Annotated in this window: 104 protein-coding genes and 1 pseudogene (1 of these 105 running past the window's edge); 31 read left to right on the top strand and 74 right to left on the bottom strand. The window is 73.5% G+C overall.

Annotated elements, in window-relative coordinates:
- On the top strand, positions 1-11 hold the 3' portion of the coding sequence (locus PSU4_RS05140; protein ID WP_147102904.1) for a hypothetical protein. The gene continues 337 nt to the left of window position 1, outside the view; 11 of the gene's 348 nt are visible here — the last part of the coding sequence; the start codon falls outside the window, past its left edge; its stop codon occupies positions 9-11.
- Between the two features lie 2 nt (positions 12-13).
- Here the strand turns inward: PSU4_RS05140 and PSU4_RS31150 are convergent, their stop codons facing one another.
- The 3 genes from PSU4_RS31150 to PSU4_RS05150 all read right to left on the bottom strand — a co-directional run bounded on the left by PSU4_RS31150 (position 14) and on the right by PSU4_RS05150 (position 4,199).
- Positions 14-187 carry a hypothetical protein gene (locus tag PSU4_RS31150; protein WP_186816751.1) on the bottom strand — a complete coding sequence of 58 codons (174 nt, stop codon included), beginning with the start codon at positions 185-187 and terminating at the stop codon, positions 14-16.
- A 179-nt stretch (positions 188-366) separates the two neighbouring features.
- Complete coding sequence (locus PSU4_RS05145; RefSeq protein WP_147102906.1) at positions 367-1,185, bottom strand: helix-turn-helix domain-containing protein; 819 nt, start codon at positions 1,183-1,185, stop codon at positions 367-369.
- An 83-nt stretch (positions 1,186-1,268) separates the two neighbouring features.
- A complete protein-coding gene (locus tag PSU4_RS05150) occupies positions 1,269-4,199 on the bottom strand; it encodes an ATP-binding protein (RefSeq protein WP_186816752.1) in 2,931 nt (976 codons plus the stop codon).
- A gap of 97 nt (positions 4,200-4,296) precedes the next feature.
- Between PSU4_RS05150 and PSU4_RS05155 the strand changes: the two genes are divergently transcribed.
- The 5 genes and pseudogenes from PSU4_RS05155 (at position 4,297) to PSU4_RS05170 (ending at position 7,126) form a co-directional block, all read left to right on the top strand.
- Positions 4,297-4,653, top strand: coding sequence for a cupin domain-containing protein (locus PSU4_RS05155; RefSeq protein WP_147102910.1), 357 nt, complete (start codon positions 4,297-4,299; stop codon positions 4,651-4,653).
- Position 4,654: 1 nt separating this feature from the next.
- Positions 4,655-5,212, top strand: coding sequence for a TIGR03086 family metal-binding protein (locus PSU4_RS05160; RefSeq protein WP_147102912.1), 558 nt, complete (start codon positions 4,655-4,657; stop codon positions 5,210-5,212).
- Positions 5,213-5,286: 74 nt separating this feature from the next.
- A pseudogene (locus PSU4_RS32195) lies at positions 5,287-5,451 on the top strand (nuclear transport factor 2 family protein); the annotation flags it as partial.
- 315 nt (positions 5,452-5,766) lie between these two features.
- A complete protein-coding gene (locus PSU4_RS32200) occupies positions 5,767-6,369 on the top strand; it encodes an ArsR/SmtB family transcription factor (protein ID WP_246114956.1) in 603 nt (200 codons plus the stop codon).
- Entirely contained in the window at positions 6,356-7,126 is a 771-nt protein-coding gene (locus tag PSU4_RS05170) for an SRPBCC family protein (protein ID WP_147102916.1), read from the top strand. Before PSU4_RS32200 ends, PSU4_RS05170 begins: the two co-directional genes overlap by 14 nt.
- 134 nt (positions 7,127-7,260) lie before the next feature.
- On the opposite strand, the gene htpX is transcribed toward PSU4_RS05170, so the two are convergent.
- Positions 7,261-8,121: a zinc metalloprotease HtpX gene (gene htpX, locus PSU4_RS05175; protein ID WP_147102918.1), complete on the bottom strand. Its 861-nt coding sequence runs from the start codon at positions 8,119-8,121 to the stop codon at positions 7,261-7,263.
- A gap of 80 nt (positions 8,122-8,201) precedes the next feature.
- Complete coding sequence (locus PSU4_RS05180; RefSeq protein WP_246114948.1) at positions 8,202-8,741, bottom strand: PaaI family thioesterase; 540 nt, start codon at positions 8,739-8,741, stop codon at positions 8,202-8,204.
- A 33-nt stretch (positions 8,742-8,774) separates the two neighbouring features.
- Between PSU4_RS05180 and PSU4_RS05185 the strand changes: the two genes are divergently transcribed.
- The 3 genes from PSU4_RS05185 to PSU4_RS05195 all read left to right on the top strand — a co-directional run bounded on the left by PSU4_RS05185 (position 8,775) and on the right by PSU4_RS05195 (position 12,694).
- Entirely contained in the window at positions 8,775-9,542 is a 768-nt protein-coding gene (locus PSU4_RS05185) for an enoyl-CoA hydratase (RefSeq protein ID WP_147102922.1), read from the top strand.
- A 111-nt stretch (positions 9,543-9,653) separates the two neighbouring features.
- Positions 9,654-11,597 (top strand): 2-oxoacid:acceptor oxidoreductase subunit alpha, encoded by a 1,944-nt coding sequence (locus tag PSU4_RS05190; protein ID WP_147102924.1) that lies wholly within the window; start codon positions 9,654-9,656, stop codon positions 11,595-11,597.
- Positions 11,594-12,694 carry a 2-oxoacid:ferredoxin oxidoreductase subunit beta gene (locus tag PSU4_RS05195; protein ID WP_147102926.1) on the top strand — a complete coding sequence of 367 codons (1,101 nt, stop codon included), beginning with the start codon at positions 11,594-11,596 and terminating at the stop codon, positions 12,692-12,694. Before PSU4_RS05190 ends, PSU4_RS05195 begins: the two co-directional genes overlap by 4 nt.
- Before the next feature lie 135 nt (positions 12,695-12,829).
- Here the strand turns inward: PSU4_RS05195 and PSU4_RS05200 are convergent, their stop codons facing one another.
- A complete protein-coding gene (locus PSU4_RS05200; RefSeq protein ID WP_147102928.1) occupies positions 12,830-13,027 on the bottom strand; it encodes a hypothetical protein in 198 nt (65 codons plus the stop codon).
- Between the two features lie 212 nt (positions 13,028-13,239).
- Here PSU4_RS05200 and PSU4_RS05205 point away from each other — a divergent pair, with 212 nt between their 5' ends.
- Together PSU4_RS05205 and PSU4_RS05210 are read left to right on the top strand one after the other, a co-directional pair.
- Complete coding sequence (locus PSU4_RS05205) at positions 13,240-13,824, top strand: PadR family transcriptional regulator (RefSeq protein ID WP_147102930.1); 585 nt, start codon at positions 13,240-13,242, stop codon at positions 13,822-13,824.
- Between the two features lie 131 nt (positions 13,825-13,955).
- Complete coding sequence (locus PSU4_RS05210; RefSeq protein WP_147102932.1) at positions 13,956-14,387, top strand: SgcJ/EcaC family oxidoreductase; 432 nt, start codon at positions 13,956-13,958, stop codon at positions 14,385-14,387.
- 272 nt (positions 14,388-14,659) lie between these two features.
- On the opposite strand, the gene PSU4_RS05215 is transcribed toward PSU4_RS05210, so the two are convergent.
- From PSU4_RS05215 to PSU4_RS05305, 18 genes are all read right to left on the bottom strand, one after another.
- Entirely contained in the window at positions 14,660-15,655 is a 996-nt protein-coding gene (locus PSU4_RS05215; RefSeq protein WP_147102934.1) for a polyprenyl synthetase family protein, read from the bottom strand.
- Positions 15,656-15,672: 17 nt separating this feature from the next.
- Complete coding sequence (gene nuoN / locus PSU4_RS05220; RefSeq protein WP_373866034.1) at positions 15,673-17,250, bottom strand: NADH-quinone oxidoreductase subunit NuoN; 1,578 nt, start codon at positions 17,248-17,250, stop codon at positions 15,673-15,675.
- A gap of 35 nt (positions 17,251-17,285) precedes the next feature.
- Positions 17,286-18,899 carry an NADH-quinone oxidoreductase subunit M gene (locus tag PSU4_RS05225; RefSeq protein ID WP_147102938.1) on the bottom strand — a complete coding sequence of 538 codons (1,614 nt, stop codon included), beginning with the start codon at positions 18,897-18,899 and terminating at the stop codon, positions 17,286-17,288.
- Positions 18,896-20,887: an NADH-quinone oxidoreductase subunit L gene (gene nuoL / locus PSU4_RS05230; RefSeq protein WP_186816753.1), complete on the bottom strand. Its 1,992-nt coding sequence runs from the start codon at positions 20,885-20,887 to the stop codon at positions 18,896-18,898. The genes PSU4_RS05225 and nuoL overlap by 4 nt, the downstream gene beginning before the upstream one ends.
- Before the next feature lie 9 nt (positions 20,888-20,896).
- Entirely contained in the window at positions 20,897-21,196 is a 300-nt protein-coding gene (nuoK, locus tag PSU4_RS05235; protein WP_098958668.1) for an NADH-quinone oxidoreductase subunit NuoK, read from the bottom strand.
- Positions 21,193-22,014, bottom strand: coding sequence for an NADH-quinone oxidoreductase subunit J (locus PSU4_RS05240; protein WP_147102940.1), 822 nt, complete (start codon positions 22,012-22,014; stop codon positions 21,193-21,195). The genes nuoK and PSU4_RS05240 overlap by 4 nt, the downstream gene beginning before the upstream one ends.
- The gene (nuoI, locus tag PSU4_RS05245; RefSeq protein ID WP_147102942.1) at positions 22,011-22,577 is read right to left on the bottom strand and encodes an NADH-quinone oxidoreductase subunit NuoI; all 567 of its coding nucleotides are present in this window, start codon (positions 22,575-22,577) and stop codon (positions 22,011-22,013) included. Before nuoI ends, PSU4_RS05240 begins: the two co-directional genes overlap by 4 nt.
- Positions 22,578-23,873, bottom strand: a complete 1,296-nt coding sequence (nuoH, locus tag PSU4_RS05250) for an NADH-quinone oxidoreductase subunit NuoH (RefSeq protein ID WP_147102944.1) — start codon at positions 23,871-23,873, stop codon at positions 22,578-22,580.
- Positions 23,870-26,341: an NADH-quinone oxidoreductase subunit G gene (locus tag PSU4_RS05255; protein WP_147102946.1), complete on the bottom strand. Its 2,472-nt coding sequence runs from the start codon at positions 26,339-26,341 to the stop codon at positions 23,870-23,872. Before PSU4_RS05255 ends, nuoH begins: the two co-directional genes overlap by 4 nt.
- Entirely contained in the window at positions 26,338-27,669 is a 1,332-nt protein-coding gene (gene nuoF / locus PSU4_RS05260) for an NADH-quinone oxidoreductase subunit NuoF (protein ID WP_147102948.1), read from the bottom strand. Before nuoF ends, PSU4_RS05255 begins: the two co-directional genes overlap by 4 nt.
- Positions 27,670-27,739: 70 nt before the next feature.
- Positions 27,740-28,561 carry an NADH-quinone oxidoreductase subunit NuoE gene (gene nuoE, locus PSU4_RS05265; RefSeq protein WP_147102950.1) on the bottom strand — a complete coding sequence of 274 codons (822 nt, stop codon included), beginning with the start codon at positions 28,559-28,561 and terminating at the stop codon, positions 27,740-27,742.
- A 70-nt stretch (positions 28,562-28,631) separates the two neighbouring features.
- Positions 28,632-29,951 carry an NADH-quinone oxidoreductase subunit D gene (locus PSU4_RS05270; RefSeq protein ID WP_147102952.1) on the bottom strand — a complete coding sequence of 440 codons (1,320 nt, stop codon included), beginning with the start codon at positions 29,949-29,951 and terminating at the stop codon, positions 28,632-28,634.
- Between the two features lie 55 nt (positions 29,952-30,006).
- Positions 30,007-30,882 carry an NADH-quinone oxidoreductase subunit C gene (locus tag PSU4_RS05275; RefSeq protein ID WP_147102954.1) on the bottom strand — a complete coding sequence of 292 codons (876 nt, stop codon included), beginning with the start codon at positions 30,880-30,882 and terminating at the stop codon, positions 30,007-30,009.
- A 7-nt stretch (positions 30,883-30,889) separates the two neighbouring features.
- On the bottom strand, positions 30,890-31,444 hold the full coding sequence (locus tag PSU4_RS05280; RefSeq protein ID WP_147102956.1) for a NuoB/complex I 20 kDa subunit family protein: 555 nt from the start codon (positions 31,442-31,444) through the stop codon (positions 30,890-30,892).
- A 10-nt stretch (positions 31,445-31,454) separates the two neighbouring features.
- The gene (locus tag PSU4_RS05285; protein ID WP_147102958.1) at positions 31,455-31,820 is read right to left on the bottom strand and encodes an NADH-quinone oxidoreductase subunit A; all 366 of its coding nucleotides are present in this window, start codon (positions 31,818-31,820) and stop codon (positions 31,455-31,457) included.
- A 594-nt stretch (positions 31,821-32,414) separates the two neighbouring features.
- A complete protein-coding gene (locus tag PSU4_RS05295) occupies positions 32,415-33,104 on the bottom strand; it encodes a demethylmenaquinone methyltransferase (RefSeq protein ID WP_147102960.1) in 690 nt (229 codons plus the stop codon).
- Between the two features lie 10 nt (positions 33,105-33,114).
- Positions 33,115-34,239 carry a glycosyltransferase gene (locus PSU4_RS05300; protein WP_147102962.1) on the bottom strand — a complete coding sequence of 375 codons (1,125 nt, stop codon included), beginning with the start codon at positions 34,237-34,239 and terminating at the stop codon, positions 33,115-33,117.
- Between the two features lies 1 nt (position 34,240).
- Positions 34,241-35,398, bottom strand: a complete 1,158-nt coding sequence (locus PSU4_RS05305; RefSeq protein ID WP_147102964.1) for a glycosyltransferase family 4 protein — start codon at positions 35,396-35,398, stop codon at positions 34,241-34,243.
- A 194-nt stretch (positions 35,399-35,592) separates the two neighbouring features.
- Here PSU4_RS05305 and PSU4_RS05310 point away from each other — a divergent pair, with 194 nt between their 5' ends.
- A complete protein-coding gene (locus tag PSU4_RS05310; protein ID WP_246114957.1) occupies positions 35,593-36,426 on the top strand; it encodes a DMT family transporter in 834 nt (277 codons plus the stop codon).
- Here PSU4_RS05310 and PSU4_RS05315 read toward each other — a convergent pair.
- Positions 36,399-36,911 carry a DUF3592 domain-containing protein gene (locus PSU4_RS05315; protein WP_147102968.1) on the bottom strand — a complete coding sequence of 171 codons (513 nt, stop codon included), beginning with the start codon at positions 36,909-36,911 and terminating at the stop codon, positions 36,399-36,401. The two genes, PSU4_RS05310 and PSU4_RS05315, sit on opposite strands and share 28 nt — an antisense overlap.
- A 173-nt stretch (positions 36,912-37,084) precedes the next feature.
- On the opposite strand from PSU4_RS05315, the gene PSU4_RS05320 reads away from it, so the two are divergent.
- Positions 37,085-38,323 (top strand): isochorismate synthase, encoded by a 1,239-nt coding sequence (locus PSU4_RS05320; protein WP_147102970.1) that lies wholly within the window; start codon positions 37,085-37,087, stop codon positions 38,321-38,323.
- Between the two features lie 163 nt (positions 38,324-38,486).
- Here PSU4_RS05320 and menD read toward each other — a convergent pair whose 3' ends face one another.
- Positions 38,487-40,118 (bottom strand): 2-succinyl-5-enolpyruvyl-6-hydroxy-3-cyclohexene-1-carboxylic-acid synthase, encoded by a 1,632-nt coding sequence (gene menD, locus PSU4_RS05325; RefSeq protein WP_147102972.1) that lies wholly within the window; start codon positions 40,116-40,118, stop codon positions 38,487-38,489.
- Positions 40,119-40,214: 96 nt separating this feature from the next.
- Here menD and PSU4_RS05330 point away from each other — a divergent pair, with 96 nt between their 5' ends.
- Positions 40,215-41,501 (top strand): aspartate aminotransferase family protein, encoded by a 1,287-nt coding sequence (locus tag PSU4_RS05330; protein WP_147102973.1) that lies wholly within the window; start codon positions 40,215-40,217, stop codon positions 41,499-41,501.
- 17 nt (positions 41,502-41,518) lie between these two features.
- The gene (locus PSU4_RS05335) at positions 41,519-43,156 is read left to right on the top strand and encodes an ABC-F family ATP-binding cassette domain-containing protein (RefSeq protein WP_147102975.1); all 1,638 of its coding nucleotides are present in this window, start codon (positions 41,519-41,521) and stop codon (positions 43,154-43,156) included.
- A gap of 49 nt (positions 43,157-43,205) precedes the next feature.
- Here the strand turns inward: PSU4_RS05335 and PSU4_RS05340 are convergent, their stop codons facing one another.
- From PSU4_RS05340 to PSU4_RS05360, 5 genes are all read right to left on the bottom strand, one after another.
- Positions 43,206-43,514 carry an adhesin gene (locus PSU4_RS05340; protein WP_147102978.1) on the bottom strand — a complete coding sequence of 103 codons (309 nt, stop codon included), beginning with the start codon at positions 43,512-43,514 and terminating at the stop codon, positions 43,206-43,208.
- Between the two features lie 63 nt (positions 43,515-43,577).
- Positions 43,578-44,405: an aldo/keto reductase gene (locus PSU4_RS05345; RefSeq protein ID WP_147102980.1), complete on the bottom strand. Its 828-nt coding sequence runs from the start codon at positions 44,403-44,405 to the stop codon at positions 43,578-43,580.
- A gap of 574 nt (positions 44,406-44,979) precedes the next feature.
- Complete coding sequence (locus tag PSU4_RS05350) at positions 44,980-45,699, bottom strand: DUF998 domain-containing protein (RefSeq protein WP_147102982.1); 720 nt, start codon at positions 45,697-45,699, stop codon at positions 44,980-44,982.
- 75 nt (positions 45,700-45,774) lie between these two features.
- Complete coding sequence (locus PSU4_RS05355) at positions 45,775-46,611, bottom strand: ABC transporter permease (protein WP_246114958.1); 837 nt, start codon at positions 46,609-46,611, stop codon at positions 45,775-45,777.
- Between the two features lie 2 nt (positions 46,612-46,613).
- On the bottom strand, positions 46,614-47,546 hold the full coding sequence (locus tag PSU4_RS05360; RefSeq protein ID WP_246114949.1) for an ABC transporter ATP-binding protein: 933 nt from the start codon (positions 47,544-47,546) through the stop codon (positions 46,614-46,616).
- Positions 47,547-47,711: 165 nt separating this feature from the next.
- Between PSU4_RS05360 and PSU4_RS05365 the strand changes: the two genes are divergently transcribed.
- Positions 47,712-48,371, top strand: a complete 660-nt coding sequence (locus PSU4_RS05365; RefSeq protein WP_147102985.1) for an ANTAR domain-containing response regulator — start codon at positions 47,712-47,714, stop codon at positions 48,369-48,371.
- Between the two features lie 34 nt (positions 48,372-48,405).
- A complete protein-coding gene (locus PSU4_RS05370; RefSeq protein WP_147102987.1) occupies positions 48,406-49,314 on the top strand; it encodes a 1,4-dihydroxy-2-naphthoyl-CoA synthase in 909 nt (302 codons plus the stop codon).
- A gap of 1 nt (position 49,315) precedes the next feature.
- Here the strand turns inward: PSU4_RS05370 and PSU4_RS05375 are convergent, their stop codons facing one another.
- Entirely contained in the window at positions 49,316-50,386 is a 1,071-nt protein-coding gene (locus PSU4_RS05375; protein WP_222596166.1) for a YlbL family protein, read from the bottom strand.
- Positions 50,387-50,523: 137 nt separating this feature from the next.
- The gene (gene hrpB / locus PSU4_RS05380) at positions 50,524-52,920 is read right to left on the bottom strand and encodes an ATP-dependent helicase HrpB (protein WP_147102989.1); all 2,397 of its coding nucleotides are present in this window, start codon (positions 52,918-52,920) and stop codon (positions 50,524-50,526) included.
- Between the two features lie 165 nt (positions 52,921-53,085).
- Here hrpB and menE point away from each other — a divergent pair, with 165 nt between their 5' ends.
- The 3 genes from menE (at position 53,086) to PSU4_RS05395 (ending at position 56,555) form a co-directional block, all read left to right on the top strand.
- Entirely contained in the window at positions 53,086-54,243 is a 1,158-nt protein-coding gene (gene menE, locus PSU4_RS05385) for an o-succinylbenzoate--CoA ligase (RefSeq protein WP_186816754.1), read from the top strand.
- 151 nt (positions 54,244-54,394) lie between these two features.
- Complete coding sequence (locus tag PSU4_RS05390; RefSeq protein WP_147102991.1) at positions 54,395-55,663, top strand: DUF8814 domain-containing protein; 1,269 nt, start codon at positions 54,395-54,397, stop codon at positions 55,661-55,663.
- A 10-nt stretch (positions 55,664-55,673) separates the two neighbouring features.
- Positions 55,674-56,555 carry a 1,4-dihydroxy-2-naphthoate polyprenyltransferase gene (locus PSU4_RS05395; RefSeq protein WP_147102997.1) on the top strand — a complete coding sequence of 294 codons (882 nt, stop codon included), beginning with the start codon at positions 55,674-55,676 and terminating at the stop codon, positions 56,553-56,555.
- Here the strand turns inward: PSU4_RS05395 and PSU4_RS05400 are convergent.
- A complete protein-coding gene (locus PSU4_RS05400; protein WP_147102999.1) occupies positions 56,511-56,876 on the bottom strand; it encodes a DUF4229 domain-containing protein in 366 nt (121 codons plus the stop codon). The genes PSU4_RS05395 and PSU4_RS05400 overlap by 45 nt on opposite strands.
- Positions 56,877-57,122: 246 nt before the next feature.
- On the opposite strand from PSU4_RS05400, the gene PSU4_RS05405 reads away from it, so the two are divergent.
- Together PSU4_RS05405 and PSU4_RS05410 are read left to right on the top strand one after the other, a co-directional pair.
- Positions 57,123-57,335: a BldC family transcriptional regulator gene (locus PSU4_RS05405; RefSeq protein ID WP_147103001.1), complete on the top strand. Its 213-nt coding sequence runs from the start codon at positions 57,123-57,125 to the stop codon at positions 57,333-57,335.
- Between the two features lie 133 nt (positions 57,336-57,468).
- On the top strand, positions 57,469-57,711 hold the full coding sequence (locus PSU4_RS05410; RefSeq protein WP_307724773.1) for a hypothetical protein: 243 nt from the start codon (positions 57,469-57,471) through the stop codon (positions 57,709-57,711).
- 14 nt (positions 57,712-57,725) lie between these two features.
- Here PSU4_RS05410 and PSU4_RS05415 read toward each other — a convergent pair whose 3' ends face one another.
- From PSU4_RS05415 to PSU4_RS05505, 19 genes are all read right to left on the bottom strand, one after another.
- The gene (locus PSU4_RS05415; RefSeq protein ID WP_246114950.1) at positions 57,726-59,012 is read right to left on the bottom strand and encodes a MinD/ParA family ATP-binding protein; all 1,287 of its coding nucleotides are present in this window, start codon (positions 59,010-59,012) and stop codon (positions 57,726-57,728) included.
- Positions 59,013-60,704: 1,692 nt separating this feature from the next.
- Complete coding sequence (gene ccsB / locus PSU4_RS05420; protein WP_147103003.1) at positions 60,705-61,655, bottom strand: c-type cytochrome biogenesis protein CcsB; 951 nt, start codon at positions 61,653-61,655, stop codon at positions 60,705-60,707.
- Entirely contained in the window at positions 61,655-63,394 is a 1,740-nt protein-coding gene (gene resB, locus PSU4_RS05425) for a cytochrome c biogenesis protein ResB (protein ID WP_147103005.1), read from the bottom strand. The genes ccsB and resB overlap by 1 nt, the downstream gene beginning before the upstream one ends.
- Positions 63,394-64,179 (bottom strand): cytochrome c biogenesis CcdA family protein, encoded by a 786-nt coding sequence (locus PSU4_RS05430; RefSeq protein WP_147103007.1) that lies wholly within the window; start codon positions 64,177-64,179, stop codon positions 63,394-63,396. Before PSU4_RS05430 ends, resB begins: the two co-directional genes overlap by 1 nt.
- Before the next feature lie 84 nt (positions 64,180-64,263).
- On the bottom strand, positions 64,264-64,857 hold the full coding sequence (locus PSU4_RS05435; protein WP_147103009.1) for a TlpA family protein disulfide reductase: 594 nt from the start codon (positions 64,855-64,857) through the stop codon (positions 64,264-64,266).
- Positions 64,854-65,492 carry a histidine phosphatase family protein gene (locus PSU4_RS05440; RefSeq protein ID WP_147103011.1) on the bottom strand — a complete coding sequence of 213 codons (639 nt, stop codon included), beginning with the start codon at positions 65,490-65,492 and terminating at the stop codon, positions 64,854-64,856. The genes PSU4_RS05435 and PSU4_RS05440 overlap by 4 nt, the downstream gene beginning before the upstream one ends.
- Entirely contained in the window at positions 65,489-66,802 is a 1,314-nt protein-coding gene (gene hemL, locus PSU4_RS05445) for a glutamate-1-semialdehyde 2,1-aminomutase (RefSeq protein WP_147103012.1), read from the bottom strand. The genes PSU4_RS05440 and hemL overlap by 4 nt, the downstream gene beginning before the upstream one ends.
- 62 nt (positions 66,803-66,864) lie before the next feature.
- Positions 66,865-67,818 carry a hypothetical protein gene (locus PSU4_RS05450; RefSeq protein WP_147103014.1) on the bottom strand — a complete coding sequence of 318 codons (954 nt, stop codon included), beginning with the start codon at positions 67,816-67,818 and terminating at the stop codon, positions 66,865-66,867.
- A gap of 94 nt (positions 67,819-67,912) precedes the next feature.
- On the bottom strand, positions 67,913-68,443 hold the full coding sequence (locus PSU4_RS05455; RefSeq protein ID WP_147103016.1) for a DUF4282 domain-containing protein: 531 nt from the start codon (positions 68,441-68,443) through the stop codon (positions 67,913-67,915).
- 287 nt (positions 68,444-68,730) lie between these two features.
- Entirely contained in the window at positions 68,731-69,564 is an 834-nt protein-coding gene (locus tag PSU4_RS05460; protein WP_147103018.1) for an RDD family protein, read from the bottom strand.
- A 65-nt stretch (positions 69,565-69,629) separates the two neighbouring features.
- Positions 69,630-70,610 carry a porphobilinogen synthase gene (gene hemB / locus PSU4_RS05465; protein WP_147103019.1) on the bottom strand — a complete coding sequence of 327 codons (981 nt, stop codon included), beginning with the start codon at positions 70,608-70,610 and terminating at the stop codon, positions 69,630-69,632.
- A gap of 283 nt (positions 70,611-70,893) precedes the next feature.
- On the bottom strand, positions 70,894-72,435 hold the full coding sequence (locus tag PSU4_RS05470; RefSeq protein ID WP_147103021.1) for a bifunctional uroporphyrinogen-III C-methyltransferase/uroporphyrinogen-III synthase: 1,542 nt from the start codon (positions 72,433-72,435) through the stop codon (positions 70,894-70,896).
- Positions 72,432-73,415: a hydroxymethylbilane synthase gene (gene hemC / locus PSU4_RS05475; RefSeq protein ID WP_147103023.1), complete on the bottom strand. Its 984-nt coding sequence runs from the start codon at positions 73,413-73,415 to the stop codon at positions 72,432-72,434. Before hemC ends, PSU4_RS05470 begins: the two co-directional genes overlap by 4 nt.
- Positions 73,412-74,827 (bottom strand): glutamyl-tRNA reductase, encoded by a 1,416-nt coding sequence (locus PSU4_RS05480; RefSeq protein WP_147103024.1) that lies wholly within the window; start codon positions 74,825-74,827, stop codon positions 73,412-73,414. Before PSU4_RS05480 ends, hemC begins: the two co-directional genes overlap by 4 nt.
- A gap of 2 nt (positions 74,828-74,829) precedes the next feature.
- Positions 74,830-75,666, bottom strand: a complete 837-nt coding sequence (locus PSU4_RS05485; protein WP_147103026.1) for a redox-sensing transcriptional repressor Rex — start codon at positions 75,664-75,666, stop codon at positions 74,830-74,832.
- 358 nt (positions 75,667-76,024) lie between these two features.
- Positions 76,025-76,675, bottom strand: coding sequence for a fasciclin domain-containing protein (locus PSU4_RS05490; protein WP_147103105.1), 651 nt, complete (start codon positions 76,673-76,675; stop codon positions 76,025-76,027).
- A gap of 193 nt (positions 76,676-76,868) precedes the next feature.
- Positions 76,869-78,458: a molybdopterin-dependent oxidoreductase gene (locus tag PSU4_RS05495; protein WP_147103028.1), complete on the bottom strand. Its 1,590-nt coding sequence runs from the start codon at positions 78,456-78,458 to the stop codon at positions 76,869-76,871.
- Between the two features lie 40 nt (positions 78,459-78,498).
- Positions 78,499-78,738: a glutaredoxin family protein gene (locus PSU4_RS05500; protein ID WP_147103030.1), complete on the bottom strand. Its 240-nt coding sequence runs from the start codon at positions 78,736-78,738 to the stop codon at positions 78,499-78,501.
- Positions 78,739-78,791: 53 nt separating this feature from the next.
- The gene (locus PSU4_RS05505) at positions 78,792-80,420 is read right to left on the bottom strand and encodes an AMP-binding protein (protein ID WP_147103031.1); all 1,629 of its coding nucleotides are present in this window, start codon (positions 80,418-80,420) and stop codon (positions 78,792-78,794) included.
- A gap of 525 nt (positions 80,421-80,945) precedes the next feature.
- On the opposite strand from PSU4_RS05505, the gene PSU4_RS05510 reads away from it, so the two are divergent.
- The 3 genes from PSU4_RS05510 (at position 80,946) to PSU4_RS05520 (ending at position 84,501) form a co-directional block, all read left to right on the top strand.
- Positions 80,946-81,665: a sigma-70 family RNA polymerase sigma factor gene (locus tag PSU4_RS05510; protein WP_147103033.1), complete on the top strand. Its 720-nt coding sequence runs from the start codon at positions 80,946-80,948 to the stop codon at positions 81,663-81,665.
- Positions 81,666-81,852: 187 nt separating this feature from the next.
- Positions 81,853-83,379 carry a DUF5667 domain-containing protein gene (locus tag PSU4_RS05515; protein ID WP_147103034.1) on the top strand — a complete coding sequence of 509 codons (1,527 nt, stop codon included), beginning with the start codon at positions 81,853-81,855 and terminating at the stop codon, positions 83,377-83,379.
- A gap of 183 nt (positions 83,380-83,562) precedes the next feature.
- Entirely contained in the window at positions 83,563-84,501 is a 939-nt protein-coding gene (locus PSU4_RS05520; RefSeq protein ID WP_246114951.1) for an HAD family hydrolase, read from the top strand.
- A 9-nt stretch (positions 84,502-84,510) separates the two neighbouring features.
- Here PSU4_RS05520 and PSU4_RS05525 read toward each other — a convergent pair whose 3' ends face one another.
- The 14 genes from PSU4_RS05525 to PSU4_RS05590 all read right to left on the bottom strand — a co-directional run bounded on the left by PSU4_RS05525 (position 84,511) and on the right by PSU4_RS05590 (position 97,259).
- On the bottom strand, positions 84,511-85,575 hold the full coding sequence (locus tag PSU4_RS05525; protein WP_246114952.1) for a lysophospholipid acyltransferase family protein: 1,065 nt from the start codon (positions 85,573-85,575) through the stop codon (positions 84,511-84,513).
- Between the two features lie 320 nt (positions 85,576-85,895).
- Entirely contained in the window at positions 85,896-86,933 is a 1,038-nt protein-coding gene (locus PSU4_RS05530; protein WP_147103036.1) for an NAD-dependent epimerase/dehydratase family protein, read from the bottom strand.
- A 142-nt stretch (positions 86,934-87,075) separates the two neighbouring features.
- Positions 87,076-87,177: a 30S ribosomal protein bS22 gene (locus PSU4_RS05535; protein ID WP_010241351.1), complete on the bottom strand. Its 102-nt coding sequence runs from the start codon at positions 87,175-87,177 to the stop codon at positions 87,076-87,078.
- 197 nt (positions 87,178-87,374) lie between these two features.
- Entirely contained in the window at positions 87,375-87,587 is a 213-nt protein-coding gene (locus PSU4_RS05540; RefSeq protein ID WP_013677658.1) for a helix-turn-helix domain-containing protein, read from the bottom strand.
- Positions 87,588-87,740: 153 nt separating this feature from the next.
- Positions 87,741-88,553 carry a pyrroline-5-carboxylate reductase gene (proC, locus tag PSU4_RS05545; protein WP_147103038.1) on the bottom strand — a complete coding sequence of 271 codons (813 nt, stop codon included), beginning with the start codon at positions 88,551-88,553 and terminating at the stop codon, positions 87,741-87,743.
- Positions 88,554-88,828: 275 nt separating this feature from the next.
- On the bottom strand, positions 88,829-89,686 hold the full coding sequence (locus PSU4_RS05550; RefSeq protein WP_147103040.1) for a thioesterase family protein: 858 nt from the start codon (positions 89,684-89,686) through the stop codon (positions 88,829-88,831).
- The gene (locus PSU4_RS05555) at positions 89,683-90,678 is read right to left on the bottom strand and encodes a proline dehydrogenase family protein (RefSeq protein WP_147103042.1); all 996 of its coding nucleotides are present in this window, start codon (positions 90,676-90,678) and stop codon (positions 89,683-89,685) included. Before PSU4_RS05555 ends, PSU4_RS05550 begins: the two co-directional genes overlap by 4 nt.
- Before the next feature lie 55 nt (positions 90,679-90,733).
- The gene (locus PSU4_RS05560) at positions 90,734-91,576 is read right to left on the bottom strand and encodes a sugar phosphate isomerase/epimerase family protein (RefSeq protein WP_147103044.1); all 843 of its coding nucleotides are present in this window, start codon (positions 91,574-91,576) and stop codon (positions 90,734-90,736) included.
- A gap of 1 nt (position 91,577) precedes the next feature.
- Positions 91,578-92,819 carry an Rv0497 family membrane protein gene (locus PSU4_RS05565; RefSeq protein WP_147103046.1) on the bottom strand — a complete coding sequence of 414 codons (1,242 nt, stop codon included), beginning with the start codon at positions 92,817-92,819 and terminating at the stop codon, positions 91,578-91,580.
- Positions 92,816-93,826, bottom strand: coding sequence for a Ppx/GppA family phosphatase (locus tag PSU4_RS05570; protein ID WP_147103048.1), 1,011 nt, complete (start codon positions 93,824-93,826; stop codon positions 92,816-92,818). Before PSU4_RS05570 ends, PSU4_RS05565 begins: the two co-directional genes overlap by 4 nt.
- 79 nt (positions 93,827-93,905) lie before the next feature.
- Positions 93,906-94,595, bottom strand: a complete 690-nt coding sequence (locus PSU4_RS05575; RefSeq protein ID WP_147103050.1) for a response regulator — start codon at positions 94,593-94,595, stop codon at positions 93,906-93,908.
- Position 94,596: 1 nt separating this feature from the next.
- Positions 94,597-95,784 (bottom strand): sensor histidine kinase, encoded by a 1,188-nt coding sequence (locus PSU4_RS05580; RefSeq protein WP_147103052.1) that lies wholly within the window; start codon positions 95,782-95,784, stop codon positions 94,597-94,599.
- Positions 95,785-95,927: 143 nt separating this feature from the next.
- Complete coding sequence (locus tag PSU4_RS05585) at positions 95,928-96,677, bottom strand: phosphoglyceromutase (protein WP_147103053.1); 750 nt, start codon at positions 96,675-96,677, stop codon at positions 95,928-95,930.
- Between the two features lie 45 nt (positions 96,678-96,722).
- Positions 96,723-97,259: a MarR family winged helix-turn-helix transcriptional regulator gene (locus PSU4_RS05590; RefSeq protein WP_147103055.1), complete on the bottom strand. Its 537-nt coding sequence runs from the start codon at positions 97,257-97,259 to the stop codon at positions 96,723-96,725.
- Positions 97,260-97,348: 89 nt separating this feature from the next.
- Between PSU4_RS05590 and PSU4_RS05595 the strand changes: the two genes are divergently transcribed.
- Positions 97,349-97,858 carry a VOC family protein gene (locus PSU4_RS05595; protein WP_147103057.1) on the top strand — a complete coding sequence of 170 codons (510 nt, stop codon included), beginning with the start codon at positions 97,349-97,351 and terminating at the stop codon, positions 97,856-97,858.
- Between the two features lie 1,321 nt (positions 97,859-99,179).
- Positions 99,180-100,223 carry a DUF4349 domain-containing protein gene (locus PSU4_RS05600; RefSeq protein WP_147103059.1) on the top strand — a complete coding sequence of 348 codons (1,044 nt, stop codon included), beginning with the start codon at positions 99,180-99,182 and terminating at the stop codon, positions 100,221-100,223.
- Between the two features lie 7 nt (positions 100,224-100,230).
- On the opposite strand, the gene PSU4_RS05605 is transcribed toward PSU4_RS05600, so the two are convergent.
- From PSU4_RS05605 to PSU4_RS05620, 4 genes are all read right to left on the bottom strand, one after another.
- The gene (locus tag PSU4_RS05605) at positions 100,231-100,728 is read right to left on the bottom strand and encodes a type III secretion system chaperone family protein (protein ID WP_147103061.1); all 498 of its coding nucleotides are present in this window, start codon (positions 100,726-100,728) and stop codon (positions 100,231-100,233) included.
- Positions 100,729-100,746: 18 nt separating this feature from the next.
- On the bottom strand, positions 100,747-102,069 hold the full coding sequence (gene mshA / locus PSU4_RS05610; protein ID WP_147103063.1) for a D-inositol-3-phosphate glycosyltransferase: 1,323 nt from the start codon (positions 102,067-102,069) through the stop codon (positions 100,747-100,749).
- Between the two features lie 30 nt (positions 102,070-102,099).
- A complete protein-coding gene (locus PSU4_RS05615; protein WP_147103065.1) occupies positions 102,100-104,829 on the bottom strand; it encodes a sacsin N-terminal ATP-binding-like domain-containing protein in 2,730 nt (909 codons plus the stop codon).
- 146 nt (positions 104,830-104,975) lie between these two features.
- Positions 104,976-105,872 carry a DUF3027 domain-containing protein gene (locus PSU4_RS05620; protein ID WP_147103067.1) on the bottom strand — a complete coding sequence of 299 codons (897 nt, stop codon included), beginning with the start codon at positions 105,870-105,872 and terminating at the stop codon, positions 104,976-104,978.
- Between the two features lie 28 nt (positions 105,873-105,900).
- Between PSU4_RS05620 and PSU4_RS05625 the strand changes: the two genes are divergently transcribed.
- From PSU4_RS05625 to PSU4_RS05635, 3 genes are all read left to right on the top strand, one after another.
- Positions 105,901-106,656, top strand: coding sequence for a glutaminyl-peptide cyclotransferase (locus tag PSU4_RS05625; protein ID WP_246114953.1), 756 nt, complete (start codon positions 105,901-105,903; stop codon positions 106,654-106,656).
- Positions 106,657-106,727: 71 nt separating this feature from the next.
- Positions 106,728-108,572, top strand: a complete 1,845-nt coding sequence (locus tag PSU4_RS05630; RefSeq protein WP_373866032.1) for an MFS transporter — start codon at positions 106,728-106,730, stop codon at positions 108,570-108,572.
- A 9-nt stretch (positions 108,573-108,581) separates the two neighbouring features.
- The gene (locus PSU4_RS05635) at positions 108,582-109,061 is read left to right on the top strand and encodes a DUF2771 family protein (protein ID WP_147103071.1); all 480 of its coding nucleotides are present in this window, start codon (positions 108,582-108,584) and stop codon (positions 109,059-109,061) included.
- 74 nt (positions 109,062-109,135) lie between these two features.
- On the opposite strand, the gene PSU4_RS05640 is transcribed toward PSU4_RS05635, so the two are convergent.
- Together PSU4_RS05640 and PSU4_RS05645 are read right to left on the bottom strand one after the other, a co-directional pair.
- The gene (locus tag PSU4_RS05640; RefSeq protein ID WP_147103072.1) at positions 109,136-109,522 is read right to left on the bottom strand and encodes a cold-shock protein; all 387 of its coding nucleotides are present in this window, start codon (positions 109,520-109,522) and stop codon (positions 109,136-109,138) included.
- A gap of 234 nt (positions 109,523-109,756) precedes the next feature.
- Positions 109,757-111,421 carry an AMP-binding protein gene (locus tag PSU4_RS05645; protein WP_147103074.1) on the bottom strand — a complete coding sequence of 555 codons (1,665 nt, stop codon included), beginning with the start codon at positions 111,419-111,421 and terminating at the stop codon, positions 109,757-109,759.
- A gap of 134 nt (positions 111,422-111,555) precedes the next feature.
- Between PSU4_RS05645 and serS the strand changes: the two genes are divergently transcribed.
- A complete protein-coding gene (serS, locus tag PSU4_RS05650) occupies positions 111,556-112,821 on the top strand; it encodes a serine--tRNA ligase (protein ID WP_147103076.1) in 1,266 nt (421 codons plus the stop codon).
- A 54-nt stretch (positions 112,822-112,875) separates the two neighbouring features.
- Here the strand turns inward: serS and PSU4_RS05655 are convergent.
- Positions 112,876-114,111, bottom strand: a 1,236-nt coding sequence (locus tag PSU4_RS05655; RefSeq protein WP_246114954.1) for a S8 family peptidase, incomplete at its 5' end; no start/stop codon positions are given.

A 114,111-nucleotide genomic window follows, 5' to 3' on the forward strand; every position in this document is an offset into this window, starting at 1 on the left:
CGCTGCCCTGACGTCAGGGCGGGGTGTTGGGCCGAAACAGCGAGCCGGGTTCGGGGTTCTGCTCGTCGTCGCGGTCCGGGGGTGGCGCAGGCGGATCGGGGCGGCGCCGGCGCCGGTCGAGCACGAGCAGCACGATGCCGGCGACGACGCACACGGCGGCGACGGCGAGCCAGACCGTGAGGGTCACCGGGCGTCCCGGCCGCGCGCCGCCACCCGGGTCGAGTGGCGGCGCCGTGACCGTGGGAGCGGACGGCACATGGTCGCAGCGTCGAGGCGGTGAGGGCGCGCGTCAACTCGAAGCCACAGGTCGTGGGCCGTCCGGCGGCATCCGCTACCCCGAGCGGCCCCACCAGCTGCAACGCGTTCCTACGTGGACAGGGCGGCCTCGTTACGGCGGCAGGCCCGCGCGTAGGCGACCGGCGTCATCCCGATGGCCGCGGTGAAGTCGCGGGTGAAGTGCGGCTGGTCGAAGTAGCCGAGCTCGGCGGCGACCTCGGCCCACGGCCGGTCGTGCTCCTCGGCGAGCCGGGCCGCGGCCTCGTGGAGCCGGTAGCGGCGCAGCACCCATTTCGGGCTGACGCCGACGTAGCGGGAGAACAGCCGTTGCAACCGGCGTGGCGGGATGTCGAAGCGGGACACGACGTCGTCGACACGGGTGATCGTGCGGTCGTGCAGGAGGTCGGCGACGATGCGCCCGACGAGCTGGACGTGCGGATCGGGTTCGGGCAGCCGGGCCCGCAGGAAGCCCTCGACCTGCGTGATCAGCTCCTCGACCGGCCCGGTCATCGACGCGGCGAGCGCGGCGGCGGGCGGGCCCCACAGCTGTTCGGCGAGCATCCCGGAGTCGGTGAGCCCGGAGACCGGGGAGCCGAGGAACGGCTGGAACGCGCCGGGGCGGAACTTGGTGCCGAACACCCGGCCGACGCCCTCGTAGACGTAGGTGAAGCGGCCCGACCCGATCCCGGCGACGCTGAGCACGCCGCGGTCGAGCACCAGGTTGACGCAGGGGTGCCCGAGCAGCGTGACCGAGGCGGTGCGGCCGGGGGGCAGCTCCCAGGAGACGAGCCAGTGCCGTTCGACGAGGTGCGCCAGGTCGGCCGCGGGGGCGATCCGGTCGAGGGTGAAGTCGACGTCGCGCACCCCGACGATGCCGTACTCGCTGGTCGTGGTCGTCTCCGGGGACACGCGGTCAGCATGGCGCACCGCACCGACGTTTTCCGCCCGGAGCAACGCTCGGAGCAACTCCCCGGTCGAAGAGACGCGGGGCGTCACGGGATCTCCCGGTGCCCGAGCGGCGGCCCCATCGATCTCGCCCGTGCGATGTGCGCGGTGGCGTCGCGGCCCTGGGCGAGCGCGACCTGCGCGAGCCGCGCGGCCGCCCAGGACGCGAACAGCGTCAGCGAGTCCCCCGCGACGAGCGCCGACTCGGTGAACTCGGCCGCGGCACCGTCGAGGTCGCCGCGGGTCTGCAGGGCGATGCCGAGGGCGCGGTGCGCGGTCGCGGTCCAGCCGCGGTGCCCGAGGGAGCGGGCGACGTCGAGGGCCTCCTGTGCGGTGGTCTCGGCCTCGTCGGTGCGCCCCAGCGCCGACAGCGCCTCGGAGCGGTGCCAGCACGCATAGGCGACCCCCTCGGGCGAGTCCAGGTCGCGGGCGAGGCGCAGCGCGGCGTCGGTGTCGTCGAGGCCCTCGTCGGCCCGCCCGAGGAACACGAGGCCGTGCCCGCGGGTCGATCGTGGGGTGACGACGCGCAGCAGGTCGCCCGACCCGGCGAACAGGTCGGCGACCCGTCCGAACAGGGCGACGCCCTCGGTGATGCGGCCGTCGAGGAACACCGCCATCGCCCGCCCGTCGAGGATGCGCGCGACGCCCTGCGCGTCGCCGAGGCGCTTGTACAGGGCGAGGGCCTCCTCGGCCCGGTCGGCGGCGCGGGCGGTGAGGCCGAGGTTCACGTCGAGGACGGCTGCGGTCTCCAGGGCGAGCGCGCGGGCCGCGGGATCGTCGCCCGCCTCGACGAGGGCCAGTTCGGCGAGGTCCGCGGCGGCCTGCGGGTCCCGCGCACCGGACGACAGCATCGCGAGCCGGGACCGTCGCCGGGAACGGTCGGGACCGGGGCCGGTGAGCGCGGCGCGCAGGTCGGCGGCGGCACCGTCGATGTCGCCGTGGACGACGCGCGCGGCCCCGCGGGCCTCGAGCAGGACCGCGGCGACGTCGGGGCCCGGCCGCAGGTCCAGGCCGGCGTCGGCGAGGGCGGCGGCCTCGCGGGTGGCGTGCGCGTCGAGCGCGGCCGTGGCGGCGCGGCCGAACGCCTCCGCGGCGGCGCGGGAGTCACCGGCGTCGCGGTGGTGGCGGGCGACCTCGGCCGGGTCGGCGCCGTCGCCGGTGAGGGCGCGGGCGAGCAGCGCGTGCAGCCGGCCGCGTTCGGCGCGGTCGAGGCCGTCGGCGACCGTCTCGGCGACGAGGTCGTGGGCGGTGGTCCAGCCGGTGTCGCCCAGGCGGAGCAGGCCGTCGGCGGCGAGGGCGGCGAGCGTGTCGAGGACGTCGCGGGCGTCGGTCCCGGCCGCCGACGCGACGACCCGCGCGGGCAGCTCGCGCCGGGCGAGCGCGACGAGGGCGAGCAGGTCGGCGGCGCTCCCGCGGTGCCGCGCGGCCCGGCGCGCGATGCCCCGGCGCTGCCCGGCCCGGCCGAGCTTGCGGGCCCGGTCGGCGGCGTCGGGTGTCGCGACCCGCCAGCGTCCGTGCGTGGGGACGACGGCTCCGGTGGCGGCGAGCCCGCGCAGCACCTCCCCCACGGCGAACGGCGTGCGGTCGGTGCCGGCGGCGAGGGCGTCGAGGAGCGCGGGATCGTCGACGAGCCCGCCGAGCGCCGCGGACGCGAGGGGCTGCAGGGTGAGGGTCGGCAGGCCACGGGCCTGACGCAGCGCGTCGAGGACGTCGGCGCCGGTCTCGGCGGGCCGGAACGCCAGCACGGCCGAGAGCGTCCGCACCCGGGCCAGCGCCGAGCCGAGGAGGGCGAGGCTGCTGGGGTCGGCCCACTGCAGGTCGTCGACGATCAGCGGCGCACCGGCCGCCTCCAGGACGTGCAGGCCCCCGGCCAGGATCAGTGCGCGGCGGCTCTCACCGTCGAGCACGGAGGGGGCGCCGGGGGCACAGTCGATCTCGGGGAGCACGGACGCGAGCGCGCCTCGCGTGCGCGCGGGCAGGGAGTCGGCGATGCCCGCGTCGAGCGCCAGCGCCTCGCGCAGCAGCGACCGGGCGAGCCCCCACGCCTCGTCGCGTTCGGCGAGGTAGGCCTGTGCGGCGACGACGGGCACGTCCAGCGACCGTCCCAGCTCCGCGAGCAGCCGGGACTTCCCCGCCCCCGCCGCACCGGCCAGCCCGACGACCCGTCCCGCGTCGACGGCGGCGCGCAGCCGACCGAGCTCGTCGTCGCGACCGACGAACGCCAACCCGGCGGCCGGTGTCCTGACCGCTGCGGGCCGCGCCCGCGGCGCCGGGACCCCGACGTGCTTGCGCGCCAACCGGTCCCGCAGGTCGACGACCTCGTCCGACGCCGCCACCCCGAGCTCGGTGGCGAGGGCGCGGCACAGCTCGTCGAGCCGCGACACCGCACCGGCCCGGTCGCCGCAGGCGGCGAGCGCCTCGGCCAACAGCAGCGTCGACGACTCGCGCAACGGATCGGCCGCGACCGCCTCCGCCGCGGTGCGGGCCGCGTCGGCCGGCGCCCCGCCGGCCAGCGCCGCCCGCGCCGCGCCCTCGCAGGCCTCGACGTGGGCGCGGCGCAGCCGGTCCCGCGGCACCGACGCCCAGTCCGCGTAGGCGTCCTCGGGCAGCGGCTCGCCCCACAGCGCGAGCGCGGCGTCGAAGCGGGCGGCGGCGAGGTGGGCGACGAACTCGGTGACGTCGACGTCGCACTCCCCCAGCGCGTACCCGCCACTGCCCGTGACGACGACGGCCGGGTCGCCGAGCGCCCGCCGCGCCCGGTTGACCAGGACCCCGAGGTTGCCCGCCGGGTCCGCGGGCAGGCGTTGCGGCCACACCGCGTCGGCGAGCACGTCATGGGGGACGAGGTCGCCGTCGTGCACCGCGAGGACCCGCAGCATCGTGCGGACCTTCCGCCCGCCGAACGCCGCGGGCGGCACCTCCTCGCCGTCGCGACGCACCTGGAAGCGCCCGAGCAGCTGGAACCGGACGCCGGTCACCGCCGACATGGTCCTCGCGCCACGCGTCCGCCATCAGCCGCCATCCGGTTGCAAGGTCGGCACGCGAGCCTTGCGGCCCGACGAGACGGAGGACGTCATGGACTACGAGCAGCAGGACTTCGCCAGCCCCACCGAGAGCCGCGAGTTCCCCCACGGCCGGCTCGACCTCCTGCGGGTCGCGGGCGCCGACATCGGCCGGCTCACGCTGCAGCCCGGTTGGCGCTGGTCCGACGACGTCCGGCCGATCGCCGGCACCGACCTGTGCGAGGCCCCCCACTTCCAGTACCACGTCAGCGGGACGCTGCGGGTCCGCACGGCCGACGGCACCGAGTTCGACGCCGTCCCCGGCCAGGTCACCGCGCTCCCGTCCGGACACGACGCGTGGGTGGTGGGCGACGACCCCGTCGTGGTGGTCGACTGGTGGGGAGCATCCGACTACGCGCGAGGTGACTGACATGCAGGCAGCGGAGATCTACCGACGGGCGAGCGCCGACTTCGGGGCCCGGGTCCACCTCGCGGAGGGCCGCTGGGACGCGGCGACGCCGTGCCCCGAGTGGGACGTCCGCGCCCTGGTCAACCACCTGGTCAACGAGGAGCGCTGGACCCCGGAGCTGCTGGGCGGCGCGACGATCGCCGACGTCGGCGACCGCTTCGACGGCGACCTGCTGGGCGCCGACCCGGTCGCGACCTTCGACGAGGCCGCCGCCACCGCCCTGGCCGCGGTCGAGGCCGTCGACCCCGAGCAGGTGGTGCACCTGTCGTTCGGCGACCGCCCCGCCCGCGAGTACCTCACGCAGCTGGCCGCCGACCACCTCGTGCACGCCTGGGACTTGGCGCGCGCCATGGGTGAGGACGAGAAACTCGACCCGGACGCCGTCGACGCCCTGCTGGCCTGGTTCGGGCCGACGCAGAAGCTGTACCGGGAGATCGACGTCATCGGCCCCGAGACGCCGGTCGCCGCGGACGCGAGCGCCCAGGACCGGCTGCTGGCCATGTTCGGGAGGACACCATGAGCCCTGCGCTGGACGCGGTCGCGCGGTTCGACGACGCCTTCGGCCGCCGCGACGTCGACGCCGTCATGGCCGCCATGACCGACGACTGCGTCTTCGAGGACACCGGCCCTCCCGACGGCGTCCGTCACGTCGGGCAGGACGCCGTCCGCGCCGCGTGGGAGAAGCTCTTCGCCTCCCCCGGCACGTTCACGACGGAGGAGGTGTTCGCGGCGGGCGACCGGGTGGTGGCGCGCTGGCGGTACGAGTGGGCCGACGGGCGCGTCCGCGGCGTGGACGTCTTCACGGTCCGGGAGGGACGGCCTGGTCGCGGAGAAGCTGGCCTACGTGAAGGGCTGAGGCCGCCGCCACGCCCATCCCGAACGAACGGCACAGTGGCGCAACTCAATGGCGCGACTGTGCCGTTCGTGCAGAACCGGGGCGGCGCGGGGGCGGCGCGGGGGCGGCATCCCTCGCGCACGAACGGCACAGTGCTGCAACTGAACTGCGTGACTGTGCCGTTCGTGCAACTCCGCCGCCGCCTTGACAACTTTTCTTGTCGGTGGGACGGTCGTCGTGTGCACGACGTCGCCGTCATCGACGACCCCGCCGCCGCGGAGGTCGCCCTCGACCCCGTCCGGGCCCGGCTGCTCGCGGAGCTGAGCGAGCCCGGCTCGGCGACGACGCTGGCCGCGAAGATGGGCCTGACCAGGCAGAAGGTCAACTACCACCTGCGGGCGCTGGAGCAGCACGGGCTCGTCGAGCTCGTCGAGGAGCGGCGCCGGGGCAACATGACCGAGCGCGTCCTGCGGGCCACCGCGGCGGGCTACGTCATCGCCCCGACGACGCTGCCGGCACTCGCGCCCGACCCGTCCCGCGAACCCGACCGGCTCTCCGCGCGCTGGCTCCTCGCCGTCGCGGCCCGGGTCGTGCGAGAGGTCGGCGCCCTGCTCTCGGGTGCTGCGGCCGAGGGCAAGCGGGTCGCCACCTTCACCGTCGACGGCGAGGTCCGCTTCGCCTCGGCCGCCGACCGCGCCGCGTTCGCGGGCGAGCTGGCCGAGGCCGTCACCGCACTCGTCGCCCGCTACCACGACGACTCCGCCGGCCGCCTGCACCGCGTCGTGCTGGCCGTCCACCCCGTCCCGCCCGCCCAGGAGGAGCCCCCCGATGCCAGACCGTGAGCTGCGCAAGGAGATCCAGCTCGACGCCACCCCGGAGCAGGTGTGGGACGCCATCGCCACCGGCCCCGGCATCGCGACCTGGTTCGTCCCGCACCGTGTCGAGGAACGCGAGGGCGGCACGATGTCGGCCGACTTCGGCGGCGGGTTCGCCGACACCGGCCGCGTCACCGCCTGGGACCCGGTGCGCCGCTTCGCCTCCGGCGCCCTGACCCCGCCCGAGGCGGGCAAGCCCGACTACGCGTTCGAGTTCCTCGTCGAGGCCCGCGACGGCGGCGGCGCCGTGCTGCGGTTCGTGCAGAGCGGGTTCCTCGACGGCGCCGAGTGGGACGACGAGTACGGCAGCTACGACGCCGGCTGGGGCTTGTTCCTGCTCAACCTGCAGCAGTACTTCGCGCACTTCGCGGGCCTGCCCGTCGCCAACGTGGTGACGATGGCGTGGGCGGAGGGCGGCGCGTCGACACTGTGGCCCGTCCTCCACAAGTCGCTCGGCCTCGACGGGCCCCCGGCCGTCGGCGACACGATCACCCTGCGCCCGAGCGGGATCGTGCCGGTCACCGGGGTCGTGGACGTCGTCACCGACGAGTTCCTGGGCGTGCGGTCGGCGCGCGGGCTGCACCGGATCGGGGCGGAGGGTGAGTCGGGCTGCGGGGTCAGCGCGTACCACTACTTCTACGGCGACCCGGCCCCTGACGTCGAGGCCCTGACGGGAGCGTGGCAGGCCTGGCTGGAGGGGACGGTCCCGCTCACGACCGGCTGAGAACCGGCCGCAACCTCACGGTCGTGATCCGGCTCGTCGACAGCAGTGGGGTTGCGCGCGAAGAGGGGGCCGCAACCTCACCGTTGCCGGGGCGCCCGTCGACAGCAGTGGGGTTGCGCCCGGTTCGTGAAGGCTCAGCTCCGGCGGGCCATCCCCTCGAGGCGCCTGATGCGCTCCTCGATCGGCGGGTGCGTCGAGAACATCCGGGCCATCTGCTCACCGGCGCGGAAGGGGCTGGCGATCATCAGGTGCGACTGCGAGACCAGCTGCGGGTCGGGCGGCAGCGGCGCCAGCTGCGTGCCGCGCTGCAGCTTGCGCAACGCCGAGGCCAGGGCGAGCGGGTCGCCGGTGAGCTCGGCACCCGAGGCGTCGGCCTGGTACTCGCGGCTGCGGCTGACCGCCAGCTGCACGACGGCCGCGGCGACCGGCCCGAGCAGGGCCAGCAGGATCGTCGTCAAGAAGCCTGGGCGGTCCTCGTCGCCGCCGCCGAAGACACCGGCGAACATCGCCATGTTGGCCAGGAAGCTCACCATCGACGCCAGCGCGCCGGCGACGCAGGAGATGAGGATGTCGCGGTTGTAGACGTGGGACAGCTCGTGGCCGAGCACCGCGCGCAGCTCGCGTTCGTCGAGCAGCTCCAGCAGCCCCGTCGTCGCGCAGACGGCGGCGTGCCGGGGGCTGCGCCCCGTCGCGAAGGCGTTGGGGGCGCTGGTGGGGCTGATGTAGAGCTGCGGCATCGGCTGGCGGGCGGCGCGGCTGAGCTCCCGCACGATCCGGTACATCGCGGGCGCCTCGGGCTCGGTGACGGGCCGGGCGTGCATGGCGCGCAACGACAGTGTCGCCGAGTTGAACCAGGCGTAGGCGTTCATCCCGAGGGCGACGAGCACGGCGACGACGAGACCGGTGCGGCCGAACAGCGATCCGACGAGCACGACGATCGCGCTCATCGCGCCGAGCAGCAGCGCGGTCTTCAGCCCGTTCAGGTGCCTGTGCACGGGAGTTCCGTCCTTCCGATGGGGTCACCGTGTCCCCCCGGAGGGTGAACGGCCGGGGCGCGCCCGGCGTTCCGCGACGATCAGGGACCCACCTCACGCACCGGGCGGGCCGCGGCGACCTCCTTGCGACGGCCGGCCTCGAAGTGCTCGCCGGGGACGAAGACGAACAGCGCGGTGCCGTCGGCGGCGACCGGACCGTCGGGGGTGTCGAGCCGGCCCTCCACGGACGTCCACAGCTTGCGCCCCTCGCGGGAGTCGACGCGGGCGCGCATGTGCAGCGTGGCGCCGACGGGAATGGGCTTGCGGTACTGCGTCGTCAGCGACGCGGTGACGGCGGGCTCGCGGAAGAAGCTCTGCAGCGCACCCATCATCTCGTCGAACGCGGCCGCGACGATGCCGCCGTGCACGAGCCCCGGGGCGCCCTGGTGGGCGTCGGTGATCTCGAAGGCACAGGTCAGGGTGAGGTCGTCGGCGGCGACGACGTCGAGCCGGAGACCGTCGACGCTGTGCCCGCACGCGAAGCAGAACGCGTGGTGCTCACCGAGGTGCTGCCCCGGAACAGGGGCGTCGGGATGCGCTGCGGGGCGCGCGGTGGGAGTGGCGGTCGTCGCTTCGGGCACGGCCGACGGTAACCCGCGGGGCAGGATGGCGGCATGAGCGACGAAGCCCATGCCGAGGTGCGCACCGAGATCACCGACCGGGTCGCGGTGCTGACATTGTCCAATCCGCAGCGGCGCAACGCCCTCAACCTGGACCTCTCCCGCAAACTCGGCGACGCGGTACGTGCCGCGGCGGCCGACGAGGGCGTCGGTGCGATCGTCGTCACGGGTGAGGCTCCGGCGTTCTGTGCGGGCGGGGACCTGTCCGAGCTCGCCGAGGCCGACCACGCGGTGCTGCGCGAGGTGTACTCGGGTTTCCTGGCCGTGGCGGACTGCCCGCTGCCGACGCTCGCGGCGGTCAACGGCGCGGCCGTCGGCGCGGGGCTGAACCTGGCGCTGGCCTGCGACGTGCGGCTGGCCGGGCCGAAAGCGCGCTTCGACACCCGGTTCGCCCAGCTCGGCCTGCACCCGGGCGGCGGCTACACGTGGATGGTGCAGCGGGCGCTCGGCGCGCAGGGAGCGGCGGCGATGACGCTGTTCTGCGACGTGCTCGACGCCGCGGAGGCGGAGCGTGTCGGGCTGGTGTGGCGTCGCTACGACTCCGACGAGGCGCTGCTCGCGGGGGCGCTGGAGCTGGCCGGACGCGCGGCGTCGGCCGACCGGGCGCTCATCGCGTCGACCAAGGCCACGCTGCGGCTCACGAAGGATCTGACGCACGCCCAGGCCACCGAGGTCGAGGTCCGCGCGCAGGCCGTCACCGTCAACTCGGACGATTTCCGCAAACGCCTCGAAGAGCTGCGCTCGAAGATCAGCAGCAGGTAGCGCGGCGCGTCCGCTGTGACGTCCCCTCCATGGGGGGACACCAGGGCGAAAATCGAGCTAACCTCCGATGACGGCATCCGGTTTCCCCGAACCCCGAGGACTGACCTCGACATGACGACTGGCGACATCGACGTCGGCAATCCCTCGCATCCCGGCGTCGGTCCCGCGCCCCTGGCGCGCGACCGAGTGGTCATCCGATTCGCCGGTGACTCCGGCGACGGGATGCAGCTCACCGGCGACAGGTTCACCTCCGAGACCGCGACGTTCGGCAACGACCTGTCGACGTTGCCGAACTTCCCCGCCGAGATCCGGGCACCTGCCGGGACCCTGCCGGGTGTCTCGTCGTTCCAGCTGCACTTCGCGAACTACGACATCGTCACCCCGGGCGACCGGCCCGACGTGCTCGTCGCGATGAACCCGGCCGCGCTCAAGGCGAACATCGGCGACCTGCCGCCCGGCGGGATCCTGATCGTCAACACCGACGAGTTCAGCAAGCGGAACCTGACGAAGATCGGCTACGAGGCCGACCCGCTCGAGGACGGCTCGCTCGAGACCTACCAGGTGCATCCCGTCGCCATGGCGACGCTCACCCGGGGCGCGCTCGAGGAGACCGGGCTGTCGAAGAAGGACGCCGAGCGCGCGAAGAACATGTTCGCCCTGGGCCTGCTGTCGTGGATGTACCACCGGCCCAGCGAGGGCACCGAACGGTTCCTGCGGGAGAAGTTCGCCAAGCGCCCCGACCTGGCCGAGGCCAACATCCTCGCGTTCCGCGCCGGGCACGCCTACGGCGAGACCACCGAGTCGTTCGCCGTCACCTACGAGGTGGCACCGGCGAAGCTGCAGCCCGGCACGTACCGCCAGATCACCGGCAACACCGCGCTCGCCTACGGGATCGTGGCCGCCGGGCAGACCACCGGCCTGCCGGTGTTCCTCGGCTCCTACCCGATCACGCCGGCCTCGGACATCCTCCACGAGCTGTCCAAGCACAAGGCCTTCGGCGTGACGACGTTCCAGGCCGAGGACGAGATCTCCGGCATCGGCGCAGCACTGGGTGCGTCGTTCGGCGGCTCCCTCGGGGTGACGACGACGTCGGGCCCCGGCATCGCGCTCAAGTCCGAGACCATCGGGCTGGCGGTGACGCTGGAGCTGCCGCTGCTGATCGTCGACGTGCAGCGTGGTGGGCCGTCGACGGGTCTGCCGACGAAGACCGAGCAGGCCGACCTGTTGCAGGCCATGTTCGGCCGCAACGGCGAGGCGCCGCTGCCGATCATCGCGCCGCGCAGCCCGGGCGACTGTTTCGACGCCGCGGTCGAGGCCGCGCGCATCGCCGTCACCTACCGGACGCCGGTCATCCTGCTGTCCGACGGTGCGCTGGCCAACGGGTCGGAGCCGTGGAAGGTGCCCGACGCGTCGGCGCTGGAGTCGGTGGACCCGAACTTCGCGACCGAACCCAACGCCCCCGACGGGTCCGACGAGTTCTGGCCCTACCTGCGCGACGCCGACACCCTCGCCCGCCCGTGGGCGGTGCCCGGCACGGCGGGGCTCGAGCACCGCATCGGCGGCCTGGAGAAGGCCGACGGCCGTGGCTCGATCTCCTACGAGCCTGACAACCACGACCGGATGGTCCGGCTGCGCGCCGAGAAGATCGGCGGCATCCGGGTCCCCGACGCGGAGGTCGACGACCCGTCCGGCGACGCGGACGTCCTCGTCGTCGGCTGGGGGTCGACCTACGGGCCGATCGTCGCCGCCGCGCGTCGCGTCCGGGGCATGGGCCACCGCGTCGCGACGCTGCACCTGCGCAACCTCAACCCGTTCCCGGCCAACCTCGGCGAGCTGCTGCGCAGCTACCGGACGGTGCTCGTGCCCGAGATGAACCTCGGCCAGCTCGTCATGCTGCTGCGCGCCCGCTACCTCGTCGACGCGCAGTCCTACACGAAGGTGTCGGGCCTGCCGTTCAAGGCCGAGGAGCTCCAGGACGTGTTCCTCGGCTATCTCGACGGCAGCCATCCGTCGTCGGGTGAACGCGGCTCCGCGCCGCAGGGAGTGGACGCATGACCGACCAGCAGACCTCGCCCGCCCTGGGCGCGCTCGTCGACCTCGGGCTGCCCGGCATCGGCGGCCTCGACGGCGTGCCGCTCGCCGAGACGCCGCAGTCCGCCAAGGACTTCACCTCCGACCAGGAGGTCCGGTGGTGCCCGGGCTGCGGCGACTACGCCGTGCTCGCCGCCGTCCGGTCCTTCCTGCCGACGCTGGGCATCAAGCGCGAGAACACCGTCTTCGTGTCGGGCATCGGCTGCTCCAGCCGCTTCCCGTACTACCTCAACACCTACGGGATGCACTCGATCCACGGCCGCGCCCCGACCATCGCGACGGGCCTGGCCATCACCCGGCCCGACCTGTCGGTGTGGGTCGTCACCGGCGACGGCGACGCGCTGTCCATCGGCGGCAACCACCTGATCCACGCGTTGCGGCGCAACGTGAACCTGAAGATCCTGCTGTTCAACAACCGGATCTACGGGCTCACCAAGGGCCAGTACTCGCCGACGTCGGAGCAGGGAAAGGTCACCAAGTCGACGCCGATGGGCTCGATCGACCACCCGTTCAACCCGGTGTCGATGGCACTCGGCGCCGAGGCCACGTTCGTCGGCCGGGCGATCGACAGCGACCGCAAGAACCTCACCGCCGTCCTCGGTGCGGCCGCCGCACACCGCGGCACCGCGCTCGTGGAGATCCTGCAGGACTGCCCGATCTTCAACGACGGCAGCTTCGACGTCCTGCGCAAGGACGGCAAGGAGAACCGGATCGTCCCGCTCACCCACGGTGAGCCGATCCGCTTCGGCCCCGCGGGTGAGGACGGCCTCGGCAGCCACGCCGTCGTGGCCGACGGGCTCGCACTGAAGGTCGTCGACGCGGCGTCGGTCGACCCGGAGCGGATCGTCGTGCACGACGCGGGCAGCCACGAGCTGGCCTTCGCGCTGTCGCGGCTGTCCGACCAGGACCTCACCCACACCGTCACCGGCATCTTCCGCGACACCTCGCGGGCGACCTACGACGACGCCGCGCGGGCACAGGTGGACCAGGCGAAGGCGGGCGGCGCGCCCGACCTGCAGTCGCTGCTCAACGGTCGCGACACCTGGACCGTCGCGGGCTGACCCGCTCCTTTCCGCCGACGACGGGCGCGGCCCCACCCCGGGGCCGCGCCCGTCGTGGTCTCGCAGGCCGGGCGCTCTCTCCGGTGCCGGCCGTGAGCGACGGTGTCGGGACCGCCGGGCCTCCGCCCGGTGGTGTCACCTGCGCCGGGCGTACTCGTTGACCACGACGCCCGAGCGGTAGGTGGTGGAGGCGGTCAGCGCGAAGGTCCGCGGGTCGTAGGGGTCGTCGGTTGCCGACAGGCCGGCCGCGTAGGTGGCCCATCCCATCAGCGTGGTGTCGAACCGCGAGCCGTCGGCCGTGAGGCCGACGGCGGCGAGGCCGATCCTGGGCACCGTGTCGGGGTAGTCGCGGAAGATCGTCTCGATGTGGTCGCCTCGACCGGGAAGGCGGAGAAGTCGCCGTCCGGTGCGGCGATCCGACCGTCCAGCGACACCGCGACGAAACAGCGACTGGTCGGCTCCGCGCTGGTCCGGGCGGCGCTGTCGACGCTTGCGCACCCATATGGCAACTTGCCATACTGCAGTCCGCATCAAGAGGTGGCGCCGTGGAACTGACCCGTTCGGACCGGGACCTACCGGCACTCACCGTGCTCGCCCTGCTCACCCTCGGGCCGCGGCACACCTACGAGATGCACCGGATGATGATCGACTACCACAAGGACTTCGTCACCGGACTGCCGCGCAGCATGTACCACGCCGTCGAACGGCTGCTGCGCGACGAGCACATCCGCGTCGTGGAGACCGTGCGCGAGGCAGGCCGCCCCGAGCGCACGGTGTACGACCTCACCGACGGCGGCCGCGCCTCGCTCGCCGAACGCATCCGGCGGCTGCTCGCGGTGCCGGACGACGACGCCGCCCTCTTCGTCGCGGCCCTGTCGTTCCTGGGCTGCCTGCCGGTGCCCGAGGCCGTCGACGCGCTGCACGAACGCCTCGGAGCGCTCGACGCGAGCCGCACGACCGTGGCACGCGCCCTCGACGCCACGCGTGGCGCCCTGCCGCGCATCCTGCTCGTCGAGGCCGAGTTCACGCTGGCCCGCGTCAGCGCCGAGCACGAGTTCGTGACGGGCCTCGTCGCCGACCTGGCCTCCGGCGCCCTCGACCCCACGGAGGTGAGCGACATCCCGAACTGACACCGGCGCACCGGGTGGCGGGCGCGGCAACGCCCGCCACCCGGATGGAACCGCAGTACACCGCGGCCCCGGAGCAGCACCGGCAGCCTAATGCCGCGGTGGTTCTCCTTCGACTCCCGAAAGGACCACCCATGTCCGCAGCACGACCCACGACCGCCTCTCCTGCGACCGACGCCGAGCTCACCGCGGTCCTCACCCGGCTCGCCGCCGCCTGGACGGCCGCCGACGCCCCCGGCTACGGCGCCGAGTTCACCGACGACGCGACCTACGTCGTGTTCAACGGCATGGTCCTCCGCGGTCGCGCCGCGATCGCCGACACCCACGCCTGGCTGTGGAAGGGGCCGCTCGCGGGCTCCCGCATGGACCCGCCCCGGCCCGAGGACCTCACCGTCCGGATGCTGCGGCCCGACGTGGCACACGTCGTGGTCGAGGCGGGGGGTGTGGCGCTCGACGGCCAGGAGACCGCGGGTGCCGACCGCGCGTCGACGGTGTCGTTCGTGTTCGTGCGCGACGACGACGCCTGGCGCATCGCGGCGTTCCAGAACACCCGCCGGACGTCCTGATCGGGCGGCGCCGACGGCGAGCCGGTCGCGGACCTGGCCGTCCGCACATCGGGCCCGTTCTCGCGAACGTGTCGTGAGCGCTCCTCGACCGCGCTGACGACACGTTCGTCGGCAGCCGTCCACGCGAACGTGTCACCAGCGCGGTCCGGCAGCGCTGGTGACACGGCGGTTCGCGCGCGTCCGCGCCTCCCGTAGCGCACGCACATCGGGCCGACCACGCCACCCCGGGGCAACGCCGCAGAGGGACACACCGGGGCGCGGCCTGCGGCAGCTCAGCCCGTGCGTTCCACGACGTAGGCCGTGAGCGTCGCCAGCGCGGAGGTGGCGGCGCAGTCGGGCAGGATCGCCAGCTGCGCGCGGGACTCCTCGGCGTAGCGGGCCAGCGTCTCCCGGGAGCGGTCGAGGCCCGGGCCGGTACGCAGCAGGTCGAGTGCCTCCTCGACCTCGGCGTCGTCGCTGATCGGGCGCGACAGCAGGTGCCGCAGCCGGTCGGCGCCCGGCTCCTGCAGCGCGTAGAGCATCGGCAGGGTCTGGACACCCTCGCGCAGGTCGGTGCCCGGGGTCTTGCCCGAGTCGTCCGCCGGCGACGCGATGTCGATGACGTCGTCGGAGATCTGGAAGGCGGTGCCGATGGTGTCGCCGAAGCGGCGCAGCGACTCGGTCTGTTCCGGGGTGCAGCCGGAGAACATGCCGCCGTAGCGGCCGGAGGTCGCGATGAGCGAGCCCGTCTTCTCGGCGACGACCCGCAGGTAGTGCTCCACCGGGTCGTCGCCCGGGCCGGGGCCGCGGGTCTCCCGCATCTGACCCGTGACCAGCTCGGCGAACGTCTCGGCGATGATGCGCACCGCGTCGGGCCCGAGATCGGCCACGAGCCGCGACGCGTGCGCGAACAGGAAGTCGCCGGTGAGGATGGCGACGGTGTTGTCCCACCGCGAGTTGGCGCTCTCGGCGCCGCGACGCATCGTCGCGGAGTCCATCACGTCGTCGTGGTAGAGCGTCGCCAGGTGCACGAGCTCCACGACGGCCGCGGCCGTGACCACCTCGTCGCTGTCGGGACGTGGCCCCACCTGCGCCGACAGCAGGGTGAACAGCGGTCGGAACCGCTTTCCCCCCGCGTCGATCAGGTGCAGCGAGGTCTCCGCGACGAAGTGGTACTCGGCCTGCACCTCGCGGTGCAGGAGGTCCTCGACCCGCTTGAGGCCGTCGGTCGTGACGGCGGCCAGTACGGGGTCGCCGACCTCGACTCCCGCGACGATGTGCGTCTCCACCCCTCCAGCCTACGAACTCATCCGGAGAAGGGGCCGCCGGAGGCCATGCCGAGCGCCAGCGACGGCACGATGCCGAGCAGGAGCGTCACCAGGACACCCAGGGTGATGGCCGCCGTGGTGAAGGCGCCGGGGACGGTGACGGTCGGTCCGTCGGGTGCGGGCTCGTTGAAGTACATGAGCACGATCACCCGCAGGTAGAAGAACGCCGCCACCGCGCTGGCCACCAGGGCGATGATCACGAGCGGGGCCATGCCGTCGTCCAGCGCGGCTGCGAAGATGGCGAACTTGGCCGTGAACCCGCTCGTCAACGGGATGCCCGCCAACGCCAGGAGCAGGAAGGACATGACGCCCGCGAGCAGCGGGGATCTCTTCGCGAGACCCGCCCATTGGGACAGGTGCGAGGCCTCTCCGTCGGAGTCGCGGACCAGCGAGATGACGCCGAACACGGCGAGCGTGGTGAACCCGTAGGCGATCAGGTAGAACAGCGTGCCGGACACGCCCTGCTCGGTGATCGACATCGAGCCCAGGAGCAGGAAGCCGGCGTGCGCGATCGACGAGTAGGCGATCATGCGCTTGATGTCGGTCTGGGTGAGACCGAGGACAGCGCCGATGACCATCGACACGATCGCGACGGCCCACAGCACGCCGCGCCACTCCCAGCGGGTGGTGTCGAACGCCACGAACAGCACCCGCGAGATGGCGCCGAACGCGGCGACCTTCGTGCAGGCCGCCATGAACGCGGTGACCGGCGTGGGCGCGCCCTGGTAGACGTCGGGCGTCCAGGCGTGGAACGGGCCGACGGAGCCCTTGAACAGCAGGCCGACGACGAGCAGTGCGAGGCCGCCGAACAGCAGCGCGTCGGAGCGGTCGGAGCCGGCCGCGGCGTCGGCGATGGCCGACAGCTTGACCGAGCCCGCGTAGCCGTAGAGCAGCGCGAGGCCGTAGAGGAAGAACGCCGAGGCGAACGCGCCGAGCAGGAAGTACTTGACGGCCGCCTCCTGCGAGAGCAGGCGACGCCGGCGGGCGAGCCCGCACATCAGGTACAGCGGCAGCGACAGCACCTCGAGAGCGATGAACATCGTCAGCAGGTCGTTCGCCGAGACGAAGACCATCATGCCGCCGAGGGCGAACAGCGCGAACGGGAAGACCTCGGTCTGCATCGTCGGCGCGGAGCCGGGTTCGCCGTAGTCGCGGTCGACGTCGTCGCCCCCACCGCCGGTGACGGTCGTGCCCCCGCCTCCGGACGCGGCGCGCGAGGCCGGCGTCGGGATGAACGCCCCGCCCGGCTCCACCGAGCGGTCGGCGATCAGCAGGATGCTGCCCAGGCCCAGGAGCAGCAGGGTGCCCCAGAGGAACAGCGTCGGGTTGTCGACGGACAGCGCGTCGCCCAGGGTCGTCAGCGCGGCGGGGCTGCCGCCGGCGTAGACGCCGAGGGTGATGCCCGCGGCGGCGAGGACGACGAGGCTGAGCGCCACCTGGACGGGCCAGCGCTGGTGCCGTGGGAGGAACGCCTCCACGAGCACCGCGATGCAGGCGCCGCCCAGCACGATCAGCACGGGCGCGATGGCGCCGTAGGCGATCGGCGGCGCGGTGATCGCGCCGGCGGGCGCCTGCGCGAGAAGAACCGGGGTCACCGGGACACCCCTCCCACCGGGTCGGCGAGTCCGACCTCGGTCATCGTGGCGGCTGCCGTCGGGTTGATCACGTCGAGCACCGGGCCGGGGAAGAACCCGAGCACCAGGATCAGCACGATCAGCGGCGTCAGGACGCCGATCTCCCGCTTGGACAGGTCGGGGAATCCGGTCGCGCCGCGCTCGGCGGCCACGGCCGGGTCGATCATGGTGCCCGGCCCGTCGCCGCGGCCGCCGCCGAGGGCGGCGAGCACGGCCGAACCGCGCAGGGGGCCCTGCATGGTGCGCTGGTACATCCAGAGCACGTAGAGCGCCGCGATGATGATGCCGACGGTCGCCAGGATCGTGTAGACGGGCTGGCGCGGGAACGAGCCCAGCAGCACCAGGAACTCGCTGACGAACGAGTTGGTGCCGGGCAGTGCCAGCGACGACAGGCCGGCGACGAGGAACGCGCCCGCGAGCAGCGGGGCGACCTTGTGGACGCCGCCGTAGTCGCCGACCAGCCGCGACCCGCCGCGGGCGATGACGAGGCCGACGACGATGAACAGCATGCCCGTCGAGACGCCGTGGTTGACCATGTAGAGCACGGAGCCGCTGAACGCCTGCGTGGAGAAGGCGAAGATGCCCAGCGCGATGAAGCCGAAGTGCGCGATCGAGGTGTAGGCCACGAAACGCTTCATGTCGGTCTGTCCGACGGCCAGCAGGCCGCCGTAGAGGATGCCGATCACCGCGAGGGTCAGCACGAGTGGCGCGAGCTTCTGCGAGGCCAGCGGGAACAGCGGCAGGCAGTAGCGCAGGAACCCGAAGGTGCCGACCTTGTCGAGGATGCCGACGAGCAGCACACCGGCCCCGACGGGGGCCTCGGCACCGGCGTCGGGCAGCCAGGTGTGGAACGGCACCAGCGGCGCCTTGATCGCGAAGGCGACGAAGAAGCCGAGGAACAGCCAGATCTGGGTGCTCTCGGGCAGCGACGCCGCCATCGTCTGCAGCTCGACCCAGGTGAACGTGCCCTGGCCCAGCTCACGGCCGCTGACGACGAACAGGCCGATCACCGAGGCGAGCATGATCAGGCCGCCGAGCAGCGAGTACAGGAAGAACTTCACCGCCGCGTACTGCCTGCGCGGGCCGCCGAAGCGCCCGATCAGGAAGTACATCGGGACGAGCATCGCCTCGAAGAAGACGTAGAACAGGAAGACGTCGGTGGCGGCGAAGACCCCGACCAGCAGGCCCTGGGTGGCGAGGACCAGCGCGTAGAACCCGGACTGGGTGCGCCCCTCGGGGAGCTTCTCCGCCCAGGAGAACGCCATGACGATCGGCACGAGGACCGCGGTGATCGCGAGCATGACGAGTGCGAACCCGTCGATGCCGAGCGCGAAGCGGGTGCCGAACGCGGGGATCCAGTCGACGGCGAACTCGAGCTGGAACCGGGCGCCGTTCTGCGCGGCCGGGACGGAGTAGGCGAACCAGGTGATGACGACGAGCGCGAGCTCGACGACCGACACCGCGACGGCCACCCACTTGGCGGTGGTCTGCTCCTTGATCGGGGCGACCAGTGCTGCGCCGACCAGCGGCACGAGCAGCAGGACCAGGAGAAGCACGGAGCCTCCGCTCATGCGAACCTCACCGCCAGCAGTGCGGCGATGACCAGCACCGACCCGCCGAGCATGCTCAGCGCGTAGGACCTGACGAACCCGGTCTGCAGCCTGCGCAGCCGGCCGGACGAGCCGCCGAGCGTGGCGGCCGTGCCGTTGACCAGGCCGTCGACGCCCTTGTTGTCGATGTAGACGAGCGCCCTCGTGAGCCAGACGCCGGGGCGCGCGACGAGCGCCTCGTTGATCGCGTTGGCGTAGAGGTCCCGGCGGGCCGCCTGGACGGGGATCGAGACCGGCTCGGGACGCTCGACCGGGGTGGGCCGGCGACCGACGATCAGGTACGCCAGCAGCACGCCCAGCGCCGAGAGGCCCAGGACCAGCCAGGGGACGACGGCGTGCGGCAGCGCCCCGCCCTCGAGCTCCTCGAGCTCACCGAGGGTCGGCGAGAGCCAGTTGGCGAGCCGGTGGCCCTGCGTGAGCAGGAAGCCGGCGAACACCGAGCCGAAGGCCAGCACGATCATCGGGGCGGTCATGGAGACGCCCGCCTCGTGCGGGTGGTAGTCGTGGTGGCCCGAAGACCCGCTTGCGGGGTCGAGCGTCGACGCAGCGGCATTGATGTCCTGCCAGCGCTTCTTGCCGAAGAACGTCATGATCATCAGTCGCGTCATGTAGAACGCGGTGAGACCCGCGGCGATGGCGGCGACGAGCCCGAACACCCAGCCCTGCCAGCCCGGCTGGGCGAAGGCCGCCTCGATGATGGCGTCCTTGGTGAAGTAGCCGGACAGGAACGGGAAGCCGATCAGGGCCAGGTAGCCCAGCCCGAACGTCACGAACGTGATCGGCATGTGCCGGGCGAGCCCGCCGTAGTGGCGCATGTCGACGTCGTCGTTCATGGCGTGCATGACCGAACCGGCGCCGAGGAACAGGCCGGCCTTGAAGAAGCCGTGTGCCAGCAGGTGCGCGATGCCGAGTGCGTAGCCGACGGGCCCGAGGCCGACGGCCAGGATCATGTAGCCGATCTGGCTGACCGTGGAGTACGCGAGCACCTTCTTGATGTCGTCGTACGCGCAGCCGATGATCGCGCCGATCAGCAGCGTGATCGTGCCGATGAGGGCGACCACCAGCCTGCCGTCGGCCGTGAGGTTGTAGATGGGGTTGGCGCGGGCGATGAGGTACACGCCCGCGGTCACCATCGTCGCCGCGTGGATGAGTGCCGAGACCGGTGTCGGGCCCTCCATCGCGTCCGGGAGCCACGCCTGCAGGGGGAACTGGCCGGACTTGCCGCAGGCGCCCAGCAGCAGCAGGATCGTGATCGCGAGCGTCGTGCCCGGCGGCACCTCGCCGATGCGGGCGAACACCTCGGTGTACTGCGTGGTGCCCAGCTCGAGCCAGATCAGGAAGATCGCCAGCGCGAGCCCGACGTCACCGACGCGGTTCATCAGGAACGCCTTCTTGGCGGCGGTCGCCGCGGACGGGCGGTCCTGGTAGAAGCCGATCAGCAGGTACGACGCCAGACCGACGCCCTCCCAGCCGAGGTAGAGCATCACGAAGTTGTTGCCGAGGACCAGCACCAGCATGGCCGCGACGAACAGGTTGAGCTGCGCGAAGAAGCGCCGCCGCCCGGGGTCGTGGCTCATGTAGCCGGTCGAGTAGATGTGGATCAGCGAGCCGACGCCGGTGATCAGCAGCACGAACGTCAGCGACAGCGGGTCGAGCCGCAGGCCGAAGTCGATGTGCAGGCCGCCGACGGAGATCCACTCGTAGACCGACGCCTCGCGCGTGCGCTGCGCCGGGTCGAGGCCCAGGGTGTCGAGGAAGATCAGCAGGCCGATGACGAACGAGGCGACGACGGTCGCGACGCCCAGCCAGTGGCCCCAGCGGTCGCTGCGCCGTCCGGAGACGAACAGGAACAGCGCGCCGAGGGCCGGCAGTACCACGAGCAGCCACGCGAGCGATGCGACACCGCTCGCAGCCGCCACTTGCCCCGCTTCGGGGAGCTGGGTAGGCACGGGGAGCTCCTAGTACTTGAGCAGGTTGGCGTCGTCCACCGAGGCGGACCGGCGCGTGCGGAAGATCGACATGATGATCGCGAGCCCGACGACGACCTCCGCCGCGGCGACGACCATGACGAAGAACGCCATGATCTGGCCGTTGAGGGCGCCGTTGATGCGCGAGAACGTCACCAGCGTCAGGTTCACCGAGTTGAGCATCAGCTCGATGCACATGAACACGACGATCGCGTTGCGGCGCACCAGGACGCCGACGGCGCCGATGGCGAACAGCAGCGCCGAGAGCAGTAGGTAGTACGTCGGGGTCATCGGTCACCGTCCTGGGAGGACCCGCCGGTGAGGGAGTGCGGGTCGGCCGGCGGCTGCTCGATCTCGGTGACCGGGGTCGACTCGATGATGTCCGAGAGCGACTCCGGCGCGATCGAGCCGTCCGGGAGCAGGGCGGGCACCGCGACGGAGTTGGCCGTCGCGAACACGCCCGGGCCGGGCAGCGGGGAGATGCGGGCGTGGCGCCCGGTGAGGCGGGCCAGCACGGTGGCGCGCTGACCGGCCTTGCTGCGCGACTTCGACGGCGCGTACGCGAGCACCATCGCGCCCAGGGCGGCGGTGATCAGCAGCGCCGAGGTGAGCTCGAACGCCAGCAGGTAGTCGGTGAAGATCAGCCGGCCGATGCCGTGCAGGTTCTGCGACGAACCCGCGCCGCCCGCGCCGAGGCCCACCGGGGTGACCTCGATCAGGGAGCGGGCGATGGCCGCGACGAGCAGCACCGCGAGGCCCAGGCCCAGCGCGAGGCCCGCGAGCCGTTGCCCGCGCAGGACCTCGACCACCGAGTCGGAGCTGTCCCGGCCGACGAGCATCAGCACGAACAGGAACAGCATCATCACGGCGCCGGTGTAGACGATGATCTGCACGAAGCCGAGGAACGGCGCCTGCTGGACCATGTAGAGGATGCCCAGGCTGAGCATCGTCATGACCAGGAACAGCGCCGAGTGGACGGCGTTGCGGGCCAGGACCATGGCGAGCGCGCCGCCGAGGGCGATGGGCCCCAGGATCCAGAAGGCGATCGACTCGCCGAGCGTCATCGGCCCGCCGGTGTCGGCCGCGGCCTGCGCGAGGGTCGTGATCATCGGACCTGCTCCCCGACGGGGTCGTTGGCGATCTTCTCGCCCGCCGCGGAAGCCCGGGCCAGCGTCGGCCCCTGGACGTAGTAGTCCTGCTCGTTCTCACCGAGGCGCATGGGGTGCGGCGGCTGCTCCATGCCCGGCAGCAGCGGCGCGAGCAGCTGCTCCTTGGTGTAGATCAGGTCCTGCCGGTTGTCGTCGGCCATCTCGTAGAAGTTGGTCATCGTGAGCGACCGCGTGGGGCACGCCTCGATGCACAACCCGCAGCCGATGCAGCGCAGGTAGTTGATCTGGTAGTCGTGGCCGTAGCGCTCACCCGGGGAGAACCGCGCCTCCTCGGTGTTGTCGCCGCCCTCGACGAAGATCGCGTCGGCGGGACACGCCCAGGCGCACAGTTCGCAACCGACGCACTTCTCCAACCCGTCCGGGTGCCGGTTGAGCTGGTGGCGGCCGTGGTAGCGCGGCGCGGCCGGCGGGAAGTCCTCCGGGTACTCCTCGGTGACGACCTTCTTGAACATCGTCGAGAAGGTGACGCCGAAGCCCTTGAAGAAGTTGACGAACTCGGACATCTACTCGCTCTCCTTCCCGGAGTCGCCGGAGCCGACCGCGGCGGGCTCCTTGCCGGACGAGCCGGTGACCCGGCGGGTGCGGGCGCGTGGGGGCGTCGGCACCGTGAGGTCGAGTGGCGGTACGGGATAGTCGGAGCCCAGCTCGATCGGCAGGGGCTCGGTGCGTCGCCGGTCGGGGACCAGGAACGCGACGACGAGGATGACGGCGAGCACGATGCCGCCGGCCACCAGCAGCGTCGTGATGTCGCCGGACTCGCTGTTGCGCCAGGCCCGGACCGCGAAGATCAGCAGGATCCACAGCAGCGAGATCGGGACCAGGCACTTCCAGCCCAACCGCATGAACTGGTCGTAGCGGAACCGGGGCAGCGTGCCGCGCAGCCAGATGAAGACGAACAGGAACAGCAGCGTCTTCACGATGAAGGCCAGGAACTGGAACCAGCCGTTGTCGAAGCCCGACCACAGGTGGCCCAGCCACGGGATCTGGCCGCCGCCGAGGAACAGCGTCGTCGCCATCGCCGAGACGGTCACCATGTTGACGTACTCGGCGAGGAAGAACAGCGCGAACTTCAGCGACGTGTACTCGGTGTGGAAGCCACCGACCAGCTCGGACTCGGCCTCGGGGAGGTCGAACGGGGCGCGGTTGGTCTCGCCGACCATCGAGATCACGAAGACGACGAAGCTCGGGACCAGCAACCACACGTACCAGCCGGTGCCCTGCGCGGACACGATGTCCGACGTCGACATCGAGCCGCTGTAGAGGATCACGGCGACGATCGACAGGCCGAGCGCGATCTCGTAGGAGATGACCTGGGCGGCCGAGCGCAGCGCACCCAGCAGCGAGTACGGCGAGCCGGACGCCCAGCCGCCGAGCACGATGCCGTAGACGCCGATCGACGAGCAGGCAAGCACGACGAGCACGCCCACCGGCAGGTCGACCAGCTGCAGCACCGTGCGCTCGCCGAACATCGACACCTCGCCGCCGAACGGAATCACCGAGAAGGCGACGAAGGCCGGGATCGTCGAGATCACCGGGGCGATGAAGTACACCCGCTTGTCGGCGAGCGTCGGCATGATGTCTTCCTTGAAGGCCAGCTTGAGCCCGTCCGCGAGGGACTGGAGCCAGCCACCGGGACCCACCCGGTTGGGGCCGGGACGCTGCTGCATCCGGCCGACGACCTTGCGCTCCCAGTTGATCATGAAGAGCGTCAGGACGACGCCGAGGGCGAACAGCCCGACGACCTTGATGAGGATGATCCAGATCGGGTCGTCGGCCAGCAGCTGCTGGGTGGTGTTCACGCCGCACCTCCGTCAAGGTTGCCGGCGCCGGTGACGCCGACCAGGTCGCCGTGGCCCGCGCCCAGCGCCGTGCGGACGCCGTCGGCGTCCACCGGGTTGGCGGGCAGCCACACCACGCCGTCGGGCAGGTCGGCCAGTGCCACCGGGACCGTGACCGCGCCGCGAGCCGTGCGCACCGTCGCGTCCGCCCCCTCGGTGAGGCCGAGCCGTTCCGCGGTCGCCGCGTTGACCCGCAGCACCGCGGTGCGGGCCGTGCCCAGCAGGTGCGGCTCGCCGACCGACAGCGAGCCGCTGCCGACGAGCTGCCGCCACGTCGCGAGCACCGCCTGGCCGTAGCCGGGCACCACCGCGTCGGCCGCGCCCACCGAGGGCGCCGTGCCGGACGCCGCGACGGACCCGAGCCGGGCCAGGTCGCCCGCCGACGCGGCCGGGGTCTGGGTGAACAGGTCGACGTCCATCTCGACCGCGAGCGTGTCGAGCACGCGGCAGTCGGGCAGGACACCGGACGCGTCCAAAACGACGCCGAACTCGCGGCGGCGCCCCTCCCAGTTGACGTAGGAGCCGGAACGCTGCGCGTCGGGGGCCACCGGGAGCACGACGTCGGCCAGCTCCGTGACCGCCGAGGAGTGCATCTCGAGGCTGACGACGAACCCGACCTTCGACAGCGCCTCGAGGGCACCGGCCGGGTCGGACATGTCGTGCGGGTCGACCCCACCGACGACCAGCGCCGACAGAGCCCCGTCGGCGGCCGCGGCGAGAATCTCGTCGGCGTCGCGGCCCGGGGTGTCCGGGAGCGCGCCCTCGGCGAGGCCCCAGGCCCGCTCGACCTCGGCGCGCGCCGCCGCGTCGGCGACGCGGCGGCCACCGGGCAGCAGGGCCGGGACCGCGCCCGCCTCCAGCGCACCCCGGTCGCCCGCGCGGCGCGGGACCCAGCCGACCTTCGCGCCGGTGCGCGTGGCCAGCTCGGCGACGGCCGAGTAGAGGCCGGAGACCTCCGCGGCCCGGTCGCCGACCAGGATCACCGCGCCCGTGGCGCTGAGCGCGTCGACGAGCTCGCCACCCGCGGCCGCCAGCTCGTTCAGGACCGCGGCCTCCCCGCCGGGAACCGACGGGATGAGCGTCGCGTTGGTCTTGTGAACCCCGGGGGTGCTCCACTGACCGAGCTGGAAGACACGCTGACCGCGCTTGAGGACGGCCTTGCGCAGCCGGAGGAAGACCATGCCCGCCTCCTCCTCCGGGTCCAACCCGACGGTGAGGACGGCCGGCGCGGCCTCCACCGCGGCGAACGTCACGCCCGTGTCCGGGGTGGTGCCGACGACGCCCGACGCCAGGAACTCCAGCTCCTCGGCGCTGTGCGGGCGGGCGCGGAAGTCGACGTCGTTGGTGTGCGCGGCGACGCGGGCGAACTTCGCGTAGGCGTAGGCGTCCTCGACGGTCAGCCGGCCGCCGGGGAGCACCCCGATGCCGCTCCGCGCCCGCGCGGCGAGCAGACCCTCGGCCGCGGCGCGCAGCGCGTCGGTCCACGAGGCCTCGGTCAGCACCCCGTCGACGCGGACCATCGGCCGGGTGATGCGCCCGGCCGAGGTGAGGTAGCGGAACGCGAAGCGGGTCTTGTCGTCGATCCACTCCTCGTTGACGTCCGGGTCGTTGCCGGCGAGGCGCCGCATCACGGTGCCGCGGCGGGCATCGATGCGGATCGCCGCGCCGGACGAGTCGTGCTCGGTGACGCCCGGCGTCGACACCAGGTCGAACGGGCGGGAACGGAACCGGTAGGCGGCGCTGGTCAGCGCGCCGACCGGGCAGATCTGGATGGTGTTGCCGGAGAAGTAGGACTGGAACGGCTTGTCCTGCGCCACCCCGATCTGCTGCTTCGCGCCGCGTTCGAGGAGCTCGATGAACGGGTCGCCCGCGATCTGCTCGGAGAAGCGGGTGCAACGCTGGCACAGGACGCAGCGCTCCCGGTCGAGCAGGACCTGCGTCGAGATCGGCAGCGGCTTGGGGAACGTCCGCTTGACGTCGACGAAGCGGGAGTCGGTGCGTCCCGACGACATCGCCTGGTTCTGCAGGGGGCACTCGCCGCCCTTGTCGCAGATCGGGCAGTCGAGCGGGTGGTTGATCAGCAGCAGCTCCATGACGCCCTGCTGGGCCTTGTCGGCCACCGGCGACGTGTGCTGGGTCTTGACGACCATCCCGTCGGCGACCGTCATGGTGCAGCTGGCCTGCGGCTTGGGCATCGGCCGGCCGCCCATCTCCACCTCGACCAGGCACTGGCGGCACGCGCCCGCCGGGTCGAGCAGGGGATGGTCACAGAACCGGGGCACGATGATGCCGAGCCGCTCGCAGGTGCGGATGAGCAGCTCACCCTGCGGGGCGTCGACCTCGAGGCCGTCGATCGTCAGCCGTACGTGGCCCTCGGGGACGGGCCTGCTCGCCGTGCCGTCGGGCGCCTTCTCGGGAGAGAGGGTCACGCGCTCGCTCCAGTCATCTGGGCCAGCTGATCCGGTCGCGCGACCGCCGGCTGTTCGGCGATCAGGTCGAGGAACTCCTGGCGGAAGTACTTGATCGCGCTGGTGATCGGGCTGGTCGCGCCGTCGCCGAGTGCGCAGAACGAACGGCCCAGGATGTTGTCGCAGATGTCGAGCATCGTCTCGACGTCCTCGACCGTGCCCTGCCCGTGCACCATCCGCTCGAGGATCTGGACCAGCCAGTAGGTGCCCTCCCGGCACGGCGTGCACTTGCCGCAGCTCTCGTGCTTGTAGAACTCGGTCCACTTCATGACCGCCCACGGCACCGACACGGTCTCGTTGAAGATCTGCACCGCGGTCGTGCCGAGCATGGACCCGGCCGCCGCCGCGCCCTCGAAGTCCAGGGGGACGTCCAGGTGCTCGGCGGTGAACAGCGGCGTCGACGACCCGCCCGGAGTCCAGAACTTCAGCGGGATGCCGTCCTTCATGCCCCCGGCCATCGCCAGCAGCTCCCGCAGCGTCACACCCAGCGGGGCCTCGTACTGGCCGGGGCGCTCCACGTGCCCCGACAGCGAATAGATCTTCGGGCCCGGGCTCTTCTCCGTGCCCATCGACCGGAACCAGTCGCTGCCGCCGGAGACGATGTCGGGGACCGACGCGATCGTCTCGACGTTGTTCACCACCGTCGGCGAGGCGTACAGGCCCGACGTCGCCGGGAACGGAGGCTTGAGCCGCGGCTGGCCACGACGACCCTCCAACGAGTCCAGCAGCGCCGTCTCCTCGCCGCAGATGTAGGCACCCGCACCGGCGTGGACCACGATGTCGAGGGAGAACCCGCTGCCCAGGATGTCGGTGCCCAGATACCCCTTGGCGTAGGCCTCCGCGACCGCCTGCCGCAGCCGGCGGATGCAGTGCAGCGCCTCACCACGCACGTAGATCGCGCAGAAGTTCGCGCGGATCGCGTAGCTGGTGATGATGCAGCCCTCGATCAACGAGTGCGGGTCGGCCATCATCGTCGGGATGTCCTTGCAGGTACCCGGCTCGCCCTCGTCGGCGTTGATCACCAGGTACTTCGGCTTCGCGCCGGCGCCGGTGGGGCCCTGCGGGATGAACGACCACTTCATCCCCGTCGGGAACCCCGCCCCGCCACGACCGCGCAGCCCCGACTCCTTCACCAGCGTGATCAGCTGGTCGGGCTGGGCGGCCAGCGCGGTACGCAGCGCGGTGTAGCCGTCGGTGCGCTCGTAGGTGTCGATCGACCACGACCGGTCGAGCTGCCACCGGCGCGTCAGCACCGGGGTCAGCGGATCCGTACGGGTGGGCTCGGTCATTGCATTCCCTCGCTGCGCGAGCTCAGCACTGCCCGCGGTCGCTGTGTCGACAATTCGCTCGCAAGCTCGCTCATGACTTCGCCTCCGGAAGCGGCGGCAGCGCGGGGTGCTCGGCGGGCCGGGCGGGAGCCGCCCAGCCGCGCTCGTCGGCCAGGACCGCGCCGCGGACGGTCTCGGGCGCGATCGACGGGCCCTCGGCGACCGCGGCCAGGTCGGGGTGGAACCCGGCCAGCTCGAGCTCCACGGTGCGCAGGTCGGTGAGCGAGGCACCCCGCGTGGGGTGCGGCTTCTCGCCGCGGCGCAGCGCGTCGACCAGCTCCTCGGCCGAGTCGACCGACTGGTTGTCGAAGTACTCGTAGTTGACCTGGATGACCGGCGCGAGGTCGCACGCCGCCAGGCACTCCGCGTGCTCGAGGGTGATCGAGCCGGGACTCCCCGGCTCGCCCGCGGTCTCCTCGTGGCCCAGCGGGCGGCCCCCGCTGCCGAGCTTGTCCTGCAGGCGGGCGTAGATCGCGTCGCCGCCCATCGCCGCACACAGGGTGTTGGTGCAGACGCTGACCAGGTGCTCACCGCACGGGTTGCGCTTGTACATCGTGTAGAAGGTCGCGACGGCCGAGACCTCGGCCGTCGTGATCTCCAGCATCTCCGCGCAGAACCGGATACCGGCCTGGCTCACGTGGTTCTCCACCGACTGCACCAGGTGCAGCATCGGCAGCAGCGCCGACCGCGACTGCGGGTAGCGCGCGATGATCTCCTTGGCGCGCTGGCGCGTCACCTCGTCGAACGCCGGCGACGCGATCGGTCCCTCGGCGACCTCGGGGGTCCAGACCACCTCGTCGGGCCCGGTCACCTCCCGGGAGTTCGACTCCGGACTGCCCTCCGGCAACGTCATCGCACGACCTCGCTTCGCTCGGTCGACGAAGACTCCACGCGCGGTGACACTGATTCGCTCGCACGCTCGCTCATCGGTCCACACCCCCCATCACCGGGTCGATCGACGCGACGGCCGCGATGACGTCGGCGACCATGCCGCCCTCGCTCATGGCGGGCATGGTCTGCAGGTTGACGAAGCTGGGCTCGCGCATGTGCACGCGCACCGGGCGGGTGCCGCCGTCGGAGACCAGGTGCACGCCGAGCTCGCCGCGGGGCGACTCGACGCAGCTGTAGACCTGTCCGGCCGGGACCTGGAAGCCCTCGGTGACCAGCTTGAAGTGGTGGATCAGCGACTCCATCGACTGACCCATGATCTTGCGGACGTGCTCGAGCGTGTTGCCCATGCCGTCCGACCCGATCGAAAGCTGTGCGGGCCAGGCGATCTTGCGGTCCTCGACCATCACCGGGCCGGGCTCGAGCCGGTCGGCGGCCTGCTTGATGATCTTCAGCGACTCGTGGATCTCCCGGACCCGCACCACGTAGCGCGCGTAGCAGTCGGCGCCCGTCTCGACGGGCACCTCGAAGTCGTAGGTCTCGTAGCCCCAGTAGGGCTCGACCACGCGCTGGTCCCACGCCAGGCCCGCCGACCGCAGGATCGGGCCGGTCGCGCCGAGCGCGAGACAGCCGTCGATCGGCAGGTAGCCGACGCCCTCGAGCCGCTGCTTCCAGATCGGCTGACCGGTGAGGAGCTTGTCGTAGTCGCCGAGGCGCTCGTGGAAGATCTTGATGAACTCGTCGATCTTCTCCCGCCAGTCCTCGGGCAGGTCCTGCGCGAGCCCGCCCGGGCGGAAGAACGCGTGGTTCATCCGCAGCCCGGTCAGGTACTCCAGCAGGTGGAGCACCTCCTCGCGCTCACGGAAGCCCGCGGTCATGCCCGTCAGCGCGCCGAGCTCCATCCCGCCCGTGGCCAGGCACACGAGGTGCGACCCGATCCGGTTGATCTCCATGAGCATCACGCGGATGACCTGCGCGCGCTCCGGGACCTCGACGCCGAGCAGCTTCTCGACACCCATCACGTAGGCGGCCTCGTTGAACAGCGGCGCCAGGTAGTCGGCCCGGGTCACGAACGTGACGCCCTGCGTCCACGTCCGGTACTCGCAGTTCTTCTCGATACCGGTGTGCAGGTAGCCGATCACCGAACGGGCCTGCGTGACCGTCTCACCCTCGAGCTCCAGCACCAGCCGCAGCACACCGTGCGTCGACGGGTGCTGCGGACCCATGTTGATGACGATGCGGTCGTCGTGCTCGGAGTCGACGATCGAGTCCCAGTCGCCACCGGTGACCGTGTAGACGGTGCCCTCGGTGGTCTCGCGTTCCGGGGCGTAGAGGTCGGTCTCGGGGGTCGTCACGAGTAGGCCCTCCGCTCATCGATACGCAGCAGGAATCTCCGCGCCAAAGAAATATTCACGAGTACGCCCGCCGCTCGTCCGGCGGCGGAATCTCCGCGCCCTTGTACTCCACGGGGATTCCGCCGAGGGGGTAGTCCTTGCGCTGGGGGTGGCCGTCCCAGTCGTCCGGCATGAGGATCCGGGTCAGCGCGGGGTGGCCGTCGAAGACGATCCCGAACATGTCCCAGGTCTCGCGCTCGTGCCAGTCGGCCGTCGGGTAGACCTCGACGACGCTGGGCAGGTGCGGGTTGGTCTCGCCGCCGTCCCAGTCGAGGGCGACCTCGAGCCGGATCCGCTTGCGGTAGGTCATCGACAACAGGTGGTAGACGACGTGCATGCGCTGCGGCACGTCGACTCCGTAGTCGACCGCCGACACCGCCGAGCACAGCTCGAAGCGCAGCGACGCGTCGTCGCGCATCGCCCGGCAGACGTCGAGGATCTCGTCGGCCGCGATGTAGAGGGTGATCTCCCCGCGGTCGATCGTGACCTGCTGGATCGCGCCGCGGGTGCCGCGCTCGTCGAGGGCCGCGACCAGGTCGTCGACGAGATCGTCGTACCAGCCGCCGAAGGGCCGCTCCGCCGGTACCGGGACGTGGGCGGGCAGCCGCAGGCCGGAGAAGCCCGACGTGTCGCCGCTGCCGCGGACACCGAACATGCCCCGGCGCGCACGGCCCGCCGGGGCCGGCCGGGTGCCGCCCTCGACGGCCTGGTCGCCCAGACCGGCGAGCTCGCCCTCGCCGTGCTCCGGTGCGGTCCCGCCGTTCGCGGCGTGCTGTTCGTCGTCGGGGCCGCTGCGCTGCGCCGACGACTGCTCACCGCCGGTCGGCTCCGCACCGCCCTTGTCGTCCTTGGAGGTGCCGGCTGTTCCGCCGGGACCCGTGCGTTCCGTCATCGCCGGCTCACTTCTTCTTCGTCGCGTACTTGATCGACGACGGGATCATCGGGGTCTTGTGCCCGCTGGCGGCCAGCTCTGCGGCCCGCTTCGGGCCGAGGGGCTCGTCCATGATCTTGGCGTGGATCTTGAGGATCGCGTCGATCAGCATCTCGGGCCGCGGAGGGCAGCCCGGCAGGTACATGTCGACGGGCACGACGTGGTCGACGCCCTGGACGATCGCGTAGTTGTTGAACATGCCACCCGACGAGGCGCACACGCCCATGGCCAGCACCCAGCGGGGCTCGGGCATCTGGTCGTAGATCTGGCGCAGCACCGGCGCCATCTTGTTGCTGACCCGGCCCGCGACGATCATCAGGTCGGCCTGGCGGGGGGACGCCCGGAAGACCTCCATGCCGAAGCGCGCCAGGTCGTAGCGGGGCGCGCCCGTCGTCATCATCTCGATCGCGCAGCAGGCCAGCCCGAACGTCGCGGGCCACAGCGACGACTTGCGCGTCCAGTTGACCAGCTTCTCGACGCTGGTCAGCAGTACGCCGCTGGGCAGCTTCTCCTCGAGTCCCATGTGTTTCGCCTCAGTTCCAGTCCAGGCCGCCGCGTCGCCACACGTACACGTAGGCGAAGCCGACCGTGACGATGAACAGCACGATCTCCACCAGCCCGAACAGGCCGAGCATGTCCGCGCTCACGGCGAACGGGTAGAGGAAGACCATCTCGATGTCGAAGAGGATGAACAGCATCGCCGTGACGTAGTAGGCGACCGGCATGCGGCCGGCGCCCACCACGGGCTGGGGCGACGGCTCGATCCCGCACTCGTAGCTGTCGAGCTTGGCGCGGTTGTAGCGCCGGGGGCCGATGAGCGGCGCGGCGGCGACGGACCCGACCGCGAAGAGACCGGCCAACGCGGCCAGCAACACGATCGGGAGATAGGGATCGAGCATCGTGACACCCTCGCCATTGGTGAAGCGGTGACTTGTTCTGCGTGGTGGGAGATCAGCGTCCTCGGGATCGATACCCCGCCGGGACCTTATGGCGCGGTGGATCACCCCTCGGAAGTCAGGACAGCCTTAGTTCACGGTCCCGACCACCTGTTCGCCGTGGTGGCGGGCGGGGTGGTCCCCGCTCCGAGTCGGTCGGCCCGCGCTCCCGCCGCCCCCGCGCACGCGCCACCCGCACCCGGGCGGGCGACGACGCCGGCACCGGGCGCTCCTCGCCGCGCCGATGCGCGGGTGGTGGGGTCGAGGGCGACCATCTGGCTCCTTGTGAACGGATTCACGAAGTCCGTGCGAGAGTCTATGCTCCGCGTCCAGCCCTGGACGCAGCACCACTGCCTTCGGGCGGCTGGGTGCTCGGACGACCGACGAAAGTCCCGCAAGACTGCCCGGCGCCCACCCCGCCGGCCTCCCCCGCCGAGGGGGGAGGAACGGTCATAACGAAACGGTGTCGCGGTCACCCGGCACGGCCCCGACCAGCGTCGTACCACATCCGACCGGCTCCGCGGCCCGGCCCGGGGATCCCCCGCGCGGGGGGTTGCGTCAGACGCGCCGCGCGCGGTGCAGCGCCACCGCACCGAGAGCGAGATCACGCCACGCGACGTCGCTCCAACCCGCGTCACCGATGATCCGGGCCAGCTCGGGCTGCGCGGGCCAGTCGCGGATCGACTCCGCGAGATAGGTGTAGGCCTCCGGGTTCGACGACACCCGCCGCGCCACCGCGGGCAGCACCCCACGCAGCACCACGTCGTGGTAGGCCACCCGGAACGGCGTCCACGTGGGCGTCCCGAACTCGCACACCACGAGCCGCCCGCCCGGCCGCGTCACCCGGGCCATCTCCCGCAGCGCCGCCGCGGTGTCGACGATGTTGCGCAGCCCGAACGAGATCGTCACCGCGTCGAACACGCCGTCGGCGAACGGCAGTGCCATCCCGTCGGCCGCGACCTTCGGCACGTCCCTGTCGGCGCCCGCGCGCAGCATCCCCAGCGAGAAGTCGGCCGCGACGCACCAGGCACCCGAGCGGGCCAGCGACACCGTCGACACCGCGGTGCCCGCGGCGAGGTCGAGAACCTTCTCCCCCGGGCGGAGGTCGAGCGCCGCGCGGGTCAGGTCCCGCCAGCGGCGGTCCTGCCCACCCGTGAGCACGGTGTTGGTCAGGTCGTAGCGCTTGGCCACGCCGTCGAACATCGCCGCGACGTCGTCGGGTCGCTTGTCCAGGTCCGCGCGTGCCACACCGGCAACGCTACGCGGCGGCCGCCCGGACACCGCCGAGGGTCGCGAGCATCGACGTCACCGACGCGGGCCAGCCGAACTCCTCCGCTCTGTCGCGCGCCGCGCGGCGCCCGGCCTCGGCATCGGCCTCCAGCAGGCTCGCGACGGCGGCCGCGAACGCGCCCGCGTCGTCGGCCGCCGCAGCGCCCGACCGGCCGGCGACGATCTCCGGCAGCGCCGACGACGCCGACACCACCACCCGGGTCCCGCTGGCCAGCGCCTCCAACGCCGACAACCCGAACGTCTCGTGCGGCCCGGGCGCGATCGACACGTCCGCCGACGCCAGCAGCGTCGCCAGCCGTGACCGGTCCGGCACGAACCCCAGGAACGTCACCGGCAGACCCGTCGCGCGCCGGGCCATCGCCGCCCGCCGCGGACCGTCGCCGGCGACCACCAGCCGCGCGTCCACCCCGTCGCGGCGCAACGCCGCCACCGTGTCGACGCTGCGCTCCGGGTGCTTCTCCGGCGACAACCGCCCGCAGTGGACGACCAGCACCTCCGCGTCACCGCCCAGGTCGTCGCGCAGGCCGCGGTCGTGGCGGTGCGGGGTGAACGTCGTCAGGTCCACACCCAGCGGCACCTGCGCCACGTTGCGGGCCCCGATGCGGTCGAACTCCGCACGCGCGAACCCCGTCGTGCACACCACCGTGTCGTAGGCCGCCGCCATCCGCGCGTTCGCCGCCTCGGCCACCGCGACCGCGGCCCGCCCGGGCAGCAGGAACTGCCCGAGCAGCCGGTCGAGACGCTCGTGGGAGATGACGACGCTCGGCACCGCCCGTCGCGACGCCCACTCGCCCAGGCCACGCAACGTCAGCCGGTCCGACACCTCGATCGCGTCCGGGGCCATATCGTCGAGCAGCCGGCGCACCCGCCACGGGTCGACGGCCCGGTAGCCGCCCGTGCCCGGCAGCGTCGGTGCGGCGACCGTCAGCCGGCGCACCCCCGTCGGCAACAGCTCGTCGGCCGCCGCCGGGCCCGGCACGACCAGCACCACCTCGTGACCGCGCTCGGCGTACCCCGCCCCGAGGTGGTGCAGCGCCGTACGCAACCCACCCGACCGCGGCCCGTAGAAGTTCGCGAGCTGGGCGATCCGCACGTCAGGCAACCCGTCGGTCGGCGGCCGCCCCGACGACGTCGCAGTAGTGCGCCAGCAGCTCGTCGCACACCGTCGACCAGGTCCGGTGCAACACCGAGCGTCGCGCGGCCGCCCGGTAGGCCGCCCGCAACCCCGGCTCGCACAACGTCTCGACGGCCGCCCGCAGCACCGCGTCCGCCTCGTCGGCCGCCGGGTCGCCCGCGTCCGTGCCGTCGGGCCGCGGCGGCACCAGCATCCCCGTCCGCCCGGGCAGCACCAGGTCGCGGGGGCCGCCCGCGTCCGGCGCCACCACCGCCAACCCCGACGCCAGCGCCTCCTGCACCGCCTGGCAGAACGTCTCCGACGGGCCGGTGTGCACGAACACGTCCAGCGACGCGTAGATCTCGGCGAGCTCGTCGCCACCCCGGAAACCGAGCATCGCCGCACCCGGCAGCGTCGCGCGCAGCCGCTCCTCGCTCGGCCCCGACCCGACGACGACGACCCGGACCCCGGGCAGACCCGCCAGGGCGGCGAGGCGTTCCACCTGCTTCTCCGGGGCCAGCCGCCCCACGTACCCGACAAGGATCTCCCCGTTCGGCGCCAGCTCCTCCCGCCGGCGCGCCGACCGCTTCGACGGCGCGAACCGGCCGGTGTCGACACCCCGTGCCCACTGGTGCACCCGCGGCACCCCGCGCCCGCGCAACGCCTCCGTCGCCCAGCTCGACGGGGCCAGCGTCCGGTCGGCCTGCCCGTGCAGCCGGCACGTCCACCGCCACGCCGCCCGTGCCGTCAACCCCAGCCCGTACGACGACGCGAACCCGGCGACGTCGGTCTGATAGACGGCCACGGTCGGGATGCCGAGGCGCCGGGCCGCCGCCAGCCCACGCGCGCCCACGACGAACGGCGCCGCCAGGTGCACCACGTCCGGGGAGAACCGGCGCAACGCCGTGAGGATGCGCCTGCTCGGCACCCCCACCGGCATCGAGTTGACGACGGGCAGCTCCACCGCGGGCACCCGCACGACCTCCACGTCCCCGTGACGGGTGGCCTCCCCCGTCCCGGGGGCGATGACCAGGGCCTCGTGCCCGTTCTCGGCCAGGTGCTCCAGCACCCTCAGCACCGAGTTCGTGACACCGTTGACGACCGGCAGGAAACACTCGGACACGATCGCGACGCGCACCCCCCGACGGTGTCGCACCTTCTCCCCCGCAGGCCGACGCCTGCGCGTCGCGTCGCGGAACACCGGCCGAACAGACAGCGCCTGTGAGTGGCGATAGTCGCTCTGGCGACTATCGCCACTCACAAGGCGGCTAGCGTCCGGGCATCACCGACTCGTCACTCGCCGTCCGGGCGACACCGTACCTGTTCGTCCTCATCTGGTCGTCCGGGTTCGTCGTCGCCCGGCTCGCCGCACCCCACGCCGACCCACTCACGTTCCTCGTCGTCCGCTACACCGGCATCGTCGCCCTCATGCTGGTGCTCGCGCTCCTCGCCCGCGCCGCCTGGCCCTCCTGGCGCCAGGCCGGACACCTCGCCGTCGCAGGCATCGGCATCCAGGCCGGATACCTCGGCGGCGTGTGGGTCGCCGTCGCCCAAGGGATGCCGTCGTCGGTCACCGCGCTCGTCGTCAACCTGCAGCCCGTCCTCACCGCGCTCGTCGGCTGGGCCGCCGGGGAACGCATGGGCGGGCGACGCGCCGCCGGGCTCGTCCTCGGCTTCCTCGGGGTGACACTCGTCGTCGCCGAGAAGCTGACCACGTCCGGCATCACCGCGCTCACCCTCGCCCTGTCCGGCGGGGCGCTGCTCGCCATCACGACCGGCACGCTCTACCAGAAACGCTTCTGCCCCGACTTCGACCTGCGCACCGGGCAGGTCGTGCAGTTCGTCGCCTCGATCGCCGTCACCGCGCCGTTCGCGCTCGCCTTCGAGAACCTGCGCATCGACTGGACACCCGCCGTGATCGGCGCGCTCGCCTGGTCGGTCGTCGTACTCACCGGAGGCGGCATCTCACTGCTGTTCCTGATGCTGCGCCGCGGCGCCGCAACCCAGGTGACGACGTACTTCTACCTCGTCCCCGCCATCACCGCCGTCATGGCGTTCCTCATGTTCGGCGAACAACCCGGCTGGGTCGCCGTCGCCGGGATGGCCGTCACCGTGGTCGGCGTCGCGTTGGCCACGGTTCAGACGCGCGCCACGTCGACAGCCTGATCACCCACGCCCGCCCGCTCGGACCGGCGGCGGCGCAACCACCACGCCCACGACCCGAACACCACCCACACCCCCACCGCCACACCGACCAGCACCGGCAGCCGGTTCAACGCGCTGCGCCCCGCGACCCGCACCAGCGACGGCTTCTCCGCCGAATACTCGACGATGATCGTCGACCCCGGCTCCAGGCCCCGCGGATACATGACGCCCCGCTCCGGGACGACCGCCTGCCCGTCGGGCAACGTGAACCGCACCAGCGTGTGGCTGAAGTTCGAACCGTCCAGCACCGTCGCCGTCGTGAACGCCCGGTTCGCCGCGATCGCCCGGTCGTCGAGGAACGCCCCCACGAACGCCAGCACCACCAGCACCGTGACCAGCACCGCGAACCCCGCGACACACTCCGGCTTGTGCCCCCGCAGCCACGACCGGGCAGCCCGAAGCGTCGACCCGACCGCCTCGATCAGCTCGCTCCCGCTGCCCGACACGAGACCCGAGTCTAGGAGGGTGCCGAACAACTCCGGCCGTAGGGAGCGGCGGCCAGGCCACAGTAGGTCCGAGTTGGTCAACGCACTCCTGGGCCGACACGCCCGTGTGGCGTCCCCCGCACCTGCCGGGGCGCGCGCGCACCACGGCCGCGAGCGGCCTACTCTCGGACGATGTGACCGTCGCACCGTCCCCGTCGCCGCTGCGAGTGCGGACCCGCGCGGTCGAGGACGTGGGCCGTCTCCTCGACCTGCTACCCGACGACCGTCCCCTCTCCTGGGTGCGCGACGGCGAAGGCCTCGTCGGATGGGGTGAGGTCGCCCGATTCACCGGCACCGGCGCGGGCCGCTTCGCCGAGGCCGACAGCTGGTGGCGTTCCTTCACCGCGCGCCTCGACGTCCGCGACGACCTCCAGCTCCCCGGCACCGGGGCCGTCGCCTTCGCCAGCTTCACCTTCGCCGACCGCTCCCCCGGCTCCGTGCTGATCGTGCCCCGGGTCGTCGTCGGCCGCCGCGACGGACACACCTGGATCACCGAGTTCGCCGGCGACGGCGTCCCCGCCGCCATGCGCCGCGCCATGCCCGTCCGCGCCGGCGGCGCCCTGCACTACGACGACGGCGACATGACCGTCGCCCGCTACCGGCGCGCCGTCGCCGAAGCCGTCACCCGCATGCAGGCCGGCGAGCTCGACAAGGCGGCCCTCGCCCACGACCTCCTCGCCGTCGCCGACGAACCCCTCGACCCCCGGTTCCTCCTCGCCGGCCTCGCCCACCACTACCCCACCTGCTGGGCCTACTCCGTCGACGGTCTCGTCGGCGCCACCCCCGAGCTGCTGCTGCGTCGCGATGGCGACGTCGTCTCCTCCCGCGTCCTCGCCGGCACCATCTGGCCCGGCAACGACGGCGTCGACATCGGCGCCGAGCTCATGGCCTCGGCCAAGGACCAGCGGGAGCACGCGTTCGCCGTCGACTCCCTCGCCGCGACCCTGCGCCCCCACTGCACGCGACTCGACCTCCCCACCGAGCCCACGATCCTGGCCCTGCACAACGTCTCCCACCTGTCCTCCGACGTGCGCGGCGAGCTCCGTGACGGCGCCTCCCTGCTGACCCTGGCCGCCTCCGTGCACCCCACCGCCGCGGTCGGTGGTACCCCCCGCGCCGCCGCGCTGAAGATGATCGCGGAGCTGGAGCGGATGGACCGCGGCCGCTACGCCGGACCCGTCGGGTGGGTCGACGCCGAGGGCGACGGCGAGCTGGGCATCGCCCTGCGCTGCGCCCAGCTCGACGGCAACACCGCCCGGCTCTTCGCGGGCTGCGGGATCGTCGCCGAGTCCGACCCCGACACCGAGGTCCGCGAAGCGGCCGCCAAGCTCGTCGCCGTCCGGGAGGCCCTGGAGGGCAGCGTCACCGGCTGACCCCGGCTCTCGCCCCACCCGCCCTGAACGCCGAACAACGACGCGCAACCCCACTGCTGTCGACGCGCCGTGCCGCGACGCTGAGGTTGCGGCCCAACATCCGCGCGCAACCTCACTGCTGTCGGCGCGCGTCGGCACGACCGTGAGGTTGCGCGCGGGGCGGTCAGAGGGCGGCGAGGGCCGCGTCGAGGTGGGCGCGGAGGCGGGCGTGGCCGTCGCGCAGACCGCGGCGTTCGGCGCGGACCTCCACCAGCATTCTGCCCGCCGGTTCGCTCAGGACCTCGGGGAGCTTGGCGGGGTCGTCGACGGCGGTGTGGGCGATACCCATTGCGGCGCAGAGGGCGGCGACGTCGACGGTGTGCGGCGTCCCGAAGACCCGCTCGAACGAGGTCGCGTACGTGGGGGCGCCCTGCTCGAGCAGGCTGAAGATGCCGCCGCCCCGGTCGTTGAGGACGACGAAGGTCAGGTCGGGGGCGGGTTCGCCGGGGCCCAGGACGAGCCCGGTGGTGTCGTGCAGCAGCGTGAGGTCGCCGAGCAGCGCGAAGGCCGGGCCGTCGTGTGCGAGCGCGACGCCGGTGGCGGTGGAGACCGTCCCGTCGATCCCCGCGACCCCCCGGTTGGAGACGACGGTCAGCCCGGCCCGCGGGGCAGCGGCGAGTGCCATGTCGCGCACCGGGTTCGAGGAGCCCAGGACGAGGGCGGACCCGTCGGGCACGGCGGCCGCCAGGGCGCGGGCCAGGCGGAGGCCGGTGGGCGGGTCGTGGTCGTCGAGGGCGGTGTCGAGGGCGGCGCTCACGACGCGGTCGGCGGTGCGCCAGCGGTGCAGCCACGCCGGGTCGGCGCGCAGGGTCGGGAGCCACCCGGTGCCGCGGACGGTGGCGGCGACGTCGGTCCACGGGGTGCCGTCGTCGATCGCGTAGACGGCGACGTCGGGGTCGGCGAGGAGGCGCTGGACGGGCCGGTGCAGCGTGGGCCTGCCGGCGACGACGACCTGCGCGGGCCGCAGCGCCGGATTGCCGACGAGCCAGGGTCCTGCCCGCAGGCCTGCGTCCCAGTAGCCCGAGGACGGTTCGGCGACAACGGGCAGCCCGTCGAGCGTCAACCCGGAAGGCGCTCCGGGTCCGGCGACGACGAGGGTGGGCGCGGTGGGGTCGAGCGGTAGCGGCTCCGCAGGTGCGGGACGCCGGGTGCCGACGGCTGTCCACGGGCGGCCACCGGCACGGCCGTCGAGCGGCTCCGGCCAACTCGGATCGTCGTCGGGGACGAGGGGTTCGGCGAAGGGCACGTTGAGGTGTGCCGGGCCGCGGGAGGTGAGTGCGGCGGCAACGGCCCGGTCCACCGCGGACCGCCATCGGCCCTGTTCCCCGACCTGTCCGCGGGCGACGGCGAGCACGGCGCGGTGCCGCACGGCGTCGCCGAACATGCCGTCCTGGACGACGGTCTGGCTGGCGCCGGTGCCGAGGAGCTCCGGCGGCCGGTCGGCGGTGAGCGCGACGAGTGGGACGCCCGCGTAGGACGCCTCCAGCATCGCGGGGTGCAGGTTGGCCACGGCGGTGCCCGACGTCGTGCACACGGGGACCGGGCGCCCGGATCGCAGGGCGAGGCCGAGGGCCAGGAACCCGGCGGTGCGTTCGTCGATGCGGACGTGCAGGCGGAGCAGGCCGTCGGTGTCGGCGCGGTGCAGGGCCATCGCCAGCGGGGCGTTGCGCGAACCCGGGCACAGCACGGCGTCGACGACGCCGCATCTCACCAGCTCGTCGACGATCACCCGGGCCTGGGCCGTCGAGGGGTTCATCCCGCCGATTCTACGAATGCACCAACGTGCGGGCCGCCTAGTGTCGTGAGTGGCGATAGTCGCTATAGCGACTATCGCCACTCACAGGGGGTGTTCATGGGCACGGACGGGTTCTGGGACGACGCCGAGCGGCACCTGGTGCGGTACGGCGGGGCCTTCTCGCCGGTGGTGATCGAGCGGGCGGCGGGGTCGTTCGTGTACGACTCCGCGGGCCGGGCGATCCTCGACTTCACGTCGGGCCAGATGAGCGCCGTCCTCGGGCACTCCCATCCCGCGGTGGTGGCGACGGTCCGGGACTCCGTCGCCACCCTCGACCACCTGTTCAGCGGCATGCTGTCGCGGCCCGTGGTGGACCTGGCGCGGGAGCTCGCCGCGAGCCTGCCCACGCCGTTGGAGCGGTCGTTGCTGCTCACGACGGGTGCGGAGTCCAACGAGGCCGCGCTCAAGATGGCGAAGCTCTGCACGGGCGGTTGGGAGGTGGTGAGCTTCGCGCAGTCGTGGCACGGGATGACGGGCGGCGCGGCGTCGGCCACCTACAGCGCGGGGCGCCGCGGCTACGGCCCGCCGATCCCCGGCAACATCGCCATCCCCGCGCCCTACACCTACCGCAGCGTGTTCGGCGACGACTGGCGCACCGAGCTCGACGTCGCGTGGGACCTGGTCGACCGGCAGTCGGCGGGCGCCCTCGCGGCGTGCCTGGTGGAGCCGATCCTGTCGTCGGGCGGGGTCATCGAGCTGCCCCCGGGATACCTGGCGGCGTTGCGGCGCAAGTGCGACGAGCGCGGCATGCTCCTGGTTCTCGACGAGGCCCAGACCGGCATCGCCCGCACCGGCACCATGTACGCGTTCGAACGCGACGGCGTCGTCCCCGACATCCTCACCCTGTCGAAGACCCTCGGCGCGGGCCTGCCGCTGGCCGCGGTGGTGACGTCGGCGGAGATCGAGGAACGCTGCCACGAACGCGGCTTCCTCTTCTTCACGACGCACGTCTCCGACCCCCTGCCCGCCGCCGTCGGGCTGACGGTGCTGGACGTCGTGCGCCGCGAGGGCCTGGTCGCGCGGGCCGCGCAGCTGGGGGAACGGCTGCGCGCCGGGCTCCTGGAGCTGGCGGCCCGGCACGAGTGCATCGGCGACGTCCGCGGTCGCGGCCTGCTGCAGGGCATCGAGCTCGTCACCGACCGCGCGACGAAGGAGCCCGCCGACGAGCTGGGCCGCGCCGTCACCACCGAGTGCCTGGCGCTGGGGCTGCACATGAACGTCGTGCAGCTGCCGGGCATGGGCGGGGTGTTCCGGATCGCGCCGCCGCTCACCGTCGCCGACGAGGAGGTCGACCTCGGGCTGGAGATCCTGGACCAGGCCTTGACCAAGGCGGTTGCCCGGTGACGTAGTTTCGCGTCCTGATGAGCGCGACCCTGCAGGCCACCGATCTCGCCGCCGGCCACGGCGCCCGCGTCCTGTTCTCCGGGCTGGATCTCGTCGTCGCCCCGGGCGACGTCGTCGGGCTGGTCGGTGCCAACGGCGCCGGCAAGTCGACGTTGCTACGCCTGCTGGCAGGTGAGGACCGGCCCGAGGAAGGCACCGTCGCGCTCAGCCCACCCGACGCGACCGTCGGCCACCTGCCCCAGGAACCCGACCGCCGACCCGGCGAGACCGTCGCCGCGTTCCTGTCCCGGCGCACCGGCGTCACCGCCGCCCAGGAACAGATGGACGGGGCCGCGGCGGCGCTGTCCGACGGCACCGCCGGCGCCGACGACCTCTACGCCACCGCGCTCGACCGCTGGCTGGCCCTCGGCGGTGCCGACCTCGACGAACGCGCCGGTGCGGTGTGCGCGGAGGTCGGCCTGGGCGTCGACCTCGACACCCCCATGACCGCGCTCTCCGGCGGCCAGGCCGCCCGGGCGGGTCTCGCCGCGCTGCTGCTGTCGCGCTACGACGTCCTGCTGCTCGACGAACCCACCAACGACCTCGACCTCGACGGCCTCGAACGTCTCGAACGCTTCGTCACCGGGCTCCGGTCGCCTGCGGTGATCGTCTCGCACGACCGGGAGTTCCTGGCGCGCACCGTGACCCGCGTCGTCGAGCTGGACCTCGCCCAACAGCAGGTCGGTGTCTACGACGGCGGCTACGACAGCTACCTCGCCGAGCGCGAGGTGAACCGTCGGCACGCCCGCGAGGCCTACGAGGAGTACGCCGACACCCTCGGTGGGCTCAAGGACCGCGCCCAGATGCAGCGCAACTGGATGGCCCAGGGTGTGCGCAACGCCCGTCGCAAATCCACCGACAACGACAAGGTCGGCCGCAACAAGCGCGCCGAGACCAGCGAGAAGCAGGCCGCGAAGGCCCGGCAGACGCAGAAGATGATCGAGCGGCTCGACGTCGTCGAGGAGCCCCGCAAGGAGTGGGAGCTGCGCATGACGATCGCCGCCGCCCCCCGCTCCGGCACCGTCGCCGCCTACGCCGACTCGGCCGTCGTGCAGCGGGGGTCGTTCATCGTCGGCCCCGTCACGGTGCAGGTCGACTGGGCCGACCGTGTCGTCGTCACCGGCGCCAACGGCTCCGGCAAGTCGACGCTGCTCGCCGCCCTGCTGGGCCGCATCCCGGTCGACTCCGGCACCGCCGGAATGGGGAGCGGCGTGCGGGTCGGGGAGGTCGACCAGGCCCGCGGACTCTTCCTCGGCGACACCTCGTTGGCACGAGCCTTCGGCGAAGCCGTACCCGACTGGGCCGACTCCGACGTCCGCACACTGCTCGCCAAGTTCGGGCTCACCCGCGAACACGTGCCCCGCCCCGCGTCATCACTCTCGCCCGGGGAGCGCACCCGCGCAGCCCTCGCGCTGCTGCAGGCCCGCGAGGTGAACCTCCTGGTGCTCGACGAGCCCACCAACCACCTCGACCTGCCCGCCATCGAGCAGCTCGAACAGGCCGTCGAGAACTTCCCCGGCACCGTGCTGCTCGTGACCCACGACCGCCGCATGCTCGACACCGTCCGCGCCACGAGACGCTGGCACGTCGACGCCGGACAGGTCACCGAGAAGTAGAACGGCGCCGACCTGTCGGGTCGGCGCCGTTGCGCTGATGGATGGTCGGTCAGGACTCCGGTGACGGCTCGGCCTGCGGGCCGATCGCGAAACGCAGCTCCTCCCCCTGCGGGGTCTCGACGGGCTGCACATCCAGGACCTTGTCGTCGAGCACCTGCGCGGCCGATGTCTCCAGGAACACCGTCACGCCGTCACCCGTGAGGACCGTGTCACTCTCGACCGGCTGGGCCGCGAGCGACAGCTCCAGACCCTGGTCCTCCTCGGTGGACGCAATGCGCAGACCACCACCGTCGGGAAGTTCCGCATCAGCCGTCAGGGACTTGATGGCCTCTGCCGCTGTCTCGGTGATTGCCAACATTCACCCCACAGTAGGCACGTGCTCCGGACCTCGCACCCCTCCTGCGCGGCCGGTCACGTCGATTCAGCCGAACCGGTCAGGGTCCGGCCCCAGGCGCGTCCCCGCGTCCATGGCGCTCACGGTGGCCATCTCGTCGTCCGACAGGACGAAGTCGACGACGTCGATGTTCTCCCGGATCCGCGACGGCGTCACCGACTTCGGGAACACCACATTGCCCAGTTGGATGTGCCAGCGCAGCACCACCTGGGCCGCACTCCTGTCGTGCGCCCGCCCGATCGCGCGCAGCCGCTCATCGGACAGCAGCTCCCCGCCCTTCGCGATCGGCGCCCACGCCTCGGTGACGATCCCGTGGTCGGCGTGATAGGCGCGCAACGTCTTCTGGCTCAGCAAAGGGTGCAGCTCGATCTGGTTCACGGCCGGGACCGTCGCCGTCTCCGCCGCCAGCCGCTCCAGGTGCGGGACCTGGAAGTTCGAGACGCCGATCGCCCGCGCCGTCCCGTCCTTCGCGCAACGCTCCATGCCCTCCCACGTCTCCACGTACACGTCCGCCTGCGGGCGCGGCCAGTGCACGAGATAGAGATCGACGAAGTCGAGCCCCAGCTTCTCCAGACTCTCCCCGAGGGCCGTCACCGCGGAGTCGCGGCCCTGCCGGTCGTTGGCGAGCTTGGTGGTGACGAACACCTCGTCGCGGCCGAGGCCCGACTCCGCGATCGCCCGGCCCACCTCGGCCTCGTTCCCGTAGGCCTGGGCAGTGTCGAAGTGCCGGTACCCGGCGTCGAGCGCCTGCCCGACGGCCTCCACCGTCTCCCCGGGGCCGACCTGGAACACACCGAAACCGAGCTGCGGTATCGCGACGCCGTTGTTGAGCGTGAGGTTCGGGACAGAGCTCATGGCTCGGTTCTACCCCCGACGCCGAAACCCCGCAGGCGTGAGCGCGCTGCCCGCCCGCGTGATCGCCATTCCCGGCGCACGAGCGACGAATCCGGCGCCCATCCGCCAGGACCGCCGATCACCTGGGAGGCCCTGGGTGATCGTCGACGTCGGGACATCCGCGGCGGGGTCGGCGCCCAGGTACCTCAGTCCTCAGGCCCAGTGATCACGATTTCAGGCACTCAAGCGTCGAATCCGACGCCCATCCGCCAGCATTGACGATCACCATCCCAGGTGCGGGCAGCAGGGTTCAGCGCCCGCCATCGAGGAAGGCGCTGCCGCAGCGGCCGGCCGCCGAGCCGGGGGTGATCACCATCGGCGGGACATGCGCAACCGGGTCGAGCCCCTGACCCCGGGAACGCCGCTCGGCGCACCGAGGAACGGCCCCCAAACCGTGATCACCATCTGGGGCGCACCGGCGACGGCCCACCCCGTGATCACTGATTCAGGCCCTGGAGCGACGAATCTGTCGCTCATGCACCAGGAATGACGATCACCTTGGGTCTCGGCCGGGACCGGAGCGCGGCAACCCGGCTCAGGCGCGGGCGGGGGCGGGGAGGCCGGGGGCCGGGGTGCGGCTCCGAGAGCCTGCGGCGTGCGCGGCCCAGAGCGCCAGGACGGCGACGAGCAGCACCTCGGTCAGGGCGAGGCCGCGCTCGACGAGGCCCAGGGGCACGGCGTTCCACCAGGATCGGCCGGTGACGGGGCGCATCGCGAAGCCCCAGAGGATCGGGAGGAACCAGCCGAGGCTCGCGAGGGCGAGGACGCGCGTCCAGACCCGGTGGGCGAGGACGCCGGGCACGCCCCGCTGCGCCCGGGCGAGGAGCAGTGCGCCGAGTGGCAGGGCGAGGAAGGCGACGAGGCTGGCGTAGCGGTGGATGTAGCCGCCGAGGCTCGGGCCGATCGACCAGTTGGTCTTCTCGAACACGACGACCGTCAGCATCCCGACGGCCCAGATCCCGAGCAGCACGGTGGCACCGGAGCGGGGTCGCAGCACGTCGGCGCGGGTGAGGGCGAGGATGACCGCGACGGAGCCGAGGGCGAGCGCGACGACGCCGACGTCGAACATCCAGGCGTCGGCGCCGAGGGCGTATTCGCTGATGGTGCGGCGGACGGGGTCGACGCGGTCGGCGGCGACGACGTGGAGGGCGCCGACGAGCAGGATCGCGGCGGCGACGCCGATCCCGCCGAGCGCGGCGAGGGCACGGACGACGCCGTCGCCACCGGGCTGTCCGCCCGCACTCTGCTCGGTCACCGACGTCCTCCCGCTCCGTTGAGAGGTCAACGACCTGGCCCTGTCCGGAAGTTCCCGGGCGGGGGGCGGATCCGGTCACACGCGTTGCAACGCCTGCCGGCGACGTTCGGCCACCGCGGCCCCGGACTCGCGACGGGCCATGCGCCGCAGCAGGACCGGCCCCAGCACGAACCCGATGACGGCCCAGGCGGCGAGGATGCCGATCGTCAGCGGGGTGTTCCAGGTACCGCCGGACTCGAGCGCGGCGGCCTCGGCGGGCAGGAACACCGAGCGCATGCCCAGGCCGAGCCAGTACAGCGGGAGGATCTGGACGACCCACTGGACCCAGTCCCACAGCACGGCGATGGGGTAGAAGAGTCCGGAGATCGCAGCGAGGCCGGTGATGCCGAAGAACCCGAGCCCGCCGATGACGCGGGGGCTGCGCACGACCGACCCGATGAGGACGCCGAGCGGCACGCAGGCCATGAGCCCCAACAGGATGTAGCCGACGAGGCCGAGCCACATGCCGGCGTCGCCGAGGGGGACGCCGGGGACGATGAACAGCCCGGGGACGAGCACGATGGCGACGGCGGCGGCGACGTCGAGCACGGCGACGGTGAGCAGGCCGACGACGTAGGCGGCGGTGCCGCGCGGGACCGCCTTGGCGCGCAGCAGGGTGCCGTCCTCGCGTTCGGCGGCCAGGTAGTAGGCGGTGCCCATGACGGAGAAGACGACGAGCATCGCCAGCATCCCGGGCAGCAGGGAGACCCCGACGGAGATGTCGGTACCGGGGATGGTGGCGTTGCGGAAGATCAGCAGGAACACGAGCGGGAGCGCGTTCCAGATGATGGTGTTGGCGAGGCCTTCGCGGGTGGTGTTGACGCTGCGCCAGGTGACCCAGCCGCGGGCGAGTCCCAGGCGCAGCGGCTGCATGCTCACGACGCCACCGCGGGTTCCAGAGCGGCCGCGGCGGCGTCGCCGTGCTCGTGGCGTCTGATCATCTCCAGGTAGGTGTCCTCCAGGGAGGTGCGCCGGACCTCGAGGTCGACGACGCCCGCGCCGTCGGGGCCGGTGAGCAGGTCGCGGACGAAGGCGGTGGCGTCGTCGGTGGGGCGCACGAACTTCTCCTCACCGATGCGCCAGCGCACTTCGGCGCGGCCGGCGACCTGGCGGGCGAGGGCGTCGGCGGTGCCGTCGGCGACGATGCGGCCGCCGGCGAGGATGAGGATGCGGTCGGCGAGGATCTCGGCTTCGGCGAGGTCGTGGGTGGTGAGCAGGACGGTCGTGGCGTCGTCGTCGACGAGGCGGTGCACGAGCTCGTGGAACTCGCGGCGGGCGTGGGGGTCGAACCCGGCGGTGGGTTCGTCGAGGAACAGCAGGCTGGGGCGGCCGACGATGCCGATGGCCACGTCGAGGCGGCGACGCTGCCCGCCGGACAGGGCGCCGACGCGGGTGTTCGCGCTGGCGGTGAGCCCGACCGTCGCGATCAGGTCGTCGACGGGGTGGGGCCGCGGGTGGCTCGCGGTCGCGTAGGGGGCGTAGTAGGCGCCGAGGTGGGCGAGGAGCTCGCGGACGCGCCAGGTGGCGTGGTCGCGCCACGACTGCAGGACCACGCCCAGTTCGGCGCGCCAGCGTTCGTCGCCGTGTTCGGGGTCCTCGCCGAGGACCTCGACCTCGCCGGCGGACCGGGTGCGGAAGCCCTCGAGGATCTCGATCGTGGTGGTCTTCCCAGCGCCGTTGGGGCCGAGCAGGGCGACGACCTCGCCGCGCCGGATCTCGAGGTCGACGCCGCGGAGCACCTCGTGTCGGCCGTAGTTCATGCGCAGGTCACCGACCCGGATCGCGGGTCCCGCCGGCGTCGTTGCCATGCCCCCGACCGTAGCAGGACCACTGCGACCTTCCCGACAATCCAGACAGACGACGGGAGCAGTCGACCAGGCCGCCGACCCCACTTGGTAACGTCGTCCGGCGCAGGTCCAGCAGCGAGGCCCGCGGTCCGAAACCATCAGACCGAGCCCGCTGGACAGGTGCCCATGCCCGACGACCTCGATCTGTCACGTCCGATCGAGGCACTGAGCCGATCCCGAGTCGCCGACCACGTCGGCCGGTTCCGGCTCGACCTCTCCACCGGCGCCTGCTCGTGGCCCGTGGCGCCTTCCGGCCCGGCCGTCGACGTCGACCCGGTCGCACTCCTCACAGCCCGTGACGACGGCAGCATGCCCCTGCTCGACGTCGCCGCGAACGGCGACCGTGCCGCAGGTGTGTTCCACGCCGGCGACGACGCGGCCTCACGGACGCTGCTCGTGATCGTCGAACCCGAGCCCGCCGACGACTCGTCGGCCGCCGTCGCCGGCACCCTCGTCGACCTCGGGCCCGCGCGGGAGAACGGCCCGCCGCCCGACGCGGACCTGCGCGCCCGCGTCGACCAGCTGGAGGCGGCGCTGCGGAGCCGGCCGGTGATCGAGCAGGCCAAGGGCATGCTCATGCAGAGCCACCGCTGCACCGAGGACGTCGCGTTCCGGCTGCTCATCAGCATCTCGCAGGCCGTGAACCGCAAGCTGCGCGACATCGCCACCGAGATCGTCGACTCGTTGTCGGCCGGTCGGCCGATCCCCGAGGACACGGCCCGCGCGCTGGCGGCCGAGCGGGCGCAGGCGGCCCGCCGTGAGGGGGACGGCACGCCCCGGCGATGAGCACCGGCGGCGGCGCGCCGTAGGGTCGGCAGCCGTGAGCGACGCCGTCTCCGAGCTGTTCGATCCCGAGGCCTGGACGGCCGTCCCGGGATTCGACTTCACCGACATCACCTACCACCGCGCCGTGTCCACCGGCGCCGTGCGGATCGCGTTCGACCGGCCGGAGGTGCGCAACGCGTTCCGCCCGCACACGGTCGACGAGCTCTACACCGCGCTCGACCACGCGCGGCAGACCGCCGACGTCGGCTGCGTACTGCTCACCGGCAACGGCCCGTCCCCGCGCGACGGCGGCCGGGCGTTCTGCTCGGGCGGCGACCAGCGCATCCGCGGCCGCAGTGGCTACCAGTACGCCTCCGGGGAGACGGCCGAGACCGTCGACCGCGGCCGCGCCGGCCGGCTGCACATCCTCGAGTGCCAGCGGCTGATCCGGTTCATGCCCAAGGTCGTGATCGCGGTCGTCAACGGCTGGGCCGCGGGCGGCGGGCACTCCCTGCACGCGGTGGCCGACCTGACGCTGGCCAGCGAGGAGCACGCACGCTTCAAGCAGACCGACGCCGACGTGGGCTCGTTCGACGGCGGCTACGGCTCCGCATACCTGGCCCGGCAGGTGGGCCAGAAGTTCGCCCGCGAGATCTTCTTCCTCGGCCAGCCCTACACGGCGCAGCAGATGCACGAGATGGGCGCGGTCAACCGCGTCGTGCCGCACGCCGAACTGGAGAAGGTCGCGCTGGAGTGGGCCACGCTGGTCAACGGGAAGTCGCCGCAGGCGCAGCGGATGCTCAAGTACGCGTTCAACCTCGCCGACGACGGGCTCGTCGGCCAGCAGCTGTTCGCCGGTGAGGCGACGCGGATGGCCTACATGACCGACGAGGCCGTCGAGGGCAGGGACTCGTTCCTGGAGAAGCGCGAGCCCGACTGGTCGCCCTACCCCTGGCACTACTGAGTCAGCAGGTCGGGGCCGTGCCGCCGGTGCGGATCGTGTCGAGGTCGGTGACGGCGTCGGACAGCGTCTCGACCTTGACCAGCGTGATGCCCTCGGGGGCCGCGCCGCGGGCCTCCGCGCAGTTGGGTGCCGGGACGAGGAAGACGGTCGCGCCGGCCTCCCTGGCCGCGTAGAGCTTGTGCGGGATGCCCGCGATGCCCATGACCTGGCCGGTCGCCGCGATCGCGCCCGTCCCGGCGATGAAGGTGCCGCCGGTCAGTTCGCCGGGGGTGAGCCGGTCGACGACCGCCAGGGAGAACATCAGCCCCGCCGACGGGCCGCCGACGCCGCTGAGCGAGATGGTGATCTTGTCGTCGCCGGCGGGGCGGGCGACGGGGGCGATGCCGAGCCCGCCCTGCCCGTTGCCGAGGTCGATGAGGGTGACGGTGACGGTCTGCGCCGGGCCGTCACCACGGACCGTCTCGACGGGTATCTGCTGGCCGGGGGCGGTGCCGGCGAGCGCGGTGCGGATGTCGCTGATGCGGCCGATCTGTGTGCCCCGCACCGAGACGACGCGGTCGCCGGGGCGCAGGACGGGGTTGACCGGCAGGCCCTGGATGTCGGGGCCGACGACGACCTGCGCGGGCACGTCGAGGTAGGTGAGCGCGGCCGACACGGCGGCGCTCTCGGAGTCGGCGAAGTCGGCGTCGTTCTTGGCGTCGACCTGCTGCTGGGTCTGTCCGGGCGGGAAGATCGCGCTGCGGGGCACGACCTGCTGCTGGGGGTCGAGCCAGGCGCGCAGGACCTGGAACGTCGTGAGGCCGTCGGTGACCGACACGGTGGTCATGTTGAGGTGCCCGGACGTCGGGTAGGTGGGCAGGCCGGTGACGTCAACGACGGGTTTGCCGTCCTGGGTGTCGAGGGTGTTGAACGTGGGCCCGGGGCCGAGCGTGACCATGGGGACGGGCACGGTCGCGGCGAGCACGCAGATCGCGAGCAGCCCTACGGCGGCGAGGACGAGCCGCACGGCGCCGGGCGGGGGGCGGCGGCGGGTGCGTGGGGGCGCGCCGGTGTCGTCGGTGGTCTCCGTCACCGGAGGCCGCCGCGGCGGGCCGTCGTGGTGTGACCGTGCACGTGCGAACTCCCTGGGTGCAGCGTTCCGGTGGCGCCCCCGACCGCCTGATCACCCCGGACGATACGACCCGTTCCTGTGTGAGCCCGCGCGCGGCCTCATCGACGCCTGCGGGTGCCGCGCGACGGGGTGGCGGTGAGGGGGTCGGCGGGCCAGTCGTGTTTGGGGTAGCGGCCGCGGAGCTCGGCGCGGACGTGCGCATAGCCGTTGGCCCAGAAGGAGGCGAGGTCGGCGGTCACGGCGGCGGGGCGGCCGGCCGGGGACAGCAGGTGCAGCAGGACGGGCAGCCGGCCGCCGGCGACGGTGGGGCTCGCGGTCCAGCCGAGCACCTCCTGGAGCCTGACGGCGAGGACGGGCTGGTCGCCGGACCAGTCGAGGGCGATCTTGGAGCCGGTGGGCACCTCGAGGCGTTCGGGTGCCAGCTCGTCGAGACGGTAGGAGACCGAGGGGTCGAGCAGCCCGCGCAGGATCTGCGCGACGTCGACCTTGCCGAGGTCGGCGCGGCGGCGGGCGCGGTCGAGGGGGCCGGTCCACCAGCGGTCGGGGTGGGCGAGCAGGGCCTCGTCGGACACGTCGGGCCACGGTTCACCGAGGACGCGGTGCAGGGTGGCGACGCGGTCGCGCAATGCCCGGGCGTGCGCGGTCCAGTGCAGCAGGCCGAGTCCTTCGGTGCGTAGCCCGTCGAGGAGCGCGGCGCGGACGGCGGCCCGGTCGGGATCGTGCAGGGGGCGTTCGTCGAGGACGATCGCGCCGAGCCGGTGGACGCGGCGGGCGCGGACGTCGCCGTCGGCCCAGGCGATCTCGTCGTCGTCGGCGAGCAGCGGAGCGCCGACGCGTTCGGCGAGCTCGCGGTCGGCGGCGGCGGCGAGCCGGACCCGGCCGTGTTGCGCGCCGGGGGTGCGGTCGGCGACGGCGACGGCGAGCCACTCGTGGTCGGCGAGCCCGCCGGGCGCCTCGACCGCGGTGCCGCCCGCCATGAGGTAGACGCCGCCCCCGGTGGCGCGTCGGCGGGCGAGCCGTTCCGGATGGGCGAGGGCGACGACCTCCGCGGCCCCCGCCCCGGTGCCGGGCGTGGTGGGGACGAGCCGTTCCAGTCGCCGCACCTCGGCTCTCCCGCGGCCGGAGCGCAGGGCGCGCAGGGCGTCGTCGACGTCGCTGCCGGTGGCGAGGGTGTCGTCGTCGAGGAGGGCGACGGTCTCGGCGGCGAGCCGGGTCCCGGCGGCGGGGGCGCCGTCGAGCAGGGCGCGGGCGAGCCGCGGGTGCAGGCCGAGCCCGGCCATGGCGCGGCCGCGGGCGGTGACGGCGCCGGAGTCGTCGACGGCCCCGAGCGCGCGCAGGACGGCGCGGCCGGCGGCGAGCGGTCCCTCGGGTGGCGGGTCCCACCAGGTGAGGCCGGTGCCGTCGGGGGTGCCCCAGTCGGCGAGGTCGAGGGCGAGGCGGGTGAGGTCGGCGGTGCGGATCTCCGGTTCGGGGAAGCGGTTCAGCGCCTCCCCGGCGGGCCAGCAGCGCACGGCCCGTCCGGGCGCCTCGCGGCCCGCGCGTCCCGAGCGCTGCTCGGCGACGGCCGCCGACACCCGCACGGTGACCAGGCCCGCGAGGCCTCGGCGGTGGTCGACGCGCGGGACCCGGGCGAGCCCGGCGTCGACGACCGCGCGCACACCGGGGACGGTGAGGCTGGATTCGGCGACGGCCGTCGACAGCACGATGCGCCGCCGCGGTCCGGGGGTGAGTGCCCGGTCCTGCTCGGCGGTGGGGAGTCGCCCGTGCAGGGGCAGGACGTCGGCGTCGATCCCGTCGAGCGCGGCGGCGGTGCGCCGGATCTCGGCGACGCCGGGCAGGAAGGCGAGCACGTCACCGTCGGCGGGCAGCCCCCGGACGGCGCGGGCGACGCACGCCTCGATCCGTTCCCCCCGCACGGGCGGGGCGTGGGAGATCTCGACGGGGAACGTGCGCGCCTCGACGGACAGGACCGGCGCGCCGCCCAGCACCTCGGCCAGCCGGGTGGCGGCGACGGTCGCGGACGTCGCGAGCAGCCGTAGGTCGGGCCGCAGCCCGGCGCGGGCGTCGAGCAGCAGGGCCAGCAGCAGGTCGGCGTCGAGGTGACGTTCGTGGCACTCGTCGAGCACGACCGTCGTGACCCCGGCCAGTTCCGGGTCGGCGGCCAGGCGGCGCAGCAGCAGCCCCGACGTCACGACCTCGATGCGGGTGTCCGCCGACACCTTCCGGTCCCCGCGGACCGAGTAGCCGACGGTCCTGCCGATCTGCTCACCCAGCAGCGATGCCATCCGGGCGGCCGCGGCGCGGGTGGCGAGCCGGCGCGGCTCGGCGACGACGACCCGGCCCTCGGCGGCCGCCGCGAGCGCGAGCGGGACGAGCGTCGTCTTGCCGGTGCCGGGCGGGGCGACGAGCACCGCGGTGCCGTGCGTGGCGACCGTCGCGACGACGTCGTCGAGGTGCTCGCGGACGGGGAGGTCGGGGAGTCGGGGCAGGCGCATCGGGACGAAGTCTGCCCCGGCCGGCGAACGTGTCGTGAGCGCGCCCGCACGGCGCTGATCACACGTTCGTGATCAGGGCCCGCCGTCGAGCGTGTCAGCAGCGCTGCCCGACAGCGCTGATCACACGCCCGCGTCCGGGGACGTTGTGCGTGACAGGGTTGGACGATGCTGCGCACCGTTCCCGTCGACGGCTCCCCCCGGTCCGTCGCCACCCTCGCCGACGCGCTGGCCGCGGCGCTCGACGGGACCGGACCCGCCGTCCGACCGGTCGCCGCCGACGCCCCACCCACCCCGGGCCCCACCGGCGAGCTCCCCGAGGGCGCGGCCGTCGTCGTGTCGACGTCGGGCTCCACGGGCGAGCCGAAGCACGTCGTGCTCACCGCAGCGGCGCTCACGGCGTCGGCCCGCGCGACCGAGGAGCGTCTCGGCGGTCCGGGGCGCTGGGTCCTGCCGCTGCCCGCGGAGCACGTCGCGGGGGTGCAGGTGATCGTGCGGGCGCTCCTCGCGGGAGCACCGCCGCAGGTCCAGGACGTCCGGGCCGGGTTCCGGCCCGCCGGGTTCGCCCGCACGACGGCCCGCCTGCCGCACGGCGCCCGCCGGTACACGAGCCTCGTCCCGACGCAGCTGCTCCGGGTCCTCCGCGAGGGCAGCGGCCCGCTGGACGCGCTGCGCGGGTACGCGGCCGTGCTCGTCGGCGGGGCCGCGCTCGATCCCGCGCTGCGCGAGCAGGCGCGGGAGGCGGGCGTCCGCGTCGTCACGACCTACGGCATGAGCGAGACCGCGGGCGGCTGCGTCTACGACGGCGTCCCGCTCGACGGCGTGACCGTCGACATCGACGACGGCCGCATCCTGCTGGGGGGCCCGACGGTCGCGGCCGGCTATCTCGGCGATCCCGCCGCCACCGCGGAGTCGTTCGCGGGCGGCCGGTTCCGCACCGGTGACCTCGGGCGGCTCGACGACGGCAGGCTGACGGTCCTGGGCCGGGCCGACGACGTCGTCGTCACCGGGGGCGAGAACGTCGCGCCGGCTGCGGTCGAGCGGGTCCTGTCCGCGCAGCCCGGTGTCCGGGACGTGTGCGTCGTCGGCGTGCCCGATGGCGAGTGGGGCGCGGTCGTCGCGGCGGCGGTCGTGGCCGACGGAGACTTCGAGCGCGACGGGGTGGCGGCGGCCGTCCGCGCCGAGCTCGGCCGGGCCGCCGTTCCCCGCCGCTGGCTCGCCGTCGGCGAGATCCCTTTGCGCGGCATCGGGAAACCCGACCGGGCCGAGGTCCGTCGACTCCTCAGCGCAACCACGACCACGGAGCAGACGTCCCCGATCCGGTGACGATCGCCGCCACACCTTCGGTGGTCGTCACTCTCCGTCGGTTGACCGCGCCGCATTCATCCGGTCTGCTTCGCGTCAGACGGCACACGCACACCGGCCGTCACACCAGTCACACGGCTGACGACCGTCAGCGGGGTCGGGGGGACGTCGAATGCGAACGGGACTGCGTGCTGCACTGCTGGCCACCGTGACGGCGGCGCTGGTCGCCGGAACCGTGACACCGGCGGTCGCGGCCGAGTCGACGACGGGAGCGGGCAGCGCCTCCTGGACCGCCGACCTCGCGGCGGGCGACGGCACCGGTGTCGACACCGGCTCGGGCAGCGTCGTCCTCGATCCGGCCGCCGCCCACCAGGCCCCTCGCGACGCCCAGTCCCCCCGCGGCGCCGAGGGAGGCGAGGACGCGGCCACCGGCTACCTGACGCTCGAACCCCGCACCCTGCCCCGGCCCACCGACCAGGTCGACTCCACCCTCGACGCCGACCTGCCCCCGGGCAGCGACGTCACCGTCGACGTCCGCGGCCGCAGCGCCAACGGCGGCTGGACCGAGTGGATCCCCAGCACCGCGAGCTCGCCGACCGAGAGCACCGCACAGCTGCCGGAGACCACGTCGCAGGTGCAGAGCAGGCTCGTGCTCACCGCAACGCCCGGCGCCGAACCGGTCGTCGACGGGCTGCGGCAGGACGCCCGCCCCACCGCGGTGTCGGAGGGCGCGGAGGACGCCACCACCGAGACCGCGCCCCTGCGCTACAGCGTGTTCGCCACCCGCGAGGGTCTCGTCGGCGGCACCACCGCCAACGGCCACGTCATCGTCGAACGCGACAAGTTCGTCGCCCTCCCGTCCCGGCGCGCGCTCTCGCCGCGCGACACCAACGACTACTCGGTGAAGGTCTGCGCCTCCAACGGCCGCTGCTCCTTCGCCCCCGTGTGGGACATCGGGCCCTGGAACACCCGCGACGACTACTGGAACCCGGGCAACATCCGGCAGAACTGGGGCGACCTGCCCCAGGGCGTCCCGCAGGCGCAGGCCGCCTACCGCGACGGCTACAACGGCGGCAAGGACCAGTTCGGCCGCAAGGCGCTCAACCCCGCCGGGATCGACCTCGCCGACGGTGTCTTCTGGGACGACCTCGGCCTCAAGGACAACGCGACCGTCACCGTCGAGTACCTGTGGACCGGGTCGACGAAGCTGTCGAAGGTCGACACCGCCGCCTCCGACGACGCCGCGGCCGACACCGGGTCGGTCGAGGTCCGGTCCGCCCCCAGCGACACCGCCGCCGTCGTGGGCGGTGCCGCCGACGGTGCCGCCGTGCCGATCCTGTGCCTGACCGGGGCCTGGCTGCAGATCGGCGTGGGCCAGTACCTGCCCGTCGGCGCCGTCCCCGGCGCCACGGCTGCGAACGCCTGCGGCACCGCCGGATAGATTCGACGACGTGGCGACAGCGGCGCAATGGATCGAGGGAGCCCGTCCGCGGACCCTCCCCACAGCGATCTCCCCCGTCCTCGTCGGAACCGGTGCCGCGCTCGGCTCGGGCGTCATCACCCCCGGGAGGGCGCTGCTCGCCCTGGTCGTGGCGATGAGCCTCGTCATCGCGGTGAACTACGCCAACGACTACTCCGACGGCATCCGCGGCACCGACGACGACCGCGTCGGCCCGCTGCGGCTCGTCGGGTCGAAGGCCGCGGCGCCCGCCCAGGTGAAGCGGGCCGCGTTCATCGGGTTCGGCATCGCCGCCGTCGCCGGCCTCGCGCTCGTCGCGATCAGCGGGCAGTGGTGGCTGCTGGTCGTCGGCGCCGTCTGCATCCTCGGCGCCTGGTTCTACACCGGCGGTACGAAGCCCTACGGCTACGCGGGCCTCGGCGAGGTCGCCGTCTTCGTGTTCTTCGGACCGGTCGCCGTGCTCGGCACCGTCGTCACACAGAGCGGGGCGCCCAGCCCGCTCGCGATCGTCGCGACGGTCGGCGTCGGCCTGCTGACGTGCGCGGTGCTCGTCGCCAACAACCTGCGCGACATCCCGACCGACGCCCGCACCGGCAAACGCACCCTCGCGGTGGTGCTCGGCGACGCCGACACCCGCAAGCTCTATGCCGGGCTGATCCTGGTCCCGCTCGTGCTCTCCGTCGGCGCCGGGACGCGCAGCTGGCCGATGTTCCTGGGGCTGCTCGCCGTGCCGCTGGCCGTGCCGCCGGTGCGTCGCGTCCTGCAGGGCGCCGACGGCCGCGCGCTCGTCAAGGTCCTGCAGGAGACGGGCGTGGTGCTGCTGGTCTGGTCAGTCGCGACGGCCGTCGGTCTCGCCCTGGGGCGCATCGTCTGACGGTGCCCGCTCCACGTCGCGCGGCGGCCCGTCGTCACCGCGCAGGTGGGCGCGGACGTCGGCGCGGCGCGCCCGGGAGGCCTCGACTGCCGCGTCGAGGCGGGCGCGCAGCCCGCGGAAGAGCACCATCGACAGCGGCAGTGCCACCACGAGACCGATGAGCAGTGACAGCAGGAACGGGACTCCGGCGAGGCTCAGCAGGGCCGCGACGACGGCGACGACCGCGATTCTCGCCACAGCGTAAAGGGCGATGGTGCTCGCGAGGCCGGGACCGTTGCCCGGGGCGCCGGCCTCCGGCGGCGTGGGCGCGGGGGTGGACATGGGGCCGAGCCTACGACGCACGGCGGCGGCTCGTTCGACCCCGCGCTGACCTGCGCAGACGCGGCGCCTCGCGCGCCCGGGAACTCCGGGACGTCCCCGGGCGTTGACCGAACGGCTCCTCGACGCGGGCAGTCCCTGACGTCCGATTAGTCCTTTAAGAGCCCTTTACTTCCCGAGAACCGTTCGAGTACCCGGTATCCCAGGTGTCACGATGGCGCGGTAATCGACGAAATGTGGGAGGTACGAATGTCCACCCCGGCCCAGAACCAGAGCGAGCGACTGCTCACCCCCGGCGAGGTCGCGACCCTGTTCCGCGTCGACCCGAAGACCGTGACGCGTTGGGCGTCCGCCGGTCGGATCGGTTCGATCCGCACCCCCGGCGGTCACCGCCGCTTCCGCGAGTCCGAGGTCCGCGGCATGCTGGCCGACCTCACCAGCGAGGCGACCATCCCGCACTGAGCCACCGTCCGACCGGCCGTGCGAGGCGATGCCCGACAGAGCGTCGCTTCGCACGGCCGGTCGCCCGGCCACCTCACGTGATTCTCACGAGGTCTTCGCCCGTCCTCCGCTAGTCTCGTGGGAGGAGGTGGTGGTGGTGCTGGTCTTTCTCGTCGCGTTCGTCGGCGCCGCGGTGATCGCGCTGCTGATGTGGCGAGCGATGAACACCGAACGGACCCCCGATCGCACCGGAGTGCCCGGCCCCGCCCGGTCGGCACCCGTCCGTCCGCCGCAGCGCCGCGCCACCGGCCCCGACGACGACCCCGACTTCCTCCGCCAGCTCGACGAGACCGTCAAGCGCCGCGAGGACCCACCACGGGGCGACCAGCAGACCTGAGGCCCATCCCCCCGCTACGACGGGAACCCGTCCGCAACCGACGCCGCCAGCTCCAGCAGCGCCAGCCGCGTCGTCGGCTGGAGCCGGTCGAGATCGATCTCCGCGCCCTCCTCCAGGTGCCCGTCGAACGGGATGCGCACCACGGCACGGCAGCGCAGAGCGAAGTGCTCCGCCACCCGGTCGAGATCCACACCTCCCGACGAGCGATGCACGCAGTTGATGACCGCCACCGCGTTGGCCACGAGATCGGTGTGCCCGTGAGCGTCCAGCCAGTCCATCGTCGCCGACGCGCTGCGCGCCCCGTCGATCGAACCCGACGACACGATGATCAGTTGGTCGGCCATCCCCAGCACCCCGTACATCGCGGAGTGCATCAGTCCGGTGCCGCAGTCGGTCAGGACGATGTTGTAGAAGTGCTCCAGCAGGTTCACCGTGCGCCGGTAGTCGTCCTCGCTGAACGCCTCCGACACCGCCGGGTCCTGCTCGCTGGCCAGCACCTCCAGCCGTGACGTCCCCTGCGACGTGTAGGCCCGCACGTCGGTGTACCGGCGCACCCGCTGCGCGTCGCGCAGCAGGTGACGCACCGTCGCCGTCGTCTCCAGCGGGATCTTCTGGCTCAACGTGCCGCGGTCCGGGTTCGCGTCGACCGCCACGACACGGTCGCCACGCAGCGACGCGAACGTCGCCCCCAGCGTCGCCGTGACCGTCGTCTTGCCGACACCACCCTTCAGGCTGAGCATCGCGATCTTGTAGCAGCCCAGCAGCGGCTGGTTGACCCGTGCCGTCAGCTCCCGGCGGCGGATGTCGAGCGGGCTCTCACCAGGGTTGATCAGCTTGCCGGACAACACGTACACGGCACGCCGCCAGCCCGACTGCGGCGGCCGCTTGCTCGGGCGCAGCAGCCGGGCCGACGACAGGTCGCCGCCACCCAGGTCCACCTGCTGCCCGGTGCGGGCGCGCTGTGCCTCCTGGGCCGCCACGGCGCCCGGTTCGATCCAGCCTGCGGGGCGGCGGGTGTTCTCCTCCCGCGGCGGCCGCGGCCACGACGGGGGCGGCGGCGGTGGGGGCCACGACTGTTCGACGCGCGAGCCCCCGTTGCGTGGGTCCGGTCGCGGCGGGTCCTGGGGGCCCGCCCGGCGCCCGGACGGCCCGTCGGCGGGATCCGCGGGGCGGGACCCGTTCGGCGGGGTGTCGACAGAGGTCCGTGCCGACGCTGCGGCGGGTCCGCTCGTCGAAGTTCCCGTGGCCGCGGCGCCGCGGGGCGGGGTCAGCGGGTGGCGACGGGCGGCGCCGTCGGGCATGTCCTGCCCCGCCGCGCGGCGGCCGCCGCGAGCCGGGGTGTCGTCGCGGCGCGGCTCCGTCCGGGGGACGCCCGGGGCGGGCGTCTCCGGGGGGCGCACCGGCGCAGCGGCGACGGCCGGCGCCTCCGCGGCGCCGGGCGTCGCACGTTCGCGCACCGGCTCGCTCGCCCTGGCAGCGCTCGCATCGGCGCCTGTCTTGCCGGTACCGGTCGGCGGGGTGGCCGGGTCCCGGGCGGGTCGTGCACCCGGCCGGTCCGCGGGCCGCGCAGCGGGCTCGCCGGACCCGGTCGACCACGCCGCAGCGGCCCGCTGCGCCGCGGTGGACTGCCCGGCGGTGGACTGTGCGGCGGCGGAGTGTGCGGCGGCGCCCTCGGCGCCTGTGTCCGTGGTCCTGTCGTCCCCGATCGGACCGGGCTCGGCGGCGCCGGGGTGCTGCGGCTCGGTCGCCGGTTCGCGGCCCGCGTCGGAGACCCGGGCAGGGTCGTCGGCGGCGCGGCGGCCGACGGCCCTGGCCACGGCCGCGTCGACGGCGGGGTCGTCGCCGCGGCGGGCCGGGGCCTCGTGGGACGCGGTGCGGGCGTCGGCGGTGCTGCGGGCGACCTGCGCGGCACGGGCCGACGCGGCGACCCGGTCGGCCCCCGCGTCCGTACGGACGTCGGCCGCGCCGGTCGCCTGCTCCTGCTCGGCGGCCCGCGACGGCTCCGCGGGCTGCGACGGCTCCGCGGGCTGCGACGGCTCCGCGGGCTGCGACGGCTCGGCGGCCCGCGACGGTTCCGCAGGGCGGGACGGCTCCGCAGGTCGGGACGGTTCCGCGGGCCGCGACGGTTCGCCGGGCCCGGTGTCGGTCGGTCGCGGGGTCGTGCCGCCGAAGGTGCGGGAACTGCGGGCGTCGCCGCCCGACAGCGCGGAGGCCGGTGGGCGCCGGGTCGAGGCGAGCCGCGCGGCCTCGGCGGCGCGGCGGGCCGCGGCGACCCGGGCTGCGGCCGCGTCCCGGTCTGTCCCGGCGTGCGTCGGTGCCGCCCGCAGGTGGGCCGACGCACCCTCGCCGGCCGTGGACTCACGGTCGGCCGCAGGTGCTGCGTCGCGGTCGGCTCCCCAGCGGTCGGGCGCCCGGTCCGTGCTCGAACGGTCGGCGGCCGAGCCCGTGGTTCCGCCCCAGCGAGGCGCCGGGCGGTCCGGTTCGGGGGTGCCGGTCCGCGCGGCCAGTGCGCCACCGGGCCGGACCGTGGGCACGCCGTGCCCGGGTGTCACCGGGTCGATCTCGGACTCGAGGTCGTCGTCGGGATGGTCGGGGATGGCGCTGCCCCAGGTCCCCTGCCCCGGCGCGGATGCGTCGGTCCGCTCGGCTGCACGGTCGGGAGGGGACGCGGTCTCGGGCCGCGCCACCTCGGTCACGCGAGGACCGTCGGCGTCGCGCGGGCGCGACCGCTCGGGAACGGCGGCCGGACGTGGGACGTCGGCCGGACGCTCGACCTCGGACGAGGACGAGGACGCGGGCTGGTCCTCGGTGGGGGCCTCGTCGTCGGGTTCGACAGCGTGTTGCGCCCCGTCGGCCGCGCCGGAGATCTTCCCCCAGCGCTCCTGGACATAGCGGCCCACGGAACCGTCCGGGTACTCCGACGCAGCCTTGCTCACGTGCACCGACGGTAGTCGCGCGTGCCGCCCTGGTCGAGGTGACGTCGAGGGACGGGCTCAGCTCAGCCCGGCATACGAGTGAAGCCCGGCCACGACCATGTTGATGAAGAAGAGGTTGAAGACGATCGTCACGAAACCGGCGACGTTGATCCAGGGTGCGCCGGTGGTGCGCCAGCCCGAGGTGGCACGGGCGTGCAGGTAGGCGGCGTAGACGACCCAGGCGACGAACGCGACGGTCTCCTTGGGGTCCCAGCCCCAGAACCGGCCCCAGGCCGACTCGGCCCAGATGGCGCCCGCGATGACCGCGAAGGTGTAGATGGGGAAGCCGACGACGGTGACGCGGTAGGCGAGCCGGTCGAGGGCGTCGACACCCGGCAGCTTGGCGGCCAGTTTTCCCGTCTTCCCGGCCTTGACCAGCAGGTACAGGATGCTGGCGACACCGGAGACCATGAGCAGACCCGATGCGATGGTGACAGTGGTCACGTGGATGGCGAGCCAGTAGGACTGCAGCGCGGGGACGACGGGCGCGGCGTTGGCGTAGAGGACCGTCCCGCCCAGGAACATGAGGATCAGGACGGGCGAGAGGACGAACGCGCCGACGGGCCGCAGCGACGGCGAGCGGCGCAGCACCACGAGCCAGCAGACGACGGCGGCGAGGCAGATGGCGGAGGTGAACTCGTACATGTTGCCCAGCGGCCAGCGCTCGGTGGCGATGCCGCGCGCCACGATGGCGCCGACGTGCAGCAGCAGGCCGACGAGCGTGACGGCGACGCCCATCCGACCGCACTTGTCCGAGCGGGTGCGACCGGTGGGCGCGGCGGGGGTCTCGTCCGCGGCGGGGGCGTCGGCGACGTCGCCACCGCTCGTCGCCACCAACGTCTTGGTCCGCACCGGCTTGCGGTTGCCGACGAACTCGAACGCGTGCAGGAACATCGCGATCACGTAGACGGCGACGGCCCCGATGTAGAGGTCGTCGCTGTACGCGGCGAGGACCGGGTCGATGGGCATCAGGTGTCTCCCCTGTCGGTGGGGCCGGTCGGCTCGCCTGTTTCCGGCGTTCCGGACGATTCTGGCCGGTGGATCGGGTCGGACGGCTCCGGGGGCGGGTGACTCTCGTTCGCGGCGCCGAGGACCGCGGCGCGGAGCCGGTCGAACTCCTCGCCGTAGCCGGCCTGGTCGGTGCGGGCGAGGCCGCCGAGGCGGACCTCGGTGCGGCCGTCGCCCGCCGGCACGACGCGGACCCAGAAGCGGCGGCGTTTCACGGCGAGCGAGACGCCGAGCCCGGCGAGCAGCAGGATCGCGAAGATCAGCACGGTCTCCTGGCCGGGGTCGTGGCTGACCTGCAGTGACACCCAGGGGGTGACGTCGTCGAAGCGGACCTGGGTGCCGTCGTCGAGGGTGAGCGACTCGCCGGGCAGCAGGTTGGCGCGGGCGACGCGGGTGAGCGCGCCGGAGTCGACCTGGGCCTGGTCGACGCTGAAGATCGACTGGCCGCGACCGTCGTCGAGGCCGAGGTCGCCGCGCAGCACGTCGACGGCGACCTGCGGGTTGCGCAGGTCCGGGTAGACCGAGGTGATGATCTGCCCGCCGGAGCTGGTGGGCGCGAACAGCCCGGTGACGGCGAGCTGGCTGTTCTGGCGCTGCGCAGGGTCGGTGACGCCGGGGCGTTCGAACTTGGTGGCGCCCTCGGAGAGCATCGTCGTCATGTCGACGGGCCGCCACTGGATCTGGCCGGTGCGCTGCTGCCCGTCGGGCCAGGTGACGGTGAACCGCGGCGCGTAGCCGTGGCCGAGCAGGTAGACGCGGGCGCCGTCGACACGCAGGGGGTGGTTGACCCGCAGGTCGTAGGAGCTCCAGCGGGTGGTGTCGCCGGCCTCGACGTCCTCGGCCGTCTGGTAGCCGATCTGCGCGCGGTAGGAGTCGGGCTGGCCGTTGGGCAGGTAGTCGGCGGCGAAGTCGTCGACGCGGACGCAGAACGGTGCGAGCTCGGTGCCGTCGACGCGCAGCCCGGCGCGGAAGGAGTCGTAGCCGAGGATCGAGGAGTTGCAGAACTGGCTGCCGCCGGACAGCACGATGACCTGGCCCTCGTAGCCGAACAGCTTGCCCAGTGCGAGGCCGACGAGCAGCCCGACGAGGCTGAGGTGGAAGACGAGGTTCCCGGCCTCGCGCAGCCGGCCCTTCTCCGCCGACACGGTGCGGGCACCGCCCGGCTCGTCGCGTTCGGCGCGCTGCCAGGCGCGGAACCGGTTGCCGCCCAGCAGGGTGCGGACACGGGCGAGGACGGCGTCGGGCGCCTCGTCGAGGGTCGCGGTGGCGTGGTGGGGCAGCCGGGCGAGGTTGCGGGGGGTGGCGACGGGGTCGCTGCGCATGGCGCGGGCGAAGTCGAGGTTGCGCGGCACGAGGCAGCCGATGAGCGAGATCATCAGCAGCAGGTAGATGGCCGCGAACCACGGTGTGGCGAAGACGTCGAAGAAGCCGCCCTTGTCGAGGATCGGGGCGAGCGTCGGGTAGTCGGTGAAGTACTGGTCGACCAGCTGCTGGTTGAGCGAACGCTGCGGCAGCAGCGCGCCCGGCAGGGCCGCGAGTGCCAGCAGGAACAGCAGGATGAGCGCCGTACGCATGCTGGTGAGGCCGCGCCAGGTGTTGCGCAGGAACGCCAGCACGCGGCGGGCGGCGGACTGCCGCGGCGGCCGCCCCTCGGACTCGGGGGCGGCGGCCTCGGGCGGCGCGGTCGGCGGGGAGGACATCAGAGGGCCGGGGTGAATCCGGCGACGGCGGTCTGCAGGCCGACGAGCAGCCCGTTCCACACCCCGGACAGCAGCAGGATCCCGACGACGACGAGCAGCACGCCACCGGCGATCTGGATTCCGCGGGTGTGGCGGCGCAGCCAGCCCAGCGCACGCACGGCCGACGACGCACCCACCGCGATCAGCACGAACGGCAGCCCGAGACCGGCGCAGTAGGAGAGGGTGAGGACGACACCGCGCAGCGACCCGCCCCCGGTCCCCGCGGCGACGGCGACGACCCCGGCCAGCGTCGGCCCGATGCAGGGCACCCAGCCGAGCCCGAAGACCGCGCCGAGCAGGGGCGCGCCCCAGATGCCCGCGCGCGGCACCCAGTGCACGCGGCGTTCACGCTGCAGCACCGGCACGAGCCCGACGAACGCCAACCCCATCACGATCATGACGACGCCACCGACGCGCTGCAGCAGCTCCATGTTGCGTACGAGCGCGTCGGACAGCCAGACGACGCCGACGAGGATCGCGCCGAACACGACGGTGAACCCGGCGACGAACAACGCCGCGGCGCCCGCGACCCGCCACCTGCCCCGGCGACGGCCGCGGCGGTCGCCCGCGTCGGCGGGGGTGGTGGCCGGAATGTCGGCGCCGACGAGACCCGCGAGGTAGGCCAGGTAGCCGGGGACCAGCGGGACCACGCACGGGGAGGCGAAGCTGACCGCTCCGGCGAGCACGGCGACCGCCGCTGCGACCAGCAGCGGTCCCGATATCGCGAGGGCGGTCGACGCGTCCATCACCGATCAGGGTATGTCTGCGGGTGCCCGGCTCCCCCACCGGGTTCTACAGCGTGTAGTGCGTGTGAGGCCGGGGTCACCGGGTCAGGCCTGCGGCTCGGCGGCGACCCGCATGAGCAGCGGGACGAGGTCGCTCGGCTGGACCCGCGTCAGGAACACCGCCGCGACCCGGTGCTGCCGGTCGAGCACGATCGTCGACGGCACCGTGTTGCGCGGATAGCCCGACAGCGCGGCCAGCGTCCGCCCGGGCGGGTCGAAGATCGACTGGTACTTCAGGCCGCGATCGCGGACGAAGTCGGTGGCGGCGGCACGGTCGTCGCGCACGTCGATCCCCAGCATGTCGACGCCCTGGCCCGCCGTCTGCTCGAGCGAGAACTCCAGGTCGGGCGCCTCCGCCCGGCACGGCCCACACCACGAACCCCAGATGTTGACGACGAGCACCTTGCCCTTGTAGTCGTCGGTACCGATGGTCTTCCCCTGCTCCAGCAGGCTCTCCCCGCTCAGCGCGGGCAGCGCGGCACGCGACGACGGCGGGTCGTACAGGATCGTCGTCTTCCCGCCGGGGGCGACGAACTGGAACTCCTGGCCGGTCACGACCGCGTCCTTGCCGGTGGTGCCGCAGCCGGCGACGACCAGCACCGCGAGCAGCGCCGCCAGCGCGGGGAGGAGCCGTCTCATGCGCCGGTCACGGTGGGGTCGCTCGATCCGGCGGGCTCGCTGTAGCGCAGGCCGGTGAGCTCCGATCCGGTGAACTCCAGCGTCGTCAACGACGCGAGCGCGCACTGCCGGCGGCGCGGGTCGTGCCAGAGCCGCTGCCCCAGCAGGTAGCGGCGCAACGTCCAGATCGGCAGCTGGTGCGACACGCACACGGCCTCGCGACCCACGGCCAGCTCCCGGGCGTGGTGCGCGGCGCCGAGCATGCGGTGCGCGATCCGCAGGTACGGCTCGCCCCACGACGGCCTGAACGGGTCACGCATCAGCGGCCAGTTCGCGGGCCGGCGCAGCGCCCCGTCGCCCACCCCGAACTTCGTGCCCTCGAACCGGTTCTCCGACTCGATGAGCCCGTCGTCGGTGACGATCTCGACGCCGTGCGCAGCCGCGATCGGCGCGGCCGTCTCCTGCGCCCGCAGCAGCGGGGAGGCGACGACGACCGCGATGTCGTTGTCCACCAACGTCTTCGCGACGGTCTCGGCCTGGGCCCGGCCGCGCTCGGCCAGGTGGTAGCCCGGCAGGCGCCCGTAGAGGATGCCCTCCGGGTTGTGCACCTCGCCGTGGCGGAGCATGTGGACGAGCGTGCGCTGCTGTCCGCTCATGCCGCGGCCGCCGCCGCGGCGGCCGCGGGCAGGGCGTCGGCGATGACGGCGAACGCGTCGTCGTCGAGCGCCGCGGAGACGAACCAGGCCTCGAACGCGCTCGGCGGGGGGTAGACGCCCCGTTCGAGCAGGGCGTGGAAGAACGGCGCGAACCGGTGGGTCTGCGCGGCCTTCGCGGTCGTGTAGTCGACGACACGGTCCTCGCTGAAGAACACCGACAGCAGGTTCCCCGCGAACTGCACTCGATGGGCGACCCCGGCCGCGGTGAGCGCGTCGCCGATCAGCCCGCCGAGACGCCGGGCGTTGGCGTCGAGCGCGCGGTAGACCTCCGCGTCGGCCAGCCGCAACGTCGCGAGCCCCGCAGCGACGGCGACGGGATTCCCCGACAGCGTGCCCGCCTGGTAGACCGGCCCGGCCGGCGCCAGGAACGACATGTGCTCACGCGACCCGCCGAACGCCGCCGCGGGCAGCCCGCCCGACATGACCTTGCCGAACGTGTACAAGTCACCGGCCACACCGTCGACGCCGTGCCAGCCCGACGGACTGACCCGGAACCCGGTCATGACCTCGTCCATGATCAGCAACGCACCGTGCTCCCGGGTCACCGTGCGCAGGCCCTCGTTGAAGCCCTCGACGGGCGCGACCGCACCCATGTTGCCCGCCGCCGGCTCGGTGATCACGCACGCGATCTCGGCGCCGCGGGCCGCGAACACCTCGCGGACGGCCTCGATGTCGTTGTAGGGCAGAACGATCGTGTCGGCCGCCTGCGCACCGGTGACGCCCGGGCTCGTCGGCAGCCCCAGTGTCGCCACACCCGAGCCCGCCTCGGCCAGCAACGCGTCCACGTGGCCGTGGTAGCACCCCGCGAACTTGACGACGGCCGCGCGCCCCGTGATGCCCCGCGCCAGCCGGATGGCGCTCATCGTCGCCTCGGTGCCGGAGTTGACCAGCCGCACCTGCTCCACCGGCGCGACCCGGCCGATGATCTCCTCCGCCAGCTCGACCTCCGACGGTGTCGGAGCGCCGAACGACAGTCCGCCCGCGGCCGCGGCCTGCACCGCCTCGACGACCTGCGGGTGCGCATGCCCCAGGATCATCGGCCCCCACGACGACACCAGGTCGACGTAGCGGTTGCCGTCGGCGTCGGTCAGCCAGGGGCCCTGCGCGGACACCATGAACCGCGGCGTCCCGCCCACGGCGTTGAACGCCCGCACCGGCGAGTTGACCCCACCGGGGATGGCGGCTCCCGCCCGCTCGAACAAGCGGGCCGAGACCTCGGAGACCTGGGCAGCGTGCGTCGACGAACTCACGACCTCCAGTCTGGCAGCCGCCCGCACGGTGTGCGGGCGGCCCCTCCGGAATCAGCCTGACGTCACTTCCGTCGCGACCGGTACCACGCCGACGCGGTGCCGACGTACAGCAGGATCACGCCGATGATCGCGAGCACGATCGGGCCGAAACCGATCAGCAGCGACACCGGATCCGACGAGATGCTGAGGCTGACATTCTGGTTGCCGGCGGTCAGGAACAGCACCGCGATGCCGCCGATGACGATCAGCGCGTACAGCACCACGAGCGCGGTGATGGAGACCCGGCCCCCGTTCTTCCCCAGGAACGCGGCCACCGACAGCGCGATGTGGATCAGCGCGAACACGATGAAGACGACGCCGACGACCATCGCGATCTGGGCGAGGTTGATACCCGCCTGCTGCAGCCGGGCGAGGTCGTCGGTCGACAACGCGGACGTCACCCTGTTGCTCGCCAGCGCCACGATCACGCCACCCGCGAGGTAGGGCAGCGCGCTGATGACCAGCAGGATCATCCCGATGACGACGGACACCGGCCGCTTCACGTCCTGGGCGGGCTCCCCACCGAAGCCGGGCCCGGCGTCGGCGTACGGGTTGTAGACGTTGTAACCCGGCTGCTGTCCGCCGTACTGCTGTTGCGGCGGGTACTGCTGGCCGTACTGGGGCTGGCCGAACTGGGGCTGCTGCCCGTACTGCTGGCCGTAGTCGGGCTGCTGACCGTACTGCTGCTGCGGCGGGTACTGCTGGCCGTACTGGGGCTGCCCGTACTGGGGCTGGGGCTGTCCGCCGTACTGCTGGTCGCCGCCGTACTGCTGCTGGCCGTACTGCTGCTGGTCCCCGCCGCCCGCGGCGTGCCGGCCGCCTTCGTAGGTCGGGCCCGGGGCGGGACGATCGTCGTCGACCCGGTCCTTCTGCATGTCGACACCCGGGTCGGCGCCCTGCTGGTCACGCTGACGCTGGTAGCTGCCCGGGAGGTAGCCCGTCGGCTTGTCCTCGCCGCGGTCGGGCGGAGTGCTCACCTGGCCCACCGTATGGCCGACCGCGAACCGTGTCCACGAGCCCCCCGCCCCGGCCGCGGCCGGGGCGGGGTCTCGGACGCGGACCGCCGCCGGGTCACGGCCAGCGGCGATGGTGGATGTCCTCGGACATGCGGACCACCGCGTAGTAGAACTCCAACGTCACCCGGAAGAGGATCAGGTAGAACAGCGCGACCACGGCGCCCAGCACGAGGGCGAGAATGCCGCCCAGCGCGCCGTTGCCGATGAAGCCGGTGACGATCGCCGCCAGCCAGCCGAGGCCGATCACGACCATGCCGATGATGTAGAGCACCTTCACGACGACAGGCGTCGCGAAGTAGTTGAAGTCGAAGTCGAACAGGGCGCCGAAGAAGTTCTTGCCCGGCGGCAGACCGCTCGACGGGCCGGGCCCACCCGGTCCCCCGTACCCGGGGGGCGGGCCGCCGTAGCCGGGGGGCGGGCCCGCGGGCGGACCGTATCCGGGCGCGCCCGCCGGCTGCTGTGTCTGCTGGCCCCAGTCCGGCGGCGGGTTGTACTGGGTGGGCTGGTCCTGCCAGCCGCCCGCCGGGTCCTGCGGCTGCTGAGGCTGCCGGCCGTGGTTCTCCGGGTTTTCCGGGTCCTGGCTCATGTCGCTCCGATCGCAGACGGTGGTGATCAGGGCGGATCATGCCGGGATCGTGGGGCGACGTCCGGATGAAACGGTCACGCACCCGGGTGAAGCAGCTCCCCCTCCCCCACCGAACGTGTCACCAGAACCGCCGACTCGCGCTGATCACACGCTCGATCGTCGACCGGCCCGCGAACGTGTCACCAGCGCCGACCGGGCGCGCTCATGACACGTTCGGCAGCGAAGCCCGGACGCATCACGGCCCCGGCACCACGAGGGTGCCGGGGCCGTGGAGGCGGAACCGGGTCCTACTGCGACTTGATGACGATCGTCGCTGCCCACTTGTCGTGCAGGGCACGGCGCAGCGGCTGGTCGGTGAGCACCGAGATGCCGTCGGCCAGGCTGAAGACCAGCACGAGGAGGCTGATCAGGCCGAGGCCGACGACGTCGACGAACGCGAGCAGACCGACGACGCCGTAGATGCCCGGGTAGATGAGCGCCCGCTTGATCAGCGTGGCGCTGTCGGGCTTGCTGCCGTCGGGCGCGACCAGGCGGGTCTTCATGACCATTTTGCCGAGGGTCTGGCCGTTGCGGGAGTGCATCAGGTAGTCGTAGGCCGCGTAGGCCAGACCCGCGATGACGTAGGTGAGCACCGCCGCGATGACGAAGCCCGTGCCACCCCTGACGGCGCCTGTCGCGATGTCGACCGACACCGACGAGACGAAGATCGCGGCCAGGATGAAGCTGAGGATCCAGTAGACGACGCCGTAGAGGACGCCGTCGATGATGCGGCCGACGAGCCGCTCCCACCACTCCGGGATGGGGCCCGGGGCGCCCGGCGGGACGGGCTGGGGCGCGGCGCCGTAGCCGGGCTGGCCGTAGGGCGGCTGCCCGTACGGCTGCTGCGGCGGGTAACCGGGCTGCTGGCCGTAGGGCTGCTGGGGGTAGCCCTGCTGCTGGTACGGCTGCTGCTGGTAGCCCTGTTGCGGGTATCCCTGCTGGGGGTAGCCCTGCTGCGGATACCCCTGCTGCGGGTAGCCGGGCGGCGGGTAGCCACCCTGCTGCGGATCCCCCTGACCGGGGGGCGGACCGTAGCCCGGCGCGGGCTGACCCTGCCACTGAGGGTCGGAGGGTGACGTCATGCGCCGAAAGGTAAGCAGACGTCCGTTCCCTGTCCAGATGCCGGCACGAACCGTGACGTCGAACGTCAGTTCTCACCCAGTCGAGCGGCGATTTCCGTGGCCCAGTACGTGAGGACGATGTCGGCGCCCGCTCGTCGTATACCTGTGACGGTTTCGAGGACGGCGCGGTCGCGGTCGATCCAGCCGTTGGCGGCGGCGGCCTCGATCATCGCGTACTCCCCCGACACCTGGTAGGCGGCGACGGGGACGTCGGCGACGTCGGCGACGGAGCGCAGCACGTCGAGGTAGGCCATGGCGGGCTTGACCATCACCATGTCGGCGCCCTCTTCGAGGTCGAGGGCGAGCTCGCGCAGCGCCTCGCGGAGGTTGGCGCCGTCCTGCTGGTAGGTCTTGCGGTCGCCCCGCAGCTGTGACTCGACGGCTTCCCGGAAGGGGCCGTAGAAGGCGGAGGAGTACTTGGCGGTGTAGGCGAGGATGCCGGTGTCGGGGAACCCGGCGGCGTCGAGCGCGTCGCGGATGACGCCGACCTGGCCGTCCATCATGCCGCTGGGGCCGAGGAGGTCGGCGCCCGACTCGGCCTGGGCGACGCCCATCTCGGCGTAGATCGCGAGGGTGGCGTCGTTGTCGACGCGGCCGCGGTCGTCGAGGACGCCGCAGTGGCCGTGGTCGGTGAACTCGTCGAGGCACGTGTCGGCCATCAGCACGGTGGCGTCGCCGATCTCGGCCTTCACGTCGCGCAGCGCGACGTTGAGGACGCCGTCGGGGTCGGCCCCGGCGCTGCCGCGGGCGTCGCGCACCGCGGGCACCCCGAACAGCATGAGCCCGCCGACGCCCGCCCCGGCCGCTTCGGCGGCGGCCTTGCGCAGCGAGTCGCGGGTGTGCTGGACGACCCCGGGCATCGACGCGATCGGCACCGGCTCGGACGCGTCCTCCTTGACGAACATGGGGAGGACGAGGTGGCGCGGGGCGAGGTCGGTCTCGGCGACGAGCCGGCGCATCGCGGGGGTGGTGCGGAGCCGGCGCGGGCGCTGCGCGGGGAAAGCCATCGCCCGAGCCTACGACTGCCCCGAACACCCCCGCCGACGACCCGCGCGCAACCTCATCGCTGTCCGGCGGCGGGAATACAGCCGTCAGGTTGCGCGCGATCTGTCGGCCGCAACCTCACGGCTGTCCGCGGCGGAGATACAGCCGTCAGGTTGCGCGCGATCTGTCGGCCGCAACCTCACGGCTGGCCGCGGCGCCGGGAACAGCAGTGAGGTTGCGCCCGGAGACGCCGCGGGCGGCCACCCCCGGTGAGGGGAGTGGCCGCCCGTGGGACGGAGACCAGGCTCAGCGCCTGCGCGCCTTGGCCTTCTTCGGCGGCGGCAGCGCACCCTCGGCGCGCAGCTTGGCGGCGTGCGCGGCCAGGGCGTCGACCAGCGACGGGACCAGCGCGTGCTCGGGCTGCACGTCGACGCGCAGGCCGAACTCGCGGGCGGTCTCGGCGGTGGCCGGGCCGATGCACGCGACGAGTGTGCGAGCGTGCGGCTTGCCGGCGATACCCACCAGGTTCCGGACGGTCGACGACGAGGTGAAGCACACGGCGTCGAAGCCACCGGTCTTGATGGCCTCGCGGATCGGCGCGGGCGGCGGGGCGGCCCGGACCGTCCGGTAGGCGGTGACGTCGTCGATCTCCCAGCCGCGGTCGCGCAGGCCGGCGGCGAGGGTCTCGGTGGCGATGTCGGCGCGCGGGAGCAGGACGCGGTCGACCGGGTCGAGGATGTCGTCGTAGGGCGGGAAGATCTCGAGCAGGCCCTCGGACGTGGACTGCTGCGACTCGTCGATGTCCGGGACGATCTCCGGGGCGATGCCGAACTCGCGGACCTTGGCCGCGGTGGCGGCGCCGACGCAGGCGATCTTGACTCCGGAGAAGGCGCGGGCGTCGAGGCCGAACTCGGCGAACTTCTCCCAGACCGCGCGCACGGCGTTGGTCGAGGTGAAGACGACCCACTGGTAGCGGCCGTCGACGAGGCCCTTGACGGCGCGTTCCATCTGGGTGGGCGAGCGGGGCGGCTCGACCGCGATGGTGGGCACCTCCTCGGGGATGGCGCCGTGGACGCGCAGCCGGTCGCTCATGGCGCCGGCCTGGTCCTTGGTGCGCGGGACGAGGACGCGCCAGCCGTAGAGGGCGCGCGACTCCCACCAGGACAGCTCGGCGCGCTCGGCGACCTCGGAGCCGACCGACAGCACGAGCGGGCCGTCGAGCTCGCCGGCGTCGCCCGCCATGGCGGCGAGCGTGGAGTCGATCGTCTTCTGGGTGTTGCGGGTGCCGCCGGCGGTGACGGCGACGCGGGTGTCGGCGGGGACGCCCTGGTCGGCCAGCGAGACGGCGACCTCGGACAGGTGCGCGGCCGTGGCGTGCAGCACGAGAGGTCCGGGGACCGACGCGATGCGCGCCCAGTCGACGCCCGCGCGGACGTCGGCCTCGACGTGCCCGGAGCCCAGCGGGACGCCCGCGTAGGCGGGGACGGCGGTGCCGGCGGGGACACCGGGCAGGACGTCGAAGGGGACGCCCGCCTTGGCGACGGCGCGTGCCTCGGCGATGACCGCGTCGGTGGTCATCGGATCGCCGCTGACGAGCCGGATCACGGCGCGGCCGGCGCCGGCCTCGGCGACCAGGTCGGCGGCGACGTCGGCGGGCTGACCGACGGCGGGGCGGACCTCGGCGCCCTCCGCGATGAGCGCGGTGATCTCCTCGGGTACGTCGGGGTCGGCGACGACGAGCGGCGCAGCCGCGATCGCGTCGCGCGCACGTACCGTCAGCAGTCCGGGGTCGCCCGGGCCGCTGCCCACGAAGGCGATCCGGCCGGGGGTTGGTGTGGCCTTTGTCATTCGGAACTCCCGATCCAGCGGTTCTCCTGGCGCCCGGCCGTTCCCGGCAACGTGTCGGCGCCCATGTCGAGAAGCTCCGCGGCGAGTGCCGCGCCGAGCTTCTCGGCGTCGTCGATCTCTCCCTGGGCGGAGGCGCGCAGCAGCGCGCCGTCCGCCGTGCCGACCACCGCGCGCAGCGACAGCCGGTCCACCACCCGTCCTGCGTCGTCGAGGTCGGAGACGACGTCGGCCAGCGCACCGATCGGCGCGCTGCAGCCTCCCTCGAGGGTCGCGAGGACGGCACGCTCGGCGGTGACGGCCGCACGGGCAGCCGGGTCGTCGAGCAGTGCGGTGAGCGCGAGCGCGAGCTCGTGCTCGGTGCTGCCGGGCGCACCGGCCCTGCACTCCAGTGCCAGCGCGCCCTGGGCGGGCGCGGGCAGCATCTGTACGGGTTCGAGGAGCTCGGTCGCCTCGTCGATGCGACCGAGCCTGCGCAGTCCGGCGGCGGCGACGATGACGCCGTCGAGCTCGCCGGAGCGGACCTTGCCGATCCGGGAGTCGACGTTGCCGCGGATGGGCACGACCTCGATGCCGAGGCCGAGGGCTTCGAGCTGGGCGGTGCGCCGCGGGGAACCGGTGCCGATGCGCGAGCCGGCCGACAGTTCGCCGAGGACCTTGCCGTCGCGGGCCACGAGGGCGTCGCGGGGGTCCTCCCGGCCGGGAACGGCGACGAGCACGAGCCGGGGGTCGGCCGCCGTCGGCAGGTCCTTGTAGGAGTGGACGGCGATGTCGACCTCGCCGGCGACGACGGCGTCGCGCACGGCGGAGACGAACACGCCGACGCCCAGCTCGGCGACGGGTGCGCCGGAGCGGTCGCCCGCGGTGGAGACGGGGACGAGCTCGGCGGCGTACCCGGCGGCGCGCAGGCGGTCGGCGATCTGCCCGGACTGTGCCATGGCGAGCGCGCTGGGCCGGGTCGCGATGCGAAGGGTCCCGCTCATCGGGTGACCTCCTCGTCGGCGCGGGGTTCACGGAGCTCGACGTTCAGCGCGGCGGCGACGTCGTCGCCGGGGCGGGCGGTGGTGCCGGTCATGCCGGGGGTGGCGACGGCCGCGGGTGTCTGCGGGTCGAGCTCGAACAGCAGCCGCAGCGCCTCGGCGTAGCTGTCGCCGTCGGGGCCTTCGGCGAGGCGTTTGACCTGCACCGTCGGGGTGTGGAGGAGCTTGTCGACGACGCGGCGCACCGACCGGGCGAACTCGTTGCGCACGTCGGGCTCGAGGTCGGGCAGCCGCGAGTCGAGCCGCAGCAGCTCGGCGTCGACGACCTCGGAGGCGCGCCGGCGCAGGGCGGTGACGGTGGGGGTGACCTCGGCGGAGCGCTGCGAGGCGAGGTAGGCCTGGGCCTCGTCGGCGACGATGGCCCGGGCGGCGGCGACGGCGTCGGCCCCGTCGAGGTCGACGCGGTCGGTGAGCCTGCGCTGCAACGTCTCCAGGTCGACGACGGTGACGCCGGGGACGTCGACGACGCTCGCGTCGACGTCGCGGGGCAGCCCGAGGTCGCACACGACGAGCGGGCGGCCGCCGGGGCGGCGGACGGCGGCGACGGCGTCGCGGTCGACGACGATGCCGACGGAGCCGGTGCAGGTGACGAGGACGTCGGCGTCGGCCAGCTCGGTGGGCAGCAGGTCGAGCGTGCCCGCGCGGGCGGGTGTGCCGGTCTCGGTGGTCTTGGCGGCGAGCCGCTCGGCGCGCTCCTCGGAGCGGTTGAGCACGACGATCTCGGCGGCACCGGCGCGGCGCAGGTGCGCGGCGGCGAGTGCCCCCATGGCGCCGGCGCCGACGACGACGGCCTTGACCCCGCCGAGGTCGCCGGGTTCGCGGCCGAGGCCGCGGGAGGCGTCGGCGAGGGCCTCGGAGACGACGGAGGCGCCCGCGGCGTCGATCCCGGTGCGGGCGTGGACGCGTTTGCCGACGCGCAGCGCCTGCTGGGACAGCTCGTGCAGGACTCGGCCGACGGTCTCGGCGTCGTCGGCGACCGCGTAGGCCGACCGCAGCTGGCCGAGGATCTGCGACTCGCCGACGACCATGGAGTCGAGCCCGGCCGACACCGCGAACAGGTGCTGCACGGCCGAGGCGGCGTAGTGCACGTACATGTGGTCGGTCAGGTCGGTCAGCGGCAGCCCGGAGTGCCGGGCGAGGACGCCGGTGACGTCGGTGAGACCGCCGTGGAAGGCATCGACGACCGCGTAGGCCTCGATCCTGTTGCACGTGGCGAGCAGCACGACCTCGCTGACGTGCTCCGCACGCAGCATCTCGTCGAGCAGCTTGGGCACGTCGTCCGGCCCGACCGTCGCCTTCTCGAGGAGGGCGACGGGCGCGGTCCGGTGGGACATGCCCACGACCAGCACACTCACCGCTATGACACCGCCGATCCGTTGACCGCCCCGTGACCGTTGGTGGCCGCGGGGCTGTTCGGCAGGGCCGCGAGGTGAGCGCCGGCCGTGCCGTCGAGGGGTACCCGCGCGGCGGCCTCGGAATCGCGCCGGCGGGCGACGTGGAAGGCCAGGACCTGGAGCTCGACTGCCAGGTCGACCTTGCGCACCTCCACCTGCGGCGGGACCTGCAGGACGACGGGGGCGAAGTTGAGGATGCACCGCACACCGGCGGCGACCAGCTGGTCGCAGACCGACTGGGCGGCAGGGCCCGGCGTCGCGACGAGACCGATGGTCACGCCCCGCTCGCGGCACACGCGCGCGATGTCGCGGACGTGGTCGACGAGGATGCCGTTGATGTGGATCCCGACGAGGTCGGGGTCGATGTCGAACAGGGCCGTGACGGGGAAGCCGCGGCCGACGAAGCCTCCGTAGCCGGCGAGGGCGTGCCCGAGGTTGCCGATGCCGACGACCGCGACGGTCTGCGGCTCGTCGAGTCCGAGGGTGCGCTCGATCTGGTGGTGCAGGGAGCGGACCTCGTAGCCGACGCCGCGGATGCCGTAGGAACCGATGTAGGAGAGGTCCTTGCGCAGCTTCGCCGAGTTGACCCCGCTCGCGGTGGCCAGCTCCTCGCTCGACACCGTGTCGGCGCCCTGCTCGGCGAACTCGCCGAGCATGCGCAGATACACCGCGAGCCGGGCGACGGTGGCCTCCGGGATCGCGCGCGTGACGGGAGCGGCGGCCGCGGGGGCGGCGCCGTCGGCGGGGCCCGTGCCGTTCGCGCCGGTCTGGGTGTCACCGGCGTGCGGCGGCAACGTCACGCTGGGGTCTCCTCGAGTTCACCCGGTCGCACACTCCGCGGCCGGCTCCGGCTCGCCGAGCCCAGCACGGGAAACCCGGATTCCGGGACCGGCGGGCGGCGATGCGAACACGGTAGCCGCTTGTGAAGGCCCGCACAAAGTTGCGATCTTGGTCGATGACGTGCTCATCCGTGGCATTCGTGGCACCGACCGGTGGGCGTGCCTGGGGTGCCGCTCACCGCCCGTGCGTGGGCCGGTACGGGTGTGGGCGACGGCTCGACGTGACCTGTCTCGCAACCCGGCGCGCCGGCCCCCCGACGCACGGTTCCCGGTGCCGCGGACCGCGGGCACCGGGAGCCGGTCGATCGTTCGAGGGGCGTCACGAGGCGGGCATCAGGACCTTGTCGATGACGAAGACGGTGGCGTTCTTGGTGGGGATGTTGCCGCACAGGACGGTGGCGGTGTTGCCCTTGCCGTCGGTGATCGTCGGCGCCGCCGCGGTGCCGCCGATCGTGAGGGTGCCGCCGGCGAGCTCGGTGGTGGTGCCCGCCGCGACGAGCGACTCGGCGTCGTAACGCTTGCCGACGACGTGGTACTGCAGCAGCGCGCCGAGCTTGTTCGGGTCGGCCAGCAGTGCGTTGAACGCCTCGTCGCCGACCTGCTTCTGGACCTCCTCGAACGCGGGGTTGGCGGGGGCGAACACGGTGATCGCCTGCTGGGAGTTCAGGGTGTCGGCCAGACCGGGCACCGCGCCGACGGCCTTCACCAGCGTGGTGAGCAGCGGGTTGGTGGACGCGGCGCTCGCCACGGGTTGCGGGCCCATGTTGTTCAGCGAGCCGGGCGCGTCGCCCTGCGGGAGCTGGGAGCAGGCCGGGCCGAACACGTCGGCGTTGGTGGTGACGCCGTCGCTCGCCGCCGCGGCCGAGGAGCTGGGGGCCGGGGCCATGGAGGAGGCCGACGAGGAGGCCGTCTGCGTCGACGGGGACTCGCTGCTGGAGCAGGCGGAGACCGCGACGGTCAGAGCGGCCATGACGCCGACCGCGGCGATGCGGGTGGTGAGCGTGCGCACTGGGACATCCTCCTCGAGCTGGGGCCGGACTGTCCGGACCTCGTGTCGGGACGTTCGGTCCGGGCCCGGGGCCGGTTCGGGGCCTTCGATAACGAAGCGGTCACGGAGTCCACTGTGGACTGAGCGCTGCGCGCGCCCCCGTGGCCGGAGCACGTCAGCTCACGGTGAAGATCGTCGCCGGCCAGCCCGACGCGCCGTCCGGGATCGGGTCGGCCCGCTGCTCGACCTGCGTCTCCCCGTCGGCGTCGGTGGCGCGGCACTGCACGGTGTGGCTGCCCGGGCGGAGGTCGAACGTCGTCCGCCACATGCGCCACGTCGCCCCCGACACCTCGGTGGCCAGGTCGGCCGCCTGCCACGGCCCACCGTCCATCCGCACCTCCACCTTCGAGATCCCCCGCGGTTGCGACCACGCGATCCCGGCCACGGTCACCGGCCCGGCCGCGACGGCGCCGAAGCCGCGCGGCAGGTCGATGCGCGACTCCGTCTTGATCGGCGCCTCCTGCGCCCACCCGTTGCGCAGCCAGTACGACCGCCGCGCCCCGAACGTCGTCAGCTCCATGTCGGTGATCCACTTCGTCGCCGACACGAAGCCGTACAACCCCGGAACGACCATGCGCACCGGGAAGCCGTGCCCGGCCGGCAGCGGCTCGCCGTTCATCGCGATCGCGAGCATCGCGTCGCGGTCGGGCTCCATCACGACGTCGGTCGGGGTGCCGGCGGTCCAGCCGTCGTTGCTCGTCGTGAAGATCTGCTCGGCCCCCCGCCCGACGCCGACCTCGGCGAGCAGCTCGCGCAGCGGCACCCCGACGAACGTCGCCGTCGAGATCAGCGAGCCGCCGACCTCGTTGGACACGCACGTCATCGTGATCGTCTTCTCGATCATCGGCCGGGCCAGCAGGTCGTCGAAGCGCACCGTCCGCTCCCGCTCGACCATGCCGTGGATGCGCAACGACCAGTCCGCCGCCTCCTGCGCAGGGATCCGCAGCGCCGTGTCGATCCGGTAGAAGTCGCGGTTCGACGTGACGAACGGCGTCGTGCCCAGCTCGGCCGCCCAGTCGACGCCGGCCGGGATCGCGGGCGCCCGGCGCACCACGTCCAGCGCGCCCAGCCGGGCCGCGACCTGCGCCCGCGACGACTCGATCCCACCGCCCAGCGCGATCCCGCCGGCCCCGGCCGCGAGCGCGCCCAGCCCCACCACCGCGGAGGTGCCGACGAGCACGCGCCGCCGCGACACCCCACCCTCGGGCGTCGGCGTCACCGGCGTCTGCGCGGCGAGAGCGAGCGTGTGCAGCCGCCGGAACACCGGCACGCCCACCGCGATCGACGCCGCCGGCGCCACCACGTCGAGCGGCGCGAACGCCGGCGCCACCGCCACCGCGGCGAGGCCGAGCAGGCCCAGGACCACGACCGTCACCACGCCCGGTCGCGGCGACCGGCGCGACGCCAGCCCCGCCACCGCGGCGACCACCACCATGACGACGGCGATGCCCGCGAGCAGGACCGGCTTGTCGGCAGTGCCGAACGTCGCCTTGGCGAACTCGACCAGCGGCTGCGGCGAGAGCCGGATCGCCTCGTCGCCCACCGCCACGAACGGCGACGACGCGGGCGAGACCACACCCGCGACCAGATGCCCGACCGCCACGGCGGCGCCCACCGACAGCAGTCCGATCGTCGCCGCGACGAGCCGCGGGATCGCCGGGGCCGTCGGTGAGCCGGTCCGGTCTCGTGGCGCCGCGGTGGTCATGTCACGTCGTTCGCGCGGGAGGCGCCACGCGGTTCACCGCTCAGCCGAGCGCCGCACGCAGCGCCGCCTCGTCGACCTTCCACGTCGTGTGCTCGGCGCCGTCGACCATGACGACCGGGATGCGGTCGCCGAACTCGGCGCGCAGCTCCGGGTCGCCGTCGACGTCGACGGCCGACCAGCCCACGCCGAGGTCGTCGCAGATCCGCGCGACGTCGGCCTCGGCCCGCTCGCACGCCGAGCAGTTCACCCGCGTCAGCACCGTCACCCGCGCGTCGGTCATCAGTGCACCTTCTCCGTGTAGGGATGTCCCGCGCGCGGCACCGCGCGCCCGGGTCAGAGTTTGCGCCGGGCCACCTTGCCGGTCGGCGTCCGGGGCAGGGCGTCGACGAACTCGACCACCGCGGGCACCTTGAACCGGGCGAGCCGCTCCCGGCAGTGGGCCACGACGTCGTCCTCGGTGAGCTCCGCGCCGGGGACCCGCACGACGACGGCCCGCACCGCCTCGCCCGTCCGGTCGTCGGGGATGCCGACGACCGCCGCTTCCGCCACCGCGTCCAGCTCGGCGAGGACCTGCTCTACCTCGCGCGGGTAGACGTTGAAGCCGTTGACGATCACCAGGTCCGACGAGCGGTCCACGAGGTGGAGGTCGCCGTCGGCGTCGAGGTAGCCGACGTCGGCGGTGCGGAACCAGCCCCCGGCGTCCGGACCGCCGTGGCCGTCGGGCCAGTACCCGGAGAAGAGGTGCGGGCCGCGGGTGGCGACGAGGCCGGTGTCCTCGTCGTCGGAACCGTCCTCCATGCCCTGCTCGGCCGTGTCGGCGGCGGCGTTGCCCGCGACGGGGGCGCCCTCGGCGTCGACCAGGCGCAGCTCGACCCCGGGCAGCGGCGCGCCGACCGACCCCGGCTTCGCCCGCCCGCCGACGAGCGTGCTGGTCAGCACCGGTCCGCACTCGCTGAGGCCGTAGCCCTCGTAGAGGTCGAGGCCCGTCGTGTCGCGGAACGCCGCGAGCCACTCCCGCGGCAACGGCGCGCCTCCCGACGTGCACAGCCGCACCCCGGCGAACGCCGCACGCAGCTGCTCGGGCGGCAGGTCGAGCAGCGCCCGGTACATCGACGGCACCCCGCCGACGACGCTGACCCGCTCCCGCGTGAGCAGCTCCACGGACTGCTCGGGCTCGAACCGCCGGGTGAGGACGGCCGTCGCCCCCGCGTGGCAGACCTGCAGCAGGCCCGCGGCCAGCCCGAACACGTGGAACAGCGGCAGGGAGAGAAGGACCCGGTCGACGGCGGTGACCGGCGCGGGTCGCACGGCCCCCTGCTGCACGCGGTTCGCGATCAACGCGCGGTGCGACAGCATCACCCCACGGGGTGTCCCGGTCGTCCCCGACGTGTAGACGACGAGCGCGATCGCCTCGCCGCCGGACGGCCCGCCGGGCCCTGCCCCCACGCCGTCCGCGACACGCTCGACACCCCTGCCGCTCACCGATCGTTCGTGACCGCTGCGCGCACCTCCCGTCGACGACACGTCGGGCGGCGCGACCGACGCGATCGACGAGCGGCCGTTGATCGATTCCGCGATGCGGCCATCCGAGTCCGCGACGACCACGCTCGGTGAGCAGTTGATCAGCACTGCGTCGAGTTCTCGCGGGACCGACCGAGGCGCGACGGGCACCGCGACCGCGTCGGCGCGCAGCGTCCCGAACAGCGAGACGCACAGGGGCGCACCGTTGTCGAGGGCGATGACGACGCGGTCGCCGGCCCCGACCCCGGCGGCGCGCAGGCGCTCCGTCTCGTCGTCCACGGCGGCGTCGAACTCGGCCCAGGTCAGCGACGTCCCCGCCGACACGTCGACGATCGCCGCCGCGTCCGGGGTCCGTCGCGCGGCGCGGCGGACGAGATCGGCGAGATGCGTCGGGGTGTCGGCCCCGCCCGCTGCGGAGGCCTCGTCCTGCTGGCTCTGCACGGCGGTTCTCCCTCGGTCTCGGACGGTCGGAACAAGCCTCGGCGAGTGTGGCACGTGCCGCGCGGCAGCCCCTCCCGGAACGGAGCAAGGGGTGCCACCCAGAGTGACGATGGCCACTCGACGAGGCGAGAACCGTTCACCGTAAGTAGTCGTCCGCTCACCGGATGCCCGCGTGGACGACTGGCGGTGCGCCGTTGGAGGCCCCTCGATCGGTCGTATGCTCCGCCGCTACAAACACCCCAACGCCGGACCGCACGGTTCGACGCGAAGACTCACCCGAGGGAGTGGCATGCAGCTCGTCACCAGCGCACCGCCGGCCTCAGCGCCGAGCACCGCCTGGCGGCCCGTTGCGGCCGGTGAGGCGCGCCGCGCCCCATGACCCGATCCATGCGACCGCCGCGGCTCGTCCGTACGGACCCGGCCGCCCCTCCGGCGGCCGGGGTGCCCGTGCCCCCCGCGCCGCGGCCGACCGAGCCGGCTCCGGCCGGGTGCCCCGACACCCGGCCGTCCGGCGGTCCGGCGCCGATGCCGGTGCAGCGGCCGGGAGACACCCCGGCCGCGCAGCGCGGCGACGCCGGTCCGGGACGCACCGTCCCGGGCGACACGACCCGGCACCCCGGGCCCGACGCCCACCCGTCGACGCAGCGGGAGGAACCACACGTGACCGCAGCCGCCGAGCTCCTCGAACCCGAGGACGGCGAAGGCTCGTGGGCACTGGTGAAGGCGAGCCAGAACGGCGACACCGCAGCGTTCGGCCGGCTGTACGAGCGCTACCACGACGTCGTGTTCCGCTACATCGTGTACCGGATGGGTGACCGCCAGACCGCCGAGGACCTCACCCACGAGACGTTCCTCCGGGCCCTGCGCCGCATCAACTCCGTCACCTACCAGGGTCGCGACATCGGGGCCTGGTTCGTGACCATCGCCCGCAACCTCGTGTTCGACCAGGTCAAGTCGAGCCGCCACCGCCTCGAGTCGACGACGGACAACATCGTCGACATCGCGCCGCCGACCACCGAGGGGCCGGAGCAGCTCGTCCTGGAGGGCGCCGCCCGCGACGCCCTGCTCCGCGCGATCGACCTGCTCAACCCGGACCAGCGCGAGTGCATCGTGCTGCGCTTCCTCAACGGTCTCTCCGTCGCCGAGACGGCCGTGAAGATGGACCGCAACGAAGGTGCGGTGAAGGCCCTGCAGCACCGGGCCGTGAAACGGCTCGCCCAGCTGATGCCGGACGGTGTCCGATGACACCCTCCCCGGCGGCGCGCCATATCGCCGACGCGCCTTCCGTTGTTACAGGTTCGGCGAGTGACCTCCTCGATGCGGTGAACGGTCTGAACGACGTAACCACCAGCGTTTCCCGTCGTTGTGCTTGTCAACGTCGGGAAAGCGCAGCGATGTGCGACAGCGCAGGGATGCAGTGAGGACGGCCAACATGCCCGCCGGTCAGGGCAAGGACCCACAGCGGTACGCCGCATGGGAGGAGTCGGGGTCACCCCTCGACCCACCCGTGGAGGACGAGTTCGAGCACGAGCTGGCGCTCGCCGCCGCGCTCGACCGCAGCCTGCCGTCGCTCTCGCCGACGGCCGACGAGTCCGCGCGGATGCAGGCCCGTATGGAGGCCATGCTCGCGCAGCTCGGCGGTGGCCCCTCGGGACCGCCGCCCGGCCCGCGCCCCGGGCCCCCGCGCGCCGCGTTCGCCTCGCCGTTCCCCGAGTCCGCCACCGAGCGCACCACGCGCATCGAGCGGATCCGTGACGACGCCCCGCCCGCGTCTCCCGCCGCACCCACGGTGCGCCGCGAGCCCACGCAGGCCTTCGACGCCGCCGACCTCATGGCCGAGGTCGCGGCGGCGGGCGTCGAGGAGCAGCCGACCCCGTCCACGGCGTCGTCTTCGACGTCGTCGCCGGTCTCGTCCTCGGGGAAGGGCGACGAGACCGACGACGACGCGGCAGCCGATGCAGGCCACACCCCCACTGTCGCGCGCCGACGCCGGGCCCGGCACACGCTGCCCCGCGGCTACAAGGACCGCCCGGACAACGCCGGCGGCTCGACCCGCCCCACACGCCCCTCGGGCCGCAGGCGGATCGGGATCGTCGCAGGTGCCGCGCTGTTCGTCATGGTCGCGCTGACCGGCGGCGGCATGCTCGTCAGCCAGAACGCGCTCCCGGGCGACTCCCTCTACGGCGTCAAGCGCGCCGCCGAGTCCTTCGGCTCGGTGTTCACCTTCGGCTCCGACGCCAAGGCCCGCCGCCAGATCGACCTGGCGTCGGCCCGGCTCACCGAGATCGAGCAGCTCGCCGCCCGCGGCAGCAACGACCCCGCGGTCCTCTCCTCGGCGATCGACGACTTCGACAACGCCACCAGCGAAGGCTCCCGGCTCGTGCTCGCCGGCGCCGAGGGCGCCGGCCCCGCCGGCCTGAGCGACCTGCACACCTGGGCCACCCAGTCCTCGGCCCGGTTGACCTCACTGAAGTCGACCCTGCCCCAGCCCGCCGACGCCGACCACTCCATCGAGCTGCTCGACCGCGTGGCCGACCGCTCCGCGAAGATTCAGTCCCGGATGGCGTGCAGCGACGTCTCCGACGGATCCGACGACCTCGGACCGATCCCCGCCAACGGCGCGTGCACCCCGCGCACCGAGTCCGACGGCTCCACCGGCGGCTCGCCGATGTCGGCCCGCGCCGGCTCGTCGCAGACGCAGAGCAACAGCAGCTCGGGTACGCAGACCGCGTCCGCCACACCCGAGTCCGGTGCGGCCACGACCGACGGCACCGGTGCCCCCGGGCTCCTGCCCGACCTCGGTGCCGACGGCCTGCCCCTGACCGACTCGACGACCGACAGCGGCCAGTCCGCCGGCCCCAGCACCACCACGTCGGCACCCGCCCAGCGCGGGCTGCTGCCGCCCATCACGCTGCCGCCGCTGCTGCCGGGCACGTCCGGCATCACCCTCGGCGGCTGAGCGAGCCCCGACCCCGCACGTCGAGGCCGTCGCGATCATCGCGGCGGCCTCGCGGCGTCCCACGACCTGGCCGGCGCGGCGGCCGTGACGTGCCCCGCCGTTCCGTGGCGGCCACCCGGCGCGACCGGCCGACGACGCTACGCTGAGCCCTGACCGTCCATGCCGCGACCCGGAGGCGCCCGAGTGGTTGCACAGCCTGACGCCGAGGTCGGCGACGGTCGTCCGGAGGTGGCCGGGATCGCCGAGTCGCACGCCGTGATCGACCGGGTCACCGCCCTCGACCCCGCCCGCCGCGCCGGGGAGGCCGCCGCCGCGGCCGCCGTCGCCGCCGGTGCGGAACCCGACGTCGAGGCCCCCACCACCGACCTCACCGCTGCCGCGTTCTTCGACGTCGACAACACCATGATGGTCGGCGCGTCGATCTTCCACTTCGCCCGCGGGCTCGCCGCGCGGAAGTTCTTCACGACGTCCGACCTGCTCGGCTTCGCCTGGGACCAGGTGAAGTTCCGGGTCGGCGGCCGCGAGTCCGACGTCAGCGGCCACCGCGACACCGCCCTGTCGTTCGTCGCGGGCCGGCCCGTCGCCGAGGTCGTCGCCCTCGGCGAGGAGATCTACGACGAGCTGATGGCCGACCGCATCTGGTCGGGCACCCGCGCACTCGCCCAGATGCACCTCGACGCCGGGCAGCGCGTCTGGCTCGTCACCGCCACCCCCGTCGAGCTCGCCCTGATCATCGCCCGCCGCCTCGGCCTCACCGGGGCGCTCGGGACGGTCGCCGAGAGCGTCGACGGCCACTACACGGGGCGGCTCGTCGGCGAGATCCTGCACGGGCCCGCCAAGGCGCACGCCGTCCGCGCCCTGGCCGTCGCCGAAGGGCTCGACCTGCGGCGCTGCAGCGCCTACTCCGACTCCGTCAACGACGTGCCGATGCTCTCCGCCGTCGGCACCGCCGTCGCCGTCAACCCCGACTCGGAGCTGCGCGACACCGCCAAGCAGCGCGGCTGGCAGATCCGCGACTTCCGGACCGGCCGCAAGGCCGCCAGGATCGGCGTCCCGTCGGTGCTGGGTGCGGGCGTCGTCGCCGGGGCGATCGCCGCGGGCGTCGCGTACCGGAAGCGCTGATCCCCTTCGTCAGCCGAGGAACGCGTTGCGGCGCTGGGAGAGCAGCCGGTACAGGGTGTGCTGGATCGTCTCCCGGACCTGGTCGGTCAGGTTGAACACCAGCATGGGGTCGTCGGCGTCGACGGAGTCGAAGGTGTCGGTGCGGATGGGCTCACCGAACTCGATGTACCACTTCGACGGCAGCGGCACCGCCCCCAGCGGCCCGAGCAGCGGGAACGTCGGCGTCACCGGGAAGTACGGCGCCCCGAACAGCCGCGCCAACGGCTTGATGTCGCCGATCTTCGGATAGATCTCCTCCGCGCCGACGATCGCGCACGGGATGATCGGCACACCCGTCCGCAGCGCCGCCGACACGAACCCGCCCCGGCCGAACCGCTGCAGCTTGTACCGGTCGCGGAACGGCTTGCCGATCCCCTTGAAACCCTCCGGCCACACCCCGACCAGCTCACCCGACGACAACAGCCGCTCCGCGTCGGGGTTGCACGCCAGCGTCGCGCCCTGCTTGCGGGTCAACGCGCCGAGGACGGGCAGCCGGAACACCAGGTCGGCCCCGAGCATCCGCAGGTGACGCTCCGCGGGATGGTCGTCGTGCAGCGCGACCGCGGTCATCAGCGAGTCGAGCGGCAACGTCCCCGAATGGTTGGCCACCACCAGCGCCCCGCCGACGTCGGGCACGTTGTTCATACCGATCGTCTCCACCCGGAACCACGACCGGTACAGCGGCCGCAGCGCCGGGATCAGGACGTTGTCGGTGAGGTCGGGGTCGAAGCCGAACTCGTCGACGGCGTAGTCGCCGTCGAGACGGCGACGCAGGAACGTGAACAGCCGCTCGACGGTCTCCTCCGCCGCAGACGGCCCCGGCTCCTCGGGCGGCGCGGCGTCCGGGTGGGCGGCCGTCGCCTCCTCCGCCGTCGTCGACGTCTCCGCCGCCTTCCGCCTGCGCCGTGCGCCCTCGGCCCGCAACGGGATGACCCGCGCACCCGCGGCGTCCCCGGCAGACTGCTCGGGGCGCACCTCCTGGTCGTCGCCGGGTGCGGTGCGCGCCCGCCCGTTCCGGGTCCTGTCGTCCGCCACGTTCCCGCTTCCCGCTCGCACACCTCGGCCCCGCGTCGTCCCGGCCGACGTCGCCGCCGCGTCCGGCCCCGTCCCGGGCCTGTCGGTCCTGCCCCCGCGCGGCCGCCGCGCCGGCGACGGCTTCCGCGGGCCACGGCCCGTCGGCGCGTCCGCCTCCGACCCGGTGCCGCGCTGTGCGGGCACCTGCGGGTCGGGGACCGACCCGCCGCCGCGTCCTGCCGCCTCCGCCCGGCGGGCCCGGCCCGCGCGCGGCGGCGGCCCGGGACGGCCGTGCCCGGCACCGGGCTCCGGCGTGCCCGGCGTGTGGGGCGCGTCGTCGCTCATCCGAGCGCCTTCGCCGCAGCCAGCGCACCACGTTCGGCGACGTCGACCCAGCCGCCGCCCACGACGGGCCGCAACGCGCGGCCACGGACGTAGTCGTCGAACGCCTGCGCCGTCGTCCAGCGCGGGGTGAAGCCGAACTCCTCACGCAGCCGCCGGGTGTCGACGACGCGGCCGAAGTTCAGGAACCGCATCTGCTCCGGTGAGAAGTCGACGATCCGGGCCGACCGGAACAGCCGCCCCACCGGGCCCACCGCGGGCTGCGGCACCGGCAGCGGCACCCGCCCGGCCCGGCGGATCGCCTGCGACAGCAACAGCACACCGTCGGCCGCCACGTTGTAGACGCCGGGCAGCTCCTCCGTCGCGGCCCGCTGCAGCACGACCAAGGCGTCCTCCTCGTGCACCAGCTGCACGCGGGCGTCGTACCCCAGGACCGTCGGGATCACCGGCAGCGCGAAGTACCGCGTCAGCACGGTGTCGATCCGCGGCCCGATGAAGTTCGCGAACCGCAGCACCGTCACGTCGACGTCGGGGCGGCGGCGGGCGAACCCGCGCAGGTAGCCCTCGATCTCCGAGGCATCCTTGCCGTACCCGCCCGACGACATCTCCTTGGGCGTCATCGCCTCGTCGAACAGCGCCGGGTCGCGGGAGCTCGAGCCGTACACCGCCGTCGTCGACTTGAGGACGACACGCGTCACCGACGCGGCCTTCTGGCAGGCGGCGAGGAGCTGCATCGTCCCGATGACGTTCATCTCCTTCATCGCCGTCCGCCCACCCACACGAGCCGGGCTCGCAGAGACCGAGGCGTGCACGACGGTGCTCACCGACGCACTGGAGATGACCTTGGAGATGAGCGGGTTGCGGATGTCGGCGCGCACGAACTCGGCGCGCCCCATGCGACGCAACAGATCACGGGGCGGCGGCACGGTGTCGACACCGAGCACCCGATCGATCGAGGGGTCCGCGGCGAGCCGGGCGGCGAGATGCCCACCCAGGAAACCGCTCACGCCGGTGACCAGGACGACGGAAGGAGCCACGGGGCCTCACAGAACGCGCTCGGAGGTCCCCGATGCTAGACCCACCCGGACTGCTCGGGGGGACCGATCAGGAAAAGGCTGTGTGACAGAGAGGAACCGACCCGTCACCGGCCGCCCGGGAACCGGGCGACCGGTGACGCGGTCACTTGCCGAGCTTGCGACGCTGGACGCGGGTCTTGCGCAGCAGCTTGCGGTGCTTCTTCTTCGACATACGCTTGCGGCGCTTCTTGATGACCGAGCCCATGCGGGTTCCTTCCTGATACGACGTGCGAGGTCCGCTGCGCGGCACCCGGAGGACCCAGGGAGCCACACGAGCATGGCGTACCGGGGCACGCCGACATCATGCCCACCCTGACGGGTGGACGATGCTGAACGGCCATGCTACCCGCCGGGATCCGCGACCCCATGCGCCGGTTCGGGCCGTGACCGGCCCGGGAACTTCTATCCCGCGTCGAAGTACGCGGAGCGCAGGTACTCCTCCACGGCGCGCTTGGGCACGCGGAACGACCTGCCGACCCGTGCGGCCGGGAGCTCACCACCGTGGACCAACCGGTACACGGTCATCTTCGACACGCGCATCATGGCAGCGACCTCGGCGACGGTCAGGAACTGCACCTGGGCCAGGTTGAGCTGCTCGGGCTGCTCGGACGGCATCCGAACACCGCCTTCCGCTCTCGCACCGTCCGTGGAGGGGACGATGTTCACCCGTGAGGATAGCGGTGCCGTTGTGACTACCCCGACACGGGATGCCACCCGGGCGTGCCCCCAAGGCCACGCGTCAGGGTGACGACACGTCCGCCGATCGGGTCAACGCTGCTGCACCGTGCGTCCCAGCTCCACCGAACGGTCCCGGGCGGCCTCGATCGCGTCGATCAACGCGGCCCGCACACCGTGCCGCTCGAGCTCGCGGATGGCCGCGATCGTGGTACCCGCGGGCGAGGTCACGGCCTCACGCAGCAGGACCGGATGGTCGCCGGACTCCCGCAGCATCACCGCCGCCCCATAGGCGGACTGGACGATCAGGTCGGCCGCCACCGCGCGCGGCAGACCGAGCAGGATGCCCGCGTCGATCATCGCCTCGACGAGGTAGAAGAAGTACGCCGGGCCCGACCCCGACAGCGCCGTCACCGCGTCCTGCTGCGCCTCCGGGACGCTGACGACGCGCCCGACGGCCGCGAGCATGTCCTGCGCGACCTGCAGGTGCTCGGCGGTGGCGTGCGCCCCGCCGGAGACAGCGCTCATCGCCTCCCCGACCAGCATCGGGGTGTTGGGCATGACCCGCACGACCGGCGTCCCGTCGGGCAGGCCGCCCTCGAACAACGCCGTCGGCAGGCCGGCGCACAACGAGATCACCAAGGTGCCGGGGCGCAGCGCGCCCTTCAGCTCGGCCAGGACCGGCGCGATGTCCTGCGGCTTGACGGCCACCACCACGACGTCGGCACCCGCCGCCGCCTCCTCGACCCCCGCCGACGCGACCCCCAGCCGCTCGGTGAGCTCGGCCGACCGTTCGGGATGCCGTTCGGAGAACGCCAGGTCCGACGCCGGTCGGCCCGCCGCCAGCAGCCCGGCGAGCAACGCCTCGCCGATCTTGCCCGCTCCCAGCACCGCGATCCGTGTCATGGGGAGACCGTAACCGGCCCCGCACCCCGATTCCGGCCCCGCCCCGCCCCGCACGTGTCACCGGCGAGGCCGCGGCGCTCCGACGACACGCTCGGTGTGAGGACGTCCGACGAACGTGTCACCAGCGCTGCCGACGCGCGCTCACGACACGCTCGCGGGCGGACGCGTCTACGCGCCGGACCGGGCCACCGCGCCGGATCGCGTCAGCGATCGGCCCCGAGCCAGCGGCCGGCCGAGGTCCCTGACGAGCCGGGGGGTCTGCGCGGGAGCGGGGATCAGCGCGGGAGCGGGGCCAGGGCGAGCTGGCGGGCCTGACACACGAGCCGGCCGGACTCGTCGACGACCCGGGTGTCCTCGTCGAACCAGGTCCCGGCCACGGTGTGCGACTCCGACTCGCACCTCAGCCACCCCGGCGACGGGCGGCCCCGCAGCAGCGCGGTGAGCTGCACCGTCGGGGCCCAGCCGACGTCGCCACCGAGGTTGAAGACCGTCGGCGGCAGGATGTCGCCGGCCAGCAGCGCGAAGAGGACGTCGGGTTCCTCGCCGTGGGGGCGGACCCAGCCGCGCATGGTGGCGTCGCCGGTCTTGCCGGTGGCGAAGGGCATGTCGGCGGGGTCGAAACGCATCGCGCAGGCCTTGGCGAGGGTGCGGCCGGGGCCGCGCTGCAGGCTCGGGTCGAGCGCGGTGTCCGTCGGCAGGGCCGGCATGGAGGTCAGGCCGGGGGTGACCCACCGGGGCGCCTCGTCGGGCAGCCGTCCCGTGGTCACCGACGCCGACAGCATGGCGCGGTCGCCCTGGTACAGCCGGGCGGAGCACACCGAGGCGGTGCGGCCCAGCTTCACGACGTCGGTGCGGATCTCGACGTCACCGGGGTCGGGGGCGCGCAGGAAGTCGGCGGCGACGGCCAGCGGCTCGGCGGGCAGCGCACCGGCGTCGGCCTGGGCGGCGTCGATCCGTCGCTGGACGACCGAGGTCAGCAGCGCGAGCATCAGCCCGCCGTGGACCTTGCCGCCGGCGGCGTTCCAGGCCCCGCCGAGGGTGGCGCGGTAGGTGTCGTCGTCGACGCGTTCGACCGCGAGGGCGTCGGAGAACGGGCGCTCGGTGCGGGCGGCCGTGTCGGTGTCGGCGGTCACCGGCGGCCGGCCAGTGCGCGCACGAAGAAGCCGACGTTGGCGGGGCGTTCCGCGAGTCGTCGCATGAGATAGCCGTACCACTGTGTCCCGTAGGGGACGTAGACGCGCACGGTGTGACCTTCGCCGACCAGTCGGCGCTGCTCGTCGGGACGCACCCCGTACAGCATCTGGAACTCGGCGCGGGTGGAGACGCCGGGCAGTTGGGTGAGGGGGCGGATCAGGGCCGGGTCGTGGGTGGCGAACATGGGGTGCCCGGCGCCGTCGAGCAGGATGCCGGCGCAGCGGGCGAAGCTCGCCCGGACGTCACCGGCGGTGTCGTAGGCGACCGACTCGGGTTCGGCGTAGGCGCCCTTGCACAGCCGCACCCGCGACCCGGCCCCGGCGAGTGCGCGGCAGTCGTCCTCGGTGCGGCGCAGCTGGGCCTGCAGGACGGCGCCCACCCACGGCCAGGTCTCCCGCAGGGCGGCGACGACCCGGAGCGTGGCGTCTGTCGTGGTGTGGTCCTCGGCGTCGACGGTGACGGTCGTCCCGGCCTCGGCGGCGGCGGCGCAGATCGCGGCGGCGTGTTCCCGGGCGATCTGTTCACCGGCGGCAGCCTGTTCACCCCCGACACCGTGTGAGCCGGCCGCACCCTGCGCGCCGGCCGCACCCTGCGAGCCGGCGGCGCCGAGGGCCTGGCCGAGCGCGCTGAGCTTGACGGAGACCTCGACACGGTCGGCGAGCCCCGCGTCGGCGATCGCGGTGATCACCTCGCGGTAGGCGTCGACGGCGCGGCCGGCCTCGGAGGCGTCGGTGACGTCCTCGCCGAGGTGGTCGAGGCTCACGACGCATCCGGTGGCGACGAGCGCGCGGGCGACGCGCAGCGCGTCGGCGGCGGTCTCCCCCGCGACGAAGCGGTCGACGACGGCGCGGGTGGGCCGGGCCGCGGTGATCGCGGTGCGGAGCCGGTCGCTCCGGGCGGCGGCGAGGATCGCCGAGCGCAGCGGGTTCACGTGATCACCGTATGCCCGGCGGCGGCGACCGGCGGCGCGTCGGCGCCCCGATGTGTCAGCCGCGCGCCAGTGCCGGGCGGTCGGTGATCGGCGGGACCGGCGCGGTGGGCTGCAGGTGCAGCCGGGCGAACAGCAGCGACTCGGCCAGCATCGCGACACGGTCGTGCCGGGTGCGGCAGCGTCGCGTGCTGATCTCGACGACGACGGTCCCGCCCGCGGCGGCGAAGGGCCCGGCGGCGAGTCGTTCGCACACCTCCGCGCAGGGCTGGACGCCCCGGCCGGGGACGAGGTGTTCGTCGCGGGCGCTGCCGCTGCCGTCGGCGAGGTGCAGATGGACGAGCCCGCCGCCCATGCGGTCGAGCATGGCGAGCGCGTCGGCGCCGGAACCTGCGGTGTGGGAGAGGTCGAGGGTGTAGTGGGCGTGCCCGACCTCGGTGGGGTCGAGGCCCGGCGCGTAGGGGACGCTCCGGATCCCGGCGCGCACGACGGGCAGCATGTTCTCGACGGCCAGCCGCACACCGGCGCTCTCCTCGGCGCGCCGGACCTCCTCGGCGAACACCTCGGCGTAGCGCAGCTGCCAGCGGAACGGCGGGTGGACGACGACGGTCCGCGCACCCAGTTCCTCGGCGGCGGTGACCGACCGGCGCAGCCGGACGACGGGGTCGGCGCCCCAGACGCGCTGGGTGACGGCGAGGCAGGGGGCGTGCACCGCGGAGACGCCGACGCCGTGGCGGTCGACGAGCCTGCGCACCGCGTCGACGTCCTGGCTGACCTTGTCCGACCACACCATCAGCTCGACGCCGTCGTAGCCGAGGGTGGCGGCGATCTCGAACGCCGCCGCGGCGGGCTCGGGGTAGACCGACGCCGTCGACAGTGCGACCGGAGGGGCGGGCGGCACGTCAGACCTGCTGGCGGGCCAGGACGAGGATGGCCGGGGAGACCGTGAGCAGGAGGCCGACGAGGACCGCGAAGATCGTGGTGCGCAGGTTGTCGTCGCGCAGCATGGCGCGCACACCCAGGACGAGCGCAACGGTGACGAACACCGCGCCGGCGAGGGCGACGACCGGCAGGTGCAGCCAGAGGAACGCGAACCCGACCCACAGCCCGGCACCGACGACGGCGCCGCCGATCCACTGGCCGATGACCGCGGCCCAGGAGTGGGGTGCGGCCTCGACGTCGTCGAGATCGTCCTCGTCGATGTCGTCGATGTCGTCGCGGGACCGCAGGCCGGCGGGCCGGTCGCGGGGGCGGCGCTGCGGGGTGCGCAGGGCCGTGGTGGCCTGCTCACCGGCGGGGGCGTCGTCCACGTCCGAGGTGTCGGGGTCGGCCGCGGCGTCGAGGTCGGCGACGGAACGCCCGCCGGCGTGGATCGCGGTGGTGCGGGCGCCCGGGCCGTCGTCCGCGGCCGCGGTGGGGTCGTCGACGTCGTCGAAATCGTCGGGGTCGAACGGGGAGGCCTGCGTGGGCGGTCCGCCGTCGCCGCGGGGATCGGGGCGGGGCTCGTCGGTGACGGGTGTGCCGCCGAGCACGGTGGGCGGGCCGCCGTCGTCGGCACCGCGGCGCGGCGAGCCCGAGATGGGGCCGGTGTCGTCGTCACGACGGTCGACCCGGGGCATCTGCTGCGTCGGACGCTCGGGCGCCCAGGGGTTGCGCTGCTGCTCGTCGGGACGGCGCTGCACGGGGGGCGCGGAGCTGTAGGCGCCGGGGCTCTGTTGGACACCGTGCGGGGGTGACTGCGGCGGCGGGCCGTGCCGGCGCGGCGGCTGCTGCCGCGGCTCCGGCGACTGCGGCGGGGCGGGCACGTGCGGGGGCTGCTGCACCGAGGCGGGCCGGACCTCCGGCACGGTCGCGCCCTCGTACCCGGAACGCCGCGCGGCCGGCGGGGCCGACCACCGGTCGGCACCCGGGTCGGCACGCTGCTCGGTGCGCGGCGGCGGGGGCGGGCCCCCACGGTGGCCGCCCGCCCGGGACGGGCCTGCCGCCGGGGGACGCTGGGGGGTGCCGCGCTCCTCGGCGATGCCGTCACCCGCGTCGTCGTCGCCCTCGCGACGGCGACGGCGACGACCGGTCGTGGAGCCTGCGTTCTCCGCCAGCAGCTCCGCGACCGTGCGCTGACGCGGCTGATCGGTGTCTGAGCTCATCCGGTACACCGTGCCCCGAACGGCGTCAAGGGTCCAAGCGTTCCTGGCGAGTCGTGCGCCGAACGGTCCGTCTGGGCCGACCCATCGAGCGTGTCGAGGCGCCGGAGGATGACTCCCTCCCGCAGCGCCCACGGACAGAGCTGGAGGGTGTCGATCTTCAGCGCCCGCATCGCGGCCTCCGCGACGAGCGCTCCCGCGGCCAGCTGACGAGACCGTCCGGGGCTCACCCCCTCCAGCTCGGCGATGTCCTCGCTCGACATCCGGCTGACGAAGGAGGCGAGCTGGCGCAGCGCGACGTAGGTCAGCTCGCGGCGAGCGCGGGGGCCGGCGGAGTAGGGCACGGCGCCGGTGAGGCGGGCCAGCGAACGGAACGTCTTCGAGGTGCCGACGGCCACGTCCGGCGTACCCGCGTCGAAGAACCGGGTGGCGACACCGGCGAGGTCGGCGTCGATCTTCTCCCGCAGGACGGCGATCTCGGCGCGGGTGGGCGGGTCGGCCTCGAAGAAGTCACGGGTCAGCCGGCCGGCGCCCAGCGGCAGCGACACCGCCGTCGACGGGTGCTCGTCGAGCCCCGACGCGAGCTCCAGCGAGCCGCCGCCGATGTCGAGCACGGTGAGCCGGCCCGCGGACCAGCCGAACCAGCGGCGGACGGCGAGGAACGTGTAGCGGGCCTCGTCCTCGCCGGGGAGGACCTCGAGCGCGACGCCCGTCTCCGCCCGCACCCGGGCGAGGACGGCCGCCGAGTTGGTCGCGTCGCGCAGCGCCGACGTCGCGAACGCCAGCAGGTCGTCACAGTCGGCCTTCTCGGCAGCCTCGCGGGCCTGCTCGACGACACGGACGAGGGCGTCGGCCCCGCCCCGGCTCAGCGAGCCGTCCCCCTCCAGGTGCTCGGCGAGCCGCAGCGGGTCCTTCTCGGAGGTCATGGGCGTGGGATGGCCGCCACGGTGGGCGTCGACCACGAGGAGGTGGACGGTGTTGGAACCGACGTCGAGAACTCCGAGGCGCACGCGAGCAGGCTAGGCGTCGCAACGGGTTCGTGGCCGGATCGTGACCGTTCTCCCGTCACGTGTCACCCGAGTCGGTGATTCAGGCATCGAACTTGTACCCGAGACCGCGGACGGTGATGAGGTGACGCGGCGCGGAGGGGTCGGCCTCCACCTTCGAGCGCAGCCGTTTGACGTGGACGTCGAGGGTCTTGGTGTCGCCGACGTAGTCGGCGCCCCACACCCGGTCGATGAGCTGGCCGCGCGTCAGCACCCGGCCGACGTTGCGCAGCAGGTACTCGAGCAGGTCGAACTCCTTGAGAGGCAACGCGACGTCGGCACCGCCGACGTTCACCACGTGCCGGTCGACGTCCATCCGGACCGGGCCGGCCTCCAGCACACCCCCGCCGCCCTCTGCCTCGGGGCCGCCCTCCCCGCCACGCCGCAGCACCGCGCGGATGCGGGCGATCAGCTCACGGGCCGAGTACGGCTTGGTGACGTAGTCGTCGGCACCCAGCTCGAGGCCGACGACCTTGTCGATCTCGCTGTCGCGGGCCGTCACCATGATCACGGGGACGGCGGAGCGGGACCGCAGCGAGCGACACACGTCGGTACCGCTCATGCCGGGGAGCATGAGGTCGAGCAGCACGATGTCGGCGCCGTTGCGGTCGAACTCCTCGAGCGCGGACTGGCCGGTCGTGGCCACGGCGGCCGTGAACCCCTCCTTGCGCAGCAGGAACGCCAGCGGGTCGGCGAAGGACTCCTCGTCCTCCACGATGAGCACCCTGGTCATGTCATCCTCCAGCTCTCCCGGCGAGGGTCGCCGGATCGGGCAGGTCGGTCGAGGCGGCGTCGGGGTTCGCGCCGCGCGTCGCGGCGGGTAGCCGCATGGTGAAGGTGGAGCCGGTTCCGGGGCTCGACCACAGCGTGACCTCGCCGCCGTGGTTGGCCAGGACGTGTTTGACGATGGCGAGACCGAGGCCCGTCCCGCCGGTGGCGCGTGACCGGGCCGGGTCGACCCGGAAGAACCGTTCGAACACGCGTTGCTGATGTTCGGGGGCGATACCGATCCCGCGGTCGGTCACCGCGATCTCGACGAACTCCCCGTTGCGACGGCGCGACACGGAGACCGACGCACCGGCCGGGGAGTAGGCGATCGCGTTCTCGACGAGGTTCGACAGGGCCGTGACCAGCAGCGTCCGGTCGCCGCCGACCTCGATACCGGAGTCGGCGTCGACAGCGATCTCGATCGACGACGACTCCGCCGACAGCCGCGACCGGGCCATCGCCTCGCGCACGACGTCGTCGACCTCGACGGCCGCCAGCTCCGGCAGCCGCTCCGCACCGGTGAGCCGCGACAGCGCGATCAGCTCGGTGACGAGGTTCCCGAGCCGCGTGGACTCGTTGAGGATCTTGGTGGCGAAACGGTGCACCTCCACCGGGTCGTCGACGGCGTCGAGCACGGCCTCCGCCAGCAGCGCGACCGCGCCGACGGGCGTCTTCAGCTCGTGGCTGACGTTGGCGACGAAGTCGCGCCGGGTCGCCTCGAGACGCACGGCGTCGGAGGTGTCGGCCGCCTCGACGAGCAGGAACCCGTCGCCGATCGGCCGGACCGTGGCCAGGACCGCCTCGGGGCGGCGGCCGCCGCGCTCCAGCGGGGACAGGTCGACGACCTGCACCGTGCCGTCGACGAGCACCCGCTCGCAGACCACCCACGCGCGGGCCTCGACCCGGCCCTCGGCGACGACCCCGAGGGCCACGGCCTGGTCGTTGAACATGACCACGTCGCCGTGCCGCGACAGCACCGCGAGCCCGGTACCACTCGACCGGAAGGTCCTGCGCAACAGCTCGGCGAGGGTCGGGCCCTCGGCCGGATCGGGGCGGGCCGCGGCCTGCCGGGCGCGCCTGCCCCACCAGGAACCGGCGACCACCCCGATCAGGAGGGCCACGGCGGCCGGCAGGACGTACGCCAGCACGTTCACGGCGGCATCGTAGGCAGGCCCACCACCCTCAGGACCAGCCCGAAAGGCCCGTCGTGACCCTCCTGACCCTCCCGAACGTGACAATTACGGTCTCGTTCACCGACCGTTCACCCGGTCAGAGGCGCGGGCGACACCCGCGCGGGTCAGCGCCCCTGGTTCGCGACCGCCGCGATCGCCGCGGCCGCCGCCACCGGGTCCAGGTAGGTCCCACCCGGATTGGTCGGGCGCAGGTCGCCGTCGAGGTCGTAGCGCAGCGGGATGCCGGTGGGGATGTTGAGACCGACGACGTCGTCGTCGGACATCCCGTCCAGGTGCTTCACCAGCGCGCGCAGCGAGTTGCCGTGCGCGGTGACGAGGACGGTCTTGCCGGCACGCAGGTCGGGGACGATCGCCTCCTCCCAGTACGGCAGGAAACGGGCGACGACGTCGGCCAGGCACTCCGAGCGCGGCATCGCGTCGCCGAGGTCGGCGTAGCGGGGGTCGCCGTCCTGGGAGAACTCGTCGGCGGCGTCGATGGGGGGCGGCGGGACGTCGAACGAGCGACGCCAGAGCATGAACTGCTCCTCGCCGTACTCGGCCAGCGTGGCCTTCTTGTCCTTGCCCTGCAACGCGCCGTAGTGGCGCTCGTTGAGCCGCCAGTCGCGGTGCACCGGGATCCAGTGCCGGTCGGCGGCGTCGAGGGCGAGGTTGGCGGTGGCGATGGCGCGGCGCAGCAGCGAGGTGTGCACGACGTCGGGCAGCAGACCCTTCTCGACGAGCAGCTCGCCCCCACGGCGGGCCTCGTCCTCACCGATGGCGGACAGCGCGACGTCGACCCATCCGGTGAAGAGGTTCTCGGCGTTCCAGACGCTCTGCCCGTGCCTCAGCAGGACCAGTGTTCCCATGGCGGACAGCTTGCCAGCCCGACCCCCGCGGGTCCGACGCGGCGGAGGGCGGTGTCACGCGAGACGTTGCGCACCCCTGGCCTTGGTGCGCACCGCTGCGGCGACCGCCTCACGTAGCGGCCCGGCGCCCGGGCGGCCCGCCATGCGGTCGAGCGCCGCGTCGCAGATCTCGCGCAGGGCGTCGACCTGCTCGCGCGTCAGACCGTCGAACAGGTTCTCCCGCACGCACGCGACGTGCCCGGGAGCCGCGGCCTCCAGCACCGCGTAGCCGTCAGCGGTCAGCTCGGCGATCGTGGACCGGCGGTCGTCGGGCGAGGGCCTGCGGCGGACCCAGCCGGCCGCCTCCAGCTTGGCGACGGCGTGCGACACCCGGCTCTGCGAGCTCTGGGTGATCGCGGCGAGGTCGCTCATGCGCAGCGCCCGGCCCGGGACCTCGGAGAGCATGGCCAGGATCTGGTAGTAGGCGTGCGGCATCCCCGCGTCGCGCTGGAGCTGGCGGTCGAGCGCGGCCTCGAGCAACGACACGGTGGCCAGCAGCGAGCGCCAGGTCTCGTACTCGTCGTCGTCGAGCCAGCGGATGTCGTCGGTCACCGGACCACTGTAGCCCAAAAAACTTGAACTCTCATGCTTTACGTCGTACAGTGGTTGAACATTGAAACGTTCGCTCCGAGGAGGTCACCATGCCGGTCCAGCGCCTGAACCACGCAGTGCTCTACGTCCGCGACGTCGACCGCAGCGTCGCCTTCTACACCGAGGCCCTCGGCTTCCGCGTCAAGGTCTCCATGCCCGGCCGCGCCGCGTTCCTGCAGGCCGAAGGCTCCACCAACGACCACGACCTCGGCCTGTTCGCCATCGGTGACCGCGCCGGCGCCTCCCAGGCCGGCCGCTCCACCGTGGGGCTCTACCACCTCGCGTGGGAGGTCGACACCCTCGCCGAGCTCGCCCGCATCCGCGGCGTGCTGCAGGAGAACGGCGCACTCGTCGGCGCCTCCGACCACGGCACCACCAAGGCGCTCTACGCCCAGGACCCCGACGGCATCGAGTTCGAGGTCAGCTGGCTCGTCCCCGCCGACCTCATCCCCGCCGACGCCCAGATGAAGACCCTGCCGCTCGACCTCGACGCCGAGATCGCCCACTACGGCGCCGAGACCTTCGGCGGCGTCGGCGTCTCGGTGCCTGTCGCGCACTGAGCCCGACGCGCACCGAGCCTGTCGCGCACCGAGCCTGTCGCGCACTGGGCCCCACGCGCACTGGGCCCCACGCGCACTGGGCCCCACGCGCACTGGGCCCCACGCGCACTGGGCCCCACGCGTACTGGGCCCCACGCGTACTGGGCCCCACGCGTACTGGGCCCGACGCGTACTGGGCTCGGCTCTCCGCCCCGAGCGGCTTCCCGGTCGGGGCGTGCGTGTCTCGGTCGACGCGCGCAGAGGGACGGCGACCGGAGAAAGCACGCAGCGACAGCGCCGTGCGAGCGCCAGCACCCGTCCGCAGCCGCTGCACCCTCTGCAGAGGTGCAGCGCCGACACAACGGGTGCGGCCCTCGCCGGCCGCGCGGGTTCCGCACTCAGTACGCAGGTTTCGCAGACGCCGCGCTGTCTCCGGGACGCGCGGCGACCCTGGAAGGTGCGCGGCGACAAGGTGCACAGCGACAAGGTGCACAGCGAGCCGGGCGCCACTTCCCACGCCCCCTGCGAAGGTCACCGCGACGACACATCGGGTGCCGCCCTCGCCGGCCGCGCCGGTTCCACCGTCCACGGGCAGGTTTCGCAGGCAACGCGCCATCTGCGGGAGGAGCGGCGAACGCAGAAGGTGCGCGACGGCCGGACTGCGCGCGTGCCACACCCGTTCCACGGTCGCTCGCACCCCAGCACCGCCGACAGGACGGGGCTGCCCTCGCGGCCGCGCGGGTTCCGCGGTCAGCAGGCACGTTTCGCGAACAACGCACCCCCTGCAGCACACCCACCGACCGCAGAAGACGCGCGGCGACCCCAAAGGAGCGCAGCGACCAGCACCCGAACCACCCGCAGCACCCCCACACCCCGGCATTTGCCGGCAGCACGCGGGTTCCACGGTCACCAGATACGTTCCGCGAACAACGCGCCCCCTGCAGCACACCCACCGACCGCAGAAGACGCGCGGCGACCCCACAGGAGCGCAGCGACCAGGACCCGAACCACCCCCATACCCGGCATTTGCCGGCAGCACGCGGGTTCCACGGTCACCAGGCACGTTCCGCGAACCACACACCCCCTGCGGGACACGCGGCGACCGCAGAAGGTGCGCGCGGGCCGGGCTCCGATCGCGTTCCGCAGCCGCACCCCTGGCAACGCCGACAGAACGGGTGCAGCCCGCGCAGGTCTGCACGCCGGCCAGGCGCATCGCGCACCGACGCCCACGCCGAGTTCGACGTCGGGACCGGCCCCCTGTCGAGGTCGGCGGAGTTTTCCGGCGGAACGGCCAACCGTTCCGGGTGTCCGTTCCGTCCTCTCCCCGGAGAGAGGGGACACCATGACGACGACGATCACCCGCGACGAGGCAGACCAGGTATCCGAGGCGCCGCCTCCGCCGCCGTTCCCGCCGGCCGGGCCCCTGGCCCCGCCTCGCCCGCCGCGTCCCCGGCGGACGCTGAAGCTCGCCGCGTTGGTCGTCGCCATTGTCGTGCTGGCGACGTTCGTCGTGGCCGCGGTGTTCGCCGCGCTGTCGCCCTCGGGCAGCGGCGGGTACTACTCGGGCACGGCGGATCGGGGGAGTTCGGAGTCGAGGGCGGGTGCCCCCGCCGTCGGGCAGTCGTCGGACGCGGCCCGCGCCGCCGACCCGCGCAGCCCCGCTGTCGCCGACCCCGGTGTCGGCAACCCGGCCCAGGAGCAGTCGGTGGGGCCGGATCGGGCGGTCGTGCGGACTGCGACGGTCCGTGTCGAGGTCCCCGACCCCGCAGGGACCGCGGGCGACGTGCGCGCCGCCGTCACCGCAGCGGGCGGCTACGTCGCCGACGAGCGTTCCACGACCAGCCGGTCGAGTCTGACCGTGAAGGTTCCCGCGGCGCAGCTCGACGCGTTCGTCACCCGGGTCGCCGGGCTGGGGACCGTCACCGAGCGGTCGTCGACGGCTCGCGACGTCACCGACCAGCTCGTCGACACCGACGCGCGGGTGGCCGCCCAGCGGGCGAGCGTGGACCGGGTGCGGACGTTGCTGGCGCAGGCGAACTCGATCTCGGAGGTCGTCGCGATCGAGTCCGAGCTGACGCGGCGCCAGGCCGACCTGGACTCGCTGGAACGCCGCCTGGCGACGCTGAGGGCGACGACGGAGCTGGCGACGGTCGACGTCGCCCTGGTGGCGGCCGGTGCGCCGCCGGCGGCCGCCGGGGGCACGGGCTTCGGTGACGGCCTCGGTGTGGGCTGGGACTGGCTGCGTGGCCTGGGTGCGGGGCTCGCGGCCGCGGCGGGGTTCCTGCTGCCGCTGCTGCCCGTCGTCGCTGTCGTGGTGCTGGCGGTGTGGGGTGTGCGTCGGGTCGTCCGGTCCCGCCGTGCCCGTCCTGCCCCGGAGGACAGCTGACGCGGCGTCAGGTGAAGAGGTGTTCGAAGGCGCGGAGGTTGGCCAGCGACTCGCCCCGCTCGGAGCGCCAGGCGTACTCGCGGCGGATCGATGCGGCGAAGCCGAGTTCGAGCAGGGTGTTGAAGTCGCCGTCGGCGGCTTCGAGGACCTGGCCGAGGATTCGGTCCAGCTCGGCGGCGGTGACGGCGTGCAGCGGAACGCGGCCGATGAGGTGGATGTCGCCGATGCGGTCGAGGGCGTAGTGCACGCCGTAGAGCCGGGCGTTGCGCTGCAACAGGAACCGGTACACGCCGTCGTGGTTCTCGTCGGGTTGGCGGCAGACGAAGGCCTGCACGAACAGGGTGTGCTCGCGGATCAGCAGCCAGCACTGGGTCTGCAGCCGGTTGGTGCCGGGCAGCGTCACCAGGAACTCGCCGCGGTCGCGCCGGGTGTGTTCGACGTCGAGGTCGCGCAGGGCTCGCTCGATCACGGTGACGGCGTCTCCGGTGGGAGCGGGTTCGGTCATGGTGATCGGGTTCCCCGCTCAGCGCTCGCGCACACCGGAGATGCCGGCGAGGGCGGCGGCGGCGCGGCGGGTGAACTCGTCGCCGGCCTCGGCGTAGGTGGCGAGCAGCGCGTCGGTGGTGCGGTCCCAGGAGAACCGGCGGGCGTGCGCGACCGCTCCGGCGGAGAACCGTTCGCGGCGGATGCGGTCGAGGGCGACGGCGGCGAGTGCATCGGCCCAGCGGGCGGGGTCGTGGCCGTCGACGAGCAGGCCGGACCCGCCGTCGGACACGGCGACGGGCAGCCCGCCGACCGCGGCGGCGACGACGGGTGTGGCGCAGGCCTGGGCTTCCATGGCGACGAGCCCGAAGGACTCGTTGTGGCTGGGCACGGCGACGAGGTCGGCGGCGCGGTAGACGTGCACGAGGTCGTTTCCGCCTTGCGGGGGCAGGAAGCGGAGCACGTCGTCGAGGTCGAGTGCGGTGCCGAGTTCCTGCAGTGCGCGGGGTTCGGCGAGCCCGCTGCCGGAGGGTCCCCCGGCGACGAGGACGACGAGCCGTGACCGCAGGCCGGGGTCGCGGCGCAGCAGTTCGGCGGCGGCGCGCAGCAGGACGTCGGGGGCTTTGAGCGGTTGGATGCGGCCGACGAAGGCGAGGACGACGGCGTCGGCGGGGATGCCGAGGCGGGACCGGGCGATGGCGGCGGAGCCGGGGGTGAAGCGGTCGAGGTCGACGCCGGGCGGGATGGTGACGGTGCGCAGGGGGTCGGCGCCGTAGAGCTCGACGAGCTGGCGCGATTCGATGTCGGTGTTGGTGATGAGCCGGTCGGCTTCCGCGACGACCTGGTCCTCGCCGATGACGCGGACCATCGGCTCGGGTGGGTCGCCGTCGGCGAGCGCGGCGTTCTTGACCTTGGCGAGGGTGTGGGCGCTGTGGACGAGCGGGACGCCCCAGCGGTCGCGGGCGAGCCAGCCGACCTGACCGGACAGCCAGTAGTGCGAGTGGATGGTGTCGTACCAGCCCGGCTCGTGGCGGGCCTCGGCGCGCATGACGCCGGCGGCGAAGGCGCACAGCTGGGCGGGGAGGTCGTTCTTGCCGAGGCCCTCGTACGGCCCGGCGGCGAGGTGGCGGACGGTCACCCCGGGCGCCATCTCCACGACGGGCGGCAGGTCCGACGACGTGGCCCGGGTGAGGATCTCGACCTCTACGCCCCGGCGGGCCATCCGTTGCGCGGTCTGCACGATGTAGACGTTCATGCCGCCGGCGTCGCCCGTTCCGGGCTGTTCCAGTGGCGAGGTGTGGACCGACAGCACACAGACCCGGCGCGGACGCGCGGGACGCGGACCGCCACGGCGATCGTTCACGGGGTTCTTCCTAGCACGCGCCCGCGCGGTTCACCCATCGCCGGAACCCGGTGCAGGCCGGCCCGCGAGGGCCCCGATCAGGGCTCGCACCGGGTCGGTGGCGTGCCATCGGCCGTCGGTGTCGGGCCAGGCCGGGACGGCTGTGCGCCCGAGGGCGGGGCACGTCACGACGACGGCGAGCGCGTCGTGGACGACCAGCTCGCCGGCCGGGACGTCGACGCCGACTGTGTGGGACGCCACGATCACGTCGGGCAATCCGGACCAGGCGACGACCCGGCCGCCGCTGTCCGGCGCGAGGGTGGCGGTGACGTAGTCGGAGGCGAGCGGGAGGTCGAGCAGCTCGGCGAGCGCGGCCGGGTCGCCGCCCGCGACGAGCTCGTCGGCGGGCAGGACGGCGGCGAGCCACGGTTTGTCGAGGACGAGGACGTCGTCGACGGGCACGGCGGAGCCGTCGAGGGCCCGGACGCGTTCGGGCGGGGCGAGGAGGGCGGGGTCGGCGCGGCCGGCGGCGACGGCGTCGGTGAGCGCCTCGTAGGCGGCGAGGACGGTGGCCGCGTCGGGGGTGCGGGCGGGGTCGGCGAGGCGGTCCAGCAGGTCGGCGGCGGCGTCGGTGTCGTCGACGGCGAGGCCGCTGCGGACGCCGACGGCGCGCAGGAGTGCCTCGTCGACCCCTTCTGCCGGTGCGGGCGAGTACAACTCAGCCAGGTCCCCCGCCGACGGCAGCCGCCAGTGCCCCGGCGCCCGCCCACCGAGGACGACGTTGCGGCGCAGCCACCAGCGGGTGTGGCCGTCGGCGAGGACGGCGGCGCGGGTGTCGCGGTCGGCGCCCAGGAGCTCGAGCGCACCGGCCCAGGCGTCGTCGTCGACGAGGTCGAGGTCGCGGACGGCGACGACCCGCGCGGGCGGGGCGTCGAGGCCGTCCCACCACAGGTCCTCGTCGTGCAGGTCGTGGTCGGGGCCGAGCGGCTCGTCGTCGACGACGAGGGCGAACCCGTCGAGGACACCGGCGGCGACGAGCGCGTCGCGGGGGAACGCGGCGGCGACGTCGGCGTGGAGGACGCCGACGGGCGCGTCGGGGGCGAGCAGGGGGCGGATCGCGGCGTCGGGCAGGAGGAGTTCGTCGGCGCGGGCGGGGTCGCCGTGTTCGTCGGGCAGCGCGAGCGCGCCGGCGCGTTGCCCCGCGCCCGCCGCCAGGAGGCGAAGTACGACCCGGGCCAGCGGCGTGACGTCGAGCCCGGCCTCGGCGTCGTCGACGGAGCGCTCGACGGCGTCGCGCAGTGCGGGCAGCCCGAGCAGCGACGACGGGTCGGCGGCGGTGGCGCCGAGGCGTTCGAGCAGCGGGTGCGCGGCGGCGGGGTCGGCGAGATGCAGGCCGGGGAGGTCGAGGCCGGTGAGGAGGTCGGCGGTGTCGTCGACTCCGATGACGACGCTGCGCGGTCCGGCGATCGTGCGGCCGTCGGCGAGCGGGACGGGCAGGGCGCGCAGCTCGTCGAGCAGCCCGGGGACGGTGTCGGTGGCGGGGGCGAGCGCGTCGTACACGGCGTGCCACCAGGTGGCGGGCCGTTCGACGGGCAGCAGCCGGTCGGCGAGCGCGGCGGGCCCGAGGCGGCGCAGGCCGAGCTGGTCGAGCACGCCCACGGGGACCCCGGTGAGCGCGGCGGGGGCGGCGAGATCGACGACGCCGGCGAGGAGGTCCGCGAGCGGGCCGGCGGCGGGCAGGTCGAGCCACTCGGCGCGGCGGGCGACCAGCTCGCCGCCGTCGGCGCCGGGCAGCCACTCGCCGTCGCGCAGCGCGTCGACGACCGCGTCGCGCAGGAGGGCGTCGGTGGGCGACTGGGGGAACCCGGGCAGGGGCACGAGCCGGACCCGGTCGACGGGAGCCACGGCGCGGACGAGGTCGAGGTAGGTGGGGGCGGCGGCGGCCAGCACGCGGCGGGCGGCGGCGGTGTCGCGGACGCGGCGCCGGTCGGGTTCCAGCGGGACGGTGGCGATGAGCCGGGCGGGCAGCGAGAGCCGCTCGGTCGTCGCGGTCGGTGCGTGCAGGACCTCGTCGGCCGGGATCGGGGCGGCGGCGCCGTCGCCGTCGAGCGGGAGCGCCCAGGTCAGCGACCAGTCACGGCGTCCCCGCTGCTCGACGGCCTGGGTGCCGGCCTCGTCGTCGTCGAGGGTGCCGGTGGCGCGGGCCAGCAGCCACGTCCGGTCGCCGACGCGGACCCGGCCGCCGCCCTCGTCGGTGCGGGTGAGCGTCGCGGCGCCGACGGTGATCTCCACCAGGTCGGGCAGGGCAAGGAGCAGGTCGTCGGCGCCGAGACCGGTGAGATCGGGTGTGACGGAGAGCGGCAGCCGCACCTCCGTGTCGTACCCCGCGGGCGGCGGTTCCTCGGTGACGGGCCACGCCAGCCGCAGCACGGGCAGCTGCCCGGCGCGACGCGCCAGCTCCGCCGCGGGCCCGGGCAGGCCGGCGACCGCCTCCGCGGTGGCCGAGTCCGAGAACCGCACCCCCCGCCCGTCGCGGGTGACGACGCGCGGTTCCCGCGACACCGCCAGCACCGCGGCGAACCCGACCCCGAACCGGCCGACCGAACCCTCGGCGTCCCGCTTGGCCGACGCCCGCAGCGACGCCAGCGCCGCCACCCCGGCCGCGTCGAGCGGCGCACCGGTGTTGGCGACGCGGAGCTCCCCGTCGACGACCCGGACCAGCACCCGGCCCGGGACCCCGGCCGCGCGGGCGGCGTCGGCCGCGTTCTGCGCCAGCTCCACGAACCACACCCCGGCGTAGCCGCCGAGCAGCAGGTCCTCCTCGGCGTTGGCGTCCTCCCGGAACCGCGTCGGGGACGACGCCCAGGCGTCGAGTACCGCGGCGCGCAGGGACGCCGTGCCGAACGGGTCGGCGACGGACGGCGTGCTCAGGAGTCGGCCGGCGCGGGCTCGGCACTCTCGACGGCGGTGTCGTCGGCGGTGTCGTCGGCGGCGTCGTCGGCGGCGGAGGCAGCGACCTCCGAGGTGGCGGCCTGCGGGACCGTCTCCAGGTCCACCCCGTCGTCGTAGACGAGCGCCGCGACCTGCACCGGCGACCCCTGCTCGACGGCGACGTCCGAGTGCGCGCCGCACCCGTACCCGACGGCGACGACCGCGCCGTCGCCAGGTGCGAACTCGTTGGCGCACACGCCGAACCCGCCGCGCAGCGACCCGGCGAGCGGCATGAAGAAGCCACACGTGCCGCACACGCCGGGCGCCGACCGGGCCATCGCGGCGGCCGGGCCGTGTGGGCCCTCCTGCCAGCGGGTGGCGGCCTCGGTGCGGCCGAAGCGGCTGAGCACGCGGGTGCGGCCCAGCCCGATCTCGACGGCGACCTCCTCGACCGCGGGGTCGTCGGACGCGACGTAGCCGGGGACGAGCCGCTCGTCGCCGGGCGGGGAGGGCAGCAGGTCGCCCACCCCGAGGTCGCCGGGGCGGACGCGTTCGTGCCACGGCACCCACGTCGGCGCGACCAGCGCGTCGTGCCCGGGCAGCATCACGACCTCGCTGACCGTGGCCGGCTCGCCCTCGCCCGCGCAGCCGAGCGTGACCGCCCAGCGCCAGCCCCGGTAGCCGGGGCGGGTCGCGGCAAAGAAGTGCGTGTAGGCCTCGTCCTCGGCGGCACCGCCCAGGTGCTCGCCGACGGCCGCGGCCGCCTCGTCGGGTCCCGCGTCGGTGGCCGCCTCCTCGACGGCCGCCGCCCGCGCGAGGTCGATCGCGTCGGCCGGCGGGCGCTGCGCCTCGCGGACCGCGGCGCCCTCGTCGTGCGTCGGTTCGTCGCTCACGTGCGAGATTGTGCCACCCTTGCCGATCGTGATCGTCCGCCGTGCACTCCTGCTCGTCGCGGTGCTCGCGATGGCCGCCTGCGGGGCGGCTCAGCCGGGGCCTCCGGTGCTGCGCCCGCAGGTGCTCGGCGAGCTGCCGCACGACCCCGCGGCGTTCACCCAGGGCCTCGAGCTCGCCGACGGCGTCCTCTACCAGGGCACCGGTCTGGAGGGCCGTTCCCAGCTGCGCGAGCTCGACCCGGCGACCGGCGCGGTGCGCCGCGCGGTCCCGTTGCCGGGCAACCTGTTCGGGGAGGGGCTGACGGTCGTCGGCGACACGATCTGGCAGCTGACGTGGCGCGACGGCGTCGTCCTGGAGTGGGACCGGGCGTCGCTCACGCTGCGCCGGCAGGTGCCGATCGACGGCGAGGGTTGGGGCCTGTGCAGCGACGGGTCGCGGCTCGTCCGTTCCGACGGCACCGACCTGTTGCGCTTCCACGATCCGGGCACGTTCGCCGAGACCGGTTCGGTGCGGGTGACCCTCGACGGCCGCCCGCTCACCCAGCTCAACGAGCTGGAGTGCGTCGACGGGCAGGTGTGGGCCAACGTGTGGCGGACCGACCGCCTCGTCCGCATCGACCCCGCCGACGGCCACGTGACCGCGATCGTCGACGCCACCGGGCTGCTGCCCGCCGACCGGCGGGCGGGCGCCGACGTCCTCAACGGGATCGCGTCGCTGGGCGGCGGTGAGTTCCTGCTGACCGGCAAGCTGTGGCCGACGATGTTCCGGGTGCGGTTCGGCTGATCACCGGGCGCCCCGATCCGGGCACCCCGAGAGGTCGGCGTGTCGGGCAGGGCATGAGCCACAATGAACCCGTGGCACGGACCGGTTCCTCCGACTCCCGCGAGCCGCGGCGCGGCAGGCGTCGCCCGTGGGTGCCCGGTGGTGGGTCGACACCCCCGTCGGGGCCGGATCGGCCGCCGGTCCCCGAGGAGCCGCCGGCCTGGGGTGAACGCCGGCCCGACGCCCGGCCCGCGCCCGCTCCCTACGAGCCGACGGTGCGCCGCCGCTACCCGTGGCACGACGACCCCGGCTACGACCCGGCCGCCTACCGCCGCGCCCCGGACATGCTGGACGAGTACCCGACGACGCCGGCCGAGCCACGCCCGGACCAGGTCCGTCAGCCCGGCTGGGCGGGCGAGACCGTCCCGGAGCCGCCGCGCCGCCCCACTCCGCCCCCGCAGGGCCCGCCGACCGGAGCGCGCCCACCGGCACCTCCCACGACACCCCCGCGCGGGACCCGCCCGGAGCCCGCAGCCGACGGGACGCAGGAAGAGCCGACCGAGCTGCAGCCCGGCCCCCGGGTCCCGCGCAAGCTGACCGTCACCCGGGTCGCAGCCATGCGCACCAAGCAGTTCGCGCAGGGCGGCATCCGCACGTTCCACCGCGCGGCCACCGCCGACGGCGCCGACCGCTCGGGCCTCACCGCCCTCACCTACGCGACGATGATGACCTACGCGGTCGACGCCGCGGTCACCGTCGCGCTGGCCAACACCCTGTTCTTCGCCGCCGCCACGGCCGAGTCGAAGACGAACGTCGCCCTCTACCTGGCCATCACCGTCGCGCCGTTCGCGGTGGTGGCGCCCGTCATCGGGCCGCTGCTCGACCGGCTGCAGCGCGGCCGCCGCGCCGCGCTGGCGGTGTCGTTCGCGGGCCGGGCGATCCTCGCCGTCGTCATGGCGCTCAACTACGAGAACTGGCTGCTCTACCCCGCCGCGCTGGGCACCCTGGTGCTGTCCAAGAGCTACATGGTGCTCAAGGCGGCGGTCACCCCGAGAGTGCTGCCCGAGACGATCGGGCTCACCACCACCAACTCCCGGCTGACGACGTTCGGCTTGGTCGCAGGGGGTGTGTTCGGCGCGATCGCGGCCGGGGTGGCGTGGGCGTTCGGCTCACCGGGAGCGCTGTTCTACACCGCCGGGCTGGCCGTCGTCGGCGTGTGGCTCTGCGTCCGCATCCCGCGCTGGGTGGAGGTCACCGCGGGCGAGGTCCCCGCGGCGCTGCGCAGCACGCACCGAGGCAAGCGCAGACCCATGGGCCGCGGGGTGCTGACGTCGCTGTGGGGCAACGGCTCCATCCGCATCGTCACCGGGTTCCTGGCGCTGTTCGTGGCATTCGTCGTCAAGGCCCAGACCGAGGCCGACCCGTCGCGGCAGCTGTTCCTGATCGGCATCGTCGGCGCCGCCGCCGGCGCGGGCGGGTTCATCGGCAACTTCGCCGGGTCGCGGGCGACGTTCGGCCGTGCCGACGCGGTCGTGCTCGGCTGCATCGGTGCCGTCGTCTGCTCGACGGTCGTCGCCGCCGTGATCCCCGGCATCTGGACGGCCGCGATCGTCGGCCTCGTGGGGTCGACGGCGAGCGCGCTCGCCAAGGTGTCCCTCGACGCCGTCGTCCAGCGTGACCTGCCCGAGGAGTCGAGGGCGTCGGCGTTCGGCCGGTCGGAGACGGTGCTGCAGCTGGCCTGGGTGTTCGGCGGCGCGTTCGGGGTGCTGCTGCCGCACAGCACGTTCTGGATCGGGTTCGTCGTCGTGTCGTGCCTGGTCACGCTGTCGGGCATCCAGACGTTCCTGATCAGCCGCGGCCGCACCCTCGTCCCCGGGCTGGGGGCGCGGGAGGCGCGCGTCGACACCCCGCCCATGGCGCCGACGGCGCACTCATAGGCTGGCCGTGTGCTGCGCCGCCTGCTCCCGCTCCTGATCGTCGCCTGCGCCGTACTGCCGGCCGGGTGCGGCGGTTCGGACGACGCCCCGCCGCAGGTGACGTTCACCGTCGCCGGGCAGGAGCGCACGACGGGCCCGACGCAGTGGTGCGACCTGAAGGTCACCGACTGCACCGGCGACCCGGCCGCCGAGGTCCACCTCGGGGTCCCCGCAGGCACCCCGGTACAGGTCGCGGTCACCGAGGGGCTGTCGTCGACGCCGTGGCACGTGGTGTTCAGCTACCGCGGTGCCGACGGCCAACAGGTCGACGGGCGCAGCCCGGTGTTCGCGGCCGGGGCGCAGGAGGACTACACCCTCGAGCTGCCCGCGCCCACCGACCAGCTGATCACCGCTCAGGTGCAGGCCTTCGGCATCCCGTCGGCCGACCCGCAGACCGGGCAGGGCGAGTTCCTGATCCGCGGCAGCTGGGTGCTGGTCACCGACGCGTGAGCTCCTCCGACGGCTCAGCCGTCGAGGTCTGAGCCGTCGAGGTCTGAGCCGTCGAGGTCTCAGCCGTCGAGATCTCAGCCGTCGAGGTCGCGGGCCACGGCGCGGACGACCTCGGCCGCGAGCTTCGCGGCCTTGCGCTCCGGGTAGCGGCCGCGCCGCAGGTCGGGCTGCACCTTGCTCTCCAGCAGCCTGATCATGTCCTCGATCAGGCCGTGCAGCTCCTCCGCGGGCCGCCGCGACGCCTCGGCGACCGACGGCAGCGCGTCGACCAGCTTGACCTGCAACGCCTGCGGTCCGCGCCGGCCCTCGGCCATCCCGAACTCGACGCGCTGTCCCGACTTCAGCGACTCCACACCCGCCGGCAGCGCCGCCTTGCGGACGTAGACGTCCTCGCCACCGTCCTGCGAGAGGAAGCCGAACCCCTTGTCGGCGTCGTACCACTTGACCCTGCCGGTCGGCATCCTGCGCACCCGTTCCTCGATCGTTGCCACGCGGTCGCGCCGGGGTGACCCTCACCCCCGCACGACAAACGCGCCCTGCTGCTGCCTGGTCGACCGCACCTGATCGGACGGCTCGCCTAGCGACACCGGGACGCGCAGGTACCAGCCTAGACCTGCGCACCCCGGGTGCGCACCGCCCAAAAACCACCGGCCGCCGGGGCTGGAATGCGCCTGACGGCCCAACCGGTACGGCCGTCAGGCGTTCTTCACCGCCGCCGCGTCGGCCAGGTCGAGCAGCTCGACGGACTTCTCCCGCATCTCGACCTTGCGGACCTTGCCCGTCACGGTCATCGGGAACTCGTCGACGACGACCACGTAGCGCGGGATCTTGTAGTGCGCCAGCTTGCCGGTGGCGAACTCGCGGACGTTCTCCGCGGTGAGCTCGCGGACACCGTCGCGCAGCTTCACCCACGCGCACAGCTCCTCGCCGTACTTGACGTCGGGAACGCCGATGACCTGGGCGTCGAGGATATCGGGGTGGGTGTAGAGGAACTCCTCGATCTCACGCGGGTACACGTTCTCGCCGCCGCGGATGACCATGTCCTTGATCCGGCCGGTGATGTTGAGGTAGCCGTCGGAGTCCATGATCGCGAGGTCGCCGGTGTGCATCCAGCGCGACGCGTCGATCGACTCGGCGGTCTTGTCGGGCTGCTCCCAGTAGCCGAGCATCACCGAGTAGCCGCGGGTGCACAGCTCGCCGGCCTCGCCGCGGGGCACCGTCAGGCCCGTCTCCGGGTCGACGACCTTGACCTCGACGTGCGGGTGCACCCGCCCGACCGTGGCCACCCGGCGCTCCAGGGAGTCGTCGGCACGGGTCTGCGTCGACACCGGGCTGGTCTCGGTCATGCCGTAGCAGATGGTCACCTCGGTCATGCCCATCCGGTCGACGACCTGCTTCATCACCTCGACCGGGCACGGCGAGCCGGCCATGATCCCGGTCCGCAGGCTCGACAGGTCGTACGAGGAGAAGTCGGGGTGGTTGAGCTCGGCGATGAACATCGTCGGCACCCCGTAGAGCGACGTGCACTTCTCCTGCGCGACGGCCTTCAACGTGGCCTCGGGATCGAAACCCTGCGCCGGGATGACCATCGTCGAGCCGTTCGTCGTGCAGCCGAGGTTGCCCATGACCATGCCGAAGCAGTGGTAGAAGGGCACCGGGATGCAGACGCGGTCCTCGGCGCCGTAGCCGCACAGGCGGCCGACGAAGTAGCCGTTGTTGAGGATGTTGTGGTGCGACAGGGTCGCGCCCTTGGGGAAGCCCGTGGTGCCCGACGTGTACTGGATGTTGATCGGGTCGTCGGGACTGAGCGACGCCTGGGCCTCGGCGAGGGCGGCACGGTCCCCGCCGCGGCCCGAGTCGACGAGCGCGTCCCACTCCGGGGCGCCGATGATGACGACCTGCTCCAGCGCGGCGCAGTTGCCCCGCACCTGCCCGATCATGCCGACGTAGTCCGACGACTTGAACTTCTCGGCCGACACCAGCATCTTCGCGCCGGCCTGGTTGAGCACGTACTCCAGCTCGTGCGTGCGGTAGGCCGGGTTGATGTTGACGAGGATCGCGCCGATCTTGGCCGTCGCGTACTGCACCAGCGTCCACTCCGCCATGTTCGGCGCCCAGATGCCGACGCGGTCGCCCTTGCCGATCCCGGCCCGCATCAGGCCCATCGCCACGACGTCGACGTCCTCGCGCAGCTGCGCGTAGGTCCAGCGGCGGGCGGTCGGGACCTCGACGAGCGCCTCCACGTCGGGCTGCGCCGTGGCGGTGCGGTCGAGGTTGTCGCCGATCGTGTCGCCCAGCAGCGGCACCTCGGAGATGCCGGAGGCGTAGGACGGGACAGCGGGGGCGCCTGCGGAGGTCACGACGTCGTTCTCCTCGGGTGCGGTCGGGAGGGCTCACGACATCCTGTCCCGCCAGGGCGACGCACGCCACTCCCCCGCAGGCCAGGTCCGGACCGTCGGGAAATCGGGGTGCGCCCGGGCGATACGCTCGACCGATGCATGACCCGCGCGTCCTGCTCGACCCCGCCACCGACGCCGTGCGCAAGCTCGCCCGCCGCGGCTACTCCCTCGACCTCGCCGAGCTGGAGAAGCTCCTGTCCGGCCGCAACTCCGCCATCCAGCGTGGCGACGAGGCGCGCGCCGAGTCCAAGCGGGTCGCCACGTCGGTGAAGGGTGCGTCGGCCGAGGAGCGGCCCGCGCTCGTCGAGCGTGCGCGCGAGCTCAAGGGTGTCGTGTCGGCGGCCGAGGAGGAGCAGAAGGAGTTCGACGGGCAGCTGCAGGACCTGCTGCTGGGCATCCCGAACCTGCCCGCCGACGAGTCGCCCGACGGCACGTCCGACGCCGACGCCGAGCTCGTCAGAACGTGGGGCCGGCCGCCCGTCGTCGAGTCGCCGCTCGACCACGTCGACATCGCCGAGAAATTGGGCATCCTCGACCTGCCGCGCGCCACCAAGCTGTCGGGGCCGCGCTTCGCGGTGCTCAAGGGCAAGGGTGCGGCGCTGCAGCGCGCCATCGGCTCGTACCTGATCGACAAGGCCCTCGAGAACGGCTACACCGAGTTCTCGGTGCCCTCGCTGGTCACCCGTCAGACCATGACCGGCACGGGTCAGCTGCCCAAGTTCGAGCAGGACCTGTTCCGCACCGAGGTCGCCGACCGGGAGCTCTTCCTGATCCCGACGGCCGAGGTGCCGCTCACCAACCTGCACGCCCGCGAGACGCTCGACCTCGAGTCGCTCCCGCTGACCTACACCGCGCACACCCCGTGCTTCCGCTCCGAGGCCGGCTCCTACGGCCGCGACACCCGCGGCCTGATCCGCATGCACGAGTTCGCCAAGGTGGAGCTCGTCCGCTTCGTCGACCCCGCCACCTCACGCGACGAGCTGGAGGTGCTGGTCGGGCACGCCGAGTCGGCGCTGCAGGGGCTCGGGCTGGCCTACCGCGTCGTCAAGCTGGCCGCGGGCGACACCGGCTTCTCCTCGACGCTGACCTACGACATCGAGGTGTGGCTGCCCAGCCAGGACACCTACCGCGAGATCTCGTCGTGCTCCGACTTCGGGGTCTTCCAGGCCCGCCGCGCCGGCATCCGCACCAAGGCCAAGGACGGCTCGCGGGGCTTCGCGGCCACCCTCAACGGGTCGGGCCTGCCCATCGGGCGCACGCTCGTCGCGATCCTGGAGCAGGGCCAGCAGCCCGACGGTTCGGTCACGCTGCCCGAGGCCCTGGTGCCCTACACGGGCTTCTCGACGCTCGACCCCGAGTGACCCTGTGAGTGGCAATAGTCGCTATCGCGACTATTACCGCTCACGACCCCGGGCTCAGAGTCCGCCGGTGTTGAGGAGGCGGTTCGGGGTGCCCCCGGCGTCGCCGCCGATGACCACACCGGGCGTCGCGCGGTCGACGATCCACTGTTCGATCGTCGCGCTCGGGGCGTCGCCGTTGCGCTGCTTGTAGAGCGCGGCAACCCCCGCCGCGAACGGCGCCGCCATCGACGTCCCGCTGTACGACGCCGTCCCCCCACCCGGGACCGGCGCGATGATGCCCGTGCCGGGCGCGTACAGGCTCACGCACGCGCCGGTGCTCGACGTCGGGGCGCGCCTGTCGTCGATCGTCGAGTTGGCGACGACCAGTACCCCGCTCGCGTTGCGCGGCGCGACCCGACAGTCGTCGGCACCGGTGTTGCCCGCCGACGACGCGACGAACACACCCGAGTCGACCAGGCCCTGCACCGCCGCGGTGAGCACGTCCGACGAGCCGTAGCTCCACGACATCACCGCGACCGACGGACCGGCGTGGTTGCGCGCCACCCAGTCGACCCCCGAGAGCAGCGACGACAGCGTCCCGGTCCCGTTGCAGTCGAGCACCTTCACCGACTTCACCGACGCCTGCTTCGCGACGCCGTACGTCGTCGACGCCGCGATGCCCGCCACCACGGTGCCGTGGCCGTCGCAGTCGGAGACGTTGTCGTCGATCGTGTCGACACCGACGCTCGCGCGGCCACCGAAGTCCGGGTGTGTGACGTCGACACCGGTGTCGACGACGAAGATCGTGACGCCCGCGCCGGTGCTCGTCGCGGTGTACTTCCCGTCGAGGGGCAGCGACGTCTGGTCGATGCGGTCGAGACCCCAGTTGCGCGGCGAGTCCTGCGTCGCCTCGACGGACGGCTGCGGTTTCGCGGTACGGACCGTCCGCGGCTCGAGCGGGTTGATCCGCCGGTCCTGCTCGACACCGATGATCCCCGGCAGCGCCCGCAGCTTCTCGACCTGCGCTGCGGTCAGCTGCGCCGCGAACCCCGAGACGGCGTGCTCGAACATCGCCGACGGCACCACCCCGAGGTCCGCGGTGGCCTTGGTGGCGTCCTGCGTGGTGGCGGCGTGGACGACGTAGTCCGCGGCCCCCGCCCCGATCGCCGTCGTGGTGTCGGCCTTGTCGGACGCGGTGGCGGGGACGACGGCGCCCGTCGAGGCCTGGTCGGCCGGCGCGGTCGTCGTGGTCGTCGTGGTCGCTGCCGCGGTCGTCGTGGTCGCGGCGGCTGCCGCGGTCGTCGTGGTCGC

Source organism: Pseudonocardia sulfidoxydans NBRC 16205 (genome assembly GCF_007989085.1).
Lineage (GTDB): Bacteria > Actinomycetota > Actinomycetes > Mycobacteriales > Pseudonocardiaceae > Pseudonocardia > Pseudonocardia sulfidoxydans.

Bases quoted from the DNA above. Each gene is read 5' to 3' on its own strand.
- PSU4_RS05155 (WP_147102910.1), top strand. From the start codon at position 4,297: ATGGACTACGAGCAGCAGGACTTCGCCAGCCCCACCGAGAGCCGCGAG.
- PSU4_RS05225 (WP_147102938.1), bottom strand. From the start codon at position 18,899: ATGAGCGGAGGCTCCGTGCTTCTCCTGGTCCTGCTGCTCGTGCCGCTG.
- PSU4_RS05535 (WP_010241351.1), bottom strand. From the start codon at position 87,177: ATGGGCTCGGTCATCAAGAAGCGCCGCAAGCGTATGTCGAAGAAGAAG.
- resB (WP_147103005.1), bottom strand. From the start codon at position 63,394: ATGTCCTCCCCGCCGACCGCGCCGCCCGAGGCCGCCGCCCCCGAGTCC.
- menE (WP_186816754.1), top strand. From the start codon at position 53,086: ATGCTGCGCACCGTTCCCGTCGACGGCTCCCCCCGGTCCGTCGCCACC.
- PSU4_RS05495 (WP_147103028.1), bottom strand. From the start codon at position 78,458: ATGACCACCGCGGCGCCACGAGACCGGACCGGCTCACCGACGGCCCCG.
- PSU4_RS05355 (WP_246114958.1), bottom strand. From the start codon at position 46,611: ATGCAGCCGCTGCGCCTGGGACTCGCCCGCGGCTGGGTCACCTGGCGC.
- hrpB (WP_147102989.1), bottom strand. From the start codon at position 52,920: ATGCGCCTGCCCCGACTCCCCGACCTCCCCGTCCGCGAGCACCTCGAC.
- nuoI (WP_147102942.1), bottom strand. From the start codon at position 22,577: ATGTCCGAGTTCGTCAACTTCTTCAAGGGCTTCGGCGTCACCTTCTCG.
- menD (WP_147102972.1), bottom strand. From the start codon at position 40,118: ATGAACCCCTCGACGGCCCAGGCCCGGGTGATCGTCGACGAGCTGGTG.
- PSU4_RS05595 (WP_147103057.1), top strand. From the start codon at position 97,349: ATGCCGGTCCAGCGCCTGAACCACGCAGTGCTCTACGTCCGCGACGTC.
- PSU4_RS05185 (WP_147102922.1), top strand. From the start codon at position 8,775: ATGAGCGACGAAGCCCATGCCGAGGTGCGCACCGAGATCACCGACCGG.
- PSU4_RS05415 (WP_246114950.1), bottom strand. From the start codon at position 59,012: ATGCCCGACGGCGCCGCCCGTCGCCACCCGCTGACCCCGCCCCGCGGC.
- PSU4_RS05340 (WP_147102978.1), bottom strand. From the start codon at position 43,514: ATGTTGGCAATCACCGAGACAGCGGCAGAGGCCATCAAGTCCCTGACG.
- serS (WP_147103076.1), top strand. From the start codon at position 111,556: ATGCATGACCCGCGCGTCCTGCTCGACCCCGCCACCGACGCCGTGCGC.
- PSU4_RS05510 (WP_147103033.1), top strand. From the start codon at position 80,946: ATGCCGGTGCAGCGGCCGGGAGACACCCCGGCCGCGCAGCGCGGCGAC.
- proC (WP_147103038.1), bottom strand. From the start codon at position 88,553: ATGACACGGATCGCGGTGCTGGGAGCGGGCAAGATCGGCGAGGCGTTG.
- PSU4_RS05335 (WP_147102975.1), top strand. From the start codon at position 41,519: ATGAGCGCGACCCTGCAGGCCACCGATCTCGCCGCCGGCCACGGCGCC.
- nuoF (WP_147102948.1), bottom strand. From the start codon at position 27,669: ATGACCGAGCCCACCCGTACGGATCCGCTGACCCCGGTGCTGACGCGC.
- hemC (WP_147103023.1), bottom strand. From the start codon at position 73,415: ATGAGCGGGACCCTTCGCATCGCGACCCGGCCCAGCGCGCTCGCCATG.
- PSU4_RS05470 (WP_147103021.1), bottom strand. From the start codon at position 72,435: ATGACAAAGGCCACACCAACCCCCGGCCGGATCGCCTTCGTGGGCAGC.
- PSU4_RS05405 (WP_147103001.1), top strand. From the start codon at position 57,123: ATGTCCACCCCGGCCCAGAACCAGAGCGAGCGACTGCTCACCCCCGGC.
- PSU4_RS05160 (WP_147102912.1), top strand. From the start codon at position 4,655: ATGCAGGCAGCGGAGATCTACCGACGGGCGAGCGCCGACTTCGGGGCC.
- PSU4_RS05600 (WP_147103059.1), top strand. From the start codon at position 99,180: ATGACGACGACGATCACCCGCGACGAGGCAGACCAGGTATCCGAGGCG.
- PSU4_RS05575 (WP_147103050.1), bottom strand. From the start codon at position 94,595: ATGACCAGGGTGCTCATCGTGGAGGACGAGGAGTCCTTCGCCGACCCG.
- PSU4_RS05345 (WP_147102980.1), bottom strand. From the start codon at position 44,405: ATGAGCTCTGTCCCGAACCTCACGCTCAACAACGGCGTCGCGATACCG.
- PSU4_RS05400 (WP_147102999.1), bottom strand. From the start codon at position 56,876: ATGTCCACCCCCGCGCCCACGCCGCCGGAGGCCGGCGCCCCGGGCAAC.
- PSU4_RS05490 (WP_147103105.1), bottom strand. From the start codon at position 76,675: ATGGCCGCTCTGACCGTCGCGGTCTCCGCCTGCTCCAGCAGCGAGTCC.
- PSU4_RS05195 (WP_147102926.1), top strand. From the start codon at position 11,594: ATGACCGACCAGCAGACCTCGCCCGCCCTGGGCGCGCTCGTCGACCTC.
- PSU4_RS05390 (WP_147102991.1), top strand. From the start codon at position 54,395: ATGCGAACGGGACTGCGTGCTGCACTGCTGGCCACCGTGACGGCGGCG.
- PSU4_RS05190 (WP_147102924.1), top strand. From the start codon at position 9,654: ATGACGACTGGCGACATCGACGTCGGCAATCCCTCGCATCCCGGCGTC.
- PSU4_RS05460 (WP_147103018.1), bottom strand. From the start codon at position 69,564: ATGACGTCACCCTCCGACCCTCAGTGGCAGGGTCAGCCCGCGCCGGGC.
- PSU4_RS05365 (WP_147102985.1), top strand. From the start codon at position 47,712: ATGCCCGACGACCTCGATCTGTCACGTCCGATCGAGGCACTGAGCCGA.
- PSU4_RS05275 (WP_147102954.1), bottom strand. From the start codon at position 30,882: ATGACGGAACGCACGGGTCCCGGCGGAACAGCCGGCACCTCCAAGGAC.
- hemB (WP_147103019.1), bottom strand. From the start codon at position 70,610: ATGGCTTTCCCCGCGCAGCGCCCGCGCCGGCTCCGCACCACCCCCGCG.
- PSU4_RS05640 (WP_147103072.1), bottom strand. From the start codon at position 109,522: ATGCCGACCGGCAGGGTCAAGTGGTACGACGCCGACAAGGGGTTCGGC.
- ccsB (WP_147103003.1), bottom strand. From the start codon at position 61,655: ATGCCCATCGACCCGGTCCTCGCCGCGTACAGCGACGACCTCTACATC.
- PSU4_RS05500 (WP_147103030.1), bottom strand. From the start codon at position 78,738: ATGACCGACGCGCGGGTGACGGTGCTGACGCGGGTGAACTGCTCGGCG.
- PSU4_RS05440 (WP_147103011.1), bottom strand. From the start codon at position 65,492: ATGAGCGGACAGCAGCGCACGCTCGTCCACATGCTCCGCCACGGCGAG.
- PSU4_RS05455 (WP_147103016.1), bottom strand. From the start codon at position 68,443: ATGAGCCAGGACCCGGAAAACCCGGAGAACCACGGCCGGCAGCCTCAG.
- nuoE (WP_147102950.1), bottom strand. From the start codon at position 28,561: ATGACGTTGCCGGAGGGCAGTCCGGAGTCGAACTCCCGGGAGGTGACC.
- PSU4_RS05360 (WP_246114949.1), bottom strand. From the start codon at position 47,546: ATGGCAACGACGCCGGCGGGACCCGCGATCCGGGTCGGTGACCTGCGC.
- PSU4_RS05280 (WP_147102956.1), bottom strand. From the start codon at position 31,444: ATGGGACTCGAGGAGAAGCTGCCCAGCGGCGTACTGCTGACCAGCGTC.
- PSU4_RS05515 (WP_147103034.1), top strand. From the start codon at position 81,853: ATGCCCGCCGGTCAGGGCAAGGACCCACAGCGGTACGCCGCATGGGAG.
- nuoK (WP_098958668.1), bottom strand. From the start codon at position 21,196: ATGACCCCGACGTACTACCTACTGCTCTCGGCGCTGCTGTTCGCCATC.
- PSU4_RS05240 (WP_147102940.1), bottom strand. From the start codon at position 22,014: ATGATCACGACCCTCGCGCAGGCCGCGGCCGACACCGGCGGGCCGATG.
- PSU4_RS05430 (WP_147103007.1), bottom strand. From the start codon at position 64,179: ATGGACGCGTCGACCGCCCTCGCGATATCGGGACCGCTGCTGGTCGCA.
- PSU4_RS05605 (WP_147103061.1), bottom strand. From the start codon at position 100,728: ATGACCGAACCCGCTCCCACCGGAGACGCCGTCACCGTGATCGAGCGA.
- PSU4_RS05540 (WP_013677658.1), bottom strand. From the start codon at position 87,587: ATGCCGTCCGAGCAGCCCGAGCAGCTCAACCTGGCCCAGGTGCAGTTC.
- PSU4_RS05565 (WP_147103046.1), bottom strand. From the start codon at position 92,819: ATGAGCTCAGACACCGATCAGCCGCGTCAGCGCACGGTCGCGGAGCTG.
- PSU4_RS05285 (WP_147102958.1), bottom strand. From the start codon at position 31,820: ATGCTCGATCCCTATCTCCCGATCGTGTTGCTGGCCGCGTTGGCCGGT.
- PSU4_RS05170 (WP_147102916.1), top strand. From the start codon at position 6,356: ATGCCAGACCGTGAGCTGCGCAAGGAGATCCAGCTCGACGCCACCCCG.
- PSU4_RS05210 (WP_147102932.1), top strand. From the start codon at position 13,956: ATGTCCGCAGCACGACCCACGACCGCCTCTCCTGCGACCGACGCCGAG.
- PSU4_RS05435 (WP_147103009.1), bottom strand. From the start codon at position 64,857: ATGAGACGGCTCCTCCCCGCGCTGGCGGCGCTGCTCGCGGTGCTGGTC.
- PSU4_RS05330 (WP_147102973.1), top strand. From the start codon at position 40,215: ATGGGCACGGACGGGTTCTGGGACGACGCCGAGCGGCACCTGGTGCGG.